Origin of the sequence: Luteimonas vadosa (assembly GCF_039543545.1) — a bacterium.
Taxonomy (GTDB): domain Bacteria; phylum Pseudomonadota; class Gammaproteobacteria; order Xanthomonadales; family Xanthomonadaceae; genus Luteimonas; species Luteimonas vadosa.
The window spans coordinates 1-114,427 of sequence record NZ_BAABJY010000001.1; the positions used below are offsets into that span (position 1 = coordinate 1).

Annotated in this window: 96 protein-coding genes, 1 tRNA gene, 1 other RNA gene and 1 riboswitch (1 of these 99 cut by a window edge); of the genes, 23 read left to right on the top strand and 75 right to left on the bottom strand. The window is 69.2% G+C overall.

Annotation, left to right across the window (positions count from 1 at the left end):
* Positions 1-102 precede the first annotated feature (102 nt).
* From ABD970_RS00005 to ABD970_RS00110, 22 genes are all read right to left on the bottom strand, one after another.
* Positions 103-178, bottom strand: a tRNA-Lys gene (locus ABD970_RS00005).
* Positions 179-227: 49 nt separating this feature from the next.
* Positions 228-896 (bottom strand): 7-cyano-7-deazaguanine synthase QueC, encoded by a 669-nt coding sequence (gene queC, locus ABD970_RS00010; protein ID WP_345293454.1) that lies wholly within the window; start codon positions 894-896, stop codon positions 228-230.
* Between the two features lie 52 nt (positions 897-948).
* Positions 949-1,629: a 7-carboxy-7-deazaguanine synthase QueE gene (gene queE / locus ABD970_RS00015; RefSeq protein WP_345293455.1), complete on the bottom strand. Its 681-nt coding sequence runs from the start codon at positions 1,627-1,629 to the stop codon at positions 949-951.
* Positions 1,630-1,713: 84 nt separating this feature from the next.
* Positions 1,714-2,517, bottom strand: coding sequence for a tol-pal system protein YbgF (ybgF, locus tag ABD970_RS00020; RefSeq protein WP_345293456.1), 804 nt, complete (start codon positions 2,515-2,517; stop codon positions 1,714-1,716).
* Between the two features lie 171 nt (positions 2,518-2,688).
* Positions 2,689-3,204, bottom strand: coding sequence for a peptidoglycan-associated lipoprotein Pal (gene pal / locus ABD970_RS00025; RefSeq protein WP_345293457.1), 516 nt, complete (start codon positions 3,202-3,204; stop codon positions 2,689-2,691).
* A gap of 282 nt (positions 3,205-3,486) precedes the next feature.
* Positions 3,487-4,818: a Tol-Pal system beta propeller repeat protein TolB gene (gene tolB / locus ABD970_RS00030; RefSeq protein WP_345293458.1), complete on the bottom strand. Its 1,332-nt coding sequence runs from the start codon at positions 4,816-4,818 to the stop codon at positions 3,487-3,489.
* 111 nt (positions 4,819-4,929) lie between these two features.
* The gene (tolA, locus tag ABD970_RS00035; RefSeq protein ID WP_345293459.1) at positions 4,930-5,892 is read right to left on the bottom strand and encodes a cell envelope integrity protein TolA; all 963 of its coding nucleotides are present in this window, start codon (positions 5,890-5,892) and stop codon (positions 4,930-4,932) included.
* On the bottom strand, positions 5,893-6,333 hold the full coding sequence (tolR, locus tag ABD970_RS00040) for a protein TolR (RefSeq protein WP_345293460.1): 441 nt from the start codon (positions 6,331-6,333) through the stop codon (positions 5,893-5,895). It abuts the gene before it with no gap.
* Positions 6,334-6,482: 149 nt separating this feature from the next.
* Positions 6,483-7,271: a protein TolQ gene (tolQ, locus tag ABD970_RS00045; protein ID WP_345293461.1), complete on the bottom strand. Its 789-nt coding sequence runs from the start codon at positions 7,269-7,271 to the stop codon at positions 6,483-6,485.
* Positions 7,272-7,278: 7 nt separating this feature from the next.
* Entirely contained in the window at positions 7,279-7,707 is a 429-nt protein-coding gene (gene ybgC / locus ABD970_RS00050) for a tol-pal system-associated acyl-CoA thioesterase (RefSeq protein ID WP_345293462.1), read from the bottom strand.
* A 91-nt stretch (positions 7,708-7,798) separates the two neighbouring features.
* Positions 7,799-8,845, bottom strand: coding sequence for a Holliday junction branch migration DNA helicase RuvB (gene ruvB, locus ABD970_RS00055; protein ID WP_345293463.1), 1,047 nt, complete (start codon positions 8,843-8,845; stop codon positions 7,799-7,801).
* A gap of 87 nt (positions 8,846-8,932) precedes the next feature.
* Complete coding sequence (locus ABD970_RS00060; RefSeq protein WP_345293464.1) at positions 8,933-10,852, bottom strand: potassium transporter Kup; 1,920 nt, start codon at positions 10,850-10,852, stop codon at positions 8,933-8,935.
* A 17-nt stretch (positions 10,853-10,869) separates the two neighbouring features.
* The gene (gene ruvA, locus ABD970_RS00065) at positions 10,870-11,457 is read right to left on the bottom strand and encodes a Holliday junction branch migration protein RuvA (RefSeq protein ID WP_345293465.1); all 588 of its coding nucleotides are present in this window, start codon (positions 11,455-11,457) and stop codon (positions 10,870-10,872) included.
* Between the two features lie 25 nt (positions 11,458-11,482).
* Entirely contained in the window at positions 11,483-12,019 is a 537-nt protein-coding gene (gene ruvC, locus ABD970_RS00070) for a crossover junction endodeoxyribonuclease RuvC (RefSeq protein WP_345293466.1), read from the bottom strand.
* A gap of 22 nt (positions 12,020-12,041) precedes the next feature.
* Positions 12,042-12,782: a YebC/PmpR family DNA-binding transcriptional regulator gene (locus tag ABD970_RS00075; protein WP_345293467.1), complete on the bottom strand. Its 741-nt coding sequence runs from the start codon at positions 12,780-12,782 to the stop codon at positions 12,042-12,044.
* A gap of 95 nt (positions 12,783-12,877) precedes the next feature.
* On the bottom strand, positions 12,878-13,525 hold the full coding sequence (locus ABD970_RS00080) for an esterase/lipase family protein (RefSeq protein WP_345293468.1): 648 nt from the start codon (positions 13,523-13,525) through the stop codon (positions 12,878-12,880).
* Positions 13,526-13,680: 155 nt separating this feature from the next.
* A complete protein-coding gene (locus ABD970_RS00085; protein WP_345293469.1) occupies positions 13,681-16,161 on the bottom strand; it encodes a S8 family serine peptidase in 2,481 nt (826 codons plus the stop codon).
* 127 nt (positions 16,162-16,288) lie between these two features.
* Entirely contained in the window at positions 16,289-16,930 is a 642-nt protein-coding gene (locus tag ABD970_RS00090) for a response regulator (protein ID WP_345293470.1), read from the bottom strand.
* Positions 16,931-17,025: 95 nt separating this feature from the next.
* Positions 17,026-17,751, bottom strand: coding sequence for a sensor histidine kinase (locus ABD970_RS00095; protein WP_345293471.1), 726 nt, complete (start codon positions 17,749-17,751; stop codon positions 17,026-17,028).
* Positions 17,748-21,056 (bottom strand): protein kinase domain-containing protein, encoded by a 3,309-nt coding sequence (locus ABD970_RS00100; protein ID WP_345293472.1) that lies wholly within the window; start codon positions 21,054-21,056, stop codon positions 17,748-17,750. The genes ABD970_RS00095 and ABD970_RS00100 overlap by 4 nt, the downstream gene beginning before the upstream one ends.
* Positions 21,053-21,928: a GAF domain-containing protein gene (locus ABD970_RS00105; protein WP_345293473.1), complete on the bottom strand. Its 876-nt coding sequence runs from the start codon at positions 21,926-21,928 to the stop codon at positions 21,053-21,055. The genes ABD970_RS00100 and ABD970_RS00105 overlap by 4 nt, the downstream gene beginning before the upstream one ends.
* Before the next feature lie 124 nt (positions 21,929-22,052).
* Positions 22,053-22,901 (bottom strand): DUF6689 family protein, encoded by an 849-nt coding sequence (locus tag ABD970_RS00110; protein WP_345293474.1) that lies wholly within the window; start codon positions 22,899-22,901, stop codon positions 22,053-22,055.
* Positions 22,902-23,313: 412 nt separating this feature from the next.
* Here ABD970_RS00110 and ABD970_RS00115 point away from each other — a divergent pair, with 412 nt between their 5' ends.
* Complete coding sequence (locus ABD970_RS00115; protein WP_345293475.1) at positions 23,314-25,827, top strand: S8 family serine peptidase; 2,514 nt, start codon at positions 23,314-23,316, stop codon at positions 25,825-25,827.
* Between the two features lie 69 nt (positions 25,828-25,896).
* On the opposite strand, the gene ABD970_RS00120 is transcribed toward ABD970_RS00115, so the two are convergent.
* Entirely contained in the window at positions 25,897-26,427 is a 531-nt protein-coding gene (locus ABD970_RS00120; RefSeq protein ID WP_345293476.1) for a GNAT family N-acetyltransferase, read from the bottom strand.
* A 255-nt stretch (positions 26,428-26,682) separates the two neighbouring features.
* Positions 26,683-28,482, bottom strand: coding sequence for an aspartate--tRNA ligase (gene aspS / locus ABD970_RS00125; RefSeq protein WP_345293477.1), 1,800 nt, complete (start codon positions 28,480-28,482; stop codon positions 26,683-26,685).
* Positions 28,483-28,655: 173 nt separating this feature from the next.
* On the opposite strand from aspS, the gene ABD970_RS00130 reads away from it, so the two are divergent.
* Positions 28,656-29,579 carry a DUF3011 domain-containing protein gene (locus ABD970_RS00130; RefSeq protein ID WP_345293478.1) on the top strand — a complete coding sequence of 308 codons (924 nt, stop codon included), beginning with the start codon at positions 28,656-28,658 and terminating at the stop codon, positions 29,577-29,579.
* 49 nt (positions 29,580-29,628) lie between these two features.
* Here the strand turns inward: ABD970_RS00130 and ABD970_RS00135 are convergent, their stop codons facing one another.
* The 5 genes from ABD970_RS00135 to ABD970_RS00155 form a co-directional block, all read right to left on the bottom strand.
* Complete coding sequence (locus ABD970_RS00135; protein ID WP_345293479.1) at positions 29,629-30,021, bottom strand: FmdB family zinc ribbon protein; 393 nt, start codon at positions 30,019-30,021, stop codon at positions 29,629-29,631.
* A 22-nt stretch (positions 30,022-30,043) separates the two neighbouring features.
* Positions 30,044-31,258 (bottom strand): cation:proton antiporter, encoded by a 1,215-nt coding sequence (locus ABD970_RS00140; protein WP_345293480.1) that lies wholly within the window; start codon positions 31,256-31,258, stop codon positions 30,044-30,046.
* Positions 31,259-31,475: 217 nt separating this feature from the next.
* Positions 31,476-32,123 (bottom strand): hypothetical protein, encoded by a 648-nt coding sequence (locus ABD970_RS00145; RefSeq protein WP_425563014.1) that lies wholly within the window; start codon positions 32,121-32,123, stop codon positions 31,476-31,478.
* A gap of 100 nt (positions 32,124-32,223) precedes the next feature.
* Entirely contained in the window at positions 32,224-34,233 is a 2,010-nt protein-coding gene (locus ABD970_RS00150) for an ABC-F family ATP-binding cassette domain-containing protein (protein WP_345293481.1), read from the bottom strand.
* 79 nt (positions 34,234-34,312) lie between these two features.
* Positions 34,313-34,684, bottom strand: a complete 372-nt coding sequence (locus tag ABD970_RS00155; protein ID WP_345293482.1) for a VOC family protein — start codon at positions 34,682-34,684, stop codon at positions 34,313-34,315.
* A 135-nt stretch (positions 34,685-34,819) separates the two neighbouring features.
* Between ABD970_RS00155 and ABD970_RS00160 the strand changes: the two genes are divergently transcribed.
* A complete protein-coding gene (locus ABD970_RS00160; protein WP_345293483.1) occupies positions 34,820-36,511 on the top strand; it encodes a monovalent cation:proton antiporter-2 (CPA2) family protein in 1,692 nt (563 codons plus the stop codon).
* Positions 36,512-36,560: 49 nt separating this feature from the next.
* Here the strand turns inward: ABD970_RS00160 and ABD970_RS00165 are convergent, their stop codons facing one another.
* Positions 36,561-36,989 (bottom strand): hypothetical protein, encoded by a 429-nt coding sequence (locus ABD970_RS00165; protein ID WP_345293484.1) that lies wholly within the window; start codon positions 36,987-36,989, stop codon positions 36,561-36,563.
* Positions 36,990-37,195: 206 nt separating this feature from the next.
* On the opposite strand from ABD970_RS00165, the gene msrB reads away from it, so the two are divergent.
* Positions 37,196-37,777, top strand: a complete 582-nt coding sequence (msrB, locus tag ABD970_RS00170) for a peptide-methionine (R)-S-oxide reductase MsrB (RefSeq protein WP_345293485.1) — start codon at positions 37,196-37,198, stop codon at positions 37,775-37,777.
* Positions 37,774-38,511 (top strand): peptide-methionine (S)-S-oxide reductase MsrA, encoded by a 738-nt coding sequence (msrA, locus tag ABD970_RS00175; protein WP_345293486.1) that lies wholly within the window; start codon positions 37,774-37,776, stop codon positions 38,509-38,511. Before msrB ends, msrA begins: the two co-directional genes overlap by 4 nt.
* 88 nt (positions 38,512-38,599) lie before the next feature.
* Here the strand turns inward: msrA and ABD970_RS00180 are convergent, their stop codons facing one another.
* From ABD970_RS00180 to rluD, 5 genes are all read right to left on the bottom strand, one after another.
* A complete protein-coding gene (locus tag ABD970_RS00180) occupies positions 38,600-39,046 on the bottom strand; it encodes a hypothetical protein (RefSeq protein WP_345293487.1) in 447 nt (148 codons plus the stop codon).
* An 86-nt stretch (positions 39,047-39,132) separates the two neighbouring features.
* Positions 39,133-41,733 carry an ATP-dependent chaperone ClpB gene (clpB, locus tag ABD970_RS00185; protein WP_345293488.1) on the bottom strand — a complete coding sequence of 867 codons (2,601 nt, stop codon included), beginning with the start codon at positions 41,731-41,733 and terminating at the stop codon, positions 39,133-39,135.
* Between the two features lie 135 nt (positions 41,734-41,868).
* Positions 41,869-42,405: a lactoylglutathione lyase gene (gene gloA / locus ABD970_RS00190; RefSeq protein WP_425563015.1), complete on the bottom strand. Its 537-nt coding sequence runs from the start codon at positions 42,403-42,405 to the stop codon at positions 41,869-41,871.
* A gap of 98 nt (positions 42,406-42,503) precedes the next feature.
* Positions 42,504-43,292 (bottom strand): peptidoglycan editing factor PgeF, encoded by a 789-nt coding sequence (gene pgeF / locus ABD970_RS00195; protein WP_345293489.1) that lies wholly within the window; start codon positions 43,290-43,292, stop codon positions 42,504-42,506.
* Positions 43,289-44,290 (bottom strand): 23S rRNA pseudouridine(1911/1915/1917) synthase RluD, encoded by a 1,002-nt coding sequence (rluD, locus tag ABD970_RS00200; protein WP_345293490.1) that lies wholly within the window; start codon positions 44,288-44,290, stop codon positions 43,289-43,291. Before rluD ends, pgeF begins: the two co-directional genes overlap by 4 nt.
* A 98-nt stretch (positions 44,291-44,388) precedes the next feature.
* On the opposite strand from rluD, the gene ABD970_RS00205 reads away from it, so the two are divergent.
* Positions 44,389-45,249, top strand: a complete 861-nt coding sequence (locus ABD970_RS00205; protein WP_345293491.1) for an outer membrane protein assembly factor BamD — start codon at positions 44,389-44,391, stop codon at positions 45,247-45,249.
* Positions 45,250-45,408: 159 nt separating this feature from the next.
* Here ABD970_RS00205 and ABD970_RS00210 read toward each other — a convergent pair whose 3' ends face one another.
* The 4 genes from ABD970_RS00210 to sucC all read right to left on the bottom strand — a co-directional run bounded on the left by ABD970_RS00210 (position 45,409) and on the right by sucC (position 53,642).
* Complete coding sequence (locus ABD970_RS00210) at positions 45,409-47,046, bottom strand: NAD+ synthase (protein ID WP_345293492.1); 1,638 nt, start codon at positions 47,044-47,046, stop codon at positions 45,409-45,411.
* A 210-nt stretch (positions 47,047-47,256) separates the two neighbouring features.
* Positions 47,257-51,099 carry an autotransporter domain-containing protein gene (locus ABD970_RS00215; protein ID WP_345293493.1) on the bottom strand — a complete coding sequence of 1,281 codons (3,843 nt, stop codon included), beginning with the start codon at positions 51,097-51,099 and terminating at the stop codon, positions 47,257-47,259.
* A 360-nt stretch (positions 51,100-51,459) separates the two neighbouring features.
* Positions 51,460-52,347: a succinate--CoA ligase subunit alpha gene (sucD, locus tag ABD970_RS00220; RefSeq protein WP_345293494.1), complete on the bottom strand. Its 888-nt coding sequence runs from the start codon at positions 52,345-52,347 to the stop codon at positions 51,460-51,462.
* A gap of 125 nt (positions 52,348-52,472) precedes the next feature.
* Positions 52,473-53,642 (bottom strand): ADP-forming succinate--CoA ligase subunit beta, encoded by a 1,170-nt coding sequence (gene sucC, locus ABD970_RS00225; protein ID WP_345293495.1) that lies wholly within the window; start codon positions 53,640-53,642, stop codon positions 52,473-52,475.
* 339 nt (positions 53,643-53,981) lie between these two features.
* On the opposite strand from sucC, the gene ABD970_RS00230 reads away from it, so the two are divergent.
* The 8 genes from ABD970_RS00230 (at position 53,982) to ABD970_RS00265 (ending at position 64,630) form a co-directional block, all read left to right on the top strand.
* The gene (locus ABD970_RS00230) at positions 53,982-55,607 is read left to right on the top strand and encodes a sensor histidine kinase (protein WP_345293496.1); all 1,626 of its coding nucleotides are present in this window, start codon (positions 53,982-53,984) and stop codon (positions 55,605-55,607) included.
* Between the two features lie 189 nt (positions 55,608-55,796).
* Entirely contained in the window at positions 55,797-57,200 is a 1,404-nt protein-coding gene (locus tag ABD970_RS00235; protein ID WP_345293497.1) for a sigma-54-dependent transcriptional regulator, read from the top strand.
* Positions 57,201-57,517: 317 nt separating this feature from the next.
* On the top strand, positions 57,518-57,943 hold the full coding sequence (locus ABD970_RS00240) for a pilin (protein WP_345293498.1): 426 nt from the start codon (positions 57,518-57,520) through the stop codon (positions 57,941-57,943).
* Between the two features lie 139 nt (positions 57,944-58,082).
* Entirely contained in the window at positions 58,083-60,011 is a 1,929-nt protein-coding gene (locus tag ABD970_RS00245) for a hypothetical protein (protein WP_345293499.1), read from the top strand.
* 71 nt (positions 60,012-60,082) lie between these two features.
* Entirely contained in the window at positions 60,083-61,267 is a 1,185-nt protein-coding gene (locus tag ABD970_RS00250; RefSeq protein ID WP_345293500.1) for a DegT/DnrJ/EryC1/StrS family aminotransferase, read from the top strand.
* A 56-nt stretch (positions 61,268-61,323) separates the two neighbouring features.
* Positions 61,324-62,370, top strand: a complete 1,047-nt coding sequence (locus tag ABD970_RS00255) for a Gfo/Idh/MocA family protein (RefSeq protein WP_345293501.1) — start codon at positions 61,324-61,326, stop codon at positions 62,368-62,370.
* A gap of 7 nt (positions 62,371-62,377) precedes the next feature.
* Complete coding sequence (locus ABD970_RS00260) at positions 62,378-63,532, top strand: ATP-grasp domain-containing protein (protein WP_345293502.1); 1,155 nt, start codon at positions 62,378-62,380, stop codon at positions 63,530-63,532.
* An 18-nt stretch (positions 63,533-63,550) separates the two neighbouring features.
* Positions 63,551-64,630 carry an FkbM family methyltransferase gene (locus ABD970_RS00265; protein WP_345293503.1) on the top strand — a complete coding sequence of 360 codons (1,080 nt, stop codon included), beginning with the start codon at positions 63,551-63,553 and terminating at the stop codon, positions 64,628-64,630.
* 31 nt (positions 64,631-64,661) lie between these two features.
* Here ABD970_RS00265 and ABD970_RS00270 read toward each other — a convergent pair whose 3' ends face one another.
* The 6 genes from ABD970_RS00270 to ABD970_RS00295 all read right to left on the bottom strand — a co-directional run bounded on the left by ABD970_RS00270 (position 64,662) and on the right by ABD970_RS00295 (position 70,826).
* On the bottom strand, positions 64,662-65,927 hold the full coding sequence (locus tag ABD970_RS00270; RefSeq protein WP_345293504.1) for a lipopolysaccharide biosynthesis protein: 1,266 nt from the start codon (positions 65,925-65,927) through the stop codon (positions 64,662-64,664).
* Positions 65,927-66,991, bottom strand: a complete 1,065-nt coding sequence (locus ABD970_RS00275; protein ID WP_345293505.1) for a glycosyltransferase family 2 protein — start codon at positions 66,989-66,991, stop codon at positions 65,927-65,929. Before ABD970_RS00275 ends, ABD970_RS00270 begins: the two co-directional genes overlap by 1 nt.
* 158 nt (positions 66,992-67,149) lie before the next feature.
* Complete coding sequence (locus tag ABD970_RS00280; protein ID WP_345293506.1) at positions 67,150-67,887, bottom strand: class I SAM-dependent methyltransferase; 738 nt, start codon at positions 67,885-67,887, stop codon at positions 67,150-67,152.
* A 155-nt stretch (positions 67,888-68,042) separates the two neighbouring features.
* Positions 68,043-68,816 carry a class I SAM-dependent methyltransferase gene (locus ABD970_RS00285; RefSeq protein WP_345293507.1) on the bottom strand — a complete coding sequence of 258 codons (774 nt, stop codon included), beginning with the start codon at positions 68,814-68,816 and terminating at the stop codon, positions 68,043-68,045.
* Positions 68,813-69,982: a glycosyltransferase family 4 protein gene (locus ABD970_RS00290; RefSeq protein ID WP_345293508.1), complete on the bottom strand. Its 1,170-nt coding sequence runs from the start codon at positions 69,980-69,982 to the stop codon at positions 68,813-68,815. The genes ABD970_RS00285 and ABD970_RS00290 overlap by 4 nt, the downstream gene beginning before the upstream one ends.
* Complete coding sequence (locus tag ABD970_RS00295; RefSeq protein ID WP_345293509.1) at positions 69,975-70,826, bottom strand: glycosyltransferase family 2 protein; 852 nt, start codon at positions 70,824-70,826, stop codon at positions 69,975-69,977. Before ABD970_RS00295 ends, ABD970_RS00290 begins: the two co-directional genes overlap by 8 nt.
* Positions 70,827-71,062: 236 nt before the next feature.
* Here ABD970_RS00295 and pilB point away from each other — a divergent pair, with 236 nt between their 5' ends.
* The 4 genes from pilB (at position 71,063) to coaE (ending at position 76,238) form a co-directional block, all read left to right on the top strand.
* A complete protein-coding gene (gene pilB / locus ABD970_RS00300) occupies positions 71,063-72,787 on the top strand; it encodes a type IV-A pilus assembly ATPase PilB (protein ID WP_345293510.1) in 1,725 nt (574 codons plus the stop codon).
* 143 nt (positions 72,788-72,930) lie between these two features.
* Positions 72,931-74,202 (top strand): type II secretion system F family protein, encoded by a 1,272-nt coding sequence (locus ABD970_RS00305; RefSeq protein ID WP_345293511.1) that lies wholly within the window; start codon positions 72,931-72,933, stop codon positions 74,200-74,202.
* A gap of 185 nt (positions 74,203-74,387) precedes the next feature.
* Positions 74,388-75,257 (top strand): prepilin peptidase, encoded by an 870-nt coding sequence (locus tag ABD970_RS00310; protein ID WP_345293512.1) that lies wholly within the window; start codon positions 74,388-74,390, stop codon positions 75,255-75,257.
* Between the two features lie 369 nt (positions 75,258-75,626).
* The gene (gene coaE, locus ABD970_RS00315) at positions 75,627-76,238 is read left to right on the top strand and encodes a dephospho-CoA kinase (protein WP_345293513.1); all 612 of its coding nucleotides are present in this window, start codon (positions 75,627-75,629) and stop codon (positions 76,236-76,238) included.
* A 296-nt stretch (positions 76,239-76,534) separates the two neighbouring features.
* On the opposite strand, the gene ABD970_RS00320 is transcribed toward coaE, so the two are convergent.
* The 3 genes from ABD970_RS00320 to ABD970_RS00330 all read right to left on the bottom strand — a co-directional run bounded on the left by ABD970_RS00320 (position 76,535) and on the right by ABD970_RS00330 (position 81,728).
* Complete coding sequence (locus tag ABD970_RS00320; protein WP_345293514.1) at positions 76,535-77,545, bottom strand: Nudix family hydrolase; 1,011 nt, start codon at positions 77,543-77,545, stop codon at positions 76,535-76,537.
* 269 nt (positions 77,546-77,814) lie between these two features.
* Complete coding sequence (secA, locus tag ABD970_RS00325; RefSeq protein WP_345293515.1) at positions 77,815-80,559, bottom strand: preprotein translocase subunit SecA; 2,745 nt, start codon at positions 80,557-80,559, stop codon at positions 77,815-77,817.
* Between the two features lie 248 nt (positions 80,560-80,807).
* On the bottom strand, positions 80,808-81,728 hold the full coding sequence (locus ABD970_RS00330; protein ID WP_425563016.1) for a peptidoglycan DD-metalloendopeptidase family protein: 921 nt from the start codon (positions 81,726-81,728) through the stop codon (positions 80,808-80,810).
* Positions 81,729-81,735: 7 nt separating this feature from the next.
* Here ABD970_RS00330 and ABD970_RS00335 point away from each other — a divergent pair, with 7 nt between their 5' ends.
* A complete protein-coding gene (locus ABD970_RS00335) occupies positions 81,736-82,188 on the top strand; it encodes a DciA family protein (protein WP_345293516.1) in 453 nt (150 codons plus the stop codon).
* 219 nt (positions 82,189-82,407) lie between these two features.
* Here the strand turns inward: ABD970_RS00335 and lpxC are convergent, their stop codons facing one another.
* The 16 genes from lpxC to rsmI form a co-directional block, all read right to left on the bottom strand.
* A complete protein-coding gene (gene lpxC / locus ABD970_RS00340; protein ID WP_345293517.1) occupies positions 82,408-83,316 on the bottom strand; it encodes a UDP-3-O-acyl-N-acetylglucosamine deacetylase in 909 nt (302 codons plus the stop codon).
* A 518-nt stretch (positions 83,317-83,834) separates the two neighbouring features.
* Positions 83,835-85,082: a cell division protein FtsZ gene (gene ftsZ, locus ABD970_RS00345; RefSeq protein ID WP_345293518.1), complete on the bottom strand. Its 1,248-nt coding sequence runs from the start codon at positions 85,080-85,082 to the stop codon at positions 83,835-83,837.
* 283 nt (positions 85,083-85,365) lie between these two features.
* Positions 85,366-86,601 carry a cell division protein FtsA gene (gene ftsA / locus ABD970_RS00350; RefSeq protein ID WP_345293519.1) on the bottom strand — a complete coding sequence of 412 codons (1,236 nt, stop codon included), beginning with the start codon at positions 86,599-86,601 and terminating at the stop codon, positions 85,366-85,368.
* Complete coding sequence (locus ABD970_RS00355; protein ID WP_345293520.1) at positions 86,598-87,431, bottom strand: cell division protein FtsQ/DivIB; 834 nt, start codon at positions 87,429-87,431, stop codon at positions 86,598-86,600. The genes ftsA and ABD970_RS00355 overlap by 4 nt, the downstream gene beginning before the upstream one ends.
* Entirely contained in the window at positions 87,428-88,414 is a 987-nt protein-coding gene (locus ABD970_RS00360) for a D-alanine--D-alanine ligase (RefSeq protein WP_345293521.1), read from the bottom strand. Before ABD970_RS00360 ends, ABD970_RS00355 begins: the two co-directional genes overlap by 4 nt.
* Positions 88,411-89,859 (bottom strand): UDP-N-acetylmuramate--L-alanine ligase, encoded by a 1,449-nt coding sequence (gene murC / locus ABD970_RS00365; protein WP_345293522.1) that lies wholly within the window; start codon positions 89,857-89,859, stop codon positions 88,411-88,413. Before murC ends, ABD970_RS00360 begins: the two co-directional genes overlap by 4 nt.
* A complete protein-coding gene (ftsW, locus tag ABD970_RS00370) occupies positions 89,856-91,166 on the bottom strand; it encodes a putative lipid II flippase FtsW (RefSeq protein WP_345294520.1) in 1,311 nt (436 codons plus the stop codon). The genes murC and ftsW overlap by 4 nt, the downstream gene beginning before the upstream one ends.
* A gap of 7 nt (positions 91,167-91,173) precedes the next feature.
* Entirely contained in the window at positions 91,174-92,259 is a 1,086-nt protein-coding gene (gene mraY / locus ABD970_RS00375) for a phospho-N-acetylmuramoyl-pentapeptide-transferase (protein ID WP_345293523.1), read from the bottom strand.
* Positions 92,249-93,664: a UDP-N-acetylmuramoyl-tripeptide--D-alanyl-D-alanine ligase gene (locus ABD970_RS00380; protein WP_345293524.1), complete on the bottom strand. Its 1,416-nt coding sequence runs from the start codon at positions 93,662-93,664 to the stop codon at positions 92,249-92,251. The genes mraY and ABD970_RS00380 overlap by 11 nt, the downstream gene beginning before the upstream one ends.
* Positions 93,661-95,148 (bottom strand): UDP-N-acetylmuramoyl-L-alanyl-D-glutamate--2,6-diaminopimelate ligase, encoded by a 1,488-nt coding sequence (locus ABD970_RS00385; protein ID WP_345293525.1) that lies wholly within the window; start codon positions 95,146-95,148, stop codon positions 93,661-93,663. The genes ABD970_RS00380 and ABD970_RS00385 overlap by 4 nt, the downstream gene beginning before the upstream one ends.
* Entirely contained in the window at positions 95,145-96,971 is a 1,827-nt protein-coding gene (locus tag ABD970_RS00390; protein WP_345293526.1) for a peptidoglycan D,D-transpeptidase FtsI family protein, read from the bottom strand. Before ABD970_RS00390 ends, ABD970_RS00385 begins: the two co-directional genes overlap by 4 nt.
* The gene (gene ftsL / locus ABD970_RS00395) at positions 96,968-97,234 is read right to left on the bottom strand and encodes a cell division protein FtsL (RefSeq protein ID WP_345293527.1); all 267 of its coding nucleotides are present in this window, start codon (positions 97,232-97,234) and stop codon (positions 96,968-96,970) included. The genes ABD970_RS00390 and ftsL overlap by 4 nt, the downstream gene beginning before the upstream one ends.
* Complete coding sequence (rsmH, locus tag ABD970_RS00400; RefSeq protein WP_345293528.1) at positions 97,231-98,205, bottom strand: 16S rRNA (cytosine(1402)-N(4))-methyltransferase RsmH; 975 nt, start codon at positions 98,203-98,205, stop codon at positions 97,231-97,233. The genes ftsL and rsmH overlap by 4 nt, the downstream gene beginning before the upstream one ends.
* Positions 98,202-98,648 carry a division/cell wall cluster transcriptional repressor MraZ gene (gene mraZ, locus ABD970_RS00405; protein ID WP_345294521.1) on the bottom strand — a complete coding sequence of 149 codons (447 nt, stop codon included), beginning with the start codon at positions 98,646-98,648 and terminating at the stop codon, positions 98,202-98,204. Before mraZ ends, rsmH begins: the two co-directional genes overlap by 4 nt.
* Positions 98,649-100,112: 1,464 nt before the next feature.
* An RNA gene (gene rnpB, locus ABD970_RS00410) (RNase P RNA component class A) lies at positions 100,113-100,462 on the bottom strand.
* A 121-nt stretch (positions 100,463-100,583) separates the two neighbouring features.
* Positions 100,584-101,411, bottom strand: coding sequence for a 16S rRNA (cytidine(1402)-2'-O)-methyltransferase (gene rsmI / locus ABD970_RS00415; RefSeq protein ID WP_345293529.1), 828 nt, complete (start codon positions 101,409-101,411; stop codon positions 100,584-100,586).
* Between the two features lie 60 nt (positions 101,412-101,471).
* Between rsmI and ABD970_RS00420 the strand changes: the two genes are divergently transcribed.
* A complete protein-coding gene (locus tag ABD970_RS00420) occupies positions 101,472-102,662 on the top strand; it encodes a penicillin-binding protein activator (RefSeq protein WP_425563017.1) in 1,191 nt (396 codons plus the stop codon).
* Positions 102,663-102,678: 16 nt separating this feature from the next.
* Entirely contained in the window at positions 102,679-103,068 is a 390-nt protein-coding gene (locus tag ABD970_RS00425; RefSeq protein WP_345293530.1) for a YraN family protein, read from the top strand.
* A gap of 44 nt (positions 103,069-103,112) precedes the next feature.
* Here ABD970_RS00425 and thiL read toward each other — a convergent pair whose 3' ends face one another.
* From thiL to ABD970_RS00480, 11 genes are all read right to left on the bottom strand, one after another.
* Entirely contained in the window at positions 103,113-104,087 is a 975-nt protein-coding gene (thiL, locus tag ABD970_RS00430; RefSeq protein WP_345293531.1) for a thiamine-phosphate kinase, read from the bottom strand.
* Positions 104,088-104,163: 76 nt separating this feature from the next.
* Entirely contained in the window at positions 104,164-104,538 is a 375-nt protein-coding gene (locus tag ABD970_RS00435) for a VOC family protein (RefSeq protein WP_345293532.1), read from the bottom strand.
* Positions 104,535-105,044: a transcription antitermination factor NusB gene (gene nusB / locus ABD970_RS00440; RefSeq protein ID WP_345293533.1), complete on the bottom strand. Its 510-nt coding sequence runs from the start codon at positions 105,042-105,044 to the stop codon at positions 104,535-104,537. Before nusB ends, ABD970_RS00435 begins: the two co-directional genes overlap by 4 nt.
* Positions 104,993-105,460 (bottom strand): 6,7-dimethyl-8-ribityllumazine synthase, encoded by a 468-nt coding sequence (gene ribH, locus ABD970_RS00445; RefSeq protein WP_345293534.1) that lies wholly within the window; start codon positions 105,458-105,460, stop codon positions 104,993-104,995. Before ribH ends, nusB begins: the two co-directional genes overlap by 52 nt.
* A gap of 66 nt (positions 105,461-105,526) precedes the next feature.
* Positions 105,527-106,636 carry a 3,4-dihydroxy-2-butanone-4-phosphate synthase gene (gene ribB, locus ABD970_RS00450; RefSeq protein ID WP_345293535.1) on the bottom strand — a complete coding sequence of 370 codons (1,110 nt, stop codon included), beginning with the start codon at positions 106,634-106,636 and terminating at the stop codon, positions 105,527-105,529.
* Positions 106,633-107,238 carry a riboflavin synthase gene (locus ABD970_RS00455; protein ID WP_345293536.1) on the bottom strand — a complete coding sequence of 202 codons (606 nt, stop codon included), beginning with the start codon at positions 107,236-107,238 and terminating at the stop codon, positions 106,633-106,635. Before ABD970_RS00455 ends, ribB begins: the two co-directional genes overlap by 4 nt.
* 74 nt (positions 107,239-107,312) lie before the next feature.
* Positions 107,313-107,474: riboswitch (FMN riboswitch) on the bottom strand.
* 104 nt (positions 107,475-107,578) lie between these two features.
* The gene (locus ABD970_RS00460; protein ID WP_345293537.1) at positions 107,579-108,325 is read right to left on the bottom strand and encodes a class I SAM-dependent methyltransferase; all 747 of its coding nucleotides are present in this window, start codon (positions 108,323-108,325) and stop codon (positions 107,579-107,581) included.
* Complete coding sequence (ribD, locus tag ABD970_RS00465) at positions 108,322-109,416, bottom strand: bifunctional diaminohydroxyphosphoribosylaminopyrimidine deaminase/5-amino-6-(5-phosphoribosylamino)uracil reductase RibD (RefSeq protein WP_345293538.1); 1,095 nt, start codon at positions 109,414-109,416, stop codon at positions 108,322-108,324. Before ribD ends, ABD970_RS00460 begins: the two co-directional genes overlap by 4 nt.
* Before the next feature lie 274 nt (positions 109,417-109,690).
* Positions 109,691-110,224, bottom strand: a complete 534-nt coding sequence (gene nrdR / locus ABD970_RS00470; protein ID WP_345293539.1) for a transcriptional regulator NrdR — start codon at positions 110,222-110,224, stop codon at positions 109,691-109,693.
* A gap of 68 nt (positions 110,225-110,292) precedes the next feature.
* Complete coding sequence (gene glyA, locus ABD970_RS00475) at positions 110,293-111,561, bottom strand: serine hydroxymethyltransferase (RefSeq protein ID WP_345293540.1); 1,269 nt, start codon at positions 111,559-111,561, stop codon at positions 110,293-110,295.
* A 59-nt stretch (positions 111,562-111,620) separates the two neighbouring features.
* The gene (locus ABD970_RS00480; RefSeq protein ID WP_345293541.1) at positions 111,621-112,058 is read right to left on the bottom strand and encodes an RcnB family protein; all 438 of its coding nucleotides are present in this window, start codon (positions 112,056-112,058) and stop codon (positions 111,621-111,623) included.
* Positions 112,059-112,274: 216 nt separating this feature from the next.
* On the opposite strand from ABD970_RS00480, the gene ettA reads away from it, so the two are divergent.
* Together ettA and pyrF are read left to right on the top strand one after the other, a co-directional pair.
* On the top strand, positions 112,275-113,939 hold the full coding sequence (gene ettA, locus ABD970_RS00485) for an energy-dependent translational throttle protein EttA (RefSeq protein ID WP_345293542.1): 1,665 nt from the start codon (positions 112,275-112,277) through the stop codon (positions 113,937-113,939).
* A gap of 131 nt (positions 113,940-114,070) precedes the next feature.
* Positions 114,071-114,427: the start of an orotidine-5'-phosphate decarboxylase gene (gene pyrF / locus ABD970_RS00490; protein WP_345293543.1), read on the top strand. Its footprint extends 471 nt past the window's final position; only the first 357 of its 828 coding nucleotides appear in the window; it begins with the start codon at positions 114,071-114,073; its stop codon lies beyond the right edge, outside the window.

A 114,427-nucleotide genomic window follows, 5' to 3' on the forward strand; every position in this document is an offset into this window, starting at 1 on the left:
GCAGCCCCCTCCGCCCACGCATCACCCATGCCGCGCGCGCGGCTGACGAAAAAGAAACGCCCGCGACACCGCGCTGGATGTCCAAGGGCTCCGAATTAAAGATGGTGGGTCGTGATGGATTCGAACCATCGACCAGCGGATTAAAAGTCCGATGCTCTACCAACTGAGCTAACGACCCGGAGCACGCCCGGCCTTGCACCGGGGGGCGCCATTCTAGCCCACGGGGGTCACGATGCGTAGCGCGTCGGGTCCGGCGTCCCGGCGGCGGCGAAGCCTTCGGCGCGCAGGCGGCAGGCGTCGCAGTGGCCGCAGGCGCGGCCCGCGTGGTCGGCGCGGTAGCAAGACACGGTCCCGGCGAAATCCACGCCCAGGCGCAGGCCTTCGCGGACGATGTCGGCCTTGCCCATCTGCAGCAACGGCGCGTGGACGCGCAGCCCGGCGCCTTCCACGCCGGCCTTGGTCGCCACGTTGGCGAGCGCCTGGAACGCGTCGATGAACTCCGGGCGGCAGTCCGGGTAGCCGGAAAAATCGACGGCGTTCACGCCGCAGAAAATGTCGCTGGCGCCGAGCACTTCCGCCCAACCCAGCGCGACCGACAGCATGATGGTGTTGCGCGCCGGTACGTAGGTGACCGGGATGCCCGCCCCGCCTGCATCGGGGACGTCGATGTCGTCGGTCAGCGCCGAACCGCCGATCGCCCGCAGGTCCACCTCGACGGTCTTGTGGGCGACGGCGCCGAGCGATTCGGCGACCTGCGCCGCGGCCGCGAGTTCGGAGGTATGCCGTTGCCCGTAGGCCACGCTCAGCGCATGCACCGCGAACCCCCGTTCGCGGGCAATGGCGAGCACGACGGCGGAATCCATGCCGCCCGAGACGAGCACCACGGCGGGCTTCATGTTGTTTTTCCGGCCACGGCGGGACGCGACGGCGCGGTTTTAGACGGAATCCTCATCGTCCCGGCTCGTCATTCCACAACAGCTTGTGCAGCTGCATCTGGAAACGCACCGGCAGGCGGTCGGCCACGATCCAGTCGGCCAGTTCGCGGGCCTCGAGCTCCGACTTGCTCGGCGAGAACAGCACGTCGCAGCGCTCGACCAGCCGGTGCTCCTCGACAACCACCTTCGCCCACTCGTAATCGCCGCGGTTGCAGATGACGAACTTGACCTGGTCGTGCGAGGTCAGCAGCGGGATGTTCTCCCAGCGATTCCGCGCGTCCTCGCCGGAGCCGGGCGTCTTCAGGTCGAGGACGCGGGACACGCGCTCGTCCACGACGCTGATGTCCAGGGCGCCCGAGGTTTCCAGCGAAACGTGGTAACCCGCCTCGCAGAGCTGGTACAGCAGGTCGGCGCAGCGCCGCTGGGCCAGCGGCTCGCCGCCGGTCACGCAGACGTGGCGGACGCCGCGGCGCACGACCTCGCGCACGATGTCGTTGATGTTCCACCACTCGCCGCCGTGGAACGCATAGGCCGTGTCGCAGTACTGGCAGCGCAGCGGGCAGCCCGTCAGCCGGATGAAGACCGTCGGCCAGCCGGCGTCCCGGGCCTCGCCCTGCAGCGACAGGAAGATCTCGGTGATGCGCAGGCGATCGGCCGTGGCGGCCGCGGCCGGGTTGGGCGCGAGGGTGCTCATGACGCGATTGTAGGGCGGCGTCCGGCGGGTTGCTTGCTTCGGCGTCGTCACCGCTGGACGCCCGGCGACCAGGGGACTTTGCGCCTAGCGCAGCCGGCCCAGCTGGATCGCCCGCAGGCGATCGTCGGCCGTGCGCGCGGCATCGGTGCCCGGGAACTGCGATACCACCCGGGCCAGCGTGGCCTCGGCCGCGTCGAGATCCTTCAGTCCGTATTGCGAAAGACCGATCTTCAGCATCGCGCCCGGCGCCTTGTCGTGGGTGGGATACCGGTCGTACAGGGACTGGAACTGCTGCTGCGCCAACGCGTAGTTCTGCGTCACGTAGTAGCTTTCGCCCAGCCAGTACAGGGCGTTGGGTGCGTAGCTCCCGTTGGGATAGGCCTGCAGGAAGGCCTGGAACAGGCGCGCCGAATCGGCGTAACGCCCGGCCTTGAGCGCATCGAATGCGGCATCGTACGCGGCGCGCTCACCGGCGCTGTTGGCCAGCAGGCCCGGGGTACCGTAGGCGACCGGGGCACTCTCCGCCGGCCTCGCCGCAGGCGCGGTGGTTGCCGGACTGCCCGTCGCCGCTGGCGTGTTGGTCGCCGGGGATGCCGTTCCACCCTCCAGACGGTTCAATCGCCCGTCCAGGTCCAGGTACTGCGTGCGCGCCGCGGCTTGGAGTTGCTCGTTCTCGCGCTGCAACTCCTCGATCTGCGACCGCAATGTCTGGACTTCATTCTTCAGCTCGGTGACCTGGTTGAGCAGGTCGACGTTTCCGCGGTTGTTCGCCGCCTGCTGTTCGAGCGCGGCGACGCGCTCCGCGAGGCTGGCGCGCTGTGCGGACACGGGAGGGGCCAGGGCCAACAGCAGCAGGGCCGCGAGGGAGAGGACTGGAGTCTTGTTCATGGGCACCACTCTAGCGGATGGAAACGGAACGGAATCGAAGCGGAAACGCGAAACCCCCGGCGACGGGGGTTTCGAGTGTGCTTGATGCATGCGATGGAACCGGAGCCCGCATGCACTTCGCGGTCCAACCCTGCCCTCTCCCGCATCGGGGAGAGGAGCCGGGTACGTTGCTTACTTCGCCGTGTACACGATCTCTACGCGGCGGTTCTTGGCCCAGCAATCCTCGTTGGAGGCGGTGCAGGTCGGACGCTCCTCGCCGTAGCTCACGACCGTGATCTGGCTGCCGGAGCCGCCATTGGCCTGCAGAGCCGACGACACCGAATTGCCACGGCGCTCGCCCAGGCCGAGGTTGTACTCGCGGCTGCCGCGCTCGTCGGCGTTGCCTTCGAGGGTCATCCGCGACGACGGGCGGTCGCGGAGGTACTTGGCATGGCAGGCCATCGCGGCCTGGAATTCCGGACGCAGGGCATCCTGGTCGAGGTCGAAGTAGACGACCCGCTGGCGCAGGCAGGCATCCGTATCCAGGTCGCCGGGACCGTACATGCCCGGCGTGGCCGGACCCGTGTCGGTGACGGTACCGGTGGACGGACCGCTGTCAACGGGCGGGGTTTCCTTGACTTTCTTGGAGCAGGCAACAGCGGCGGTGCACATCACGGCAGTCAGCAAAACGCGGGTCACAGTCTTCATCGTCGATCCTCAGCAGTGGGCTGGCTATTCAGGTTGCGGGAAGGGATGTCGAGGCGGCGTCAGCATCGCTCGCCGAACGCCTCGGTGCAGTTGGGAGCGCTCCGCTTACGCGCCGCCGAATGGCAGGCATGCCAAATTCGGCATTGGCGAGCGGAGCACCCCGGACCCCACTGCCGAAGCGTACAGGAGATGTTGCATTTCCGTTAAGGTCCCGGCGCGGTCGCTGAACAGCCGGTAGCCCGCTATTCAGCTAGCGGGAGGGCGCTCGTGCCGGGACGACTTTCAGCGACGCTCGCGAAAAGGTCCCCAGGCGGGTTCGCGGACATCGCCATCGGCCAGGACCAGCCGTTGCCGGACGCGTCCGTCGGCGGACACCGCGTACAGGACGCCACGCGCTCCCTCGCGCGCCGCGTACAGCACCATGCTCCCGTTTGGAGCAAAACTCGGCGATTCGTCGAGTGAACCCGGGGAGAGGGTCGACCACCTCGGTGAGCCCAGGCTCCGGTCGAGCAAGGCGATGCGGTATGTGTTGCCCGATCCCTGGGCCACCGCAATCTTCTTGTCGTCGAAGGACACACTCGGGCTCGCGTTGTAGCTGCCCTGGAAGGTAACGCGGGAGGCGCTGCCGCCCCCGGCCGACACCTGGTAGACCTGCGGGCGGCCGCCCCGGTCCGAGGTGAAGTACAGGGTGCTGCCGTCGGCGCTCCAGGTGGGCTCGGTGTCGATGCCGAACTGGTTGGTGATCTGGGTCAGCGCCTTGCTGCCCAGGTCCATGACGTAGATCTCCGGGTTGCCGCTGCGCGACAGGGTCAGCGCGAGGCGGCGACCATCGGGCGAGAAGGCGGGTGCGCTGTTGATGCCGCGGAAGCTGGACACCCGCTCGCGCGCCCCGGTGCCCAGGTCCTGGATGTAGACCGAGGAGTTGTTGTTGTGCTCGAACGAGACGTAGGCCAGCTTGCTGCCGTCCGGACTCCAGCTCGGCGACAACAGCGGCAGGTTCGACCGCACCACCGTCTGCGGGTTATAGCCGTCCGCGTCAGCCACCATCAGCGCATAGCGGGTGTTCGCCCCGACGCCCGAAGCGGTGACGTAGGCGATGCGGGTCCAGAACGCGCCCCGCACGCCGAGGATCTTCTCGTAGATGGCGTCGGCGACCTGGTGGGCGACGTCGCGCATCGCGCTGGGGCGTCCGGTCAGGGCGAAACCGAGCAGGCGCTCCTGCTTGGCGACGTCGAACAGCTCGTACTCGACGCGGTAGGCGCCGCCGCCGCCGTCGACGACCCGTCCGACGACCAGGTAATCCTGGCGGAGCAACCGCCACGTCGGATAGCTGACCTCGCTACCCCGGGTCGGCCGCTCCACCATGTTCTGTTCGGGAAGGCTGCGGAACTGGCCGGAGCGCGCCAGGTCGTCGCGGATGACCTTGGCGACGTCGGTTTCCGGCGCGGCGCCCGACCCCTGGTACGGCATCGGCACCACCGCGATCGGCAGCGCGGAGGCATTGCCGCCGACGATGTCGATTTCAAGGCCTTGCTGCTGCCCGAACGCGGACAGCGGGACCAGGAGCATGAGCAGGGCGAGGACGGACAGCAAACGGCGTAGGCGTTGTTTCATCAAGGGTTCCCGGGAAGTCTGGGCAGGGCTGGGGGAGTGGCGGAGCCTTTGTACTAGGGTGTCCGTGAATGGAGTTACAAAGATGAACGTCCGTCTACCGGCCTTGGGACGCTAACGATCCCGGGCTTCGAAGTTCAGCAGCAACGTCCGGTTGAACACCGATTCGAACCCCGCGTAAGGCAGCGGCTGGGCCTTCAGCACAGCGGCCTCCACCGATCGCCGGCCGAGGTCGTCGTAGGGACAGGAGGGTTCGACTTCCGCCGACACCACCTGCCCCCCGGGGATCTGCCGGATCACGATGCGGCAACGCTGACCGATCGGGACGTTGTCCGGCCGGGTCCAGTTGCGCAGGATGGCTTCCTGCAGCGCCGCGGCGTAGCGCGCGGACAGCCCCTCGTCGACACCGCGGTTTCCCGGCGGCGCGCTGGCGGAGGCATCTGCCCGCGCGGCCTCCTCCGCCGCGCTGGCGGCGCGTCGTTCGGCGATCTGGCGCAGCTTTTCCTCGGCCTGCCTGGCTTCGCGGGCGGCGTTTTCGCGCTGGCGCCGGATGTCCTCGAGCTGTTTCTGGCGCTCCTGCTCCATCTCCGACAGGCGTCGGCGCTTCTCCGCTTCCTCCTGGCGCTGGCGCTCGGTCAGGTCGATCTGCTCCTGCCGGCGCTTGCGTTCCTGCTCGCGCTCGGCTTGCAGTTCGGAAAGCGCATCCCTTCGCGCTTCTTCCTGGTCGATCGGGTCGGGATCCGGGATCGGTTGCTGCGCCTGCGGCTGCGATTCGACCGGGGCGTCCTCGGGCAGCGGTTCCGGCAGGGGCTGCAGGAGGGGCGCCGCCGACTGGGGTTCGGGCGGGGGCGGCTCCGGTTCGGCGACCGGCTCGGGACGCTCGGCCAGTTCGCGCAGCGTCGCCGCCGACAGGGCATTGGCATCGACCAGCTCCGCGCTCATGGGATCGCCCGCGGCCGACAGCTGTTCCGGGGGGCGCGACCACCACATGCCGAAGAACACCAGCGCGAACAACAGCGCATGCAGCAGCAGCGCCAGTCCGACGGCCCGTGCGGTGTCGGCGCGCGACTCGCGCATCTAGTTGGCGGCCTCTTCCGGCCGGCTGATCAGGCTGACGCGGGTGACGCCAGCCTGGTTGATCCGGTCAATGCCGCGCATCACCACCTGGTAGCTGGCCTGCGCGTCGCCGCGCACCAGCACCGTCGCGTCCGGGTTCTGCTCGTGGATCGCCCGCAAGCGGTCGGTGAGGCCATCGGGGGTCACCGACTGGTTGTCGCCCTCGATCATCAGCGCGTAGGCGCCGTCGGCGTAGATGCTGACGATGACGGGATCCTTGGGCGTGCCGAGGGAGCGCGCCTGGGAATCGGGCAGGTTGATGTCGGTGCCCAGGTTGAGCAGCGGCGCGGTGACCATGAAGATGATCAGCAGCACCAGCATCACGTCGATGTAGGGCACGACGTTGATCTCGTTCTTGAGCTTGTGCTTGCGGCGGCGGCGGCCGGCGGTGGCGATGGCCATGGGTGCGTCCTCGGGTCTGTTCGGTTCGGCGCTTGTCGTGTCAACGCGCGGGGACGGAAAAGGGGTCAGGGTGGCGTCTTTCGGGATCCAATGCCGCCTGATCGAAGCGTGCCGGCGAAGAATTCACTCCCACACCTTTCCCGTTTCCCTCAGTCCTCGATGTGCACCTGGCGTTCGAGGATGGAGGAGAACTCCTCGGAAAACGCGTCGTAGCGGCCGGCGATGCGCTCGACCTTGGTCGCGTAGCGGTTGTAGGCCCAGACCGCCGGGATCGCGGCGAACAGGCCCATGGCGGTGGCGATCAGCGCCTCGGAAATGCCCGGCGCCACGGTGGCGATGGTCGCCTCCTTGACGTTGGCCAGGCCGTGGAAGGAGATCATGATCCCCCAGACCGTGCCGAGCAGGCCGACGTAGGGTGCGATCGAACCGACGTTGGCCAGGAACTCCAGGTTGTGCTCGAGGCCGTCCAGTTCGCGCGAGCTCGCCACGCGCATGCCGCGTTGCGCGCCCTCGAGCTGTGCCCGGCTGTCGGCGCCCCGGCGCTGGCGTTGCCGCGAGAATTCGCGGAAGCCCGCCTCGAAGATCGCCTCGAGACCTTCGACCTCGCGGTTGCGCTCGGTGGCGGCGGCGTAGAGCTTGGCCATGTCCGAGCCGGACCAGAACCGTTCCTCGAAGCGTTCGGCTTCGCGCTCGGCGCGATCCAGGGTGCGCTTCTTGCGGAAGATGATCACCCAGGAGGCGATCGACGCCAGCAGCAGCACCAGCATCACCAGCTGCACCGGGATCGATGCATGCAGCACCAGCTGGAGGATGTCCAGGTTGCCGGCGGCCGGGGCGGACGCGGCCGCGTCGGCCGCGAGCGAGGCCGTGGCCGCGGCGGCCTCCTCGGGCAGGGCTTCCACCGTCGTGTCCTGCAGCATCATTGCGAGGGGGATCATCTGGTCGTTACTCCGCGTGCTTGGATTCGTGGGATTTGAGTTCTTGGTAAAGCGTGTCCGGGATCGCCCGCGGCCTGAAGTCCCCGGCGCCCAGCGCGGCGGCACGGACCTCGGCCGAAACGAGCAGCTCGCCGCCGCGGCGGATCTCCTGCGCGAACACCGCGCTGGCGCGCCGGCACTCGCGCAGCACCACGCTGACCTCCAGCGCATCGTCCAGGCGCGCCGGCCTGCGGAAATCGATCCGCATCGAGCGGATCGCGAACAGCAGCCCATGCGCGTCGCGCAGCAGTTCCTGGCCGTAACCCAGCGAACGCAGCCATTCGGTCCGCGCCCGCTCGAGGAACGCCACGTATTGCGCGTGGTAGACCACGCCTCCAGCGTCGGTATCTTCCCAGTAGACCCTTGTCGGGATCCTGAACACGGATTCAACGCTCATTGACAGGTGTCGCCTTGGCGCTGCGGCAGCCCACGCATGGAGCATCGGCACCGGATCCCCGGAGGCACGCTTGCCTGCGCTCCTGACCGCATCAGTCCGGGCCCCCTTCGACCGCGCTGTCGAACAGGTCCTCGCGCTCCCGGCGCGGCTTGAGGCCGAGGTGTCGGTAGGCCTTGTGCGAGGCCATGCGCCCGCGCGCGGTCCGCACCAGGAAACCCTGCTGGATCAGGTAGGGCTCGATGACGTCCTCCAGCGTGCCGCGTTCCTCCGACAGGGCCGCGGCCAGGGACTCGATGCCCACCGGGCCGCCGTCGAAGTTCCGGATGACCAGGTCCAGCAGGCGGCGGTCGAGCTCGTCGAACCCTTCCGGATCGACCTTGAGCATGGCCATCGCCGCGTGCGCGACCTCGTGGTCGATGTGGCCCGCCGCCTTGACCTGCGCGTAGTCACGCACCCGGCGCAGCAGGCGGTTGGCGATGCGCGGCGTGCCGCGCGAACGCCGCGCGATCTCGCCGGCGCCCTCGGCGACGCAGTCGATGCCCAGGATCGCGGCGGAGCGCCGTACGATCCGGGTCAGCTCCTCGGTGCTGTAGAACTCCAGCCGCTGCACGATGCCGAAGCGGTCGCGCAGCGGCGCGGTCAGCAGGCCGGCGCGGGTCGTGGCGCCAATCAGCGTGAAGGGCGGCAGGTCGAGCTTGATCGAGCGCGCGGCCGGACCCTCGCCGATCATGATGTCGAGCTGGAAATCCTCCATTGCCGGGTACAGCACTTCCTCCACCACGGGCGAGAGGCGGTGGATCTCGTCGATGAACAACACGTCGTGCGGCTGGAGGTTGGTCAGCAGGGCGGCGAGGTCGCCGGCCTTCTCGATCACCGGACCCGAGGTCACCCGCAGGCTGACGCCCAGCTCGTTGGCGATGACATGGGATAGCGTGGTCTTCCCGAGCCCGGGCGGGCCGAAGATCAGCACGTGGTCCATCGCCTCGCCGCGTCGCCTCGCCGCCTCGATGTAGATCGCCATCTGCTCGCGGACCGCGGGCTGGCCGACGTACTCGTCGAGCCGGGCGGGCCGGATGCTGGCTTCGACCGCCTCGTCCTCGCGCGTGGAGTCGGCGCCGATGAGGCGTTCGCTGGTCATGCGGCCATTATGGCCGAGTGCGTCGCGCTGGTGGAGGCGAGCGGAGCGATCACGGCGCCGGCGAGACTGCAGTGGCTCCGTCGCGGCTCAGATCTCCACCTGCGAGCCCAGCTCCACCAGCCGGTTGCCCGGGATGTGGAAGAAGCCCGTGGCCGGGGCCGCGTTGCGATGCATCAGCGCGAACAGGCGATCGCGCCACACCGGCATGCCGCGGTGGGCCTCGGCGACGATGGTTTCCCGGCTCGCGAAATACGTGGTGTCCATCGGGTCGAAGTAGATCCCGTCCCGCTCGTCGCAGGAGCGCATCAGCGCCAGCGGCACGTCCGGGGTCTCCATGAAGCCGAAGCGCACCAGCACGCGGTGGAAATCGTCGCCGATGGGCTCGATCTTCAGGCGCCTGTGCGCCGGCGCGTACGGCGTGGACAGGGTTTCCACCGTCAGGAACACGTTGCGCTCGTGCAGCACCTTGTTGTGCTTGAGGTTGTGCAGCAGCGCATGCGGCACCACGCCCTGGTCGGCGGTGAGGAAGATCGCCGTGCCGGGCACGCGCACCGGAGGCGCGAGCATCAGCCCGGGCAGGAAGCTGTCGAGCTGGATGCCTTCCTTGCGGATTTCGTCGTGCAGCAGCTGCCGGCCGCGCCGCCAGGTCCGCAGCAGGGTGAACAGCACGATGCCCAGCACCAGCGGGAACCAGCCACCGACCGGGATCTTGGCGCCATTGGCGACCACGAAGCCCAGGTCGATCGCGAAGAACACCAGGCACAGGGGGACCACCCACTTGCGCCAGCGCGGCCAAAGGGCGTGCGCGACGATCGCCAGCAACAGCGTGTCGATGAGCATCGTCAGCGACACCGAGACGCCGTAGGCGGTCGCCAGGGCGGCCGAGCTGCCGAAACCCAGCACCAGCCCGATCACGATCACCATCATCGACCAGTTGATCGCCGGGATGTAGATCTGGCCGATGGTTTCCCTGGACGTGTGCATGATCCGCATGCGCGGGATGTAACCCAGCTGCATCGCCTGCCGCGCCACCGAGAACCCGCCGGTGATCACCGCCTGCGACGCGATCACCGTGGCCGCCGTGGCCAGGCCCAGCATCGGCCAGCGCGCCCATTCCGGCACGCCGATGTAGAACGGATTGCGGATCGCGGCCGGGTCCTCGAGGATCAGCGCGCCCTGCCCCAGGTAGTTGATCATCAGCGAGGGCAGCACGAAAAAGTACCAGGCGATGCGGATCGGGCGCGCGCCGAAGTGGCCCATGTCGGTGTAGATCGCCTCGCCGCCGGTCACCGCCAGCACCACCGCGCCGAGGATGAAGATGCCCCCGAAGCTGTGGTCGAGGAAAAACCGGGCCGCCCACAGTGGGTTGATGGCCTTCAGCACTTCCGGTTCGTGGACGATGTTCATGATGCCCAGCGCGGCCAGCGCCAGGAACCACACCACCGTCACCGGACCGAACACGCGGCCGACCTTGGCGGTGCCGTAGCGCTGCGTGGCGAACAGGGTGACCAGCACCACCAGCGTGACCGGCACGATCCAGTGGTGCAGCTGCGGCGCGATCACCTCCAGTCCCTCGACCGCCGACAGCACCGAGATCGCCGGCGTGATCACGCCGTCGCCGAAGAACAGCGAGGCGCCGAAGATGCCGAGGATGCCGACTAGGTACGCCGGGCGCGACCCCTTGCGCAGGCTGCGCTGGGCCAGCGCCATCAGCGCCATGATGCCGCCCTCGCCGTCGTTGTCGGCGCGCATGATGATGGTGACGTACTTGATGGTCACCACCAGCATCAGCGACCAGAACACCATCGACAGCACGCCGAGCACCGTGTCGTGGTTGGCGACCAGGCCGTAGTGCGGCGCGAAGGCCTCGCGGATCGTGTACAGCGGGCTGGTGCCGATGTCGCCGAAGACGACACCGATGGCACCGACGACCAGCCCGGCGAGGCCGACCTTGCCGTGGCCATGCGCACCGGGCGCGGCGGGGGGATTGGCGTTGGAGGTGGACATGGACGTCGCTCGGGCCGTCAGCGCAGGGCCGACTGCAAGGCCTTGCGGATGATGGATTCGGCGGCGTCGCCGTCGGCATGGGCCAGTCGCGCCATGCGCTGGGCCTCGGCAGGTTTGTAACCCAGCTGCTGCAGGGCGATCGTGGCTTCTGAGAGCGGGTCGGCGGGGACGCCCCGGGAGGCGGCCGTCGCACCGAGGGCCAGGTCTGCGGCGCGGTCGCGCAGTTCGACCACCATGCGCTCTGCGGTCTTCTTGCCGATGCCGGGCACGCGGGTCAGCGCGGCGACGTCGCCGGCCTGAACCAGGCGCGCGAATTCGTCGACGGTCACGCCAGAGAGCACCGCCAGCGCGATCTTCGCGCCGATGCCGCTGACCCGCTGGACGTCGCGGAACAGGCGGCGTTCGGATTCGTGCAGGAAGCCGTACAGCGACACGCTGTCCTCCTTCTGCGCGTGGTGCACGAACAGCGAGACCTCGCCGCCGACGGCTGGCAGGTCGTAGAAGGTGCTCATCGGCGCCTCCAGTTCGTAGCCGACGCCATGCACGTCGACCACCAGCCAGGGCGGTTGCTTGTGCACGAGCACGCCCTTGAGGCGCCCGATCACCGAGGGTCCCCCGACGCCTTGCTCGTCATTTCCGGCTCCAGGCTTCGCGCACGTCGACACCCATGCGCCGGGCGCTGGCGCGGACATGGGCGTGGGTGATGGCGATGGCCAGGGCGTCGGCGGCATCGGCCTGCAACCGGCCCTTCAGGTTGAGCATGATCCCGACCATGTGCTGGACCTGCAGCTTCTCCGCGCCGCCCTTGCCGACCACGGCCAGCTTGACCTCGCGCGCGGCGTATTCGTGCACCGGCAGGTCACGCAGGACCACGGCGCAGATCGCCGCGCCGCGCGCCTGGCCGAGCTTGAGGGCCGAGTCCGGGTTGCGCGCCATGAACACGCGCTCGATGGCCACCTCGTCGGGGCGGTGGGCGTCGATGACCTCGCCCAAGGCCTCGAGCAGCCGCTTGAGCCGCAGCGCGAAGCCGTCCTTCCCCGCCGCCTCGCCCGTCGCCAGTTTCAGCGGCGCGTGGAAGACGTGGCTGGCCTTGCCCGTCGCGTCGACGTCGATGATGCCGACGCCGGTGCATTGCGAGCCCGGGTCGATGCCGAGGATGCGGCTCACGGGCCGGCTGCCGGTTCCCGGATCATGCGTAGGCTTCCTCGCCCAGTTCGGCATTGCTGTACACGTCCTGCACGTCGTCCAGGTCCTCCAGCCAGTCGAGCAGCCTGGCGACCTGCTGCGCGGTGTCGCCGTCGACGGCGACATCGTTGTCGGCCCGCCAGGTGACCTCGCCCTGGTCCGCCGCGTGTCCGGCGGCCGCCATCGCGTCGCGAATCCGTGCGAACGCCTCCGGTGCCGTCAGCACGTCGATCGAGCCGTCTTCTGGGTAGACCACGATGTCGTCGGCGCCGGCTTCGATCGCGGCGTCGGTGATGGCGTCCTCGTCGGCACCCGGCGCGTAGCTCAGCACGCCAAGCTTGCGGAACATGAAGGCCACCGAGCCGTCGGTCCCCAGGTTGCCGCCGAACTTCCCGAAGGCATGGCGCACGTCGGCGACGGTGCGCACCTTGTTGTCGGTCAGGCAGTCGACGATCACCGCCACGCCGCCGGGTCCGTAGCCCTCGTAGCGGATCTCCTCGTAATCGACGCCTTCGAGCTCGCCGGTCGCCTTCCTGATCGCGCGCTCGATGACATCCTTGGTCATGTTGGCGCCCAGCGCCTTGTCGATGGCGGTGCGCAGGCGCGGGTTCGCGTCCGGATCGCCGCCACCGCTGCGCGCGGCGACCGAAATCTCGCGGATCATCTTGGTGAACACCTTGCCGCGCTTGGCGTCCTGCGCGTTCTTGCGGTGCTGGATGTTGGCCCACTTGGAATGGCCGGCCATGGACGCGTCCGAACTGCGGAAATCAAGCGGCGAATTATAGGCCTTTCCCGGCCGGCACCGGGGCAGCCGCGCCCTCGGCGCCCGCCGAAGGGCGATCAGCGCCAGAAACGGCCTGCGTCCAGGAACTGCGCGGCCCGCGCCACCGCGGCGCGGGAAAAGATCAATCCGCTGTGGCTGGCGGGGACGACGACGTGGTCGGCCAGTCCGGGGTGGAGGGTTTCAGCGACCGCCACGGTGCCGTCGTGGCCACCCTCGAAACGGGCGAACAAGGCGCCAAGTCCGTGCGGCCTGTCGCCCGCGACCATGCCAACCGAGACGCCCTCGGGCCAATGCGTGCACCCCTGGCGCAGCAATGCCGCGCTGCGCCCCAGCCACCAGCGCAGCACGGGCCGGCGGGCCAGCGACTCCGCCGCGCCGCTTCCGCACAGCGGCGTGCCGAGGCAGACCACCCGGGAGACCGGCAACCCGGGATGGCGCGCCAGGGTCTCCAGCGCGAGCAGTCCACCCAGGCTGTGGGCCACCACCTGCACGGGTCCGCCCGCGCCGAGGCGTTCGGCCAACGCCGCCTGCACGGCCTCCGTACCGCCGAGGATGCTGTGGTAGCCGAAGGTTTCCGTCGCATGGCCGCATTCGCGCAGCCGCGTGGCGAACCAGCCCATGGCGCCGGCGAACAGCAGCAGGCCATGGACGAGGATCACTCGGGTCGCCGGTGTCGCCTGGCCCTGCGCATCCTCCAATGGCATCCCTCGCTCCCTGGGTCAGGGTTCGAGGATAACAATCGAGCCAAGGGGCGGCCTGCGCTTCCGCATGCACCGCCGGGTTCCAGAGAAACCGGTTCCGGCGAGCAGCCGCCGGTGGCAGCGAAGGATCGCTGCCACCGGCGAGGCCGACCGCGCGGTCAGGGGCCGTAGACGCCCAGCGTCCGGGATGCCGCGGCCGCGAACGCAGCACGCGTGACCGCCACGTTCGGATCGAACCAGGCGCGGAGCGTGGGCTGCAGGTCGTACGGACCCTGGGTGACGTCGAAGCGGGCGTTGATCAGCCCTTGGTCCAGCGCCAGTTGCACGTAACCGCGCAAGGGGGCGGCGATCGATGCCGCGTCCTCGATCGGGATGCGCTTGTCGCCGGCCAGTACCGTCAGCGTGCCGTTGAACGCCTGTGCTTCGGACTGCAGGCCCAGGCCTTGCACCAGCGAATAGGCAAGGCTCACGCGCGTCACCGAATCGGTGGGGCGGAAGGCACCATTGACCAGGCCCATGACGCCGGCATCGCGGTAACCTAAGTTGCGCAGCGGCGCGCCGGTGGCGACCACCGACTCGGCAAAGGGATAGAGCGCGCTCGAGGTGCCGATGTCGCTGAAGCTCGGGCCGGCGTTGTACGGCAGGGCCTGGCGCACGGCGTTGCCCATCACCAGGTATTGCGCCAGCTCCCCGCGACTCAGCTTGCGGTCCGGGTAGAAGCGCCCGTTGGCATCGCCGTCGACGAGCCGGTTGGCCACCGCGTACTCGATGAATCCGCGCGCCGGGTGGCCCGCGACGTCGCCCAGCCCCGTGTAGCCATCGGTGGTCACCTGCTTGACGTTCACGTTGACCGCACCCGGCAGGCCGTACCCATTGGTGACCTTGAGTGGATCAACCGCCGTCCCCGACACCGAGCCGATCCCGCGGATCGTCATCGACCACGTGCCCGCCACGCCCGGGGCGGACACGGCGATGTTCTGGCCAAGAACGGGCAGCGCGATCGACGAGCCGTAGCTGGTGCCGTTGGGATCGGTCAGGCGGATGGCCACGGTGTTCGTACCGACGTTGGCGCGCGCATTGATCACCGCGACGTCGGCGCCGACCTCGAACTGCACCGTGTCGGTCGGGCCGACCGGACTGAAGTTGAGCGTGTAGTCCTTGCTGCTGCCCACGGACAGCAGGGCGTTGGCATTGAAGGTCCGGTTCTGGTTGACGGTCGCGCCGTAGCCGCCGGCGCCCAGCGACGCGCGCACGGCCGCCAGGGTGTTGACGTAGCCGGCCCCGGCTTCCCAGGGCTCCACGCCCGGGATGTTGGTCGCGGTGTCCTGCAGGACCCGCTTGACCTCGCGCCAGGACATGGACGGATTGGCCTCCAGCATCATCGCCACCACGCCCGACAGGTGCGGCGCGGACATCGAGGTGCCGCTGAGCTTGGTGTAGCTGAGGGCGTTGTTCTCGCCGATCTCGGCGATCTCCTCGTCGATCCCGGCATGGTAGGTGGGGTCGGCGGTGGAGGCGCGCGCCGAATAGATGTCGACGCCGGGCCCGGTCACGGTGGGGCGGTCGACCCAGGTCAGGGTTTCGCCATCGACCACGACCTCGCCGCCCCGCCCGGCTTCGCCGCGCGACGAGAAGCCCGCGAGCCGGCCCTGCTTGTCGCCGGCGCCCACCGTGACCACCCACGGTGCCTTCTTGAAGTTACCCGTGATGGTGGCCTCGCCCGAACCGGAGTTGCCCGCCGAGAACACCACGATCACGCCGCGGTCGGCCAGCGCCTTGGTGGCGATGTTGGTGGGGTCGTCGGGGTCGAAATCCGTGCCGGTGTCGCTGCGGTTGCCGAACGAGTTGGACACCACGCGGATGTTGTAGGTGAACTGGTGGGTCAGCGCGTAGTCAAAGCCGCCGACGGTGTCCAGGATGAACAAGGCCGCGCCCGACCCGTAGCCGATGATGCCCGCGCCCGGTGCGACGCCCTCGAATGCGCCGGCCGGATCGGAGGCCGCGCCGGTGGCGCCGATGATGCCGGCGACGTGGGTGCCGTGGCCGCCGCCGATGTCCGAGTTCGGCATGTTCTCCAGCCGCGTCACCGGGCCGATGCCGGTGAGGTTGCGCAAGTTGGCCTGCGCCGCGACGTTCTGCACCACGTGGGTGCCGAATTGCAGGTCCGGATGCGTGGCGTCGACGCCGGAGTCGTTCACCAGCACGCCGATGCCCTTGCCCGAATACGGCAGGCCGTTCCTGCGCAGCTGGGCGTCGGTGCGGGTGCGGTCCACGCCGGTCAGGGCGGTCGCTTCCCGGTTCTCGTACTGCAGCGGGGCGTTGAACCAGACCGAGCGCACGTCGCTGCGCTGCAACAGGGCCTGGATCTGCGCCGGGGTGGCGACCGTGCCCACGATCGGCAGGGACTGCATGCGGATCCCGTCGAGGCCGAGCGCCTGCAGCGCCTGCAGCTGAGCCGCGGTCGGCGGGCCCTTGCCCTCGAAGCTGACGATGACCTCGACGCCTTGGGTCGGCGCCAGGGCCGGGAGCTTCTGCGCGAGCGCGGGATCGAGCCGGGCGGCCATCGCGGAGTCGGCGAAGGCGAGCGCGACGGCGCCGGCGAGCGCGGTTCGCAACAAGATGCGGCGATTGATCTGCATGGGGGAATCCTCGTTGGGTGACCCCGACGAGCGTGCATCGCCGCCGCGCCCCGCGGCAGCCGGAAAACCACCCATGCGCCCTGGGTAAAAGCACCCATCGGCGTGCCGTTGCCGCCCTCGCCGGCGGTCAGTCCAGCAGGCCGCGACGGACCGCGAAGCGCACCAGCTCCGCGGTGTTGCGCACGTCGAGCTTGTCGAGCACCCGCGCGCGATGGTTCTCGCCGGTCTTGGCGCTGATCCCCAGCCGGCGCGCGATCTCCTTGGTGGTCAGCCCCTCGACGATCAGGTGGAACACCTCGCGCTCGCGCGGCGTGAGGCTGCCGTACGGATCTTCCATGCTGCGCTCGGGGTGGTGGACCTGGTCGGCCAGGGTCTTGGCCGCCTGTGGACCGAAGTAACCGCGTCCCGCGTGCAGGCTCTTGACCGCCGTGACCAGTTCCGCGGCCGGGCTGTCCTTGACCAGGTAGCCGGCGGCGCCGGCACGCACCACGTGCAGCACGTACTCCTCCTCCTCGTGCATCGTCAGCACCAGCACCCGGGTCTGGGGCAACGCCTCGCGCAGGCGGCGCACGACCTCGATGCCGTTCAGGCGGGGCATGGAGATGTCGACCACCACCACGTCGGGACGCACTTCCATCGCCCGCTCGATGGTCTCGATGCCGTCCGCGGCCTGCGCCACCACCTGCATGCCGCCGTCCTCGAGCACGCCGACCAGGCTTTCGCGGACCAGGGTGTGGTCGTCGGCGATCAATACGCGCACGGGGTTCATGCACCTAAACTGCGCGCCCGCACGGGGCGCGTCAAGCACGGTGCCCCGCGCCACGGCCACGCGCGAGGTGTTGCCGCGAATGCGGGGACCGCCGCTCAGTCGTCGATCGGGACGATGGCGTCGATGCGGGTCCCCTCGCCGGGAGCCGACTCGAGGTGGAAATGCCCGCCATAGAGCCGCAATCGCTCCTGCATGCCACCCAGCCCGCTGCCGCTCCCCGGTTGCACCCGCGCGGGATCGAATCCCGCTCCGTCGTCCTCGACGCGGAGGCGGATGGAACCGCCCCGGGCCTGCAACAGGACCCGCGCCTGTCGCGCATGCGCGTGCTTGGCGGCATTGTTCAGCGCCTCCTGCACGAAGCGGAACAGCAGCGTCTGCAAGTCGGGGTCGATGCCATCCAGGGCATCGGCTTCCAGCATCACTTCGGGACCGCCGCCCTGCTCGATGTTGCGCGCCAGCCAACGCAGCGCCGGCACCAGCCCGAGGTCGTCGAGGATCGGCGGGCGCAGCAGGCGGGACAGTTGGCGCGTGTCGTCCAGCGTGCTGGCGCACAAGCCGATCGCGGCGTCGACCCGCTCGCGCAAGGGGGCGTTCCCCGGGCCCAGCGCGCTGCCCAGCAGCGCCAGCTGATGCTTGAGTGCCGTCAGGTTCTGCCCGATCCCGTCGTGCAGTTCGCGCGCCAGGCGTTTGCGCTCGTCCTCCTGCACCCGCCAGACCGAGCGCCCGAGGCGACGGAATTCGCCCTCGTTCGCTTCCAGTCGCTGCAGCAGGGCGCGGTATTGCGCGTGCAGGTCAGGGCCGGTCGGTGCCGAGCCGCTCATTCTGGAGCCTGCATCGCGTCGAAGCCGGACTGCAGCTGTTCCGGCACGTGGCTGCGCAGTTTCCGGAGCGCGGAGCGCCCGGCCTCCTCGGCTGCCTGGGCACTGGCGGCATCCCCGAGCATGCGATGCGCCCGCGCGGCCAGCGCGTGCAAGGCGTGGGCGCGCAGGTAATCCTGGTCGCGGATCACCTGGACCGCCTGCTGGTAATGCTGCAGCGCCCGGGTTGCATCGCCGTCCTGGAGCGCGCGGGACATCGCGGACTCGAGCCACCGCAGCCGCAGCCCCTGGTGCCCCAGCGCGGCGATTTCCTGTTCCAGGGTCGGATCCGGCTGCCCGCGCGCGGCACGCATCAGCAACACTTCCAGCTGCAGGTGCCGCACCCCCGAATTCTTCGCGAGCCGATCGGCATCGGCCAGGGCCGCGTTGGCCTGGGTCCGCCCGCGCTCGCCCAGCGCCATGGCCGATTCGAGCAGGGCCGCGATGGCCTGCTGTTCGGACGACGCCTGCTGCAGCGGCTCGCGCAACGCCTGCAATGCCTCGCGCGCGCGGTCGGTCGCCCCGGCGGCGAGCAAGGCCTGCACCCGCAACAGGCCGGCATCGGTCTGTCCGCGCAGGTCCTCGCGCTGCTCGAACAGCGCTTCGGCGCGCTCGGCATGCGCGATCGCCGCGTCCAGGTGGCCCTGGACGAGTTCGAGCTCGGCCAGGTTGCGCCGGCTTACGGCGACTTCCTCCAGCATCTGCTGTTGCTCCGCCTGCTCCTGCGATTGCAACAGCAGGGTGCGCGCCTCGTCCCATTGGCCGCGCGCGATCGCCAACAGCCCGAGGTTCTGCGCGGTGCGCACTTGCCCGGTCTGGTCCCCGAGCTTGTCGAAGGCGTCCGCGGCCTGTTGCCAGAACACCAGTGCGCTGTCGTAGGCACCGAGCTGGTAATGCGCGTAACCGATGCTGTTGAGCGCGCCGGCCGCGCCGTAGCCGTTCCCGGACTGCTGCCAGGCCTGCAGCGCGCGACGGAATGCCGCCAGCGCGCCGGGGTAATCGCCGCGCTCCTCGGCCAGCAGGCCCGCCTCGTTCTCCGTCGCCGCCAGGCCGTCGCGATCCCCGAGCGATTCGTACAGGGCCCGCGCCTCGCCCAGGTATGTGTTGGCGGCCGCGAATTCGCCACGCAGGCTCACCACGCCGGCCAGGTTGCGCAGGCTGGTGGCGACGCCGCGCCGGTTGCCCACAGTGCGCCGTAATTCCACCGCCTTCCTGTATTGCTCCTCGGCATCGGCCGTCTGCCCCAGGCGCCCATAGGCGATGCCCATGGCGTTGACCGTCTCGGCCTGTCCGTACAGGTCGCGGCTGCGCTTGTAGAGCACCAGTGCCCGCACCAGGTAGTCGTCGACCGCGCGCCGCGCGTCGCCAAGTAGGATCGAATGCTTGCCCAGCTCGAACCAGGCACGGGGATCGTTGTCGTCCTTTTCGACCAGGGTCTGCAGGTCGGCCGTGGCGGCTTCCAGGTCGCCGGCGGCGCCGCGTGCGCGGGCCAGTTGCAGCGCGGCGAGGGTGTCGTCTGGTTGCGCCTGCGAGCGCGCCTGCCACTGCGCGACGGCCGCCTCGGCGTCGCCCTCCAGCATGGCGGCCAGTGCCGTCACCTGCCGCTTCAAGCCGTCGGGACTGCCGGCCAGGCTGCCTTTGGCTGTGCCAATGGCAGCCGACGCGATCCCGACCTCGCCGATGGCCTGCGCCGCCTCGGCCTGGGCGAGCAGCAGCCGGGCATCCTTCGGCGCGACCGCGACGGCTCGCGTGAAGTCGTCCAGCGCCAGCGCGTGGAATCCCGTGTAGCGGCGCCGCAGCCCGGCTCCGTACGGCTCGAGCGCAGCGTCGGGCGGCAAGTCCAGCTTGAGCCGGCCTGGGGCAATGGAAAACGCCGCCGCCAATGGATCAAGGAACGCTTCCACGGCCTTGGCCGGATCGCTCGCCGCAGGCCCTTCGATCACCTCCGGCGCGCGCCCGGCGCCATGCAGCGACGCATGGACACGCCACTCGCCGTCGGCGCGACGCAATTGCGGGCGCAACGCACGATCGGCGGCGGCGATGCCGCGCAGTGCGTCGGGGTTGGCGCGCGCGCCGCCGGTGGGATCGATCTGCTGCAGGGCCTGCCAGGTGCGATCGCCGTCCACCACGACCTCACCGGCTTCGGCGATCGCATCGCGCAGGACGTCGGAGAGCGCCAGCAGGCGCTGGTCGAAGGCCTCCGCCGGTCCGGCTTGCGCCGGCAGGTCCGGCCCGCGCTCGAGCGGCAACACCAGCAAACGATGCAGCGACGGAATGGTCGCCACCGCCGTCGCCACCGGACGCTGCTGCCACCACCACCAGGCGCCCCCCAGGCCCACCGCCAGCGCCAGCAACGCCGCCAGCGCTAACCAGCCCTTGCGGCCCGGATGGAATTCCATCGGCATGGTGCCCGCATCGATGGCCGCGATCAGGTCGCGCGCGCTGCCGAAGCGGTGCGCCGGCTGGGGTCGCAGCAGCTTGTCGAGCAGGCGCGCGATCCAGGCCGGCACGTCGGGACGCTTGCGCGTCACCGGCACCGGGGTGCGCACCATCCGCTGGCCGAGCACCTCGGCCGCGGTGCCGCCCGAGAACGGCAGCTCGCCGCTGAGCATCTCGTACAGGATCAGCCCCAGCGCGTAGAGGTCGCTGCGCTGGTCGACGGTGTCGCCGCGCGCCTGCTCCGGCGACAGGTAATCGGGCGTGCCCACCACTGAACCCGACTGGGTCATGCCGCCGCTGACCAGGGAGCGCGCGACGCCGAAATCGTTGACGTAGGCGTTGCCCTCGCCGTCGATCAGCACATTGGCCGGTTTCAGGTCGCGATGCACCACGCCTCGTGCATGCGCCGCGCCCAGGCCCTCGGCGACCTGCCGTGCGATGCGCAAGGCCTCGGCGGGGTCGAACCGGCCCTCGCGGTCCATGCGCTTGTCGAGGGATTCGCCCTCGATGTAATCCATGCTGATCAGCCAGCGACCGTCGTGCTGCCCGATGTCGTGGATGCGCACCACGTGCGGGCTGGACACCTGGCGCGCCAGCAGCAACTCCTGGCGGAAACGCTCGAAGGCCTCGGGGTGCGAGGCCAGTTCCGGGCGCAGCAGCTTCAGGGCGACGGGGACGTCCAGTGCCTGGTCGACGGCCTTGTAGACCACGCCCATGCCGCCGACGCCGAGCAGGGATTCGATGCGAAAGCGGTCCGCGACCACCGTGCCGGGCGCGAAATCCGCGTGCAGGTGCAGCCCGGTGCGGGTGGCGTCGCTGGAATCGCTCATGGCGCCGCGATCCCGGCGGCGGCCGGGGCCCAGCGCGGCGCGCCGACCAACGCGTCACTGGCGCGCTGCGCCGAGATGTACAACGCGGCGCGTTCTGCAAAGGCTTCGAGCAACTCAAGGTCGAGGCGGGTGATCGCGGGACCTGCCGTGGTGCGGTCCGCGTAGATCGCGCCGAGGGTTCCACCGGCATCGCGCAGGGGCAGGCAGACCAGCGCGCGCAGTCCGCCTGCGACCACCGAGTCCCGCGCCGCCAGCCAGGCTTCGCTGCCGACGTCGTTGGCGACCACCGCCTCGCCTTCGCGCAGCACGCGCTCCACCGCACCCGCGCTGCCGGAGAAGCGGCGGTGCGCCAACAGCGTCGGATCGATCGCCTGGCAGGCCCGGATGGCGAAGCCACCGTCGTCGTCCCGCAACAGCAGGAAACCCCGGGTGCAATGCCCCAGCTCCATCACCGCCTGAAGGGTCCCGTCCAGCAGCGCCGAGAACCCGGCGGCGCGCTGCAAGCCCAGGGTCAGCGCCGTGGCCCGTGCCCTGCGCGCCTGCTGCTGGTCGGCGATCCGCGCGCTGCGGGCCGCATCGACCAGCTCGAATTCGCAGTAAACATCCCCGAACCGCAACCAGGCATCGCCCGGCAACGACGCCTCGGCGACGACCTTTCCATCGACGTGGCTTCCGTTCTTGCTGCCCCGGTCGCCCAGCACCCAGGTGCCGTCCCCATCCTGTGCGATTTCCGCATGCAGCCGGGACACGGACGGATGCGCCACGCACAGTCCACAGTCCTCGCCACGTCCGATCTGCAATCGCTCGCCATCACGCAACACGTGCGACAGGGCGGCCTGCTCCGGCAGGAACACGGTGAGACGGGCGTGCATGCCCCGATCTTAACGCGCCGTGCCGCGCAGCGCGGGTTGCGGGGACCCCCCTCCCGGCAAAGAAACACCCCGCCGACTCGCGTCGGCGGGGTGCAGGGAGCCGAAGCAGCGGCGCCGGGGTGCGTTACAACCCGTAGTCCCGCAGGTAGGCGATGCTGTACTTCAAGGTCGCGGCGCCGGCCAGCAGTTCGCCGGCCGGGTTCTCCACGCCGCCACCGGCCTGCCAGACCTGCGCGATGCCCTTGCCGGCGCGCGCCGACACGCGGGCACGGAAGGCATCCAGGTGGTTGCCCGCCGCCACGTAGTCCTCCGCGGACACCGCAGCCTCGGCGTCGCCGAGCATCGCCGACAGCGGCGCACGTTCGCCGGCGTCGAGGGTGGCCAGGGTGCCGCGCAGGCGGTCGAACTTCTCGGCGACCACGACATCGCTTTCCCGCAGGTCGGTCAGCACCAGGAACTGGGAAAAACCGCCGGTCGTCCCGCGGGCCCGGACGCTGCCCGGCGCGATCTCGTCGGTGATGTCTCGGAACTGCCCGCCGACGGGCGCCTTGAACAGGCGATACGAACTGCCGACGCTGTACGACAGCGCGTGGGTGTGGACCTCGACGCGCACGGTGCGCTGGAACTGGAGGCCGCCGGCGGCCGGCGGCTCGACGGTCACCAGCAGCGGGAACGCGCCGTCGACCTGCAACAGCTGCGGATTGGCCAGCCGCGCGAGCAGGGCCGGATTGGCCGGATTGACCATCTGCGCGCTGACGCCGAGGCTCGATGCGCTCAGGCCGGCGGCACTGTCGAAGGTCAGGGTGATGTCGGCGACGGGACTCGCCTCCGGGCCCACGCGGATGGTCGCCACCTGACCGTTGACATCGACGGCCACGGGCACGGTTTGCGTTTGCGCGGACGCGGCGGACGCGGTGAACCACAAGGCAAGCAGCACCAGCACGCGTCGGAACAGCGGAATACGGTTCTTCATCGGCAATCAGGCCCCTGTCGGGCGATACGGTCGCGGTCCATTTCGCGGGAATCGGCACGCTTCGTCGTCGTGCCGGGCTCTCCAGGAAAAGACGATCGGAGAGCGCTGCACGACGTACCCTTCGGTCGCGGGGTATACACCGGACTATCCCATCACGGCGTCAAGGCAGCATAAAGGCCCCGACCGTCGATGTCTGTAGGGGAATTCCCCCACCCAAGCGCGTGGGCGGCAGGCGACACCCGGTGCTCCAAGATGAACGGGCGCGATTCCGGGCCGCGATGGGCACGCCCCTCGACTTTAGCGGAGCGGGTGGGTGGTTTTCCCCATGCCGGGTGGGCGATCCCCCGGATAGCCGGTGCTCGCTCCCCTTCGAATACTGAATGGAAGCATCCCCCGACCCAGGAGTTTCCGAATGGCTTCCCAGCGCACCTACCGACCCACCCTGCGCCTCAAGCTCTGCGCCATCGCCGCCGGCATGCTGGCCAGCGGCATGGCGCTGGCCGACGCCCACCTCGATCCCGAGCTTCTGGCGCGCATGGACGCCGCCGCGGCGACCGACGAATTGCAGGTGGTGGTGAGCTACCAGCAGTCCGGTCCGGTGACGCCGGCGCAGGTCTCGGCCCTGCAGGCGCTGGGCATCGACAAGGGCGTGACCATGCGGACGCTGCCGATCGCCGGCGCGATCGCGACGCCCGCGGAAATCCGCGCGCTGGCCCAGCGCAGCGACGTGGTGTCGATCTTCTGGAACGCCCCCCTTCGCTACTTCAACAAGGAACAGCGCGAAATCTCCGGCGCCGCGCGGACCGTGCAGAACCCGGGCGACTTCGGACGCGCGATCCCGTTCAGCGGCGCGGGCGTGACGGTGCTGGTCAACGACTCCGGCGTGGACGCCACCCATGAGGACCTCAAGCTCGGTCGCCACGTGGTGCAGAACGTGCTCGCGCCGCAAAACATCCTGGCCGAGATCGCCGCCGACCTGCAGCCGGGCATCGTGCCGATGACCTACCTGGAGAACCAGCCGAACACCGACCTGGGCTCCGGGCACGGCACCCATTGCGCCGGCACGATCGGCGGCACGGGGCAACGCTCCAACGGGCTCTACCGGGGCGTGGCCCCGGGCGCGCAACTGGTCGGCTACGGTTCCGGCGGCGTGTTGCTGATCCTCGACGCCGTCGGCGGCCTGGATTACGCCGCCACCAACCAGTTCAGCTACGGCGCGCCGATCCGCGTCACCAGCAACTCCTGGGGCTCGTCGGGCAAGTTCGACCCCCTCAACCCGGTCAACATCTCCACCTACGAGCTGTACAAGCGCGGGATCGCCAGCGTGTTCGCCGCCGGCAACGACGGCCCCGGCGAGGACACCCACAACCCCTACGCGCAGGCCCCGTGGGTCATCTCGGTCGGCGCCGGCGAGAAGGACGCCGTGCTGACCGACTTCTCGTCGCGCGGCAAGCGCGGCGAAAGCGGCGACTTCACCATGCCCGACGGCCGCCGCTGGACCTACTTCAACCAGCCGACCGTCGTGGCCACCGGAGTCGACATCATCTCCACCCGGACCGCGACCGGCGCGCTGCCGCCGCTGGCGGCCGAGATGGACGCGGCGTTCCTGGCGCCCGCGCACCTGCCCTTCTACACCCACATGAGCGGCACCTCGATGGCCACGCCGCACGTGGCGGGGATCCTGGCGCTGGTCTTCGAGGCCAACCCGAACCTCACCCCGGCGCAGGCCAAGGACATCCTCGAACGCACCGCCACCAACATGACCGGCCGGCTGGAATGGGAAGCGGGCGCCGGCCATGTCAATGCCTACGCGGCGACTGCCGAGGCCGCTGGCCTGCGCAACGATTTCGGCGCCACCGTCAATGCGCTCAACGAGTTCCACAGCAACGCCTTGCTGGCACCCGGCGCCGACCCGATCCCGTTCTCGATCTTCTTCACCCCGGTGGGCACGGTCGAAACGAAGAGCTTCGAGGTCGGGCCGGAGGTGGCGTACGTCTCCGCACGCGCCGACATCGGCGACAACACGGTCGCCATCGTGCTGACCGATCCGGACGGCAACCGCTACGGTTCGGCGATTTCGCTGCCGGCTATCGGCGAGACCGTCGTGGCCGGCGGTCCCGGCAGGGCCGGTACCTGGACACTCACCGTGCGCGGCATCGGCTCGATCTCGGGCAATGCCGTGGACCCGCTCAAGGTCACCAACGGCTACGGCGCACCGGGCACCGTCGCCGGCGAGATCAGCTTCCTCAACAGCGGTGGTTACACCGGCCTGGACGACATCGCCGGGCATCCGGCGGAAAAGGCGATCGAATTCGCCGTCGCCAATCGACTGCTTGACGGCAATTCCGATCGCCGCTTCCGCCCCGACCAGGCGATCAAGCGCAAGGAGATGGCCAAGTACCTGGTGATGGGCGCCAGCGTCCGCCAGTCGCTTCCCTTCGACCACAAGCGCAGCTTCAGCGACCTCGACGTGACCGATGCGTTCTATCCGTTCGCCGAATCCGTCGTCGCCGCCGGCGCGCCGCTGCGCGACCTGAGCCAGCGCCAGGGCGGCGTGATGGGCACGGTCAGCGGCAAGTTCAATCCCAACGACAAGGTCACGCGCGTCAGCCTGGCCTACTCGCTGGTGCAGGCCCTCGGCCTGCAGGAACAGGCCTCCAGCTTCAACGGCGAGCTGACCGCGTTCTTCGACGGCAAGCGCATCCCGATCGCCGACGCGGCCTCGATTCCCGCCCCGCTGCGCGGCTACGTGCAGTACGCGCTGGACCAGAGCCTGATCAACGCCCGCTTCACCGTCGTGCAGGGGCCGTACGACCTGCAGCCGACCCTGCAGGCGTGGTTCGATCCCAACCAGTCGGTGACCCGTGCGGCATACGCCGTGGCGGCCAGCCGCTACTACACCGCCTACCGCAGCGCGGAGGACTGAGCAGACGCATCGCCACCCCCTGTCGGCGATGCCAGGCGGCCCGGGACTGCGTCCCGGGCCGTCGTTTTTTCAGCCCACCCCGCGCCGCAGGATGAACTCCCGATCGCGCACGCGTCCGACCGGGAACTCGTACTCGCCGACGTGCTCGAAGCCGTGCCGGGCGTAGAAGCGCTGCGCGCCGAGGTTCTCGGACCACACCCCGATCCACAACGTGCGTGGACCCTCGCGCTCCAGCCAGGCCAGCACTTCGGAGAACAGCCGGCCGCCCCAACCGCCGTTCTGGTGCGACTCGAGCACGTACAAGCGCTTGAGCTCGCCGTCGCCCTGGGCGACATCGGGATGCGGCAGCCCGCACGGACCTGCGGCCGCGTGGCCGACCGCTTCGTCGCCTTGTTCCAGCAACCAGACCGCGTAGTCCGGATGCTCGAGGATGATGCGCTGCTTGTCGACGGCGTACGCGTCGGCGAGGAAGGCCTGCAAGTCCTCGTCCGGATAGAGGTGGCCGAAGGTTTCCACGAACGTGCGGCGCGCCAGGCGCGACAGCGCCCCCGCGTCCTCAGGTGTCGCGCGGCGGATGGTCGGCTCTCCGGGTAGTGGCATCAGGCAACAGGCACAGGAGGCATTGCCGGCACTCTCCCCCATCCCATGCTTCCCCTGCAAGCGGGGGAAGGCGCGGTGGTGCAATGCGTGCAAATTACCCCTCTCCCGCTTGCGGGAGAGGGGTTGGGGTGAGGGTGCGTGGCGGCCGGGGTAAGAGACATCGCCGGTGCTTTCCCCCATCCCATCCTTCCCCCGCATGCGGGGGAAGCGCGGTGGTGCCATGCGGGAGTCGCGTCGGGAGCGTCGTCGCTACCGCTAGCCGGCGTCGACCCCGGCACGCGGCGCCCGGATGGCCACGTGCACCTCGGCCAACTGCTTTTCCGGCACTTCCGACGGCGCGCCGGTCATCAGGCACTGCGCGGTCGTGGTCTTGGGGAAGGCGATGACGTCTCGGATCGATTCGGTCCCGGCCATCAGCGCGGCGATGCGGTCGACGCCGAAGGCGATGCCGCCATGCGGCGGTGCCCCGTAGCGCAGGGCCTCAAGCAGGAACCCGAACTTGGCTTCCGCCTCCTCCTTGCCGATGCCGAGCAGGTCGAACACCGCCGATTGCATCGCCGAGCGATGGATGCGGATCGAGCCGCCGCCGATCTCGTTGCCGTTGAGCACCAGGTCGTAGCCGCGCGACACCGCCGTCGCGGCATTGGCGCGCAGGTCGCCTTCGTCATCGACGGCCGGCGCGGTGAAGGGATGGTGCAGGGCCACGAAGCGGCTTGCCTCGTCGTCCCATTCGAACATCGGGAAGTCGGTGACCCACAGCGGCTTCCATCCGGCATCGACCAGGTCCAGGTCCTTGCCGACCTTCAGGCGCAATGCACCCATGAAGTCGGAGGCGACCTTCCAGGTCGAGGCGCCGAAGAACAGCGCGTCGCCAGCCTGCGCGCCGGTGGCTTCCAGCACCACCCGCAGCGTCGCGTCGTCGAGGAACTTGGCGATCGGCGAGCCGATCCCGTCGCGACCCTTGGCCGGGTCCTCGACCTTCATCCAAGCCAACCCCTTGGCCCCGAACCGGGCGCAGTACGCGGCGTAGTCGTCGATCTGCTTGCGCGACAGCGCCGCGCCGCCCGGGACCCGCAATGCAGCGACACGCCCGTCCTCGGCGTTCGCCCAGTCGGTGAAGACCTTGAAGCCGCAGTCCCTGACCACCTCGCCCAGGTCGACCAGTTCCAGCGGGATGCGCAGGTCCGGCTTGTCGGAGCCGAAGCGGCGCATGGCCTCGGCATAGGCCATGCGCGGGAAGGCAGCGCCGTCGCCCAGGTCGACGTCCATCACTTCCCGGAACACGTCGCGCAGCATGGCCTCGACCGTGTCCTGCACGCCGCGCTCGTCGATCCAGGCGAATTCCATGTCCAGCTGGGTGAATTCAAGTTGCCGGTCAGCACGCAGGGCCTCGTCGCGGAAGCATCGCGCGATCTGGTAGTAGCGGTCGAAGCCGGCCATCATCAGGATCTGCTTGAACAGCTGCGGCGACTGCGGCAGCGCGTAGAACTCGCCGGGATGCTGGCGCGCGGGCACCAGGAAGTCGCGCGCGCCCTCGGGCGTGGCCTTGGTGAGGATCGGCGTCTCGATGTCCTGGAAGCCGCGGCCGTCCAGCCAGGCACGCAAGGCGGAGACCAGGCGCGTGCGGGTGCGCATCATCTTCTGCATGCGCGGCGTGCGCAGGTCGAGGTAGCGGTACTTGAGGCGGATGTCCTCGCCCGCGTTCTCGTGGGCATGGAACGGCAGGGGTTCGGCCTTGTTCAGCACCTCGATCCCGGTGGCCACCACCTCCACCTGCCCGGTGGGGATCTTCTCGTTGACGTTCTGGCGCCTGCGCACCACGCCGGTGACCCGCAGGCAATCCTCGTAGCCCACGTCGGCGGCGGTGGCGATCACGGCGGCGTTGCCTTCGGCATCGGCATCGGGTTCGGCCACGACCTGCACAATGCCTTCGTGGTCGCGCAGGTCGATGAAGCACAGCCCGCCGAGGTCGCGGGCGACGTCGGCCCAGCCGCACAGGACGACGGTCTGGCCGATCAGCGCCTCGTCGACGAGGCCGCAATGGTGGGTACGCATGGGGAAACTCCGGGACTTTCGGTCGCATCGACCCGAGGCACGCGACGGCGCGGGCAGGGGCCGGGCATACCGGCAACGCGACATTTTAGCGGCTTGGCCGGAAACCCTGCTGGCGTATGCTCCCGGCAACGGTCGCGGGCGCCCGGCGTGCCTGCCCGAAGCTGGAGTCCGCCATGGTCCGCATGCTCGGCAGCATCCTCCTCGCCCTCGGCCTGGCCCTCGCCAGCCCGGCCAGCGCCTTGGCCCAGGGGCGCGCCTATGCGCCGGAGAACCTGAGCAGCCTGCCCTACCGGGACCAGGTCCGCGTGATCGGCCTCGAGTACAGCGACCAATCGGGCGGCCGCCGCATCCCCGACGACCAACTGCGCTTCTACACCGACCAGGTGAATCGTTCGAACTGGACCTTCAGCCAGGTCCGGCACGACATCGCGCAGTCGCTGGCAGGCAGCACCTACCCGCCAAGGCCTCCGGCGGGCGGCGAAGTGCTTCGCTGCGAGAGCAACAGCAATCGGCCCAATACCTGCCAGACCCTGTGGCGCGGCCACTCCCGCCTGGTCCGCCAGCTGTCGGGCAGTCCCTGCATCGAAGGGCGCAGCTGGCAATCGCGGGATGGACACATCTACGTCAGCGGGGGTTGCCGGGGCGAGTTCCAGCGCGACGCGCAGGTGCAGCCTCCCATCGCCGGCGGCAATGTCCGCTGCGAAAGCGTCGACAACCGGGCGCGAAGCTGCCAGGTACCCTGGCGCGGGCGCACGCGACTGGTGCGGCAATTGTCCAGTTCCCCCTGCATCGAAGGCCGCACCTGGGAGTCGCGGCGCGGCCAGGTCCATGTCGACCAGGGTTGCCGGGGCGAGTTCGCTGCGGTCGCGGGCGGCTTGCCAGGCCCGGGTCCCGGATTGCCCAGCGGTTACTCGGTGGCCTGCGACAGCTACAAGGGCGCGTCGACGACCTGCGACTGGGACCGCGCCTTCGGCCAGCCGCGCCTCATCCAGCAGCTGTCCGACGCGCCGTGCATCGAAGGGCGCAGCTGGGGCTACGACCTGCAGATCGGCTTGTGGGTGACCGACGGTTGCCGCGGACGGTTCGCACCGTACTGATCCGGGGGAACCGATCCCACGACGCCTGTGCCCTGCACCCCAAAGGGGGTTACTTGCCTGCCTGGGCCCCGCCGGAGGGCTTCGCGGAGGCCTCGGGGGCGGCCTGGGGCTTGCCCTTGCCCGCCTCGGGCTTGCCGGCGGGCGGCTTGTCCGCCGGCTTGGCATCGGACGCGGCCGTCGAGGCATCCTTGCCTGACGTCGACGCGGCATCGCTCTTCGCCCCCTCGCCGCCTTCGGCGAGGTTGCGCTTCTTGTCGCCGTCCTTCTTGAAATCGGTTTCGTACCAGCCGCTGCCCGACAACCGGAAGGCAGGCGCGGTCAGCTGGCGCTTGACCGCCGCCGCATCGCACACCGGGCAGGTCTCCGGGTCGGGGTCGGACAGCTTCTGGAGGCGGTCGAAGGCGTGGTCGCAGGCGGTGCAGCGGTAGGCGTAGATCGGCATGGCGGGCGTGGGGTCCGTGGTTTCAGCCGGCCACGTTGGGGCGCGGCGGCGGTGAATCAAGCTCTTCCTCGGCGATCGAGTCCTCTGGATGGACGGCCCTGTCGTCCAGCGGATTGACGTCGAAGGGCGTGCGGAAGACCAGCGACGGCAACAAGGTGTTGAGCGCCGCGTAGAGCAGCAGGCCCCCGTAGTACATGTCCGGGATCCCGAAGCGGCCGTGCAGGATCGCCGCGAGCACCAGGGTGAAGATCAGGGTCGGCGCCAGGGCCACGGACACCCGCAGGCTGTTGCGATGCTGCTCCCCGAACAACAGCCGGCGCTGCGCCCAGACCATGCCGATGCGCAGCGGCAGCACCACCGCCGTCAGGGCCAGTCCGATCCAGAGCGCATCCAGGCTCAGCGCGCCCTCGGGGACCAGCGTGCCGGCATGGAAGAAGTAGAACGGCACGAAAAACGTCGCGAACAGGCGCACCGCGTGCAGGTTGTCGTCCGAGGCGAGCAGGGGCATGCGCGTATGCAGCAGCCGCGCCACCAACCCGGCGATGAACGCACCGACGAGGTAGTAGACGCCCAACTTGTAGGTGATGTACGCGGCCACCAGCCCGACCATCACCAGCAGCGAGAATTCCGAGCCCGGCGCATGCGGCACCACCCAGCGCCCCAGGGCGACGAACACCAGCGGCAGGCCCAGCAGCATCGCGAGCAGGACGCCGGAGGAGATCCCCAGCTGCACGGGATCGCCGGCCTGCAGCACCACGAACAGTGCGAACAGCGCCAGCAGTTCGCCCGCGATGGCCTTGTTGGTGACCCAGAACCGTTCCTCCTCGTCCAGGCCCAGGCGCGCGAGGGTGTCGAGGATGAAGCCGGTCGACGGCGTCAGCAGCGCCAGCGCGACGAGCCCCGCCGCCTGCCAGCCCAGGTCGAAGTAACGCCATGCGACCCATGCCACGCCCAGCAGGGTGGCGGTGCGGATCAGCAGGTGCGCCACCAGGCGCAGCAGGCCCTTGCGCAAGGCCCGCGGCTCGACCTCCAGCCCGGCGAACAGGAACAGCGAGGAAATGCCCAGCGTCGCCAGCAGGGTCACGACCGGGTCGTGGGTTTCGTCGCCCCATAGCAGCATCGCGACGATGCCCAGCATCAGGCTGGTCAGCGGCGCGGGCATCTTCCAGCGCTGCAGCGCCCGCGGCACGACCAGCAGGGCGAAGATCAACAGCAGGTAGACCAGTTCCTGGTTCAAGGACGTGCACGCTCGGAGGGACGACCCGCGCCATGGTCGCGGCAGGCGGGGCGGCTGGCAAGCGCGGCGTGGAGGCATGCCGCGCAACGAAGGGGCTACGCGAAGCCGCGTCCTTGGCCGGCGACATCACATCCCTTCGGCTTGCTTCGGACAACCGTTGGCCGCAGGGCGCGCGGCCACGGCGTACTGCGCGCTGATTGCGATCGTGCGATGCGTCCTAGCGCGCACCCCAGGGGGCCGGCGGTGCTTCCACCGGCGTGGCGAGGTCGAACTCCACCTGGAACAGGCGCCCGCCGGGGCGGCTGAGCTCGTACAGGAAGCGGTCGCCCGGCCCGATCTCCATCGCCCAGGTGTTGGTCACCGACGCCGGCAGCCCTTCCCGCTCGAACAAGGCAATCGATTCCGCGTCCACCGGGAATTCCTGGCGCTGCGCCGTCCCCGGCGTCACCGTGTCGCCCCCGTACATCGTCACCGCATCGGCGCTGCCGTCTTCATGCCGGTGGTCATGCTTGAGTCGCAGCCCCCCGGCGGTGCGGGTGAGCACCCAGGTGCGCGAACGGTCGTCGCCGACATGGAACGGGATGCGAAGCCCGCGCGCCGGGTCGTCGCAACCGCGCACGTGCATCACCAGTGCCTTGCCGGCGAACGGGTCCGCCGTGGCGGGTTCCGGGCGGTTGGCGACGATTTTGCCGGCGTAGGCGCGGCCGCAGTGGCGGGCGAGCGCGGCCAGGAAGGCGTCGGCCGGCGCCGGCTTGCCGGTGGCCACGGCGGGCGCGCCGACCGCCCCGGCGTCGATGCTTCGGATGGAATCCCGGACGGACCCTGCACACGCGACCAGGGCGCCGACCAGGAGCAGGCAGGTCACGGCACGAACTATCGACGCTCTTTCCATGGCGACCACCTTGGGCCTTCGGGTCGACGACTGCAAGCCGTCGTCTTGGCAGACACTCGGTGGGTGCGCAGCGTCACGCCGCATCGGTGGCGTACAGCCTCAACAATGCTTCTTCAGCCGCCGACACCTGCTGCCGCAAGGCTTGCTGGCGCTTGCCCAGTGCCTGCACGCGTTCGCCTCCGTCGACGTAGCTCTCCGGATCGGCCAGCGCCTGCTCCACCTCCGCCAGTTCCGATTCCAGCTCCGCCAGCAGCGATTCGGCCTGCGCCAGCTTGTGCGTGTTGACCTTGGCAGGCCGTGGCTGGGGCGCTGGCACGACGGCAGGCGCGGATGTTGCATCCGCCGATCGTCGTACCTGCTTGCCGGACTCGGAGGACTGCGCCCGCAACCACGCCGCGTATTCGTCGAGATCGCCGTCGAACGGCTTGACCTCGCCGTGCGACACGCGCCAGAAGGTGTCGCTGACCAGGCCGATCAGGTGGCGGTCGTGCGACACCAGGACGATGGCGCCGTCGAAATCGCTGAGCGCCTCGGCCAGGGCCTCGCGCATGTCCAGGTCGAGGTGGTTGGTCGGCTCGTCGAGCAGGAGCACGTTGGGTTGCCGCCAGGCAATCAGGGCCAGCGCGAGGCGCGCGCGCTCGCCGCCGGAGAAGTTGTCGATGCTTTCGAAGGCGCGGTCGCCCGGGAAATACCACTTGCCCAGGAAGTCGCGGAACGACTGCGTCGGCGCGTCCGGCGACAGCGTGCGCAGGTGGTCGACGGGCGAGGTGCCCGCCACCAGCGACTCCACGGTGTGCTGGGCGAAGTAGCCGATGCGCAGGTCGGGATGGGCGTAGCGCTCGCCATCGAGCAAGGGCAGTTCGCCGACCAGCGACTTGACCAGGGTGGACTTGCCCGCCCCGTTGGGACCGAGCAGGCCGATGCGGTCGCCGGCCTCCAGGCCGAAGCCGACGTTGCCGAGGATCTCGATCGCGCGCGCGTCGACCCCCTCCCCCGCTCGTGGGAGAGGACTGGGGTTCGGGCCGGGCTCTTCGCCAAGCAAGCCAATTGCCCCATCCCCGCCCTGCTCGCTGCGCGCGCCCCCCTCTCCCGCAGGCGGGAGAAGGGCTGAAGCGCGATATCCGCAAGCCGCGTGGTTCAGGCGCAGCAAGGCATGCGGCAGCTTCAGCGGCTGCGGGAATTCGATGCGGAACTCGCGTTCGGCGCGCACCGCCTCGGTGCCGGTCAGCTTGGCCAGGCGCTTCATCCGCGACTGCGCCTGCTTGGCCTTGCTGGCCTTGGCCTTGAAACGGTCGATGAAGCTTTGCAGGTGCGCCCGCTCGACCTGCTGCTTGTCGAAGGCGATCTGCTGCTGGCGCAGCTGCTCGGCGCGCTGCCGCTCGAACGCGGTGTAGTCGCCGACGTAGAGCTTCGCCTTGCCCTCGTGCAGGTGCAGGGTATGTGTGGCGACGTTGTCGAGGAATTCGCGGTCGTGCGAGATCAGCAGCAGGGTGCCGGGATACTTGAGCAGCCATTGTTCCAGCCACAGCACCGCATCCAGGTCCAGGTGGTTGGTGGGCTCGTCGAGCAGGAGCAGGTCGCTGGGCATCATCAGCGCCCGCGCCAGGTTCAGGCGCACGCGCCAGCCGCCCGAGAACGCGCTCACCGGACGCTCGTGTGTCTCCGCCGCGAAGCCGAGGCCGTGCAGCAGCTTGCCGGCGCGCGCGGTGGCGTCGTAGCCGCCGACCTCTTCCAGGCGGTGGTGCGCCTCGGCGACCGCCTCCCAATCCTCGGCCGCCAGCGCGATAGCCTCGGCCTTGACCGCGGCCGCCACGGGCGCATCGCCGCCGAGCACGAACTCGATCGCCGGATCGGGCAGCGACGGCGTCTCCTGCGCCACGCTGGCGATGCGGACGCGGTTGGGGACGTCCAGGTCGCCGCGATCGGCCTCGACCTCGCCCCGGATCGCCGCGAACAGCGAGGACTTGCCGGTGCCGTTGCGCCCGACCACGCCCACCCGCCAGCCGGCGTGCAGGGCGAGGTCGACGTCGGACAGCAGCAGGCGCTCGCCGCGCCGCAGGGCGAAGTTCTTGAAGGCGATCATGGGGCGCGCATTCTAGCCGAGTGCGTCCGGGGCGGCCGGCCCCGGCGCACCCGGCATCCAGGCACGGCCGCCCGCGTGCTTACTGCATCGAGTGCAGGCCGACCAGGTTGCCCTCGGTATCGTGGACCAGGGCGATGAAGCCGTACTCGCCGATCGACATCTTCTCCCGGAACACCGTGCCGCCGGCACCGGGCACGCGCCCGGCCTCCACCGCGCAGTCCTCGCAGTTGAAGTAGACCAGGACGCTGTTGCCGCCCGAGGGCATGCCTTCCATCTTCACCAGGGAACCGGAGGCGCCGCTGGCGTCGGGATCCATCGGGAAGGCCCACATCTCGACATCCGGGACCGGGAGCTTCTCGAGCGCCACCGCCAGGGTCGCTTCGTAGAATGCCCTTGCCCGATCCATGTCCTGCACGTAGATCTCGAACCAGCCCACTGCGTTGTTCGCCATGTCGACTCTCCACCGGGGGACGTCGATCGATCATACGCCCTGCCCCCCGGCGGTCCCGAGCCGCGCACGGTCGCCGGCGCGACCGGCAATCCGGTCCATGTGCGACCATCGTGTTCCCCGACGCACGGACCCCGCATGCCGCACGAGACCTCGCTGATCGCCATCCTGTGCATGGGCTTCGTGCTGGCGTTCGTGCTGGGGCTGGCCGCGCAGCGGCTGCGGGTGTCGCCCCTGGTCGGCTACCTGCTCGCCGGGATGATCGCGGGCCCCTACACCCCCGGCTTCGTCGCCGACCAGGAGCTCGCGCCGCAGCTGGCGGAAATCGGCGTGATCCTGCTGATGTTCGGCGTCGGGCTGAAATTCTCGATGCGGGAACTGCTGGAGGTGCGCGCCATCGCATTCACCGGTGCGCTGCTGCGGATCGCGGTGGCGACGGTGATGGGCTGGGCGCTGGGCCGGTTCCTGGGCTGGTCGGACGGTGCCGGCATCGTGTTCGGCATCGCGCTGTCGATCGCCAGTACGGTGGTGCTGCTGCGCACGCTGGAGGACCGGCGGCTGACCGAAACCCGCATCGGCCGCATCTCGGTCGGCTGGGTGGTGGTCGAGGACCTGGCGATGGTGATGGCGCTGGTCCTGCTGCCGGCGCTGGCCGGTGCGCTGGGCGGCGATGCCGTCGAGGACGGTCCCGGCGTCGGCACCGCGCTGGTCCTGACGCTGGCGAAGGTGAGCGCCTTCGTCGCCTTCATGCTGATCGTCGGGCGGCGCATCATCCCCTGGGTGCTCGAACGCGTGGCCAGCACCGGCTCGCGCGAGCTGTTCACCCTGTGCGTGCTGGCGCTGGCCATGGGCGTGGCGTTCGGCGCCGCCGCGCTGTTCGGCGTGTCGTTCGCGCTGGGTGCGTTCTTCGCCGGGTTGCTGCTCAACGAATCGGAGTTCGGGCACAAGGCCGCCAACGACTCGCTGCCGATGCGCGACGCGTTCGCGGTGCTGTTCTTCGTCTCGGTGGGCATGCTGTTCGACCCCATGATCCTGGTCGAGCGCCCGCTGGAAATCGTCGCCACCGTGGTGATCATCGTGCTCGGCAAGTCGCTGGTCGCCTACGGCATCCTGCGCGCCTTCGGCAAGACGCGGTCGACGTCCCTGGTCATCACCACCAGCCTGGCGCAGACCGGCGAGTTCTCCTTCATCCTTGCCGGCCTGGGCGTGTCGCTGGACATCCTCCCGTCCGAGGGCCAGGACCTGATCCTCGCCGGCGCGCTCATCTCGATCATGCTCAACCCGTTCCTGTTCACCCTGCTCGACCAGTACCGCGCTCGCCAGGGCGACGAAGCGATGGCCGATGCGGCGCGGCAGGCGATGGACGCGCCGATCGTGCCCGACGACATCCGCGACCACACCATCCTCGTCGGCTACGGACGGCTGGGCAGCCAGCTGGCTGGCCTGCTGCGCGAACGCGGCATCCCGCTGGTGGTGATCGAGGCCGACGTCGACCTGGTGCTCAAGGCGCGTGCCGACGGCCTGCCCGCTGTGCGGGGCAACGTCGCCAAGGAGGCCGTGCTGCGCGACGCCGTGCCCGAACGCGCGCGGATGGCGATCTTCGCCATCCCGCGCACGCTGGAAGCCGGCGAAGCGATCACGCGGCTGAAGCAGATCAATCCCGAGGCGACCGTGCTCGCCCGCGCGCACAGCGACGGCGAGGTCAAGCACCTGATCAAGCACGGTGCCGATGGCGTGGTGCTGGCCGAGCGCGAACTGGCCTTCTCCCTGGTGGAGATGGTGATGGCCACGCCGCCCTACCGCACGAAGCAACTGCCTTCCACCGCCTGACGCGTGTGCCCCGCCGGGAGGCGCGGCGGCGCAGGCGCCGCGAACCGGCTCAGCGGCGGCCGACGGTCCCCAGCGTATCGTGTTCGCGCAGCAGGAACAGCGCCAGGCAGGCGCCCAGCGCCGGCCAGGCGGCGAAGAACAGCAGGTTCGCGCCGGTATAGGGATCCAGGTACTGCTTCCACGAGACCAGCGTGGTCACGGCATGCATCGCCAGCACCAGGCCATAGCTCCACGTTCGCGCGACGCCGAACGCGAACAACGCCAGCAGCACGGCCTGCGCGACACCGAGGCCGAACACCAGCGGCGCCCCCGACCCGGACAGCCCGTAGAACCCTTCCAGCACCGCGATCGCATGCTCGGGGCGGACGAACTTGTCGGCAACCCACGGCAGCAGGAACACCACCATGGTCCAGCGGATCGCCAGCAACGAGAGCGGCAATCGATTTCGGGTGACGACGGCGGGATCGGTGGCTTGCATGCGACTCTCCTCGGGGCTGCGGGACCCAACTTACCCTGCCAGAGGCCGCCAGGGCCCGATCGGATGCGGTCGCGCGCGCGTCGCGCCGCCAGCGCGCAACTAACGCTTCACCTGAACGGAAACCGCACTGCGGCATGCTGGATGCATATCCGAGCGTGCCTTCGCCGTCTCTTTGCGGGAGGTACCCACTGATCCCGGAGCCGTCCATGCAACGCCGAACCCTGCTTCAAGGCCTGGCCGCCGTCCTCGCGGCCCCCCTGCTGCCTGCCTGTGCCCGCGACGACAGACCACCGAGACTCGCCAGTACCGGCGGTGCCGGCAACATCGCGGCAGCGGGGACCCAGGCCACAGCCGCGGGCCGCGGCGCCATCGTGCCCCTGGACAAGCCCGCGTCCGAATGGAAGGCCCTGCTCTCGCCGGCGGCCTATGCGGTCCTGTTCGAGGAAGACACCGAGCGCGCCGGCAGCAGCCCGCTCAACGCCCAGAAACGGCCGGGCACGTACATTTGCGCCGCCTGCTTCCTGCCGCTGTTCGATGCCGCGCACAAGTTCGAAAGCGGCACCGGCTGGCCCAGCTTCACCCGGCCCATCGACCCGCGCCACGTGGGCACCAAGCGCGACTTCAAGCTGATCCTGCCGCGCACCGAATACCACTGCGCACGCTGCGGCGGCCACCAGGGACACATCTTCAACGACGGACCGAGGCCGCGCGGCGAACGCTGGTGCAACAACGGCGTGGCGCTGAACTTCGTCCCCGAAGGCGACGCCCTCCCGGCATTGAGGTCATGACGATGATCGCGAACCCGAGCACCCTGTCTTTGCGCCGCGCCGCCGCGCCCGCAGCGACGGCCCTGCTGATGCTGGCAGCCATGACCGCCTGCGCGCAGCAGCCGCCACCGGCGCAACCAGCCGTGCGGGAGGCGGCGCCGCGGACGGTCGCGGTCGCCCAGGACACCCGGCCCGAGCCCAACCCAGCGCAGCCCGCGGCGGCCAAGTCGGGCGAAGGCGTCGCCATCTTCGCCGGCGGCTGCTTCTGGTGCATGGAGCCACCGTTCGACAAGCTCCCGGGCGTGATTTCCACGACGTCCGGCTACACCGGCGGACACACGGAAAATCCCACCTACGAGCAGACCACCGCCGGCAACACCGGGCACACCGAAGCGGTCCAGGTGCGCTACGACCCCACCAAGGTGGATTACCAGACGCTGCTCGACGTGTTCTGGCGCAACATCGATCCGTTCGCGGTCGACCGCCAGTTCTGCGATGCAGGAAGCCAGTACCGCAGCGGCATCTTCCCGATGGACGCGGGCCAGAGACGCCTCGCCGAGGCCAGCAAGCAAAAGGTCGCGCAACGCTTCGAAGGCCAGGCCATCGCCACCGAGATCACTGACGCCACCGCGTTCTGGCCGGCAGAGAAGTACCACCAGGACTACTACCTGAAGAATCCGGTGCGCTACAAGTTCTACCGATTCAATTGCGGCCGCGATGCCAGGCTGGACCAGATCTGGGGCAAGCAGGGCTGACCAGCCGGTCCTCGATGCCGAGCGGCGCGATCAATGCCTGCCGCGCGGCGCGGTCGTTACGTGCCGAGGGGCGGCGGGCGTCCCGGCCTCAGCGCGCCTCGATGGTGAACCCGGTGAACGCGACGCCCAGGTTCCAGCCTTCGCCCTTGCCGGACAGGGCCAGCGAGACGTCGCCCTTGGTCATCGCCTGTGCCGTCGCGGCCTTGCCGGCCGCGGCATCGGCGCCCGCCGACGCGTAGGTGCCCAGCACGTCGCGGATCGTCGTGACGCCGGCGAACTCGCCGAAGCCATTGGGGATCGTGTACTTGCCCACCGTGGGGCCGCCGCCGCGGGCCGTCAGCCGCACCGCCATCCGCTGGCCGTTGCTGCAGGACACGGTGCCCGTCCCGCTGGCGCGCTTGTAGAACACCGACCAGCCCGTCAGCGAATAGCGCATCTTGCAGGTAATGCTGCCGGCCGCCTGCGCCGGTGGCGCCGCCGGCAGGGTGAGCGCCGCAAGCGCGGCGGACAGGGCGAGGGCAGGCAGTCGAAGCATGGCGGCGTATCCAAGGAAGGGTGGACGGCAAGGGTAGGCCCGACCGATTAGCCGCCGGTGAACCGGCGCGCAGCCCTCCACGGACCTCAGGCTTTCGAGAACACCAGCTTGCCGCCCTCGGCCTCCACGCGCACCGTATCGCCGCCGGCGAACCCGCCGGACAGGATCATCGACGCCAGCGGGTTCTCCAGCTGCTGCTGGATGGCGCGCTTGAGCGGCCGCGCCCCGTAGACCGGGTCGAACCCGGCGTTGCCGAGCAGTTCGAAGGCCTTGTCCGACACCTCGATCGCGATGCCGCGTTCGGCCAGCCGCTGCTCCAGCCCGCGCATCTGGATGCGCGCGATCGACTTGATCTGCGCCTTGTCCAGCGGATGGAACACGACGATGTCGTCGAGACGGTTGATGAACTCCGGGCGGAAGTGCGCCTGCACCACCGCCATCACCTCCGCCTTCATCTGGGTGTAGCCCTCGGACGACCCGGCGTCGAAACCGCTGCCCTCGCTCAACTCCTGGATCTGGTGCGAGCCCAGGTTCGAGGTCATCACGATCACCGCGTTGCGGAAGTCCACCGTGCGTCCCTGGCCGTCGGTCAGGCGGCCGTCGTCGAGCACCTGCAGCAGGATGTTGAACACGTCCGGATGCGCCTTCTCGACCTCGTCGAGCAATATCACGCTGTACGGGCGCCGCCGCACCGCCTCGGTGAGGTAGCCGCCCTCCTCGTAGCCGACGTAACCCGGCGGCGCGCCGATCAGCCGCGCCACCGAGTGCTTCTCCATGAACTCGCTCATGTCGATGCGCACCATCGCGTCGGGACTGTCGAACAGGAACTCGGCCAGCGCCTTGCACAGCTCGGTCTTGCCGACGCCGGTGGGGCCCAGGAATAGGAACGACCCCGTCGGCCGCGACGGATCCGACAGCCCCGCGCGCGAGCGGCGGATCGCATCGGACACGACCTTGATCGCCTCGTCCTGGCCGACCACGCGGGAATGCAGCGCGTCCTCCATCTTCAGCAGCTTCTCGCGCTCGCCCTCGAGCATCTTGCTGACCGGGATGCCGGTCCAGCGCGCGACCACCTGGGCGATCTCCTCGGCGGTGACCTTGTCCTGCAACAGGGTGAAACCCTGCTGCTCGGCCTCCTGCGCGGCCTGCAACTGCTTCTCCAGTTCCGGCAGCGTGCCGTACTGGATTTCGCTCATGCGGGTGAAATCCTGCTTGCGCTGCGCGCCTTCCAGCTCCAGCTTGGCCTGCTCGATCTGCTCCTTGATCCGGGTCGCACCCTGCAATGTCGCCTTCTCGGCCTTCCACACCTCTTCGAGGTCGTTGAAGTCGCGTTCGAGGGTGGCGATCTCGTCCTGCAGGTCGGACAGCCGCTGCTTCGACTCCTTGTCCTTTTCCTTCTTCAACGCCTCGCGCTGGATCTTGAGCTGGATCAACCGGCGCTCCTTGCGGTCGAGCTCCTCGGGCTTGGAGTCGATTTCCATGCGGATGCGGCTGGCCGCCTCGTCCATCAGGTCGATGGCCTTGTCCGGCAGCTGCCGGTCGGCGATGTAACGATGCGACAGCGTGGCGGCGGCGACGATCGCCGGGTCGGTGATCTCCACGCCGTGGTGCACCGCGTAGCGCTCCTTCAGGCCGCGCAGGATGGCGATGGTGTCCTCGACGCTGGGCTCGCCCACGTACACCTTCTGGAAGCGGCGCTCCAGCGCGGCGTCCTTCTCGACATACTTGCGGTACTCGTCCAGCGTGGTCGCGCCAATGCAGTGCAGCTCGCCGCGGGCGAGCGCGGGCTTGAGCATGTTGCCGGCGTCCATCGCGCCCTCGGCCTTTCCGGCGCCGACCATCGTATGCAATTCATCGATGAACAGGATGATCTGGCCTTCGTTCTTGGCCAGGTCGTTCAACACGGCCTTGAGCCGTTCCTCGAACTCGCCGCGGAACTTGGCGCCGGCGATCAGCGCGCCCATGTCCAGCGACAGCACGCGCTTGCCCTTCAGGCCCTCGGGCACTTCGCCGTTGACGATGCGCTGGGCCAGGCCCTCCACGATCGCGGTCTTGCCAACGCCGGGCTCGCCGATCAGCACCGGGTTGTTCTTGGTGCGCCGCTGCAGCACCTGCACCGTGCGGCGGATCTCCTCGTCGCGGCCGATCACCGGGTCGAGCTTGCCCTTCTCGCTGCGCGCGGTGAGGTCGATCGTGTACTTCTCCAGCGCCTGTCGCTGATCCTCTGCATTCTCGTCCTGCACGCTCTCGCCTCCACGCATCGATTCGATCGCCGTTTCCAGCGCCTGCCGGCTGGCACCCGTCGCCTTGAGCGCCTTGCCCGCCTCGCCGCCGTCCTCGACCGCCGCCAGCAGGAACAGTTCCGAGGCGATGAAGGCGTCGCCGCGCTGCTGCGCCAGCTTGTCGGTGACGTTGAGCAGGCGCGACAGGTCGTTGCCCACCGAGATGTTGCCCGCCTGTCCCGACACCTGCGGCAGCTTGTCGAGCGCCTCCACCAGCCGCTCGCGCAACACCGGAACATTGACGCCGGCCTGCGCCAGCAGCGGCCGCGTACCGCCGCCGGACTGGTCGACCAGGGCCAGCAGCAGGTGCGCCGGCTCGATCAGGTTGTGGTCGCGCCCCACGGCCAACGACTGCGCGTCGCTGAGGGCCTGCTGGAATCGCGAAGTGAGTTTGTCCATGCGCATGGCGCGCCTCCGTCATGATCTCTTTGCCGGCATCGCGGCCATGGGCCATGGTGGCTGCCGATAGCCTGCAGATGCGGGCGCGAGCGCGGATTGCAAGCCGGGAGGCGTGCCTCGCCGGGCCTGCCCGCCACGACCCTAGTCCAGCGGGGTCGGTTGCAGCAATTCGATCCAGTAGCCGTCGGGGTCCTTGGCGAAGGCGATGCTGCGCATGCTGCCGTCCTGCAGGCGCTTCTGGAACGGCACGCCCATGCCCTCCAGGCGCACGCAGGCCAGGCGCACGTCGGGCACGCTGATGCAGATGTGGCCGAAGCCGCGTGGTTCGCGGTTGCCGTCGTGGTAGACCGGCCCCGGTTCGGTTTCGGTGCCGTGGTTGTGGGTCAGCTCGAGCACGCCGCTCTGCCTTGCGAGCCACTCGCGGCACGCGTCATCCCCCTCTGGGATGTCGGCGGCGTCGCCGACCATGGCAAGGAAGTACAACGTGAACCCCGCCTCCGGATGGTCGGAACGACGCACCAGCCGGAAGCCGAGCACGCGCGTGTAGAAGTCGAGCGACGCCAGCGGATCCTTCACCCGCAGCATGGTGTGGTTGAACACGTAGTCGCGGGTCGCGGCATCGCGCATCGGCGCGACGCCGGGCGTGTCTTCAATCGGGACGATCCGTGGCGGGCCCATGTTCAGTAGCCGGTATCAAGGATCGCCAGCGTAGCGAGCGCGGCATCACGGAGGCGTCGTCGCCACGTCGGCCGCTGCTTCGACGCCCGCGCGGCGCGTTAGCCGGGAGCGTCGAACCAGGCCACCGTCGCCATGCGACCGCTCCGCGTATCGCGCCGGTGCGAAAAGAAGCGACCCGCGTCCGAGATCGTGCACTCTCCCCCACCCGCGACCTCGACGACCCCGGCACCGGTCAGCCGCCGGCGGGCCAAGGCATAGAGATCGACGCGCCAGTGCCCGGGACGCGTCGGTTCGAAGGCGTCCGCAGCCTGCGCGTCCTGGCCGACGAACGCCTCGCGGACCTCCGCCCCGACTTCGTACGCGCCAGGTCCTGCGGCCGGACCCATCCAGGCCACGAGCTGCGCGGCCGGGGCATCCATCGCCGCCACCGTGCGCTCGAGGACCCCCGCCGCGAGCCCGCGCCAACCGGCGTGGGCGACCGCCACTTCGCTCCCGTCCCGGGCCGCGAACACCACCGGCAGGCAATCGGCGGTCAGCACGGCGACCACCACGCCGGGGACGTTCGTCACCGCCGCGTCGGCGGTCGGCGTGGAAGCAACGGCCCGGTCCTCGCGCGTTCCGGCATCCGGCCCCGTGGCATCCACGCGGAACACCGTGGTGCCGTGCACCTGCCGCAACCAGCGGGGCGCGGAGGGCAACGCGAAGCGCTCGACCAGTTCGGCGCGATTGCGATCCACCACCGCGGGATCATCGCCGTCGGCGGCGTCGCGGTTGCCGAGGTTGAAGCTGTCGAAGGGAGGATGTGAACTCCCGGCCCCATGGCGCAGCGTGGTGAAGGCATGCACGTTCGAAGGGAGCGCCCCATCCGCGCGCAGGCATGCCGTCACCGCCGCCGGACCTCGGCATGGGCCTCGGCATCGCTGCGCAAGGCCTGGAGCAGGGCCTGCATGTCGCCGGGGATGCCTGCGGTACAGCGCACCGGCTCCCCGCTCACCGGGTGTGCGAACTCCAGGGTTTCGGCATGCAGGGCCTGCCGGCGGAACCCGCGCAGCGTGGCGACCAGCGCGTCCGACGCGCCCTTGGGCAGCTTCAGCGCCCCGCCGTACAGCGGGTCGCCGAGGATGGGGTGCTTCAGGTGCGCCATGTGCACGCGGATCTGGTGGGTCCGCCCCGTCTCCAGGCGGCACTCCAGCGCGGTGTGCGCGCGGAAGCGCTCGCGCAGCCGGTAGTGGGTCACGGCGTCGCGGCCATCCTCGCGCACGGCCATGCGGATGCGGTCCCGGGGATGGCGGTCGATCGGCGCATCGGCCGTGCCGCCCGACACCAGCGCGCCCACCACGACCGCGAGGTATTGCCGATGCACTTCGCGCGCCGACAACTGCGCCACCAGCGACGTATGCGCAGGCAGGGTCCTGGCCACCACCATCACCCCCGACGTGTCCTTGTCGAGGCGGTGCACGATGCCTGCACGCGGCAGCGCGGACAGCGCGGGATCGCGATGCAGCAATGCGTTGACCAGGGTGCCGCTGCTGTTCCCGGCGCCGGGATGGACGACCAGCCCGGCGGGCTTGTCGATGACCAGCACGTCGGCGTCCTCGTACAGCACCTCCAGCGGGATGTCCTCGGCCACCGCTTCGGTCTGCGTCTCCAGCACCACGCGCAGGCTGACCGTTTCCCCTCCGGACACCGGATCCCTGGGACGCAGCTGGCGGCCGTCGAACAGGGCGTCGCCGGACTTGATCCACGCCGCCAGCCTGGAACGCGAGTACTCCGGGAACATCTCGGCCAGCACGGCGTCCGCGCGGCGTCCGGCCAGGGCATCGGGGACCTCGGCCTGGAGGGCTTCGGCGGTGTCACGCCGGGATTCGGTATCGGCTGCGGTCATGCGGATGGCTTCGGTTCAGGCGGGGGCCGCTGGCTGCGACCGCGGGCTCCCATGGACTGTTATTATCGGCGCTTCGTGCCCAATCCGCCCAATCGCCCATGACCCCACGCCTTTCCTGCTTCCGCCGTGCCGTGTTGCTCCTGCTGCTTGCGGTGGTGGCGACTTCGGGTTGCGCGCGCCTCAAGGGCGCCTTCAAGGACGAGGACGCGAACGAAGGCGTGCCGGTGGAGACCCTGTACGACAAGGGCCACCGCTCGATGCGCAACGGCAACTGGGACACGGCGATCACGATCTACCGCCGCCTGGTCGCGCAGTACCCCTACGGCACGTATACCGAACAGGCGTTGATGGAAACCGCCTACGCGCAGTTCAAGTCGGGCGACAACGAGGAGGCGATCTCGACCATCGACCGCTTCATCCGCACCTACCCGACCCATCGCAACATCGCCTACATGTACTACCTGCGCGGCCTGGTGAACTCCAACCGCGACACGGTCTTCCTGCAGCGCGTCTGGAAGCTGGACGCCAGCCGCCGGGACCTGGCCACCCCGCTGCAGGGCTACAACGACTTCAGCATCGTCGCCGAGCGCTACCCCAACAGCCGCTACGCCGCCGACGCCCGCCAGCGCATGAATGCCCTGCGCAACCTGTTCGCCCGACACGAGATGGACACGGCGCTGTACTACCTGCGGCGCGAGGCCTGGATCGCCGCGGCCACGCGCGCCAAGTACCTGCTCGAGACCTACCCGCAGAGCGAGTTCCAGAACGACGCCGTCGCCGTGCTCGCCCTGGCCTACACCGAGCTGGGACAGGACACGCTGGCCGCCGACGCCAGGCGCGTGCTGCAGCAGAACGAGCCCGGCCATCCCTACCTGAGCGGCGACTGGCCCGACCACCCGTCCACCTTGCGCAAGCTCAACCCGTTCGCGGGCGAGAAGTCGGCGATCGACAACGACTGAGCCCATCGGGGAACAGCTGCACCAGGCGCCGCCGCAAGGCGGCGTTTCTGTTTGTGCCGGGGCACCAGCGAGGCAGGTGACGGGCTGGTCGTGCGAATGCCGCGGCGCTTCGGGAACAGACTCAGGGCCTGCGTCGGTAACGCTGCATCAGCGCCGCGGTCAGCCCGCGTAGCCGTTGGTGATCGGATAGCGTCGCTCGCGGCCAAAGGCACGGTGCGAGACCTTGGGTCCGGGCGCGGCCTGGTGCCGCTTCCATTCGCTGATGCGCACCAGCCGGAGCACGTGGTCGACGGTGTCGTCGTCGAAACCCGCGGCGATGATCTCGTCGCGCGACTGCTCCTGGTCGACATGGCGCAGCAGGATGGCGTCGAGCACGTCGTAGGGCGGCAGCGAGTCGGCGTCCTTCTGGTCCTCGCGCAGTTCCGCCGACGGCGGCCTGGCGATCACCGCCGCCGGGATCATCGGCGCGCCGGCGACCGTGTTGCGCCAGTTGGCCAGCGCGAACACCTCGGTCTTGTACAGGTCTTTGATCGGCGCATAGCCGCCGGCCATGTCGCCGTAGATCGTCGCGTAGCCGACCGCGTACTCGCTCTTGTTGCCCGTGGTCAGCAGCAAGCCCCCGAACTTGTTGGACAAGGCCATCAGCAGTGCGCCGCGTGTGCGCGACTGCAGGTTCTCCTCGGTGGTGTCGGACTGGGTGCCCTCGAAGGTCTCCGCCAGCGCATCGAGGAAACCCTGGAACGGCTTGGCGATCGGCAGCGTCAGCATGCGCACGCCCAGCGCGTGGCACTGTTCGGCCGCCAGGTCGTTGGACAGGTCCGCGGTATAGCGCGACGGCATCCGCACGGCGGTGACGTTGTCGGCGCCCAGCGCGTCGACCGCGATCGCCAGCACCACCGCCGAGTCGATACCGCCCGACAGGCCGATCCAGGCCTTCGAGAAGCCGTTCTTGAAGCAATAGTCCCGGGTGCCCCGGGTCACGGCACGCCAGGCCAGCGCGTCGCGACCGGCCTCCTCCTCGTGCGCCCAGCTCACGGGCACGAGGCGCCGGTCGCCGGGGAGGAAGTCGGCCACCAGCCAGTGCTCCTCGAACGCGCGCGCCGCCTCGTGCACGCGGCCGTCGCCATCGGCCAGGACGGATCCGCCGTCGAATACCAGCGCATCCTGGCCGCCGACCAGGTTGAGGTAGGCGATGGCCACGCCGCTCTCGGTCGCCCGCGCATGCAGGAGCGCGTCGCGCTGGCTGTGCTTGTCTCGCTCGAAGGGCGAGGCGTTCGGCACCAGCACCAGCTCGGCCCCACGCGCGGCGGTCTGCGCCAGCGGTTCGCTGAACCACAGGTCCTCGCAGATGATCAGCCCGACGTCCACGCCCTTGACCTGGAACACGCAGGTGTCGCCGTCGGGATCGACGGTGAAATAGCGGCGTTCGTCGAAGACGTTGTAGTTCGGCAGCTCGCGCTTGCGGTATGTCGCCGCGACCTTGCCGTCGCGCAGCACGCTGGCGGCGTTGTAGACCACGCTGCCGGCCGCCTGTGGCCAGCCGACCACCGCGACGATCCCCTCGACGGATTGCGCGAGCTTCTCGAGCGCAACGTGGCAATCGCTCAGGAAGGAGGGCCGCATCAGCAGGTCCTCGGGCGGGTAGCCGCTCAGCGCCAGCTCCGGGAACAGCACCAGGTCCGCCCCGTGCACGTCGCGCGCCTCGGCGATCATCAGCCCGATCCGGTCGGCATTGCGCGCTACTGCGCCGACCGGGAAGTCGAACTGTGCCAAGGCGAGGCGGAGCGGTCGTGGCATTGAGGCTGCCGGGTTTGCGTCCACCAGGCGCGGGACACGGTCGCGGGATTGCCCGGGGATTGTCCCAGAGCGGCAGGCCCGGCGGCCAGCCCTGCCCGGGCGCCCATCTCAGGCCGGCCAAGCCCGGGCGCGAGCCCCTCAGGGGCCCAGCGACGCGCACGCGGCGGGAAAGCGGCCTCCAGGCCGCCTCCTCGCCCCAGCCACCGGACCTCAGGGGCCCGTGGCGGCGTCCGTCGTCGGTTCGTCCCGGTCGCCCCGTGCCGGCGTACGGACCTGCCCACCGAATGACAGCCACAAACCGTAGCTGTTGCTGCTGAAGTCGCTGGCCTGTTCCCGGCGGAACAGCATCGACATCCGCCACCCACTGCCCAGCGCAAGGTCGAACCCGGCGCCGAACGCGAACAGATCCTCGTTGTAGCTGCGCAGCGCGACCAGGTAGTCGCCTGCCACCGGCTGGACGACGTAATTGACGGACACGTCGCCATCGTTGCGAAGCGCGTCGCGGTACTCGATGGTCCAGAACGGCCGGAAGGACTTCGTCCCCCAATCGAGCGCGTAACGGCCTTCCAGGCCGACCGCGAGCGTGCTGTTGTCGATCTCCTGCGCCCTGTAGGCGAGGTCGTAGATGCCAAGGCCCGACTCGCGGTAGGCGTCCAGCTCGGTCCGGCTGGTGTCGAGGCGACCGTACCCGGTCAGGGTGTTGCTCACATCCCGGTGCTCGTAGCCCACGGTCAGCGATGCGAATCGCTGGTCGCCCTCGCGGTTCGCCAATGCCATCGCGTTGGCGACGGAACTCCACCGATTAATGTCGAAGTCGAGCCGTCCCCAACCGAGCAGGCCGTCCACGAATACGTTCTCGCCCGGCCACCACAGTCCGTAGGCGGACAGCGAGCGATGCTTGCCGTTGAGTTCGGATCGGTCGTCCGCCAGGTCCGCGTCGCTCCAGCCCATGCCGCCGGCGATGCCCAGGACCAGGCGCTCGCCAACGACACGATCGAATCCAAGGCTTATCCCGTCGCTGCGGAAGTCGAAGCCGCGACTGGCGCGCGTTGCATCACGCTCACCCACCTGGATCGTGCCAGCGGTCCAAGCGCCCCACTCCTGCGGCAACCATCCGCCGTCCGCATCGTGGCCGCCCATCGGCAAGGCGACGCCCTGTCCGCTGCCATTGGACACGTTGACGGCCAGTCCGTTGCGGGAACTGTTCCGCCCCTCCGTCGCGCGCAATTGCCGCAAGCGGTCGCGGATGTTCCCCTGCTGCGCGGCCGCGAAGCGCACGCTGGCATCGACCTGTGCCTGCAAGCCGGCCACCACCACCGGATCCTTCGTTGGATCCGGGCGCGCGGCCACCTGCAACGTCGTCGTCGCGGACGCTGCCGTGTAGTTCGTGGTCGCCGCTTGCGTCGCGGTGAGCGTCGTGGTGCCCGGTCCCACGATGGTGACCGTGCGTCCGCTGACCGTCGCCACCGCAGGGTTGCTGCTCGCGTAGGTGAAGGCGCCCGGGCTCGTGCTGGTGGGCGCGGGCAAGTCGAACGCCGGCTCACCCGTCGTCCGTTGCAACGCCCCGATCCACCCGATGGTGGGCATGGCCTGGCCGATGGCGACGTCGAGCACGACCTGCGGCGCGGCGCTGTAGTTGGCATCGCCGGCCTGGTTTGCGGTCAGGCGGCAATTGCCGGCGCCCACCATGTTGGCCGTCGTCCCGGCGACCGTGCACACCGCAGGTGTCGTGCTGCCGAACACCAGCGGGCTGCTCGAGGCACCCGCCGTGGCCGACACCGCAAAGGTCCCGTTCGGTGCATAGACCGGCGCGCCGGGATTGGCGGCGAAGTTGGTGATCGACTGTGAGGCTTGGCCGATCTGCACGTTGAGCACGACCTGCGCTGCTGCTGCGTACCTGGCGTCACCCGCCTGGTCGGCGGTCAGCACGCAGCTGCCCGCCGAGCGCATCGCAACCGTCGAGCCGCTGACCGTACAGACCGCAGGCGTGTTGCTGCCGAAGACCACGGGGCTGCTCGAGGCGCCAGGCGTGGCCGACACGGCAAAGGTTCCCCCCGGCACGTACGTCGGTGACGCCGGATTGGCGGCGAAGTTGGCGAGGGCCTGGCTGCCTGCGCGGATTTGCGCGTTGAGCACGACCTGCGGCGCCGCCTGGTAGCTCGCATCCCCCGCCTGGTCGGCGGTCAGCGTGCAGGTGCCCGCCGACTGCATCGCAACCGTCGAACCGGTGACCGTGCACACCGAAGGCGTGGTGCTGCCGAAGACCACCGGGCTGCTCGAGGCGCCCGGCGTGGCCGACACGGCAAAGGTTCCGCCCGGCACGTACGTCGGTGACGCCGGATTGGCGGCGAAATTGGTGATGGCCTGCGCCGAGCGCCCGATCTGGACGGTGAGCTGCACCTGCGGCGCCGCTTCGTAGTTCGCATCGCCCGCCTGGTCGGCGGTCAGCATGCAGCTGCCCGCCGCTTGCATTGTCACCGTCGTCCCGCTCACGGTGCACACCCCCGGCGTGGTGCTGCCGAACAGCACCGGGCTGCTCGAGGCGCCCGGCGTGGCGGAGACGGAGAACGTCCCGCCCGTCGCGAACACCGGCGCCGCCGGGTTGGAGGCGAAGTTGGTGATCGACTGCGGGGCGCGGCCCACGACGAGCGAGTAGGCGCGTGTCCCGGAGAAGCCATTGGACGAGGTCGCCTGCACGGTGAAGTTGAACGTCCCCGTCGCGGTCGGGGTCCCCGAAATCAAGCCCGAAGAGGACAGGGTCAAGCCCGCGGGCAAGCTTCCCGCGGTGACCCCGAACGTATACGGCCCGGTGCCACCGTTCGTGCTGCTCGCAGTCAAGGTCTGGGAATACGCCGTGGCGAACGTCGCGCCGGGCAAGGTCGCCGGATCGATGGTCGTTGTCACAGTCGTGCAGGTCAACGTCAGGTCCACGTTTGCCGACAGGTTCATGCCACTGACCGGGGTCACCTCGCACGCCTGGCCGGCTGGCTGTGTGACGAAGCTGATATGCCAGTTCGACCCGGGGGCCAGGGGTGTCGCGAACGAGAAGGTCGTCGCGCCCGCGGCGACCGTGGTTTGCTGGGTAGAGGCCGGATTGGTCGCATCGAGCTGCAGCGTCACCGGACCGGTGTGCCCCGTTGACGTGCCGCCGAAGCTGTAGCCTGCCGCAGCGAAGCAGATCAGCGCTGCGCCGTCGCCGCTCTGCACGCCGTTGCTGACCACGGGCGAGCTCAGGCTGCCGCTGCTCGAGGCACCGCCCGCGCCGCCGCCGCCACCACCGGTCCAGTTCTGGAGGCACGCCGTGGTCCCGACGCCCGCGCCGCCACCGCCGCCACCGACCGTGGCGCCACCGCCGCCACCGCCGCCGGCACCGTTGCCGAGGAATCCGCCGCTGAAATTGCGGGTCGTGCCGCCGTCACCCGATGCCGCACCGGCCGTGGCCGGGAACCCGCCGCAGCCCCCGCCCCCCGCGCCGCCAATGCCGATCGCGCCACCGCCACCGCCGAAGGGGCCGCTGCCGGCGCTGTCCACGTCGACACCCGCGCCACCACTGCCGCCGCTGTCGCCTCCCGCGCCACCGGCCACGGCTCCGTTGTTCGTGCCGCCCCAGCCGGCGTTTCCACCACCACCACCACCGGCCGCAATGGCCACGCGGTTGGCGATGCTGCTCCCGCCCACGCGCAGGTCGGTGCCGCCGCCGCCATTGCCGGCACGGGCCGTGCCCGCGCCCTGGTTCAGCCCGCCGAGGCCGCCGGGATTCACCGCCTGGGATCCCTGGCCGCCGACCCAGACCGACAGGACCGCCCCCGGGGTCACGGACAGGTTGCCGCTGACGCGTCCGCCGCGTCCGCCGAAGCCTGCGGCGTTGCCATTGCCGCTGATGCCGTTGCCGCCCTGCGCGCCGCTGAGGTGGATGGTGGCCGAGGTCACGCCGGACGGCACGATGACTGTTTGCTCGCCGCCGGTGAACGCGAAGGGGACCGCCGTTTCACCCGCCGCGCAGGACTGCGCGTGGGCCTTGGGTGCGAAAGCACCCAAGGCGAGCATCAGCATCGCGGCGCCGCACGCGACGATCCTTGCCTCTGGCTTGCGCACAGCCGTGCGCAGGCCGGCCGTACGGCCAGTCTCCGAAAATCCTTGCATTCCCCCTGACTCCCCTATTCCGGTCGCGCGAGTCGACCAAGCTTGCGCAGCATTCTTTGGCTACGCCAATCGACCGGACCCCTGACTCCGGGTCGGTCCCCAAGGGCGAAGGTTGACCCAAACCAAAACATTCCGCAACACGCCATGCATCCGGACAAGCGCGGAAACGAAACGAGCCGCCCGAAGGCGGCCCGTCCCTCATGCGATGCACATCAGTCGCAACCGCATCCGGGGCGTGTGCGAAAGGGCCGCCGCGCTACGCGAGTCGACTTACGCCTTTGAGGCAACGCCCATGCGCGCGGCCAGCGCCGCGCCCAGGTCGCCCGGGGATTTCACCGTGGTCACGCCCGCCTTTTCCAGCGCGGCGAACTTGCCTTCGGCCGTGCCCGCGCCGCCGGAGGCGATCGCACCGGCGTGGCCCATGCGCTTGCCGGCCGGGGCGGACGCGCCGGCGATGAAGCCGACGACCGGCTTGGTGACGTTCTCGGCGATGTACTCGGCCGCCTCTTCCTCGGCGCTGCCGCCGATCTCGCCGACCAGGATGATGCCTTCGGTCTGCGGGTCGTCCTGGAACAGGGCCAGCGCGTCGATGAAGCTGGTGCCGTTGATCGGGTCGCCGCCTATGCCGATGCAGGTGCTCTGCCCGAGGCCAGCGTCGGTGGTCTGCTTGACCGCCTCGTAGGTCAGCGTGCCCGAGCGCGAGACGATCCCGACCTTGCCCGGCATGTGGATGTGTCCGGGCATGATCCCGATCTTGCACTCGCCCGGCGTGATCACGCCCGGGCAGTTGGGCCCGATCAGCACCACGTCCTCGTAGCCCTCCAGCGTCTTCTTGACCCGCAGCATGTCCAGCACCGGGATGCCCTCGGTGATGCACACGATCACGCGGATGCCGGCATCGGCCGCCTCGAGGATCGCGTCGGCCGCGAACGGCGGCGGGACGTAGATCACCGAGGCGTCGGCGCCGGTTTCGTCGACCGCGTCGCTGACGGTGTTGAACACCGGCAGGCCGAGGTGCTCGCTGCCGCCCTTGCCGGGGGTGACGCCGCCCACGACCTTGGTGCCGTAGTCGAGCATCTGCTCGGCGTGGAAGGTGCCCTGGGTGCCGGTGAAGCCCTGGACGATGACCTTGGTGTTCTTGTTGACCAAAACGCTCATGGAGATCCTTCGTTGTGTTGATCTCCTTCCTCCGCAAGCGGGGGAAGGTCGGGATGGGGGTGTGTGACGAAAAGCCGACCCCCCACCCTGGCCCTCCCCCGCAGGCGGGGGAGGGAAACAAAAAGTCAGGCCGCCTTCTTCGCGGCCGCGACGGCTTTCTTCGCGCCGTCGTTGATGTCGTCCGCGGCGATGATGTCCAGCCCGCTGTTCTTCAGCAGTTCCTTGCCTTCGCTGACGTTGGTGCCTTCCAGGCGCACGATCACCGGGATCTTGACGCCGACCTCCTTGACCGCCGCGATGATGCCCTCGGCGATCATGTCGCAACGCACGATGCCGCCGAAGATGTTGACGAAGATCGCCTTCACCTCGTCCGAGGACAGGATCAGCTTGAAGGCCTCGGTCACCCGGTCCTTGGTGGCGCCGCCGCCCACGTCGAGGAAGTTGGCCGGCTCGCCGCCCTCCAGCTTGATCACGTCCATCGTCGCCATCGCCAGGCCGGCGCCGTTGACCATGCAACCGATGTTGCCGTCCATGGTCACGTAGTTGAGGTCGTGCTGGCTGGCCTGGACCTCGGTCGGGTCCTCCTGGCGGATGTCGCGCATCGCCACCAGGTCCGGATGCCGGAAGCTGGCGTTGTCGTCGGAATTGACCTTGCCGTCGAGCACGGCCAGGTCGCCGGACTTGAGCACCGCCAGCGGATTGAGCTCCACCAGGGCCAGGTCCTTCTCGTTGAACAGCTTGTACAGGCCGAGCATGATCTTGGTCAGCTGGTGCACCTGCTTGGAGCTCAGGCCGAGCGCGAAGCCGAGTTCGCGGCACTGGTAGGGCTGCAGGCCCTGGACGAAGTTGACGTTGAGGGTCTGGATCGCGTCGGGGTTCTCCTCGGCGGTTTTCTCGATCTCCACGCCGCCCTCGCTGGAGGCGATGAAGGTCACCGACTGGGTCCCGCGATCCACGAGCACCGACAGGTACAGCTCCTGCGCGATGTCGGTCGCCTGGGTCACCAGCACGCTGTCCACCGGCAGCGCGACGCCCGCGGACTGGTAGGTTTCCATCTTCGTGCCCAGCATGCCGGAGGCGTAGTCCTTCACCTCGTCCAGCGTGCGCGCCAGCTTGACGCCGCCGGCCTTGCCGCGGCCGCCGGCGTGGATCTGCGCCTTGACCACCCAGAAGTCGCCGCCGATGGCCTTGGCCGCCTCGACGGCCTCTTCGGTGGTCTGCGCGACGCGGCCGGCAGGCACGGCGATGCCGTAGTCGGCGAACAGCTGCTTGGCCTGGTACTCGTGGAAATTCATCGATGGGGGTCCGTGCTCGAAGGGGGCGTGCCCGATGGCCGCCGGAAGGGATGCATCCGGGCCGCAGGTCGCCGCGGCCGGTGGACACCGGCGCCCGGGGCGACACGCGAGCCGCCTATTCTGGCCGATGCGCCGGCCACGGGCAAAGGCGGGCGGTCCGTTCGCGGCGAATCCGCGATCCGCGGCGCCAACACCCCGCTTCGATTGCCTTAAACCGCTGCAATCCCGCCCCCGGGCCCGCGCGTCGACCACTTACGCGGTCGGCGCGGGCAGGACCCACGCGGCCATCGCCCCCGGCCCCCGGCCTATACTCGCCCCACGTCCCCCGGCGAACCGTCCTTGGCCAATCCCGCCGCCAGCCCTCCAGACGACACCGACCGCGCCCTGCGCCACGAGCTCTACCTGTTTTCCCTGTACCGCGTGCTCGAGGCCTGCCTGCTGGCGCTGATCGTGTTCAGCCCGGCCGGCGCGCTGATCGGCGAGCCGGACAACCCCCTGCTGGTCGGCGCCCTCGCCGTGGCCTATCTGGTGGCGGCCTTCGTGCTGCTGCTGTTCTCGCAGCGCCGGGATACCGGATTCGGTCCGCAGGTGGGGCTCGGCATCGCCTGCGATGTGGTCGTCGCCGCGCTGGCGACCCATGCCCTGCCCCAGGCCGCGTCCGGCATCGCGATGATGCTGCTGTTCAACGTCGGCGCCGCGGCGTTGCTGCTGCCCTTGCGCTACGGCCTGGCCGGAGCGGCGCTCGCCGCGGTGGCGCTGGTGGTCGAGTACGCCTACAGCGTCACCACCGACCATGCCCTGGTCCGCCCGGCCGCCGAACTGATGATGTTCACCGTCAGCTATTTCGCCATGGCCACGATGACCAACCTGCTGGGCATCGAGATGCGCGAGAGCCGCAACCTGGCCGACCAGCGCGGCGCTGAAGCCGCCAACCTGGCCGAGATCAACGAACTCATCATCCGCCGCATGCGTACTGGCGTGCTGATGGTCGACAGCAGCGGCCGCATCCGCCTGGCCAACGAGGCGGCGCTGATGCTGCTGGGACAGGGCGATGCCGGGGACGACGGCCGGGAACGCGTGCTCGCGCAACTCGCGCCGCGGCTGGCGATGCGCCTGGCGCAATGGCGGCGCGACGGCCAGGCCGAGGACACGCCGCTGACCCTGGGCGAGGAACAGAACGAGATCCTGCCGCGATTCGCCCGACTGCTCGCCAACGACGACACCACCCTGGTATTCCTCGACGACACCTCGATGGTCTCGCGTCGGGCCGAGTCCCTGACCCTGGCGGCCATGGGCCGGTTCTCGGCCAGCCTGGCGCACGAGATCCGCAACCCGCTGGCGGCGATCAGCTACGCCACCCAGCTGCTGGAGGAGTCCGAGGACCTGGGCGACAGCGACCGCCGCCTGCTGCAGATCGTCCACCAGCAGTGCATGCGCACCAACGGCATCGTCGAGAGCGTGCTGGGACTGGCCCGGCGCGAGCGCGCCAGTCCGGAGCAGGTCGAACTGGTGTCGTTCGTTCGCCGTTTCATCGACGAATACCGCCTGACCCTGCAGGAGGACAACGGCAGCCTCAAGGCCACCGGCAGCCAGTCGCCGATGAATGCGCTGGTGGACCCCCGCCACCTGCAGCAGGTGCTCACCGTGCTGGTCAACAACGCCATCGCCCATGGGCGCATGCCCGGCGAGTCCGCGCGCATCACCCTCAACCTCGACAAGCACGAGGGCCACCCGGTGATCGAAGTCGCCGACCGTGGTCCGGGCATCCCGGATGGCGTGCTGGCGCAATTGTTCCGTCCGTTCTACACCACCTCCGAGCACGGCACCGGCCTGGGCCTGTACATCGCCCGGGAGCTTTGCCGGGCCAACGAGGCCAGCCTGGAGTACGTGCCTGTCCCCGGGGGCGGCGCCTGTTTCCGCGCCACCCTGGCCGGGACCAACGTGCTGCGCGCCGACCAGGCCTGACTCGGGGCCGAGCGGCTTTTACGCGCAAGCCCAATCCCACGGGGTCCCGCGTTCTGTTCTTAAGCCACCCACTGCCGGCACCGGCCGCGACGCAGCCTCATGCGCATCGTTCCTTGACACGCGTCACAAGGTGCCAAAAACTGTCACTATTCGCATCCCCCGACTCGTCCCCCGACCAGAAGGCTCGCAATGAGCGAAACCCGCAGCGCCCTGATCGTCGACGACGAGCGCGATATCCGTGAACTGCTGGTCCTCACCCTGGGCCGGATGGGGCTGCGCACCGATACCGCGCCCAACCTCGCGGTCGCGCGCGAAATGCTCGGCACGGTGTCCTACGACCTGTGCCTGACCGACATGCGCCTGCCCGACGGCTCCGGACTGGAGCTGGTCAGCGAGATTTCCACGCGGTTCCCCTCCACGCCGGTGGCGATGATCACCGCCTACGGCAACGTCGAGGCGGCGGTGGAGGCGCTGAAGGCCGGCGCCTTCGACTTCGTCAGCAAGCCGGTGGACATCAACGTCCTGCGCCGGCTGGTCCGGCAGGCACTGGATCTCCACCAGCGCCAGGCGGACAAGCCCGATGCGGCCAGCCGCCTGCTCGGCACCTCGCCGCCCATGGTCGCCCTGCGCGAGACCATCGCCAAGGTCTCGCGCAGCCAGGCGCCGGTGCACATCAGCGGCGAGTCCGGCACGGGCAAGGAGCTGGTCGCACGCACCATCCACGCCCAGGGCTCGCGCGCCGGCGGTCCGTTCGTGCCGGTCAACTGCGGCGCCATCCCGACCGAGCTGATGGAGAGCGAGTTCTTCGGCCACAAGAAGGGCAGCTTCACCGGCGCCAACGCCGACAAGCCCGGCCTGTTCCAGGCCGCGGACGGCGGAACCCTGTTCCTCGACGAGGTCGCCGAGCTGCCCCTGTCGATGCAGGTCAAGCTGCTGCGCGCCATCCAGGAGAAGACCATCCGCCCGGTGGGCGCGTCGAGCGAGGTCGAGGTGGATGCGCGCATCCTGTCGGCCACGCACAAGGACCTGGGCGCCCTGGTCAACGACGGCAGCTTCCGGCACGACCTGTATTACCGCATCAACGTCATCGAGCTGGCCGTGCCGCCACTGCGCGAGCGCAACGGGGACCTGGTCCTGCTGTCCACCGCGATCCTGTCGCGCCTGGCCCGGGCCATGCAGCGCGACGTGCCCGAGCTGGCCGAAGACGCCGTGGCTGCCCTGGAGGCTTATCCGTTCCCCGGCAACGTCCGCGAACTGGAGAACATCCTCGAGCGCGCCCTGGCCCTGGCCGACGGCAAGCGCATCCATGCCGCCGACCTGCGCCTGCCCGCCGCCGCCCACGCCCAGCCCGCCGCCGTGGCCGCGGTGTTCACCGGCGCCCAGTCCAGCGGCGCGACGGGCGTCGACCCGCGCACGGTTGGGCCGCGCGACACCGCCAGCACCGCCCTGCCGTCCTACATCGAGGAAATCGAGCGCGCCGCCATCCAGCAGGCCCTGCAGGAAAACCGCTACAACAAGACCAAGGCCGCCGCCGCGCTGGGCATCACCTTCCGGGCGTTGCGCTACAAGCTCAAGAAGCTCGGCATTGACTGAGTCGAGCCGGTCGTCTTGCCACGCGCCCGCCAGGCCCGAAACGTGATGGACTCAGCATTTGCGAGGCTCCCGGCCCGGAAAAGCGACCAGATGCGTCACAAAGTGCAAACCCGCGTGACCGAAAAGGTCACGCCGCAAGAGCCCTCGCGGCGGCGATTCGTGACTTGGATGCCAGAATGGACGCTGAACGCGTTAAGGACGCGTTTGGCATGGCTCGTGCGTATTACCCTTCGCACGTGCGGTGTCGCACGGCTGCCCAAGGACCGGTCCCAGTCGTCCACGCGGCACGTGATTTTTTAACCTCTAGGGGATACACCATGAAAATGCAGAAAGGCTTCACGCTCATCGAACTGATGATCGTCATCGCGATCATCGCCATCCTGCTGGCCATCGCCATCCCGGCCTACCAGGACTACCAGGTCCGTACCCGCGTCTCGGAAGGCCTGAACGTCGCCGCCGCCGCCAAGCTGGCCGTGTCGGAGACCTTCTCCTCGCGCAACACCCTTCCGGCGAACAACACCAGCGCCGGCCTGCCGGCGGCCACCAGCATCAACGGCAATGCCGTGCGTTCGGTGACCGTGGGCGCCAACGGCATTATCACCGTCGCCTACAGCGGCGCGCCGATCAACGCCAACTCGCTGACTCTGACGCCGACGGCCAACGCGGCCAATGGTTCCATCCGCTGGCAGTGCCGCTCCGCCAACTTGCCTGCCAAGTGGCTGCCGAGCGAGTGCCGCGGTTAATCGCTCTTGATAAAGTTGCAAACAAAGCCCCCGGAAACGGGGGCTTTTTTTTTGGATTGAAGGTATCGTGCGCGGGATGGGGATCAACCGATTCGACGCGCCGACGCGCGCATCTGCGCTAGCGGCCTTTGCGCTGCCCGTGGCCCTGCTGCTCACCTGGTGGGTGACGCGCGCCGCGTTGCACGGTCCGTTCGTCTTCGACGACTTCCCCAACCTGGCGCACCTGGATCGCATCGGCGGCCAGTTCACGCTGGCGCGCCTGGCCGACTACCTGCAGGCCTTCATCGGCGACCCCGGCCGCCCGCTCTCCGCGCTGAGTTTCCTGATCGACGACACCGCCTGGCCGAGCACGCCCTACGGCTTCAAGCGCACCAACCTGCTGCTGCACCTGCTCGGTGGCGTGCTGGTGTTCGCCTTCGTCCGCGGCGTGGCGCGCGGCCTGCTCGATGCCGACCGCGCCGCCCTGGCCGCGGCGCTGGCCAGCGCGGCCTGGCTGCTGCATCCCATGCAGCTGTCCACCAGCATGCTGGTGGTGCAGCGCATGACCCAGCTGATGGCGCTCACCAGCCTCGCGGCGCTGTGGTGGGCCAGCGCCTACGTGCAGCGCGCCCCGCTCACGGTGCGCCGGAGCCTCGGCTTGCTCGCGGGCCTCGGGCTGGCCACGATCGCCGCCTTCCTGTGCAAGGAGAACGGCGCGCTGCTGCCGCTGTACGCAGGCGTGGTGCTGTTCGTGCTGCTGCGCGACCACCTGCAGGCCGGTACGCCCGGCGCGCGCACGTTGCTGGCGGCAGGCCTCACGCTGCCCGTGGTGGCGGTGGTCGCGTACATCGCCTCCAAGAGTAGCTACGGCACCGCCGAAGCCCTCCGCGACTTCGGCCCGGGCGAGCGCCTGCTGACCCAGGCCCGGGTGCTGATCGAATACCTGGGCCGCATCGCCCTGCCCCGGCTCGACGGGAGCGGCCTGTTTCATGACGATTTCGAGGCCTCGCGCGGCCTGCTGCAGCCGGGCACCACTCTGCCCGCGGTGCTTTTCTGCCTCGGCCTGCTGGGCGCGGCACTCGCCCTGCGCCGGCGCGCCCCGCTGTTTTCCTTTGCCGTACTCTGGTACTTCGGCGGCCACCTGATCGAGGCCAGCACGCTGCCCCTGGAGCTGTACTTCGAGCACCGCAACTACCTGCCCATGGTCGGACCGTTGGCCGCGATGGCGATCGCGATCGCCCGCCTGCCCGCCGAAGGCATGCGCCGCACCTACCTCGCCGCGGCGGTCGCGTGGATCGCGCTGTGCGCGGGCATCACCTTCGTGCAAGCCAAGGTATGGGCCTCGGAAGCCATGCTGGCGGCGATCTGGGCCGACGAAAGCCCGGGCTCGGCACGGGCCGTGGAGCTCCAGGCCAAGGTGCTGGCCGATGGCGGTCACTACGACGTTGCCTACGAGACGCTTGAGCGGGCGATGCAGGCCCGTCCGGAACTGCGCCGCTTGAGCCTTGACCTGGTCCTGCTCGATTGCATGCGCGGCAGCCTCACGCGCGATCGGCTGATCGACGCGGGCGCCCACGCACTGGATGCACCGTTCAACCGCTCCAGTCTGGAGGCGCTCTCCACCTTGCTCGACCTCAGCATCGAGGGCGGCTGCGGTGCGGCACTCGACGTCCCGACCTGGCGCGACCTGGCGCAGGCCTTCATCGCCCGCCCGCTCTACGCGGGCGGGGAAGTCGGCGGATACCTCTGGATCCAGGTGGCCCGGAGTTATCTCGCCGAAGGCAACCTGCCTGCCGCCAACCAGGCACTGGAAGCCGCATACACCGCGAACCCGGATTCCGAGCTCGCACGACGCGCCTACATCCTCAGCTACGACAACGGTGCCTGCGCGATGGCGCGGAAATGGTGGCCACGCCAGGCGCCATCGGCACGCTTCAGCTTCGACGCGTGGCTGCAGGCGCGCGCTTTCGCCTCGAACGGACTGGCGCCCCCTGAGACCTGCGGCCAGCCCGCCACGTTGGTTCCGCCCGCCGGCAGCCTGCCGGATACCGGGACGGTCAACCCCATCGCCACGCCGCCATCCGGCTAGGCTTGTTTTCGTCCTGTTCCTCATCGAGGGTCCATCCCATCGCGCCGACCGATGCCTTCGGGGTCCGCCACATGAAAACCATTCGCACCGCCACGGATCTTGCATTGAACGGAGCGCCACCGGCCTTCGCCGAGCCGCTTCACGTGGGGCGCCCGAATATCGGCGACCGCGCGGCCCTGCTGGCCCAGTTTGAGCGGATCCTCGACGCCAGGTGGCTGACCAACAATGGTCCGCTGGTGCAGGAGTTCGAGCACCGCATCGCCCGCCACCTCGGCGTCAAGCATTGCGTCGCCATGTGCAACGGGACCATCGCCCTGGAGATCGCCATCCGCGCACTGGGGCTGCACGGCGAGGTGATCGTGCCTTCGTGGACCTTCATCGCCACGGCCCATGCGCTCTACTGGCAGGGCATCACGCCGGTGTTCGCGGACATCGACCCGAGCACCCACAACCTGGACCCGAACGCCGTGCGGAGCATGATCACGCCTCGGACCACCGGGATCATCGGCGTACACCTGTGGGGCCGGGCGGCGCCCATCGAAGAACTCCAGGCCATCGCCGACAAGCACGGCCTGCAGCTCATGTTCGACGCGGCCCATGCCTTCGGCAGCACCTACAAGGGGCGCACGATCGGACAGTTCGGCAGGTGCGAGGTGCTCAGCTTCCACGCGACCAAATCCTTCAACACGATGGAGGGGGGCGCCATCGTCACCAACGACGATGAACTGGCGGAAGCGACCCGGCTCATGCGGAATTTCGGTTTCTCCGGATACGACAACGTCATCCATCCCGGAACGAACGGCAAGATGATCGAAGTCTGCGCCGCTGCGGGACTGGCCAACCTGGAGGCGCTGGGCGCCACACAGTCAGGCAATCGCCGGACGCACGCTGCGTACAAGCAGGCGCTGGGCAACATCACCGGCGTCACCGTGCTGGATTACGATGCGACCGAGTCGAACAGCCACCATTACGTAGTCGCGGAAGTGGATGAGCGATGCACCGTCACCCGCGACCAGATCGTGGCGGCATTGCATGCCGAGAACGTGCTTGCCCGCAAGTACTTCTGGCCCGGTTGCCACGGAATGAAGCCGTACCGGGAGCTCTTCCCGCATGCAGGACGCGTGCTTCCCAATACCGAGTTGGCAGCGGAGCGCGTATTGGTCCTGCCCGCCGGGCCATCGATCAGCAGCGACGAGATCGAGCAGATCGCCAGTACCATCCGGGTCATGTGCCAATGGGGCCTCGGTGGTTTTTGACATCCAGGCCAGAGAACGGCCCGACACATCGGAAATCCCCACCCCTTAGGCAAGCCATGCATCCAGCCAAACTCGTCGTCGTCGGTCCCGGCTTGATCGGCAAGCAGCACATCCGCCTGATCGGCGAGAGCTCCGCGTGCCAGTTGGTGGCGATCGTCGCGCCCGACCATTCCGAGAACCATGCCACCGCGACGGCTCGCGGCGTACCCATCCATCATTCGCTGGAGGCGTGCCTGGCCGAAACGGATGTCGACGGCGTCATCGTGTCCTCGCCGAACGAATTCCACGCCGCGCAGGCAAGCCTGTGCGTCACGCAAGGTATCCCCGTCCTGGTCGAGAAGCCCATCACTTCCAGCGTCGAGGACGGTATGGCCCTGGTTGCACGGGCACGAGAACACGGCGTCCCGGTGCTCGTGGGCCACCACCGGGCACACAGCCCCTTGCTCTCCAGGGCGCGCTCGGTGATCGAGGAGGGCTCGTTGGGTCGCCTCGTCTCGGTCATGGGCAGCGCGCAGTTCGCCAAGCCGAGGCACTACTTCGAAGAGGGCCCGTGGCGCACGCTGCCCGGTGGTGGTCCGATCCTGATCAACCTGATCCACGAGATCGGAAACCTGCGCAGTCTCTGTGGAGAGATCTCCGCCGTCCAGGCGATCGTCTCATCCGCCACGCGCTCCTTCGAGGTCGAGGACACCGTGGCGATCAACCTGCTATTCGCCAACGGATGCCTAGGCACCTTCATGCTCTCCGATGCAGCCGCGACCGCCGCCAGTTGGGAGCAGACCTCCCGCGAGAACCCCGCGTATCCGACCTATCCGGACGAGGATTGCTACCTGCTCGCCGGAACGAAGGGATCGCTGTCGATTCCCACGATGCGGCTCAAGTTCCATGCCGAGGGCATCGAACCGTCGTGGTGGGCACCCTTCACCGAGCGAACCCTCGACGTGGACCGCCAGGATCCCCTCGCGTGCCAGCTCGAGCATTTCGTGCGCGTCATCCGCGGCAAGGAGCGTCCCCTGGTCTCCGCGGAAGACGGCTTGCGCAACCTGGAAGTGACCGAGGCCATCCGGGCTTCCGCGATCCAGCGTCGCCTGATCGAGGTCTGAAGCGGACATGGCTAAGGTATTGCTGGTCGACACCAACTTCTCCTCCGGGCCGATCCATGACGCGCTGCTGGCCATGGGCCATGAAACGCATGTCGTGGGCAGGAATCCGCAAGACTGCCTGGCGAAGGTGTCGCGCCATTACTGGCAAATGGACTACTCCGACACAAGATTGCTGGCCGAACTGGTCGATCGTGAGCGCTTCGATGCGATCGTGCCCGGATGCACCGATGTCTCTTACGCCTCATGCGTACAGGTAAGCCAGGGACGCTACCGTGGACTCGACACCCGGGAAGCCTGGCATTCCATCCACGACAAGGCAGCGCTGCGCCGCCTACTTGCCGAGCTTGGACTTCCCGCCCCTGGCAGGTTTACCGCGACTTCGACCGAATCCTCGGACAGGCTGATCGTCAAACCGGTGGATGCCTTCAGCGGAAAGGGCACGACGATCGTGCCCAATGGCGACCCGACTGCCCTTTCCTCGGCGATCAAGTCCGCCGAGAACGCGTCGCCGACGGGGGCCTATCTCGTCGAGGATTTCGTCGAAGGGCAGCTGACGAGCCACTCCGCCTTCATCCGTCATGGCCGCATCGCGCATGATTTCTTCGTGCGCGAAGACGGCACGGCGAATCCCTTCGTGGTGGACACCAGCCACGTCCTGCCGGACATTGAGCCGACGATCGCAACGGGCGTCCGCAGCGCCGTCGAGCAACTCGCCGAACACCTTGGCCTCGTCGACGGGCTCGTCCATTCGCAATTCATCACGAAAGGCCCCGACTTCTGGCTGTTGGAGATCACGCGCCGCTGCCCCGGGGACCTGTATAGCCAGCTCATCGAGCTCTCGACCGGGTTCCCATATGCCGGCGCGTACGCCATGTCTTTCCTCGGCGAGGCATTGCCCGCACAGGACACGCCAGCCCGGTTCGCGCATGTCGTTCGACACACCGTGTCCCTCGACACGGCCTGCGACCTCGCGCATGTCCACTTCAAGCGCCCCTTGCACCTCGAACGTTGGACCCCCCTGGCGCTGGTCGGCGACCGCGTCGAACCGAGTCCCGCGAGCCGCGTCGGTGTCATGTTCTGCCGCGAGTCGGACCAGGCATCACTTGCCGCGCTCTACGAGCGATTCCTGGCGCGCGACGTTTACGAAATCCGATCCGCCTAGTCGCGCAGAGGAAGCAACGTGGACATCAAGCGAATTGCCGAAGAAGCCATCTCGAGCGTGCAAGCCGCGTCCCCGGCCGTTCGTGCGTTCCAGGCCTCGCACGCGGCACGCTATGCGATCGGCAGGAATACCGACACGCTGAATGTCCATCGTGCATGGCCACTGGCTGGCGTCATCGACGACTTCCTCTCGGAACCGACGTGGCAAGGCATTCCCATCGTTCGTACTCGGGACATCCGGCCGGACGCATGGATCGTCAATTGCTCCACGTCCATCAGCCCGGTTGCCGTCCAGCGCCACCTTTCCGGGGCCGGCCTGCAAAACGTCCTGGGCTTGCATGAGCTATCCGCATGCCCTTCCGGCAATGTCCCCTGGCCGAGCTTCGTCCAGGACCAACGCGACGAAATCGCGTTGCACGGCCAGGCATGGTCGGAGATCTACGCGACCCTTGAAGACGCAAGGTCCCGCCAGGTACTCCTGGATGTGCTCCGTTACCGAGTTACGGCGGATCCCGCCTACATGCAGGGATACGACGTGGCCATCCAGGAGCAATATTTCGAGGAGTTCATGGATTACCGCGAGGAAACCTTCATCGATGCCGGGGGTTTCGATGGGGACACGGCGCAGGCGTTCGCGGACAGGTATCCGGACTATCGCAAGATCATCGTGTTCGAGCCTTCAGAGAAAAACATGCAGTCCGCCACTCGCCGGCTGGCCAGCTACCGGGACATCGAGTTCCGGACGACTGGCTTATCGGATACCCCGGGCGCTTTGCCTTTCGATCCGGATACCGGGTCCGCCTCCTCCGTGACGGCTAGCGGATCGAGCATGATCATCGTCGAGACCCTGGACGCGGCAGTCACGGAGCCCGTCTCGGTGATCAAGATGGACCTGGAAGGATGGGAGCTCAAGGCGTTGCACGGGTCGCGATCTCACATCACGCGGGAAAAGCCGAAACTGGCGATTGCCGTTTACCACGCCGCCCCTGACTTGCGGCTCATCCATCGGTACGTCCAGGGATTCGGGCTCGGTTACAAATGCTACTTGCGTCATTACACCCAGGGCTGGTCGGAAACCGTCATGTACTTCGTACGCTAGGAACACCAGTCCCGCTCGACGCGAGCGACCTTCAAGCTTGCCTTGGCTTCCGACCTGACACCACCTTCCAGCACATCAAGGCGACGACCGCTTCCGTCGCCAGGAGGGCAACAACGGCACCGGCCGCCCCAAGTTTCGGCAACAGGACCACGTTCAGCACGATGGCGATGCCTAGACCGGCGGACTCGATCCGAATCCGTTGTCCCTGTCTGTCCGAGGCCGTCAACGCACTGGCGGCGCTATGGTGCAACGCGTAAAGCAAGGGCCACGGAGAAAGCCATTGCACATACCGCGCGGTGTCTTCATAGCCAGGACCGAAGAGCGCCGGCACGAAGGGCGATAGGGCCAGCGTTGCCAAGCTGGCCAACAGTCCATAGCCGACGGCGGACACGAGCACGGCACGATAGGTGCGCGCCTGCCCGCTGGTCTGGTGCAACGCCATCAACCTGGGGAGCGTCGCGCCGATGAGGGCGGCGATGGGCATGACGAGCACGCCCACGACACGAAAGCCTGCGGTATACGGCCCCACGATGGCGGCACCCAGCAGCTGCAACATCAGGACCTTGTCGAGCTCCAGGTAGCTGGTACCGACCAGCCCGCCAATGGCGTATGGCGTGCCTTCGCGCGTGGCGGGCCCTGTCCTCATCCGGCGCGACCATGCCGGCCAGCCATCCACGATCGCCACGAGAACGAGCGCTGCGGCAAGGCCGCCAAGCGAGCCGACAAAATGCGCGATGGCTGCGTGCCCCGGCGAGCCGTCCAGCCCCGCGGCCAGCATCGCGACCGCGGCAAGAACGCGTCCTGCCGGAACCAGGCAGATTGAGATGCTGCCCGCCATGCCACGCTCCAGTGCAAAGCACTGGCTGGTGGCGGCCTGCGTGGCTGGCACAAGGATCAATTCCGCTACGACCACCAGGGCCATCGCCCACAAGCCGACGTGCTCGCGCAGGACGAACCCGGCGAGCGCGAGCACCAGTACCGAGAGCAAGCCGCCGACCCTGCCCGTTTGCGAGAGTGCCGTGGCCCACATCGCGCGTGAACTTTCCGGGTTCCTCGCGACATGTCGCGTCAGCAACAGGGGCGTTCCCCAGTTTGCCAGGGGCGCCACGATCGCAGCCACCGCCACCGAGCCCGCGAACAAGCCGAAGTCGCTCGCACCGAGCCAGCGCGACACGACCAGGAGGTAGATGGCCTGGATGACGGCGCGCAGCACCAGTCCACCGCTTCCCATGAGCGTGTTCCTGCCCAATGGGCCAGGGCGGTAGGCACTGAACCGGCGTGGCCAAGAGCCGGACATCACTGACTTCCTCCGTCCATGAGCCCCCTTTCGGAGCCTTTACGCAATCGTCCGTGGAACGCCGGCCAGCGCATCGCGACGGCCGTCGCCAAGCACGCGAGGTTCTCTCTTGATGTGAAACGGGAACGTATTTCCCTCAGTGCCTGGCGGACGGCACTCCAGTCCCTTGCACGCATTCCCCAGAACAGGAGACTCACCGCGATTTCCCATCGATACCCGGGGGCATACCCCGTCCGGGAATGGAACAGATGACGCGCTTCATCGTCAAACGCAAGGCAGGAGCGGTAAAGCGTCACTCGCTCCGCCGCCCCTGAGCGCAGGGCCGAATTGGGCGAGACGCGATAGACCGCCGTTACGTCCGGCAAGTAGCCGACGTTCCATTGCGCGGTGACGAATGCATTGAGGATGCTGTCCCCGAACCGGAACTCGGGCCGGTACAGGCCGGAGTCCACCATGGCCTGGAAGATCGTGCGCGGAACCATGACGGTGCATGTCCTGAGGATCTTCGGGAAGTGCCAAGTCCCGGACAGGTCGCCGCGCAGGAAGCGGCCGGCAACGCGGCGATGCACGGAATTGGCCCGATCGTAGCGCCATCGTCCATCCGTGTTCACGGCCTTGGTCCAGTCCGTGTGGACGATTCCGATCGTTTCGTCGGCCTCCAGCAAGGCGACCTGCCCGGCCAGCTTGCCCGGCGCGCACCAGAAGTCGTCGCCTTCGCAGAAGGCTAGATACTTGCCGCGCGCCCGCTGGTACACGCGTAGGCCATTGGCATTGATGCCGACGTTGCGCGGGCCATGGACCACGCGAACGATGCCTGGATACCGACGCTGGTAATCAAGCGCGACCTGCAGCGTGTGGTCGGCCGACGCATCCTCGCCGATGATGAGTTCGAACGGGAAGTCGCATTGCTGCGCCAAAACACCCTCGATCGCCTCGGCGAGGTACTCGCCGTGGTTGTAGGTGATCATCAGCACGCTCACGACGGGTGATTGGGGCAGCATTGCTCCGTCGCTGACTTCCAGTTCCTCGTTGCCGGGAGCATCGATCGGCGCGCGCTCGATCATCGTCCGCCCTCGTCCAGGCAGTTGTCTGCTGTTCGCGTCACCCCCGTTCCAATGGGGTTGCGCATCCCGTGACCCCACGCGCGGTCACGGCCGGCGGGGGGCATGTCGGATCCTGCGGCGGAACGGCGGCGCTTGGCTGCACGAAGGCCCGTTGCCTGTTATTTGCGGCATACCAGCACCATCTGGTGGCAATGCGCCTTGTCCACCCGCTCGAAGAAGGGCTGGATCCAGGTCGGCAAGGGGTAGTAGCCGAAACCGCGGGCGTGCTCCACGGAGAAGCCCACGAGTGTCAGGAACCGCTCGAGCACCTTGAGGCTGAAGACGACGAGGTGGCGGTGCATGGGCGTGTCGGCCGAGACATCGTCGCGCTGCCTCTCGGACACGTTGGCGGGCTGCTCCAGCAAGAGGAGCTCGTTGGAATCAGGGTGCGGTCCGGAGGACGGCATCTGGCCGGCGAGCACCTGCAGCACGGTGAAGTAGGTGCTGATGTTGGGCGTCAGCAGGACAAGCCTTCCGCCTGGCCGCAAGGCGCGATGGCACTCGCGGATGAAGGCGCATGGCATGAGCAGGTGTTCGACCACCGACAAGGCAATGATGCAGTCCTGGCTGTCGGCTTCCACCGGAAGCGGGCGGTTCAGGTCGGCCTCCACGATGTCGAGCCCGATCGCGCGACCCTCCGCCGCTTCTGCCGCATTCCACTCCAGGCCGCAGTAGTGGAAGCCTTCGCCGTCGGCGAAGGCTCCAAACGTCGCCATGCGTTCCTGCCCGCGGCCGCTGCCGCAGTCCAGGACGTTCCGCGGTGCACCGCCCGCGACGGCCGCGGACCGGGCGAAGGCGTACGCCTCCCGCATCGTCCTGGCGTACTGGCGGGCGAGCGCCGCTTGCAGGATTCCCATGCCGTCAGATGCCCCCGGTAAACGCAGCTGCGCATGGACTGGCGGAACGGGACGATACGCGGAAAGACCATGAGCGGATCACGGGCAGGGCGGCCTGGGATGTGCGGCGAGAGTCCGCGCTCGCCCTGCGGAACGTTCCACCGCCGCTGCTCGGTTCATCCGGACATCTCCTCGGTTGCGCTGGACGGCATGGCTTCCCGCAGGGCGCGACTGCGCCGGCACAGGAAATAGACCTGATACTGCCAACCGATCGGCCAGACCGCCAGCAACAGGGCCTGCAGGGCGCGGAGGGGCCACGCACCGGGCGCCGCCTGCAAGATCCACGCCTTGCTCAAGGGATGGAGATCGCGCCAGCGTGCACGGACCTCGAGCCCCGCGCCTTCCAGCATCCGGCGCCAGTCCTCCAGCGATCGCACCGTTTCCCGAATCGCCACCTGGCCCGTTCCACGATAGAGGCCGAGCCGGCGGGTGAGGAAGCCCGAGTTGGGCACCAGGATCAGGAACTGCGCGTCCGGTTTCGCGACGCGGCGCATCTCCCGCAGCGCCGCTGGTTGATCGAGGAAATGCTCCAGCGAGCCAAGGCACGTGACCAGGTCGAACGTCCCGTCGGCGAAGGGAAGCGCCTCGGCCACGCCTTCGCGGATGTCGCCGGCCGGCAAGCGATCGCGACAGAGTTCCACGGCCCGGCTCGAAATGTCGATGCCGGAAGGCTTGGCACCCCGCCGTGCCAGCTCCCCCAGCCATTGCCCGGTGCCGCAGGCAATGTCCAGGACTTGGCGATTCTCCAGGTCGCCCAGGCGGTTGGCGATCGACCGCATGTGCCATGCGAGCGGGTGCCGGTCGTACGGGGACGCGTAGTACTCGTGGTCGTAGAAATTCCGGACGTCGTCATGGCCGACGCGATCCTGGTCGATTCCGCGGGTTTTCATGGCGTGCGTCCTGTGAGTCGATGCAGCAACTGCCGCAATCTTCCTTCGAAGTGGTGCCAGCCGAAGCGTTCAGCGACGCCCAGGCAGTCGCGCATCCCGCCCCCGCCGGGGGCCGCCTGGAGCAAGGCAGAGGTCCGCTCCGCGAACCTGGCGTAGTCACCCGGCTCGACCAGGTGCCCGGTCCCACCCTCCACGATGGCATCGGGCACGCCTCCGACCTTGAACGCAACCGTGGGCAGGCCATGCGCAGCGGCTTCGATCGCGACCATGCCGAAACCTTCGACGTCACCGGGCAAGTCGAGGACGGGGAAGACGTAGGCATCGGCGGCGCGGTAGGCCGCCGACAAGGCATGATCGTCGCAAGGCGGCAGCATCCTGACCGCCCCGGAAACACCCGCCTCGGCAGCCGCCTCCAGGATCCGTGCCTGTTCCGATCCGGCTGCAGGCCTGACGGCGTCAACGGCGTCGGAGCCGATCACCAGCAGGATCGCATCCGGATGCCGGGACAGGACCAGCGGCAGCGCGTGGCGGATGAACTCGGCCAGGCCCTTGCGGGGGGTGAAACGACCCACGGACAACATGACGGGCCGCGCGCCCAGGTCGTACCCCTCGCGGAAGGCACCTCTTGCCGCGGGATCCGGGCCCGGGAGTTGCGTGCCGGGATGCAGGACCTCGATCGCCGACGGCGGGACGCCGGATTCGATTGCAAGGCGACGCGTGTTGCCGCTATTGACCAGCACCAGGTCGGCCCGCCGGATGAAGGGCAGCCAGCAGCGCTGGTAAACCAGGCTGGGCGCGATGATGTCCAGTCCGTGCAGGTACACCACCCATCGCGCGCGCGACCGGCGTGCCGCCAGCCAGGCGATCGGCGCCGCCAACCCGCTCCCGGCGATGACAAGCCCCACGTTCCGCCGGCTTGCCTGGCGCCAGGAAGCAATGACGCCCGCCAGCAGGAATCGCCTCAGGGGACGATGCCGGACCTCGGTGACGCACGCCTCCGGCGGCAGGTGCGCCGAGCACCCCGTCGGTCCCACGACCGCCAGGTCGAACGATTCGCTTGCCGAAAACGCGATCCGCTGGACCAGCCGTTCCATTCCACCGCGCATCGGTGGCAGGTTGCGGGTGACCAGCAAGGCCCGGGGCCGGTCGCGCGCAAGCTCAGGCATCGCGCCGATACGTCAACGCCGTGATCTGCTCCGAAACCAGTCCGATCAGGAACACGATCACCGCGGCGCTCAGCAGCAGCGCGCTCATGTTCGTGAATCGATGCATGGCCAGGTAGGTATAGGCGTAGTAGCCCAACCCCAGCACGCCGAACCCGACCGACACGGGCACGAACAGCTTCAACGGCGAATACAGCGTCGCGATCTTGAAGATGATCAGCAGGAAGCGGACGCCGTCGCGCAGGGGGCGGATGTGGCTGCGGCCGATGCGCGCGGCGACCGGGACCGGCACGTAGGCCACCGGGTAGGCGCTGCGGAAGAAGGCCATGGTGATGGTGGTGGGGTAGCTGAAGCCGTTGGGCAGCAGGTGCAGGAATTCACGGAACTTGTCGGCGCGCACGGCGCGGAACCCGGAGGTCAGGTCGGCGATGCGGGTGCCGGTGATCCAGCTGGCCAGCCGGTTGTAGAAGCCATTGGCGACGCTGCGGCCGGCGCTGGCCTGCCCGGAGGCGTCGCGGGCGCCGACGACCATGTCGTAGCCCTCGCCGAGCTTGTCGAGCAGGGCCTGGATGTGGGCCGGGTCGTGCTGGCCGTCGGCGTCCATGAACACGATGACCTCGCCGCTCGCCGCCCGGGCGCCGCGCTTGATCGCCGCGCCATTGCCCATCGAGTACGGGGCGCCCAGGGCGCGGGCGCCGTGCTCGGTGGCGACCAGGGCGGTGCCGTCGCTGGAGCCGTCGTCGACCACGATGACCTCGGCCTCCGGAAAGCGCTCGCGCAGGGCCGGCAGTGTCCGGCGCAGGCCCTCGGCCTCGTTCTTGGCTGGTAACACGACCGTCAGCTGCATCTGGTCCCTCCCCGTGCCGGCAAGCGTAACGTGTCCGGGCGGATTGCGGGCCGGGTGCCAGGCGCAGGGGCCGTGGAGGAGGGCCGAGGGAAGAGGACCTGGAACGGGGTGGTCTGAAGACCACTGGCAGTCGATGGGCGGCGCTTTGCGCGCCCCCGAAGCCAGGACGCAAAGGGTGCTTCGCCCCTCCGCAGGATTGATGTAGAGTCACAACTTCACGGGGAAGGTGCTTGATTATGAATGCAGTCCCGGCGGCCAACCTGGTTGGGATTACCGGAATCGCCCGGCGCCTGGTGCTCGACGGCGCGCTGGAGGAAGGCATTGCCCGCGAGGCCATGGACAAGGCCACCCTGGAGCGCAAGCCGATCGCGGTCTACCTGCGCGAGCATCGCCTGGTCACCTCCGGCGAACTGGCGGCGGCCAACTCGATCGAGTTCGGGATGCCCATCGTCGACCCCACCGCGATGGACGGCACCCAGAGTGCGATCTCGCTCATCGACGAGGAGCTGCTGGCCAAGCACAACGTGCTTCCGCTGTTCAAACGCGGCGGGCGGCTGTTCGTGGGCGTGTCCGATCCGACCGACACGCGGGCCCTGGACGAACTGAAGTTCCATACCAACCTCGCCGTCGAGCCGATCCTCGTCGACGACGACAAGATCCGGCGCACCGTGGAACAGTGGCAGGACAACAGCGACGCCCTGCGCGATGCGCTCGACGACGCGGAGGGCCTCGAGGGCCTGGACATCAGCGGCGGGGACGACGACATCGCCGATAGCGGCGTGGACGCCAAGGGCGACGACACGCCGGTCGTCAAGTTCATCAACAAGGTGCTGATCGACGCCATCAAGAAAGGCGCGTCGGACATCCACTTCGAGCCCTACGAGACCGACTACCGCGTGCGCCTGCGCATCGACGGCCTGCTCAAGCAGGTGGCCAAGATGCCGGTCAAGCTCAACGCCCGCATCACCGCGCGCCTGAAGGTCATGGCGCAGCTGGACATCGCCGAGAAGCGCGTCCCGCAGGACGGCCGCATCAAGCTCAACCTGAGCAAGACCAAGCAGATCGACTTCCGCGTCAGCACCCTGCCGACCCTGTTCGGCGAGAAGGTGGTGCTGCGCATCCTGGATGCCAGTGCGGCCAAGCTGGGCATCGAGAAGCTGGGTTACGAGCCGGACCAGCAGAAGCTGTTCCTGGACGCGATCGAAAAGCCCTACGGGATGGTGCTGGTCACCGGGCCGACCGGCTCGGGCAAGACCGTGTCGCTGTACACCGCGCTGGGCATCCTCAACGACGAGCAGCGCAACATCTCCACCGTCGAGGACCCGGTGGAAATCCGCCTGCCCGGCGTCAACCAGGTGCAGCAGAACGTCAAGCGCGGCATGACCTTCGCCGCGGCGCTGCGCAGCTTCCTGCGACAGGACCCCGACATCATCATGGTCGGCGAGATCCGCGACCTGGAGACCGCCGAGATCGCGATCAAGGCCGCGCAGACCGGCCACATGGTGCTGTCCACGCTGCACACCAACGACGCGCCGCAGACCATCGCCCGCCTGATGAACATGGGCATCGCGCCCTACAACATCACCAGCTCGGTGACCCTGGTCATCGCCCAGCGCCTGGCGCGCCGGCTGTGCCCGCTGTGCAAGCAGGAGCAGAAGCTGCCTGAGAACGCGCTGCTGGCGGAAGGCTTCACCGACGACGAGGTGCATGCCGGCATCACCCTCTACGAGGCGGTCGGCTGCGAGGAATGCACCGGGGGCTACAAGGGCCGCACGGGCATCTACCAGGTGATGCCGATGACCGAAGACATCCAGACCATCGTCCTGCAAGGCGGCAACGCGCTGCAGATCGCCGAGGCGGCCGAGCGGTCGGGCGTCAACGACTTGCGCAAGTCGGCCCTGCTCAAGGCGAAACAGGGCATCTCCAGCCTGGCCGAGATCAACCGTGTCACCAAGGATTGAGCGCCGATTCGCCGAAAAGGGCCCGGCGGCCCGCCAAAAGCCTGCCGGGCGTCACAGTGTCCGATTCCGCATGAGGTCGCGAGCGTCTACCATGCGGGGACGAACCCCCGGCCGGGGGGCCGGGTTTGCAGGGGAGTAGCACCATGGCCGTGTCACGTACCGCCGCCAAGAAAGCCGTGAGGAAGCCACCCGTCGCAACCCGCGCCGGCGTGACCCTGGACACCTTCGTCTGGCAGGGCACCGACAAGCGCGGCAAGAAGATGAAGGGCGAGGAGCAGGCGAAGAACGCCAACCTGCTGCGCGCCGAGCTGCGCCGCCAGGGCATCACGCCCACGGTGGTCAAGCCCAAGGCCAAGCCGCTGTTCGGCAGCGCGGGCAAGAAGATCAGCTCCAAGGACATCGCGGTCTTCAGCCGCCAGCTGGCGACCATGATCAAGTCGGGCGTGCCGATCGTGCAGGCGCTGGAGATCATCGGCAACGGCAACAAGAACCCCAGGATGCAGGAGATGGTCAACGGCCTGCGGCTGGACATCGAGGGCGGTTCCTCGATCTACGAGGCGATGAGCAAGTACCCGGTGCAGTTCGACGAGCTTTACCGCAACCTGGTGAAGGCCGGCGAAAGCGCAGGCGTGCTGGAGACGGTGCTCGAGACCATCGCCACGTACAAGGAAAACACCGAGTCGCTCAAGGGCAAGATCAAGAAGGCCCTGTTCTACCCGGCCACCGTGATCGCCGTGGCGATCATCGTCAGCGCGGTGCTGCTGGTGTTCGTGGTCCCGCAGTTCGAGCAGGTGTTCCAGAGCTTCGGCGCCGACCTGCCGGCCTTCACCAAGCTCATCGTCGGCGCCAGCCGGTTCATGGTCAGCTGGTGGTGGCTGATCTTCGGCATCATCGCGGGCGCCATCATCGGCTTCATCTTCGTCTACAAGCGGTCCGAGAAATTGCAGCACGGCGTCGACCGCTTCATGCTCAAGCTCCCGGTGATCGGCAAGATCCTGCACGACGCGGCCATCGCCCGCTATGCCCGCACCCTGGCCACGACCTTCCGCGCCGGCGTGCCGCTGGTCGAGGCGCTGGAGATCACCGCCGGCGCGACCGGCAACATGGTCTATGAGAAGGCCGTCTACGACATCCGCGACGACGTGGCGGTGGGCTTCCAGCTCAACATGGCGATGAAGCAGGTCGACCTGTTCCCGCACATGGTGGTGCAGATGGCGGCGATCGGCGAGGAGGCCGGCGCGCTGGACACCATGCTGTTCAAGGTCGCCGAGTTCTACGAGGAGGAGGTCAACAACGCGGTGGACGCGCTGAGCAGCCTGCTCGAGCCGATGATCATGATCTTCATCGGCATCGTGGTCGGCTCGATGGTGATCGGCATGTACCTGCCGATCTTCAAGCTGGCCGCCGCGATTTGACGACGTACCGGGTCGCGGCCGGCCCATGGCCGGTCGCGCCACGCCCGTTCCCCGCCCTGCCCGGCCACCGCGCCCCCGCGAACCCGACGCAAGACGCAAACGGAACGCGCCGCAGCGCGCGGCATGCACCCGCTTGCGGGCTGCTCCGAAACGAGCCAGCCCCGATGCCACAGCGAGCCGACTGAATGGCTTTCCTCGATCAAAACCCCGCCATCGGCTACCCATTGGTCGCCGGCCTCGGCCTGCTGGTGGGCAGTTTCCTCAACGTCGTCATCCTGCGGCTGCCCAAGCGCATGGAATGGCAGTGGAAGCGCGACAGCCGGGAAATGCTCGGCGAGCCCGACCTCTACGACCCGCCGCCGCCAGGGGTGGTCGTCGAGCGCTCGCATTGCCCGCATTGCCAGCGCCAGCTTTCCTGGTACGAGAACATCCCGGTATTGAGCTGGCTGGCGCTGCGCGGGAAGTGCCGCACCTGCCACGCGCCGATCTCGGTGCAATACCCCGCCGTCGAACTGCTGACCATGCTGCTGGTGCTGGCCTGCGTATGGCGCTTCGGTTTCGGATGGCAGGGCTTCGGCGCGTCCCTGCTGACCTGTTTCCTCGTCGCGCTCGCGGGCATCGACCTGCGCACGCAACTGCTCCCCGATTCTCTGACGCTGCCGCTGATGTGGCTGGGCCTGATCGCCGCGATCGAGAACCTCTACATCGGTCCCAAGGCCGCCCTGCTCGGCGCGATCGCCGGCTATGTCAGCCTCTGGTCCGTCTGGTGGGTGTTCAAGCAACTCACCGGCAAGGAAGGCATGGGCCACGGCGACTTCAAGCTGCTGGCGGCGCTGGGCGCGTGGTGCGGACTCAATGGCATCCTGCCGACGATCCTACTCTCCTCGGTGGTCGGTGCGATTCTCGGCTCGATCCTGCTCGCGCGGCAGGGCAACGACCGTGCCACGCCGATTCCCTTCGGCCCCTACCTCGCGATCGCCGGCTGGATCGTGTTCATGTGGGGCGGCGACCTGCTGGGCTGGTACATCGAGTTCGCAGGCCTGTCGACGAATTGACCGCCGGCCCGCTGATGGGCGGTCGCGGGGTCCGATCGCGGCGGGTGCACCCTGATTTCCATCCTGATTTCCATTTTGCCGTCGCGAACGCCAGCGGCCAGGCACCGTGCGCGTGGCTCGCCGGCCGCGGCGTTGCCATTCCGCCGCCATGCCCGTGCGCCGCCCGCCCTGCACCCGGTCTTCCCAATTGCGATCCATGGCGCGCCTCCGGAGGAGGATGGACCCCGTTCCCGGCGGGATTGGTGGCGTAGCGCCACGGCGGCCACACTGCGGGTGAGTCGGCGACGAACGGCATCGATCCTGGCACCCGCCCGCGCCACTCCGGTGTGCTGACCTGACGCGACGCAAGAAAACGGGTACAACGCAGCCATGGCTGATTTCGTGGTGGGGCTCACCGGCGGCGTGGCCTCCGGCAAGAGCGAGGTGTCGCGACGCTTCGAGGCGCTGGGGGTGACGGTGGTGGACGCCGACCTGGTCGCGCGCGAGGTGGTCGCGCCAGGGTCGGACGGCTTGGCCGAAGTGGTGCAGGTTTTCGGCGAGGGTGCCCTCGATGCGCAGGGCGCGCTGGACCGACGGGCGATGCGGGCCCGGGTGTTCGGAAACGAACGCGAACGGCGCAAGCTCGAGGCGATCATCCACCCCCGCGTGCGCCGCTCCATGCGCTCGGCCTGCGCCGCGGCGCCGGGGGCGTATGCCATCGCCGCGATTCCCCTGCTGGCCGAGACCGGGCGCGGGGCCTACCGCTGGCTGCACCGGGTGCTGGTGGTCGACGTTCCCGAATCGGTGCAGCGCGAACGGCTGATGCGTCGCGACGGCATCGATCGCGCCCTGGCCGATCGCATGATCGCCGCGCAGGCGACGCGCGCATCGCGACTGGAACTGGCCGACGACGTCCTGCCCAACGACGGCACCCTGGCCGACCTGGCGACGCGGGTCGTGGAGCTGCACACGAAGTACTGCGTGCTGGCAGGTTGCGATTGAGGTGCCTTGGCTGGAAGTCCCACTCCCAGCCAACGGCCCTCACCCCAACCCCTCTGCCGCAAGCGGGAGAGGGGCTTTTGAGTGGATTTCGCTTTCCGCTCGCGTGAGAGGGTTCGGTCACCGCCCGCGTCCCGCACCCATGAACGACGCACTGGACGAGTCCGTACCCCGCTGCGGGATGCACCGACTGCGTGCCGCGTCGCCGGAGATGAGGTCTTCGCGTCATCGAAGGCCACGCACCGTGGGCAACCGCAGGCACCCAGCAAAAGTCGGTGCCCCTGCAGCCCCCGGCCCCTCTACCGCGTGCGGGGGGAAGGTCGGGGTGAGGGTGTGCCAGTCCCGGACGCAATCGGCCACAACCCCCGAATCGCCGCGATGCCCTGTGCACCGTGCTGCCGCCCGTCGGTGATATCCGCCGCGGTCATCCCACCGATGGCGTAGATCGGCAGCGATACGCGCTCGCGCATCCGGGCGAACGCGGCCCAGCCGATGCCCCGGGCCTCGGGATGGGTCGGCGTCGCGCGCAAGGGGCCAAGCACGGCGAAATCGCAACCGATCCGCTCGGCGTGTTGCAGCTCGGAGGCGTCGTGGCAGGACGCCGCCAGTGGCGACTCCGCAGGCAAGGGGCGTTCTGCACAGGCCATGAGTTGCGCCGCGCGCAGGTGCAGGCCGACGCCCAGCGCGCGCGCGAGGTCGGCGTCTCCGCCGACCAGCACCTGCGCGCCCGCGTCCCGGCATTGGCCCACGGCCCGGGACGCCAGGCCATGCCGGCGCGAGGCCTCCAGTCCCGGCAGGCGCAGCAGGACGCGACGGATCCCGGCATCGAGCGCGGCCTGCAAGCCCTCGCTCCAGGCGTGATCGGCGGCTCGCGCGGGACCCGGGCCGGGCAGCGGGGTCACCAGGTAGCGGTCGGGCTGCTGCAGGATGGCCACCACCGGCCGGTCGGCGGGCGGCATGGCGTAGGTGTGCAGCTTGTCCCGGGGAACCCAGGCCAGGGCCTGGCCCTCCCGTCCCTTCGGGATGCCTTGCCAGGCATCGACCCGGCGCACGTCCAGCCGCAGGCGCTTGTCCGGGCAGGCGAACGGCACGCAGGCCAGTGGCGGACCCACCTCGACGTGGATGCCGAGTTCTTCCTCCAGTTCCCGCGCCAGCGCCGCCTCGGTCGACTCCCCCGCCTCGCGCTTGCCGCCGGGAAACTCCCAGAGGCCGGCCAGGTCGCGACCGGCGGTGCGTCGCGCCAGCAGGATCCGGCCGCGGGCATCGGTGATGACCGCCGCTGCGACATGGAGGGTGGGGGCGGGCGTCATCGGGAGCCGTACGAAGTCGCCGGCGGGGCCGCCAGGGGTCGCCGCGCGACCGCGGCGCCAGAACGCGGAAAGGCGTGGGGCGCGCGCCGGGCCACCGCGTCAAACCCTGCGCAACGGTGTCGCAGGCGTGGGGGCCGACGCAATCCTGTCGCCGCGTCCGTCCCCCGCAACGAACCCGCGCCAGCCCGCCGGGACATCGAGCGCGGGCGGGCACCGTGCGGCGCCGCGACCCGCCAGGCGTGGCGAGGATCGCCGGGCGTCATCCGCCGTCAGGAAAGCTGCCCGTGGCAGTGCTTGTACTTCTTGCCGCTGCCGCAGGGGCAGGGTTCGTTGCGGCCCACCTTGGGCATGGCGCGTGCGGCCTGCATGAACTTCTGGCCGCCCGGGGACGCGACGTCCGCGGCCGCCTCGTCGGCACCGTACCCACCGACGTCGGCGTGGCGGAACTGCGCCTGGCTGAGCTTGGCCTCGGCCTGGCGGCGCTCCTCGGCCTCCATCGCCGCGATCTCCTCCTCGCTGCGCACGCGGACGCGCGCAAGCAGGGTGATGACCTGGGTCTTGACCTTGTCCAGCATCTCGGAGAACAGCGCGAAGGCTTCCTTCTTGTACTCCTGCTTGGGCTGCTTCTGCGCGTAGCCCCGCAGGTGGATGCCCTGGCGCAGGTAGTCCATGCGGCCCAGGTGCTCCTTCCAGTTCTGGTCGAGCACGTTGAGCATGATGTGCTTCTCGAGCATGCGCATGGTCTCGGCGCCGACCTGCTGTTCCTTCTCGGCGAACACCCGGTCCAGGGTTTCCTGCACGTAGCGGGCGATGCCTTCGGCGTCCAGTTCCTTCTCGCGCTGGGCGAGTTCGGTCACCGCGATGCGCTCGCCGAACTCCTGCTCGAGCGTGGACTCCAGGCCGGGCAGGTCCCACTGGTCGTCGACCGACGCGGGCGGCACGAAACGCTCGACCATCTCGGCGACCACGTCGCCGCGGATCCCTTCGATGTTTTCCTGCACGCTCTCGGCTTCCAGCAACTCGTCGCGCTGGGAATAGATCACCTTGCGCTGGTCGTTGTTGACGTCGTCGAAGTCCAGCAGGTTCTTGCGGATGTCGAAGTTGTGGGCCTCGACCTTGCGCTGGGCGTTGGCGATCTGCTTGGACACCATCGCGCTCTCGATGATGTCGTCCTCCTTCAGGCCCATCCTGGCCATCACCCGCTGCACCCAGTCGGCGGCGAAGATGCGCATCAGGTTGTCTTCCAGCGACAGGTAGAAGCGCGAGGAGCCTGGATCGCCCTGGCGCCCCGAGCGGCCGCGCAGCTGGTTGTCGATGCGCCGCGACTCATGGCGTTCCGTGCCGACGATGTGCAGCCCGCCGGCGGCCTTGACCGCGTCGTGGCGCTGCTGCCAGTCGGCCTTGAGCTTCGACTTGGTGGCTTCGTCCAGTTCGCCGCCCTGCTCGGCCTCCAGCGCGGCGATCTCCGCCTCCAGCGAACCGCCGAGCACGATGTCGGTGCCGCGACCGGCCATGTTGGTGGCGATGGTGATCGCACCCGGCCGGCCGGCCTGCGCGACGATCTGAGCCTCGCGCTCGTGCTGCTTGGCGTTGAGCACCTCGTGGGCGATGCCCTCGGCGCGCAGCTGGTCGGACAGCAGTTCGGAGACCTCGATCGAGGTCGTGCCGACCAGAACCGGCTGGCCGCGCTCGTGGCAATCCTTGATCTCAGCCACCACCGCCCGGTACTTGCCGGCGCGATTGAGGAACACCGCATCGGGGTTGTCGACGCGGATCATCGGCTTGTTGGTCGGGATCACCACCACTTCCAGGCCATAGATGCTCTGGAACTCGAAGGCCTCGGTGTCGGCGGTGCCGGTCATGCCGGCGAGCTTGCCGTACATGCGGAACAGGTTCTGGAAGGTGATGCTGGCCAGCGTCTGGTTCTCGCGCTGCACCGGCACGCCTTCCTTGGCCTCGACCGCCTGGTGCAGGCCGTCCGACCAGCGACGCCCGGCGAGGGTGCGGCCGGTGAATTCGTCGACGATGACCACCTCGCCGTCGCGGACGATGTAGTCCACGTCGCGCTGGTAGATGGCGTGTGCACGCAGCCCCGCGTTGAGGTGGTGCACCACGTGGATGTTGTGCGGGTCGTACAGCCCTTCCTCGCCCTGCAGGATCCCGGCCTCGCGCAGCAGCGCCTCGGCATGCTCCTGGCCAGCCTCCGACAGGTGGACCTGCTTGCCCTTCTCGTCCACCCAGTAGTCGCCCTCGCCGTCCTCGGCCTCCTGGCGGGTCAGCGACGGCACGATCCGGTTGACCTTGATGTACAGCTCCGGGGACTCGTCGGCCGGCCCGGAGATGATCAGCGGGGTGCGCGCCTCGTCGATCAGGATCGAGTCGACCTCGTCGATGATCGCGAAGTTCAGGCCGCGCTGGAACCGGTCGGCCTTGGACAGCGCCATGTTGTCGCGCAGGTAGTCGAAGCCGATCTCGTTGTTGGTCGCGTAGGTGATGTCGGCGCCGTACGCGGCATGCTTGTCGCCATGGGCCATGCCCGGGTAGACCACGCCCACGCTCAGGCCAAGCCACTCGTAAAGCTTGCCCATCCAGGCCGCGTCGCGGCGCGCGAGGTAGTCGTTGACCGTGACCACGTGCACGCCCTTGCCTTCCAGGGCATTGAGGTAGACCGGCAGGGTCGCGACCAGGGTCTTGCCCTCGCCGGTGCGCATCTCGGCGATCTTGCCGGTGTGCAGCACCATGCCACCGACCAGCTGCACGTCGTAGTGGCGCATTCCCAGCACCCGCTGGCTGGCCTCGCGGCAGACGGCGAACGCCTCGGGCAGGATCTTGTCGAGCGATTCCCCGGCGGCGACGCGTTGCTTGAGTTCGGGGGTCTTGGCCTTCAGCTCGGCGTCGGAAAGCGCCTGCATCTGCGGCTCCAGCGCATTGACCTTGGCCACGCTCTTGTTGAACTGGGCGACAAGGCGATCGTTGCGGCTGCCGAAGATGCTGGTGAGCAGGCGATTGAGCATATGGGGTCCGGGAAGCAGGAGTCGGGTCGAAGGCCGTGCGGGCGGCCGCCCCGAATCCGGCGGCCGACGGTGCGGGCCATTAAAAAAGGGCGCTGGGCGCCCTTTTGGCAACGCATCATTGTACGTGGAGACGCCTGCGCGGGGTATCAAGCCGGCAAGAAGGCAAAAAGGGGACGGAGGGAATTAAGGTGCGCCTTAATTCCCTCCGTCCCCTTTTTACTCGCCGGCGGGCGCCGCGCGCGCTTCGGTCAGCCGTGGCGGTTGTCCTGCCCCAGGAACTTGCTCGGATTGACCACCCGGCCGTTCTCCCAGACTTCGAAGTGCACGTGGGCGCCCGTCGAACGCCCGGTGGAGCCGGCCTTGGCGATTTCCTGGCCACCCCGGACCAGGTCGCCGACCCGCGCGACAAGCCGGGAATTGTGGGCGTAACGGGTGACGTAGCCGTTGCCGTGGTCGACCTCGACCACGATGCCGTAACCCGAGCGCCGGCCGGCGAAGCTGACCACGCCGTCGGCCACGGACAGCACCTTGTCCCCGGTGTTGGCGTCGAAGTCGATGCCCTTGTGGTACTGGCTGCCGCCACCGAAGGGGTCGGCGCGCCCGCCGAAACCGGACGTGATGTAGCCCTTGGCGACCGGCATCCGGGACGGGGTGGCGCTGCGGTCCAGCTCGCGGTCGAACAACAGCGCTTCGAGCACCGACAGCTGGTCGCCCGAGGCCCGCAGGTCGGCCTCGACCTGGCCCATGCCGTCGCGCAGTGCCCCGGCGGCCATGTCCTGCACCGGACCGGCGCCACCGATGCCCACCGGCTTGTTGAAGTCGAATTCACCGTCGCCCAGCTGGCCGACGCGGGTCAGGCGATCGCCCAGCGCGTTGAGCCGGTTGGCCTGCGCCTGCAACTCGCCCAGGCGGGCGGCCAGCGCGTTGACCTCGCGCTGCGCCTCGCGGCGGGTTTGCTCGACCTGGGCCTGCTGGCCGTCCAGGCGCGCCTGCAGCGTCGCGACCTGGGCCGACTGGATGCCTGCGCCGCAGGCCATCCCCGCCACCAGCAGCAAGCCGGCGGACAGCACGGGCATGCGCTGCGCGGCCGCGAGGCCACGGCGACCGATCCGCGCGGACCGGGCCTGTGCATGATCGAGAAGATTTCGCAATGAAGTGTGTAGAGTCATATGTCCAATGTCTGATTCAAGATCCAGGCCTTCCGGCCCCCGTGACCCACGCAACGCACTGGATGCGCTGCTGGCCGGCGATGCTGGCCCCGGCAATCCGATCCGCCGGGCCATGCAGTTGGACGCACTGGACCATCTCCTGCGTCCCCACCTGCCGCCGTCGATCGCCGCGCATGCGCGGCTCGCGAACATCAATGGCGCCAAGCTGGTATTCGTTGTCGATTCGCCGGTGTGGCATGCCAGGCTGAGGCTGGCCGCACCGGCACTGCTTGAAACCGCCCGGTCCATCGGGCTGGATGTCTCCGGGCTGGTGGTCAAGACCACGACCCAGCCGCTGCATCCGCCTGGGCGGGCAATCCCGCGTCCCGTCTCCTTGTCGGCCGCCGCAACCGAAGGATTGCGGGCCGCCTTGGCGTCCCTGCGCGAACCCGGGAGCGGGGACGGCGGCGACGCATCCTGATTTCCCCGTCGAATCGACGTTGTCCGCTCCTGCATCCGCTCCGCGTTTCACACGGCCGTCACCCAAGCGACGGGGCATCCTAACGGGCATGGGACAGGCGGGGGTTAAGAGACCGCTAATAATTCAAGATCAAAACGTTAACTTTAAGTTAAACGTTCACTTCCCGCTCACTTCTGTGAGCAGGGTTCGGCTTCGGACTGGGGATCGGCCCTGCTGGGCTCAGGCGGCTTGCGGCACGCCGTAGGTCACGGGTGCCGTCCCGGGCGCGGGGAACGTGACTTCTTCCCACGCCGAGCGCTCGGCGAGCAGCGCCCGCACCAGCTTGTTGTTGAGCGCATGGCCGGACTTGAAGCCTTCGAACGCGCCAATGATCGGCCGCCCCGCCAGGTACAGGTCGCCGACCGCGTCGAGGATCTTGTGGCGCACGAATTCGTCGGCGTAGCGCAGCCCGTCGTCGTTGAGCACGCGGAACTCGTCGAGCACGATCGCGTTGTCCATGGAGCCGCCCAGGCCCAGGTTGCGGTCGCGCATGTATTCCAGGTCGCGCATGAACCCGAAGGTGCGCGCGCGGCTGACTTCCTTGATGTAGTTTCCGGTGGAGAACTCGACCTCGGCGCGCGACTGCGCGGCCGGGATGGCCGGGTGGTCGAACTCGATGGTGAAGCCTAGCCGGAAGCCATCGTAGGGTTCGAACCGGGCGATCTTGTCGTCCTCGCGCACCTCGACCGCGCGCGTGACGCGGATGAAGCGCTTGGGCGCCGCCTGCTCAACGATGCCGGCGGACTGCAGCAGGAACACGAACGGACCCGAGGACCCGTCCATGATCGGAACCTCGGCGGCGGACAGGTCGATGTGGAGGTTGTCGATGCCCAAGCCCGCCAACGCCGACATCAGGTGCTCGACCGTCTGCACCTTGGCGCCGGACCGGGCCAGCCCGGTGCACAGCGTCGTCTCGCTGACCAGCTGCGCGTCGGCCGGGATCTCGACGGCCGGCTCCAAGTCGACGCGACGGAACACCACGCCCGTGTCGATCGCGGCCGGGCGCAGCGTGAGGTAGACCTTCTCACCGCTATGCAGGCCGACGCCGGTGGCGCGGATCACGTTCTTGATGGTGCGCTGCTGGACCATGCGGACTCGGGTCGCCAGGGGGCCGGTCGTCCGGCTCGCGCCGGTCCGGGAGGTGTAAGCGTCGTGCAGATTAGCATGCGGCAAGCTGAACCTGAACGGAAGTGCTGCACTGCACCAAAGGCCGCCCCGCGGGTGGTGGGCGACTACGAAGGCCGAAAAAACCACCGGACCGGGGCCGGTCCGGTGGCTGGAAGGACATGCCGCCCGGCAGCGCCTGGCGGGCGCTGCCGGTCACCGCCGCCGAAGCTCCATTCCGCCTGGCGGCGCAGGAAGGCAGGGTGAGTCGGCGCGCTGGCGAGGCACCGCCTCGCGCGTCGGCGAACGCCCGGCCAAGGGTGGCCGGGCCGGTCACCCCGGAGCCGTCACTGCCGCGCGACGGATGGCACGACGTCAATCGGCCTGGCGGCGCAGGGTGAGGAGGCGCGTTTGCGCGGCACTGCCGCGCGCGCCTCCGAACGCCCGGCCAGGGATGGCCGGGCCGGACCACCCGGAGGCCACCTGTACCGCCATGGATGGCATCAGTCTGCCTGACGGCGCAGGAACGCAGGAATATCCAGGTAGCTGCTGTCGTTGCCGAAATCGGCCGCTTCCGTGGTCCCCGCCGCCTCGCCGGCTTCGCTCGCGCTGGAGCGACCGCGCAAGCTGGACGCGATGCTGGGAGCCGCGGAGAAACCGTTCCCGCCGTCCTCGATCAGCATGCCGGTGGTGCCGTCGCGCTTGCCCTGGGTGTTGATGAGCTGAACGTGCGGGCGGCGCAACGTCTCCTGGCCGAAGTCGGCGGTGCGGGTGGCCTGGCGGCCGGCATTGAGGTTCAGGCCGGTGGCGACCACGGTGACGCGGACTTCGTCCTGCATGTCCGGGTCGAGCACGGTGCCGATGACGATGGTCGCGTCCTCGCTGGAGAAGTTCTCCACCGTGCGGCCGACTTCGTCGAACTCGGCCATGGTGAAGTCCGCGCCAGCGGTGATGTTGACCAGGATGCCATTGGCGCCGGCCAGGTTGACGTCGTCGAGCAGCGGGTTCTGGATCGCCGACTCGGCCGCAGCCTGCGCGCGGTCGTCGCCGCGGGCGGTGCCGGTGCCCATCATCGCCAGGCCCATCTCGGACATGACGGTGCGGACGTCGGCGAAGTCGACGTTGATCAGGCCCGGGCGCACGATCAGGTCGGCGATGCCCTGCACCGCGCCCAGCAGCACGTCGTTGGCGGCGCGGAAGGCCTGGATCATCGTGGCGTTGCGGCCGAGCACGGTGATCAGCTTCTCGTTGGGGATGGTGATCAGCGAGTCGCAATGCTGCGACAGGTCCTCGATGCCCTTGAGTGCCACCTGCATCCGGCGGCGGCCCTCGAACGGGAACGGCTTGGTCACCACCGCCACGGTGAGGATGCCCATCTCCTTGGCCAGCTGCGCGACCACCGGCGCCGCGCCGGTTCCTGTCCCGCCGCCCATGCCCGCGGTGATGAACACCATGTCCGCGCCCTGCAGGGCGTCCATGATGATCTCGCGGTCCTCGAGCGCGGCCTGGCGACCGACCTCCGGGTTCGCGCCCGCGCCCAGGCCCTTGGTGACGTTGGTGCCCAGCTGCAGCTGCAGCTTGGAACCGCAGTTCTTGATCGCCTGCGCGTCGGTGTTGGCGGTGATGAACTCCACCCCGTCCACGCTGCTGTCGACCATGTGCGCGACCGCGTTGCCGCCGCCCCCGCCCACGCCGATGACCTTGATGACCGCATTCGGGGCCATCTTTTCTACCAGTTCGAAGTGCGCCATGTCCTTAGTCCTCGCTGTAGTTATATGTTGCTGTTGTGTCGAATCGGGTGTTGCCTGGAATCTGTTTTCGTCGTCGTCGTCGCCTGCCCGATGCCGGCACGTGGACGTGCCGGCGTTCCGGGCACCCTTGCCCGGAACGGCAAGCGCCTCCGGGCCGGGCCCGGATCGCTTGCGGGAATGCGCGTGCGGGAGCACGTGCACTCAACAGGGTCGTCCCCGCAGGGGCGAGCGCCATGGATGGCGCCAGTGAATTCGTGGTTGGCAGTCCTGTCGCCCTCATCGTTCAAAACTCGCCGTTGAACCAGTTCTTCAACTTGTTGAGCACGCTGCCGGCGCGTCCGGTGGGGATCACCGGACGGCGCGGGTGTTCGATCTGGCTGCCCATCAGCAACAGGCCTACGCCGCTGGCGTGCACCGGATTGCCGACCACCTCGCCGAGCCCGCTCACGTGCTGCGGGATCCCCACGCGCACCGGCATCTGCAGCATTTCCTCGGCCAGCTCGACCACGCCTTCCATCTTCGCGGCGCCGCCCGTCAGCACCATGCCGGCGCGGACGTGCTGTTCGAACCCGCTGCGGCGCAGCTCGGCCTGCACCATCTCGAAGATCTCCTCGTAGCGCGCCTGCACCGCCTGCGCCAGCGATTGGCGCGGCAGCCGGCGCGGCGGACGGTCGCCGACGCTGGGGACCTGGATCGACTCCTCGCTCGTGGCCAGCTGCGCCAACGCGCAGGCGTAGCGCACCTTGATCTGCTCGGCCTCCGGCGTCGGCGTGCGCAGCATGTGGGCGATGTCCTCGGTCACCTTGTCGCCGGCGATGGGCAGCGACGAGGTGTGGCAGATCGCGCCCTGCACGAACACCGCCAGGTCGGTGGTGCCGGCGCCGATGTCGACCAGCACCACGCCCAGTTCGCGCTCGTCGCCGGTCAGCACCGCCGTGCTCGAGGCCAGCGACGACAGGATCAGGTCGTCGATCTGCAGGCCGCAGCGCTGCACGCACTTGCTGATGTTGGCCGCCGCCGACTGCGCGCAGACCACCAGGTGCGCGTGGACCTCCAGGCGCACGCCGGTCATGCCGACCGGGTTGCGGATGCCTTCCTGGGAATCGTCGAGCACGTATTCCCTCGGGATCGCGTGGAGGATGCGCTGGTCGGCGGGGATGGCCACGGCCTTTGCCGCCTCGAGCACGCGGTCCAGGTCCGCATAGGTCACTTCGCCGTCGCGGATCGGCACGATGCCGGGGGAATTGCGGCATTGGACGTGGTTGCCGGAGATCGAGGCGTACACCGAGCGGATCTCGCAGCCGGCCATCAGCTCGGCCTCCTCGACCGCGCGCTGGATCGACTGCACGGTGGACTCGATGTCGACCACGACGCCGCGCTTGAGCCCGCGCGATTCGTGCGAGCCGATGCCGATGACCTCGATCGGGTTGCCGGGCGCGTACTCGCCGACCAGCGCCACCACCTTCGAGGTGCCGATGTCCAGACCGACGATGAGTGTCTTGTCGCCTTTTCGATTCATGATTCGACGCCGGGAACGAACTTGGGAAGGGGAAGTGCGGCCGTTGCATGCGACACCGGGAGCAGCCGTTGCAGGCCGACGCCCGCGCTGGACGCCACCGCCACGGCCGCCGGCGCGCCAACTGCGCCATCGCGGACGGGCGCCCAGTCGATGGCAAAGCCGTTGGTGTAGCGGAGGTCGGCGCGCTGCATCGGCTGCGCACGCTGCGCCAGCAGCTGGGGCAGCAGGCGCGCGAAGCGCGCAAGGCGCAGCCGCGCTTCCTGGCTGCCGACCACTACGTCGATGCCGCCCGAGAGCGCCAGTCGCCAGCTGCCCCGCGGGTCCAGGGTCAGCGTGCGCACCCGGCGCCCCGAGTGCGCGAACATCGCGCGCGATTCGTTGTACATGGCGACGACTTCGGCGACACGCGAGTCCGGCCCATGCAGCTGCGGCAACGCGCGCGGGACCTCGATGTCCGCCGACGGGAACAACCGGCCCTGCTCGGAAAGCAGGCGGTCCTTGCCCCAGCGCGCGAACGGGCGATGCTCGACCACGTGCACCTCGATCACGTCGGGCCAGCGCTTGCGGACCTCCGCGTGCTCCACCCAAGCCAGCCGCGACACCGCTGCCTGCGCGTCGGCGAGCCGGACGGCGAAGAATCCGCGGCGGGCGTAGGGCAGCACGGTCTCGCGGACCCGCTGCGCGTCGACGCGCTGCAGGTCGTCGTTGATCCGCAGCGTGCGCAGCGGCCACCGGTCGGCGCCGATCCAGCCGTTGACCACGGCGACCACCGGCAGCGCGATCAGCGACACCGCCAGCGCCCAGGCGAGCACGCGCAGCACGGCGCTCATGCCGCGGCCCCCGGCGGCGTCGGCAACGATGTCTCCAGGATCCGCCAGCACAGTTCCTCGAAGTCGCAGCCGACCTGCGCAGCGGCCTTGGGCACCAGCGAATGGCTGGTCATCCCCGGCGCGGTATTGACCTCCATCAGGGCGAAACGGCCATCGGCATGGCGCATGGCGTCGACCCGGCCCCAGCCGTGGCAGCCGGCGGCACGGAACGCCGCCAGCGCCAGGCGCCTGAGTTCGTCTTCGTCCTCGCCCGACAGGCCCGGACAGAGGTAGCGGGTGTCGTCGGCGACGTACTTGGCGTGGTAGTCGTACCACGCGCCCGCGGGGACGATGCGGATCGACGGCAAGGCGACGTGGCCGAGGATGCCGACGGTGTATTCGCCGCCATCGACGAGCTGTTCGACCAGCAGTTCGCCGGCGTGCTGGCCGGCGAAGGCAATGGCGGGCGACAGGCTCTCGCGGTCGGCGACGCGGAACACGCCGACGCTCGAACCTTCCGCCGAGGGCTTGATGAACACCGGCAGGCCCATTGCCTGCACGGCCGCCTTGATCGCGTCCTCGGTCGCGAACGGCGGCAGGCGCACGAAACGCGCGGTGGGCAAGCCTTCGGCCTGCCAGACCTGCTTGGTCCGGATCTTGTCCATGGTCAGCGCGGAACCGAGCACGCCCGGTCCGGTGAAGGGCACGCGCAGCGCGGCCAGCAGGCCCTGCAGCACGCCGTTCTCGCCCACGCCGCCGTGCAGGATGTTGAACACGCGGTCGTAGGCTGGTCGACCCGCACCCTGCGCCTGCAGTTCGCGCATCAGCGCCGGCATGCCGTCGATGGCATGCGCCGCGATGCCGCGGGCCCGCAGCGCCTCGAAGACGTTGCGCCCCGAATCCAGTGAAACCTCGCGCTCCGAACCTTCCCCGCCCATCAGCACGGCGACGCGACCGAAGGCGGCCGGGTCGTCGACGCGCAGCGGCGGCAGCACGATGCTCATGCATCCACCTCCCCGAATCCCTCGGTGGCGATGCGCTGCGCCGCCTGGCCGATGTCGCCTGCGCCCATCAGCAGCAACAGGTCGCCGGCCGACAGCACGTCGGCCAGCACGCCCCGCAGGTCGGAAGCGCCGGCCACCACCACCGGATCGATGCGCCCGCGTGCCCGGATGGCGCGCGCAAGCGCCTTGGCGTCGGCGCCGGCGATCGGCGCCTCGCCTGCCGGATAGACCTCGGTCAGCACCAGGGCATCGACTTCAGACAGCACGGCGGCGAAGTCGTCGAACAGGTCCCGCGTGCGCGAATAACGGTGCGGTTGGAACGCGACCACCAGCCGCTTGTCCGGCCAGCCCCCGCGCGCGGCCTCGAATACAGCAGCCAGTTCCCTGGGATGGTGCCCGTAGTCGTCTACCACGGTGACCATGCCGCCGGCGGGCAGCGGGGTCTGCGACAGCAGGTTGAAGCGCCGGCCGATGCCCGCGAAGCCCTCCAGCGCGCGCGCGATTTGCGCCGGTTCGACGCCCAGCTGCCAGCCCACCGCCGCGGCGGCCAGGGCGTTTTGCACGTTGTGCCGCCCGGGCAGGGCCAGCGTGACCTCGCACCGGGTGTCCTCTGGCAGGCAGAGCGTGAACCGCATGCGCCCACCGGTCTGGGTGACGTCCTCGGCGCGCACTTCCGCTTCCGGACTGAACCCGTAGGTCATCACGTGGCGAGGCACCTCGCGCGCGAGCGCCACCGCTTCGGGATCATCGATGCAGAGCACCGCGAGCCCGTAGAAGGGCAGGCGGTGCAGGAACTCGACGAACGCCGCCTGCACGCGGGCGAAGTCGCCGCCGTAGTTCTCCAGGTGGTCGGCGTCGATGTTGGTGACGATGGCGATCAGCGGGTTGAGGCGCAGGAAGCTGCCATCGCTCTCATCGGCCTCCGCCACCAGCCAGTCGCCCTGGCCCAGCCGCGCGTTGGCGCCGGCCGCGAGCAGCTGGCCGCCGATGACGAAGGTCGGGTCCAGCCCGCCCTCGCCCAGCACGCTGGCGAGCAGCGACGTGGTGGTGGTCTTGCCATGGGTCCCGGCCACCGCCACGCCCCGCCGGAATCGCATCAGTTCGGCGAGCATCTCGGCCCGCGGCACCACCGGGATGCGCTGCGCGCGCGCCTCCATCAGTTCCGGGTTGTCCGGCTTGATCGCGCTGGACACGACCACGCAATCGGTCCCCAGCACGTTGGCCGCGGCGTGGCCCTCGTGGATCCGCGCGCCCAGCTTGGCCAGGCGGCGGGTCACGGCATTGTCGGCCTTGTCGGAACCGGAGACCTGGTAGCCGAGCGTGCACAGCACCTCGGCGATGCCGCTCATCCCCGTGCCGCCGATGCCGACGAAATGCACGCGCGGATACCGCCTGGCGAAGTCGGCCGTGGCGAGCCCGTGGGTGTCGTGCAGGCGACGGATCATGACTGCCCCCGCGCGCCGAGGGTCGGTTCCACCCGCTGGCGCAGGCGGCTGGTGCCGCGCGCCACGCCCAAGGTCACGGGCGCCGTGGGTTGCGCGGTCGGGGGGATGTCGCCGGTACCCGGTTGCGCGGCGTCCCCGCGCAGCCTGGCCACTTGCCTCTGCGCGCGATCGAGTTCGTAGGACACGCGCAGCAGCAGGCCGAGCGCGACGCAGGTCATCAGCACGCTGGAACCACCGGACGAGATCAGCGGCAGCGTCAGGCCCTTCGTCGGCAGCAGGCCCAGGTTGACGCCGATCGAGACCAGGCTCTGCAGGCTCATCCACAGCGCGATGCCGAAGGCGCAGTACCCGGCGAAGTGGCGGCGCATCTCCACGCACTGCAACCCGATCCAGAACGCGCGCCCCGCGAGCAGTGCGTAAAGCGCGATCACCAGGCAGATGCCGGCGAAGCCCAGTTCCTCGCCGATCACGGCCAGGATGAAATCCGTGTGCGCTTCCGGCAGGTAGGACAGCTTCTGCACGGATGCGCCGAGCCCGACGCCGAACCACTCGCCGCGGCCGATCGCCATCAATGCATTGGCCAACTGGTAGCCACTGTTGAACGGATCGGCGAAGGGATCCATGAACGAAGTCAGGCGCCGCATGCGGTATGGCTCGGCGATCGCCACCAGCGCCAGCGCCGGCAGCAGCAGCAGCACCGGCGCCGCCATGCGCGGCATGTGGACGCCGCCGAGCACCAGCATGCCGGCGGTGATCGCCAGCAGCAGCGCCAGCGAGCCGAAGTCCGGCTGGAACGCCAGCAGCACCATCATGGCCACTGTCACGCCGATGGGCTTGAGCATCGCGCCCCAGGTCGCGTTCACCTCGTCGCGGAAGCGCACCAGGTAGCTGGCCAGCCAGACGATGTACATCACCTTGACCGCCTCCACCGCCTGGAAATTCGAGATGCCCAGGTTGAGCCACCGCCTGGCGCCGTTGACGGTGTGGCCAACGCCGGGCACGAAGACCAGGAGCAACAAGGCGAAGCACGCCAGCAGCAACAGGCGGTCGTAGCGCTCGATCGTCTTGAGCTCGGTGCGCATCGCCCATGCCGCGAGCCCGATGCCGAGCGCGAGGAACACCAGGTGGCGCACGAGGAAGTAGAACGGCCCGACGTCCAGGTCTTCGCCGATGGCGATCGAACTCGACGCGACCATGACCACGCCCAGCGACGCCAGGCAGAGGGTCGCGCCCACCAGCCAGGGATCGAAGCGGCCGGGGATGGCATCCAGCCGGGTCGCCTGTCGCATGACGCCGTCGGGGAACATGCCCATGTCAGCGCACCTTCAACGTCGCGAGCCCGACCAGCACCAGGATCACGGAGATGATCCAGAACCGCACGATCACGCGCGGTTCGGGCCAGCCCTTGAGCTCGAAGTGGTGGTGGATCGGCGCCATCTTGAACACGCGCCGGCCGGTGAGCTTGAAGGACGCCACCTGGATCATCACCGACAGGGTCTCGATGACGAAGATGCCGCCCATGATCACCAGCACGAGTTCCTGGCGGACGATCACCGCCACCGTGCCCAGCACGGCGCCCAGCGCCAGCGCGCCGATGTCGCCCATGAACACCATCGCCGGATAGGTGTTGAACCACAGGAACCCCAGGCCGGCCCCCGCGATGGCGGCGCAGATGATCACCAGCTCGCCCGCCCCGGGGATCGACGGGATCTGCAGGTAGCTGGAGAACACGGCGTTGCCCGACGCGTAGGCGAACACGCCCAAGGCACAGGCGACCAGCACCGCCGGCATGATCGCCAGGCCATCGAGGCCGTCGGTCAGGTTGACCGCATTCGAGAAGCCGACGATCCAGAAGTAGGCGATCGCGACGAAGCTGATGCCCACCAGGGGCAGCGCCACCGACTTGAACAAGGGGATGTAGAACGTCGTCGCCGCAGGCACGTCGGCGTAGGCATACAGGTAGATGCCCGCGGCGAGGCCGAAGATCGATTGCAGCAGGTACTTCCAGCGCGACTTCATGCCGTTCGGGTCGCGACGCACGATCTTGATCCAGTCGTCGTACCAGCCGATGGCGCCGAAGGCGATCATCACCGCCATCACCACCCACACGTACTTGTTGCGCAGGTCGCCCCACAGCAGCACCGAGGCCACGACCGTGAGCAGGATCAGGGCGCCGCCCATCGTCGGCGTACCCGCCTTGGAGAAATGCGTCTGCGGGCCGTCGGTGCGGATCGGCTGGCCACCCTTGTACTGGGCAAGCCTGCGGATCACCGCCGGTCCCCACCACAGCGAGAACATCAGCGCGGTCAGCGCCGCCAGGATGCCGCGGAAGGTCAGGTACCCGAACAGGGCGAACAGCCCTTCGACCTGCTGCAGCCAGCGCGTCAGCTCAAGCAACATGCGCGTTCCCCCCCTTGCCGGATCCGTGCGCGAGCAATGCGGCGACGACGCGCTCCATGGCGCTGCCGCGCGAACCCTTCACCACCACCCGGACCATGGCGTGGATGTCCTGGCGCACCGCCTCGGCCAGTGCCTCGTGCGTGGCGAAGTGCCGCCCGCCATCGCCGAAGGCCTCGGCGGCTCGCGCGCTCAACGGTCCCAACGCATACAGCCGCGAGATGCCTGCGGACTTGGCATGCCGCCCGGCCTCCGCATGCAACGCTTCGGCGTCCGCGCCCAGCTCGCGCATGTCGCCGAGCACGAGCCAGTTCTCGCCGGCCATCGCGGCGAGGGTGTCGATGGCGGCCGACAGCGATGCCGGATTGGCGTTGTAGCTGTCGTCGATCAGCCAGGCGCCGTTGGCGAGGTGGTGGCGCACCAGGCGCCCTGCGACCGGGCGCATGTCGCGCAAACCGTCGACGATGGCATCCAGGCCCACGCCGCATGCGATGGCCATCGATGCGGCGGCCAGCGCATTGGAAACGTTGTGCCTGCCGGCAAGCGGTAGCTCGACGGCCGCCACGCCCGATGGCGTCGAGAGCTCGAACTCGCTGCCTTCCTCCCCGAAGGAGATCCGCCTGGCGGTGACGTCGGCGTTGGCATCGATGCCGAAGCGGATGATCCGCCGCCCCGGGTGGCCGGCCAGCACGCGTGCCTCGAACTGCGCGGCGAAGCCGTCGTCGGCATTGACCACCGCCACGCCGTCGGCGGGCAGCGCGTCGTGGATCGCACCCTTGGTCTCGGCCACGCCCTGCAAGCTGCCCAGCCGCTCGAGGTGGGCAGGCGCGACGTTGTTGACCAGCGAGACGTCCGGCCGCGCGATGGACGTGAGGTAGGCGATGTCGCCGGGCTTGCCGGCACCCATCTCGTAGACGGCGAAGTCGGCATCCTCGGGGGCATCGATGACGGCCAGCGGCAAGCCGATCTCGTTGTTGAGGTTGCCCGGGTTGGCATGGGCGCGGCCGGCCTTGCCTAGGATCGACAGCAGCAGCTGCTTGACCGAGGTCTTGCCGTTGCTGCCGGTGACCGCGAGCACGCGCGTCCGTCGGCCGCGCTGGAGCGCCGCGGCCAGGGCGCCGAGGGCCCTCTCGGGATCGCCCACCACGACCTGCGGCAAGGGCGCGTCGACCACCCTGGACACCAGTGCGGCCCGGGCACCGAGCCTGGCCGCGTCGCCGACATGCTCGTGGCCGTCGAACCGTTCCCCCGCCAGCGCGACGAACAGCGCGGCCCGGCCGTCGCGGGCGTCCAGCGTGCGCGTGTCGGTGCTGACCGCGTCGATCAGGACGTCGCCGGCCACGCCGGAAGCGGCCTCGACGCGGCCCCCGGTCCAGTCTGCGATGCGGGAGAGTGCGACGGGCTTCATGCGCGCGCCTCCAGCACCGCCGAGGCGACCGCGGTGTCGTCGAAGTCGAGGCGCACGCCGCGGATTTCCTGGTACGGCTCGTGGCCCTTGCCGGCGATCAGCACGATGTCGCCGGCACCGGCGTGGCCGATCGCCCGCGCAATGGCCGCGGCGCGATCGCGTTCGACGATGGCCGCGTCCCGGGCGTCGAAGCCGGCCAGGATCCCTTCCACGATCGCGTCGCCGTCCTCGCCGCGGGGATTGTCGTCGGTGACGATCACCAGGTCGGCCCCGCGCTCGGCGATCGCCGCCATTTCCGGGCGCTTGCCCCGGTCGCGTTCGCCGCCGCAGCCGAACACGCAGATGATCCGGCCGGCCGCGTGCGCGCGCAGCCCCGCCAGCGCCTGTTCCAGCGCGTCGGGCGTGTGCGCGTAGTCGACCACCACCAGCGGCAGGCGTCCGTCGCCACCGAGGCGGTTCATGCGCCCGGCGACCGGCTGCAGCCGCGACAGCGTGCGCGCGATGTCGTGCGGGGTTTCGTCCAGCGCGTGCAGCACGCCGGCGACCGCGAGCAGGTTGTCGACGTTGAAGCGCCCCAGCAAGGGCGTGCGCAGCGGCAGTCGCTCGTCGCCGATGCGCAGGGTGAAGGCGATGCCGCCGGCGTCGAGCACCACGTCCTCGGCAGCGACGGTTGCATCGGCGCGCCCCTGCGCGCTGAGCCCGATTCCGCGGATGCCCGGCGCCAGCGTGGCGAGCAGTTCGCGGCCGAACGCATCGTCGAGGTTCACCGCCGCCGCCTGCAGGCCGGGCATCGCGAACAACCGCGCCTTGGCCTCGCCGTAGGCCGCCATGTCGCCGTGGTAGTCGAGATGGTCGCGCGTGAGGTTGGTGAACACGGCCACCTCGAACTTCACGCCGTCCACGCGCCCCTGGTCGAGTGCGTGCGAGCTGACCTCCATCGCCACCGCGTCGGCGCCCGCGTCGCGCAGTCCCGCGAGCAGGGCATGCAACTGCAGCACCAGTGGCGTGGTGAATCCCGTGGGTTCCGCGGCGCCGTACAGGCCGGCCCCAAGGGTGCCGATCGTGCCCGCGCAGCGGCCACGCAGCGTCCAGGCCTGCGCCAGCAACTGGACCGTGGATGTCTTGCCGTTGGTGCCGGTGACACCGACGGTGGTCATGGCGGCTGAGGGACCCCCGTGGAACCGGTCGGCGATCTCGCCCAGCCGCGCGTGCAGTCCCGGCACCGCGATCGCGTCGGTGGGTGCCGCCAGCCCCTCCGGCAAGGGGGGTTCGAAGAGGATCGCGGCGGCGCCGGCCGCTCGCGCCTGGTCGACGAAATGCATGCCGTGCGACGACGGGACTTCCTGCCGCGCCGGCAACATCGCGACGAACGCATGGCCCGGTCGCACTTGCCGGCTGTCCTGCACCAACCCGGTGATCTCAAGGGACGGCGGTACCGCCGGCACGTCCGGGAGCAGGTCGCGCAGCCGCATGGTCGCGCTCATGGCGTCGCCCCCGCGGCCACGACCGGCGTGGCGCCTGCGCGCACGCCGACCTGCACGCCGTCCCGGCGCGCCTGCTCCCGCGCCTTCTTCGCCTCGGCTTCGGCCTGCGCCGCCAGCCAGGTCTCGATGTCGTCGGGCGGGACGTCCATCAGGCGCAGCGCGCCGTCCATCACCCGCTGGAACACGGGCGCGGACACCAGGCCACCGTAGTAGCCCTGCGCGGGGTCCGGGTCGTCGATCACCACGGCCATCGAGAACCGCGGGTTGTCCACCGGCACCAGCCCGGCGAAGAACGCGACGTAGCGGCGCGAGTACCCGCCGCCACTGGCCTTGCGCGCGGTGCCGGTCTTGCCGGCGACGTGGTAGCCAAGGATCGCGGCCTGGGTGGCGGTGCCGCCGGGTTCGGTGACCGTCTGCATCATCTTGAGGACGGTGTCGGCGACCTCGGGGTCGACGACCTGCACCGGCTCGCTGCGCTGGCCCTTGACGAAGGTCGGGGTGACCGCGCGACCGTGGTTGCCCAGCGTCGCGTAGGCGCGCGCGATCTGCAGCGGGGTGGCCGACAGCCCGTAGCCATAGGACATCGTCTGCTTGCTGGTGCCGCTCCATCGCGCCGGTGGCGGGAATAGGCCAGCGGCCTCCCCGGGGAAACCGCTGCCGGTCTGCTCGCCGAATCCGAGCTGGCGCACGAACGCATCGAAGGTCGTGTCGGGCAGCAGCTGCGCGATCTTCGCGGCGCCGACGTTGGAACTCTTGGTGATTACCCCGGTGGTGTCGAGCACGCCGTAGTTGTGGTGGTCCGTCGTCCGGTAGCGGCCGTTGGGCATCCAGCCGGGGTTGGTGTTGAACATGGTCCCGGGCGTGATCACCCCCGCCTGCAGCGCGGCGGCGACGGTGATCGGCTTCATGGTCGAGCCGGGCTCGATCAGGTCCGTGACCGCGCGGTTGCGGTGCGCGTCGCGGTTGCCGCCGGAGACATTGTTGGGATTGAAGGACGGCAGGTTGGCCATCGCCAGTACTTCGCCGGTAGCGACGTCGAGCACGACCGCCGAGCCGCTGGCGGCACTGGTCTCGAGCATGGTGCGCTTGAGTTCGCGGTAGGCCAGGTACTGGATCCGCCGGTCGATGCTCAGCACCAGGTCCTTGCCCGGTTCGGCGGCGCGCACCAGGTCGACGTGCTCGACGATCCGGCCGCGGCGGTCGCGGATGATCTTCTGCGCGCCCGGCTTGCCGCGCAGCCACTCGTCGAACGCCAGCTCCACGCCTTCCTGGCCCAGGTCGTCGATGTTGGTGAATCCCAGCACGTGCGCCAGCGCCTCGCCCTGCGGGTAGAAGCGCCGGAACTCGCGCTGGGAGAACACGCCGGGGATCTTGCGGGCGAGGATGCGTTGCGCCTCGGCCGGGTTGATGCGGCGCTTCAGGTAGACGAACTCCTTGTCGGCGCGCTGGGTGAGCTTGCGGGTCAAGTGCTCCACCGGCACGCCCAGGACCTCGGCCAGCGCCGGCAGGCGATCAGGCGCCTTCAACAACTCCTGCGGGTTCCCCCACACCGTATCCACCGGCGAGGACACCGCCAGCGGCTCGCCGTTGCGGTCGGTGATCATGCCGCGCGAGGTCGGGATGGGGATCTCGCGCAGGAAGCGCGCATCGGCCTTCCGCTGGTAGTACGCGTTGTCGACCAGCTGCAGGTCGGCCGTGCGCCACACCAAGGCCAGCGCGCACGCACCCAACGTCCCCGCGACCAGCATCAAGCGGCCGCGCAGGTTGAACCGCGCGCGGCCGCGGGGCTTCTTGATGCCGTTGCGGTCGGCCCGGAACTTCATGGCCGCACCACCACGATGTCGGCCGCCTCGGGGAACTTCATGCCCAGGCGCGTGCGGGCGACCTGGTCGATGCGGTTGCTTTCCGCCCACGTGGCCTGCTCGAGCTGCAAGCGCCCGAAGTCGATGTTCAACTCGTCGCGCGCGCGCTCCAGCCGGGTGAGTTCGACGAACAATTGCCGGTGCTGGTGCCGCGCATGGACCACGGCGATCGCGCTCACGATGCACGACGCCGCCAGCACGGCGATCAGGATGCGCAGGCTCATGGCTGCACCTCGCTGCCCTGCGCGCGCTTCTCGGCCACGCGCAACACCGCGCTGCGCGAGCGGGGATTGGCCGCGAGCTCCGCGTCGCCCGCCCGTGTCGCGCCGCCCACGGAGCGCAGCGTCGGCACGAACCCGGTGTGCTCGGGCAGCCGCCGGTTGCCCGCGGGCGCCTTGGCATGGCGGGCGATGAAGCGCTTGACGATGCGGTCCTCCAGCGAGTGGAAGCTGATCACGGCCATGCGCCCACCCGGCCTGAGCGCGGCATGGGCGGCGTCCAGCCCCGCCTCCAGGTCGGCGAGTTCGCGGTTGACGTGGATGCGGATGGCCTGGAACGTCCGGGTCGCCGGATGGATGTCCCTGCGGCCCTTGCCCGGCTTGCGGCGCGGCATCACCGAGGCGACCAGCTCGGCGAGCTCGGTGGTGCGCGACAGCGGCTTGCCCGCGTCGCGGTGCCCGACGATCGCGCGCGCGATGCGGCGGCTCATCCGCTCCTCGCCGAGCGTCCACAGTACATCGGCGATCTGGGCTTCTTCGGCGCGGGCCAGCCACTGCGCGGCGCTTTCGCCGCTGTCCGGGTCCATGCGCATGTCCAGGGGTCCGTCCTTGCCGAAACTGAAGCCGCGCCCCGCGACATCGAGTTGCGGGGACGACACGCCCAGGTCCAGCAGCACGCCGTCGAGTCCTCCCGCCATCAGGTCCCACGTGCCGAGGTCGGCAAAGCTGCCGCGGCGGATCGACACGCGCGGGTCCGTGCCGAACTCGCGTTCGGCGACGGCGATCGCATCGGGATCCTTGTCCATCAGCAGCAGTCGACCTCCCCGTCCCAGGCGTTGCAGCACGCCGCGCGCATGGCCACCGCGGCCGAACGTACCGTCGAGGTACGTTCCGTCCTGCACGATGCGCAGCCCTTCCATGACCTGCGGAAACATCACCGGAAGGTGCGCGGACGACGCGTCCACGCCTTCCGTCACAACTGCAGGTCGACCAGGTCCTCGCCCAGATCGGCATCGCCCAGCGTCTGCCTGATCTGCGCGTGGTGCGCCTGCTCGCTCCACAATTCGAATTTCTCGCCCATGCCCAGCAGCACGGCCTTCTTCTCGATGCCCACCGCATTGCGCTGGCTGGCTGGCACCGGGATGCGTCCGCTGCCGTCGGGTTCGACGAAGGCGGCGGCACCGACCAGCTTCAGCTGCAGCAGCCGGCTGTTCTTCTTGGTCCGCGGCAACGCATTGACCTGGTCCCGGACGCGCTCCCAGACCGCCTGCGGATAGACATAGAGGCAGCCCGCCTCGAACGGGTTGTAGGTGATGACGAGACGATTGCCGCACTCGCCGGCGACGACCTCCCGGTACGCGGTTGGGATTGCCAGCCGGCCCTTGTCGTCGATGGAAATGGCGGTCTCGCCCTGGAACACCTGCACCCTGCCCGATCATGCCCGTCTACGGCGGGCTTCGACGCATGAAAACCACTAAATTCCCGGTTTCCCCACGAGTTGCCACCTTAGGAGCGGCCTGCAGGGTTGTCAACAGGTTTTCACCTCTGATTTCACCTTTGCCGTCAATGACTTGCGTCGAACTTGAGAGACTTGTTCAAGCTTTATCCACAAGCTGCTGTTTCGTCTCAAATTTTGAGATTGGGCTTCAATCAGGTTTTTGTCAGGGTCACCCGACCACCTGGCACTCCGAGTCGGTGCTGCAGCGCAGCACCCCTCCATATTCGCGCCACCGTTCCATATTCATCACGAATTTCGCAAAACTCCAGATATCGTTCTAACTTTGTAGTGCATCGCCACGCCGCGCACACGCCTTGGCAGCCTCCGATGCCACCACAGCAGCCGCGCGCCCGAGCGTTTCCGGCGCCGACCAGCCGGAGCGTGCGCGCCCGTGGATGTCCGCCTGCCGGGATCTGCGATGTGTCGGCCGCATCCCGGCGGCGTCCGCGGGGCCACGCGCGTGCTGCTGCGTCGGGCCTGTCGGTTGACCTCTCGACGTGCCCGCTGCACCAGTCGGGAAATCGCCGGCGGAACGTCCCTCAAGATCGCTGCGCCCCTACGCAAACGGAGCGCTGCGATTGCTGCGGAGATTCGGGTGAACCAGCCGGGGCCGAAGTCTGCGCGGCAATCCTTCGCGCCTGCTTGGCGAGCCTGTCGAACGAACGGCAAAGCCGGCTGCGAGGCCGGGGCATCACCCGCCGCTCCGTCGCAGGTCCGCCCGACCCACGCGAATCTTGGAACCGATTGCCCCAAGGGCTTGCCACAGCCCCCTCTGGTGACGGGGCGTCACGACAGCGGGGGGATGCGGGTGTGCTAGCCGGGCCCTGGGTGTGCGCAGCGAACCTTGGCGCTTGCTTGGCGAGCGAGTCGAACGAAGCTGCGAAGGCGGCCGCCAGGCGGGGCCGTCACCCGCACGCCTCGCAGGTCCTTCCACCACCACGCGAATGCTCCGACAGGGTGCCACGCGGGCAGGCCACAGCCCCCTTTGGTAAAGGGGGCGCCGGGACAGCGGCGGGGATTCGGGTGTACTGGCCGGGGCCCGAAGTTTGCGCAGCAAACTTTGGGGCTTCCTTCGACGCTCGCGTCGAAGGAATTGGCGGAGCCGGCCTGTAAGCGGGGTTTTGGCTAGGACAGTCATTCCTCTAGGCGCATCGTCACCGATACGCTCGAGCAGCCTACCCGGACCCGACGCGGGCCGCGTCATGAGGTCCCTCGGGCCAAGCTCCCGATGCTTGGAAAGTGGCGGAGCCGGCCTGTAAGCCGGGTTCTGTCTAGGACAGTCATTCCTCTAGGCGCATCGCCACCGATACGCTCGAGCAGCCTACCCGGACCCGACGCGGGCCGCGTCATGGGGTCCCTCGGGCCAAGCTCCCGATGCTTGGAAAGTGGCGGAGCCGGCCTGTAAGCCGGGTTCTGTCTAGGACAGTCATTCCTCTAGGCGCATCGTCACCGATACGCTCGAGCAGCCTACCCGGACCCGACGCGGGCCGCGTCATTGGGTCCCTATTTGGCCTTGCTCCCGGTGGGGTTTGCCGTGCCGGCCTGTTGCCAGGCTCGCGGTGCGCTCTTACCGCACCATTTCACCCTTGCCGTCCTGCTTGCGCAGTCTTGGGCGGTATCTTTCTGTTGCACTTTCCGTCGGCTCGCGCCGCCCAGGGGTTACCTGGCACCGTGCCCTGTGGAGCCCGGACTTTCCTCGGCATGCTTGCGCATGACGCGACTGCCTGGCCGACTCCGCCGGGGGCATTGTCGCACGCGGGGCGGCGTGGCAATTGAACCGGCGGCCAACCCGACGCGAGCCACGGCTTCGCGCTGGTGGCCCGGGCAAGCGGTGCGAGGTGCCACGCCGGCAGGCGTTCAACCCCCGTACAACGACTTTCGCGGCGCACCACTGAGTTCGGCCGACACCTTGGCGGCCGTGGAAGGCGGCAGGTGCTGCTGCAAGACGGCATACAGGCGCCTGCCTTCGACCACCGCAGCGTCGGCATCCCCGGCGGCCCCGTGCACGAGCACGACGAATTCACCCTTGCGCTGGTTGGCGTCGCCGGCGAGCCGCGCCAGCAGTTCGTCCAGCGACCCGTCGAGGACGGTTTCGAACAGCTTGGTCAGCTCCCGCGCGACCACGGCCTGGCGCTCGCCGCCGAAAATCGCGGCCATGTCGCCGAGCGCGGCCTCGATGCGGTGCGAGGATTCATAGAACACCAGCGTCCGCGTCTCGCCCGCCAGTTGCAGCAGCCGCTGGCGACGCGCGGCGGACTTGGCCGGCAGGAAACCCTCGAACACGAAGCGATCGCTGGGCAGGCCGGCGACGCTCAGCCCGGCGATCAGCGCGCTGGGCCCGGGGACGGGACTGACCCGGATGCCCGCCCGGCGCGCGGCGCGAACCAGGCGGAACCCGGGGTCGCTGACCAGGGGCGTGCCGGCGTCGCTGACCAGGGCCAGCGATTCGCCCGCGGCCATGCGCGCCACCAGTTGGTCCGCGGCTTCGGCCTCGTTGTGCTCGTGCAGGGCGACCAGCGGCCGCTCGATGCCGTGGTGGGCCAGCAGCTGCCTGCTGCGCCGCGTGTCCTCCGCGCACACCGCGTCCACCTCGCGCAAGGTCGCCACCGCACGCGGCGACAGATCGGAGAGGTTGCCAATCGGGGTCGCGACCACGTGCAGGGTTCCGGCGGTCTGGGCAGGCATCGTCACTCCACGGGCGGGACGTTAGAATCCTAGCCGTTCTCTCCTCCGGACCGGCTGCCGATGCGCTTGCCCCACAGATACGGCGCCCTTGCGCTAACCGCCCTGCTGATGGCCTCGGCCTGCAGCACCGTGCAGGTCAGCCGCCCGCCGGCACCGACGGCCGAGCCCGCGCCGGTGGTGGTCGATCGATCGACGCACTGGCGGTTCGACGCAGGCAACCGCCCGCCCGCCGAGCGCGACGGCTACCGTCCGCCCAACCAACTCGCGGTCCTGCTGCCGCTGTCGGGCACGCTCGCGACGGCGGCGGCACCGGTTCGCGACGGGCTGCTCGCCGGCTATTACGCGGAAAACCGGCGCCGGCCGGAACTGCGGTTCTACGACACCACCGGCACGACCACCGGCGCCCTGGCCGCCTACGAGCGCGCCGTCGCCGACGGCGCCGACCAGGTCCTGGGACCGCTGGGCAAGGACCAGGTGGAAGCCGTGTTCCGGCAGGCGCGCACCGGGGTGCCGGTGCTGGCGCTCAACCGCCCCGACGTCGCGCCGCCGATGAACAACGCCAGCTATGCATTGGCTCCCGAGGACGACGGCGTCGGCGCCGCAGATTTCCTCCAGTCCCGCGGCGCCGCCCGGGTACTGGTCCTGAGCGCCGGCGACGACAATGCGCGGCGAAGCGTCGAGGCGTTCGGCAAGCGCCTGCAGCAGCATGGCGGCAGCATCGTGCAGACGTTGGCGGTGGTGGGCGACTCGCCGGCGGACATGACCGAACTGCTGCGCGCCGCCGCGCTGCGCGAGGGCGGCGTGGATGCCGTCTTCCTAGCGATGCGGGGCCCGCAGGCCCGGGCGATCGCGCCCCAGCTCTCGGCCGCCGGCCTGGCCGGCAAGCCGCGCGTGGCGACCTCGCAGCTCACCTCCGGCACGGGCAAGGCCGACCAGGACCGCATCCTCGACGGCATCGCCTTCCCGACCGACGCCTGGAGCGTCAGCGGCGTCAGCGGCCTGCCGGCGGCCTCGACCACCGGCAGCGGCCTGCCCACGGCCCGCGGTCCGGCGGCGCGGCTGTTCGCCTTCGGGTACGACGCCTGGCTGTTGACCGCGTACCTGGAACGCCTGGCGCTGGTCGAGGACGGCAGCGTGCGCGGCGCCAGCGGTACCCTGCGCATCGATGCGGACGGCAATGTCATGCGCAACCCGGCCTGGTCGACGTTCAGCAGCGGCAACATCGTGCCGCTGATGGGCAGCGGCGGCTGACGCAGCCCTCGCGCCGGTGTCCGACGAGCGCAGGCGACGCGGCGACGCGATCGAGGCCGCCGCGCGCGAGCACCTGCGGCGGGCCGGCCTGGCGGTCGTGGCGACCAACGCAAGTTACCGGCTGGGCGAACTCGACCTGGTGATGCACGACCCCGCCGCCCGCGGGGGCGGCACCCTGGTGTTCGTCGAGGTGCGGTATCGCCGGTCCAATGCCTACGGCGGAGGCGCGGCTTCGGTCGACCGGGGCAAGCGCAGGCGCATCCTCCGGGCCGCCCAATCCTTCCTCGCGGGCCACCCCGAATACGCGCGCGGCGCCTGCCGCTTCGACGTGGTCGAAGCCAGCGGCGCAGCCGATGCGCCTACCCTGCACTGGATCCGGGATGCGTTTCGCGCCGACGATTGTTGAGGCAGGCAGATCGCCGCAACGCCTCGCCGCGCCAGGGGGCAAACTCACTCCTGCGTCGTGAAATGCTCGTGGCCCGGCCTGTCCGGCCGCCAAGGCCGGCCTTCGGCATCAAACGCCTCGACCTCGCGACCCGCCACGATGCGGCCGATGCAGGCGATGTCCACCCCGGTGTCCGCGGCTATCGCGGCGACGGCGTCGCGCAAGGTGCCCCGGGTGGTGAAGCAGAGTTCGTAGTCGTCGCCTCCGGTCGCCTGCAGGCGACGCCGGGCGGCCGCGTCGAAACATTCGCGCAAGACCTCCGGACAAGGCAAGGCGTCCAGCAGGATTTCCGCGCCGACCCCGCTCGCCGCGCAGACGTGGCCCAGGTCGGCGAGCAGGCCGTCCGAGACATCGATGCAGGCGCTGGCCACCGGCGGCAGGGCGCGGCCGACCGCGATGCGCGGGACGGGGCGATCCAGGCGCGCGCGCAGGCGGGCATCGACGCCGCCGCCGTCCCGCCACTGCGCCAGCGCGCCCGCTGCGTCGCCCAGCGTGCCGGTGACCCAGACCAGGTCGCCGGGCCGGGCGCCGTCGCGTCGAAGCGCCGTTCCCGGCTCGACCCACCCATGCGCGGCGACGCAGACCGACAACGGGCCGCGCGTCGTGTCGCCGCCCACCAGCGCAACGTCGTGCAAGCGCGCAAGGTCGAGGAATCCTTCGAGGAAGGCGTCGACCCAGGCCGGATCGGCACTGGGCAGCGACAACGACAGCGTGCACCAGGCCGGCTCGGCACCCATCGCGGCCAGGTCGGAGAGGTTCACGGCCAGCGATTTCCAGCCGATGTCGCCCGGGGCCGTGTCGCCGGGAAAATGCACGCCGGCGTTGAGCGTATCCATGGCCACCACCAACTGGCGACCGGCGGGCACCGCGAGCACCGCGGCATCGTCGCCGATGCCGAGCACGACGTCACCGCGTCCGTGACTGGCGCGCTGGCGGATACGCGCGATCAGGTCGAACTCCGGGCGGGTGGGTGGCTTCAACGGATGCGCTCCACGTTCGTGCCAGGCAACGCCTGGGTGCCTGCCGTTCCCGGCGGCGGCCCTGCGGGCCGGAAGGTCAGGTGTCGTCGCCGTCGCACACCAGGTGGATGATGTTGGCGGGACTGGAGATCCAGAACGCCGCCATGCCTTCGGGCAAGGGTTCGATCCCGTCGCGGCGCGCGCATCCAGAACGTTCTAGGTAGGCGGCGGCCTGCTCGACGTCGTCGGTCACCACTTCCAGCCAGAGTTCCGCTTGGCTGAGCCCGGCGACGCGATCCAGCCACAACACCTTGTCGCCGAACGCGAAGCCGATGCCGTCGGCGGTCGCGTCCTCGCCATCGAAAAGCTGCTCGAACCCCAGCACGTCCCGGTAGAAGGCGACCGTGCGGTCGTACTCGTGCTCCGGCACCTTCATCGCGATGTTGCGGCCGGGCGCGAACGACGGCTTCACGCCCGCGTGCCCTGCACTTCCAGCGCACGCCAGTCCGCGGCGGCCTTGTCGAGCACCCCGTTGACGTAGGTGTGGCCGTGCTCGGAACCGAAGCGCTTCACCGCCTTGACCGCCTCGTCGATGATGACGCGGTAGGGGACGTCGAGGCGGTGCTGCAGTTCGTAGGCGGCGATGCGCAGCATCGCGCGCTCGATCTGGTCGACCTCCTCCACCGTGCGGTCCAGGAAGGGCTGCAGCGACGCGTCGAGTTCGCCGTGGTGCTTGCCGACCCCGCGCACCAGGTCCTCGAAGTACGCCAGGTCCGCGACTTCATGGGCCTGCTCGTGCGCGAACTGCGCGATCACGTCCTTGACCCCGGTGCCGGCCATCTGCATCGCATAGACCGCCTGCAACGCCCGGCGCCGGGAACGCGAGCGCGCCACGGGGTCGATGCCATCCTTGCGCGGATGCCGGGTCATGGCAGCCGCTCCGCCAGGCTGGCCATCTCGATCGCCACCAGCGCGCATTCCTCGCCCTTGTTGCCGTGGCTGCCGCCGGCACGCTCCTCGGCGTGCACCGGGTCGTCGACGGCGAGCACGCCGTTGCACACGGGGACGCCCGAATCCAGCGATACGCGCATCAGGCCGTCGGCGCAGCGGTCGGCGACGTGTTCGTAATGGCGGGTGTCGCCACGCACCACGCAGCCCAGCGCGACGATGGCGGCATGGCGACCCGCCGACGCGATGCGCGCCGCGGCCTGCGGGATTTCCCACGCGCCCGGCACGCGCACGACGTCGACCTGGCTATCGGCCACGCCGTGGGCGCTGAACGTCCGGCGCGCGGCGGCGACCAGCGCATCGCCGATGCGCGGGTTCCAGCGGCTGGCGATGATGGCGAAGCGGGCGCCGTCGGGAGCGCGCAGGTCGCCTTCGTAGTGGGCCATGGGGAAGGCTTGCGGGAAGGGCGGACAGTTTACCGTGCCGCGGATGCCGCACCGGGCGCCAGGCGCCTACGCGTCGACGTAGTCCACGACCTCCAGGCCGAACCCTGCCAGGCCCACCTGCTTGCGGGGCGTGCCCAGCACGCGCAGCCTGCCCAGCCCCAGGTCGGCGAGGATCTGGCTGCCGGCGCCGTTGCGTCGCCATTCGCTGAGCACGGCGCGGCCCTGCGGCGGGGCATCGGCGCCGTCGCCGGGCACGGCCCGCAGCCGCCGCAGCAAGGCATCGGCATCGGGCTGTTCGCCCAGCAACACCAGCGCGCCGCGGCCGGCCGCGGCGATGGCCGCCAGCACGTCGCCGATGGCGGGGCCGAAATCGGCGCGCCGCCAGTGCAGCACGTCGGCCAGCAGGTTCATGGGTTGCACCCGCACGAGGGTCGGCGTGCCCGGATCGGGTTCGCCGCGCAGCAACGCGAAATGCAGGCTGCGATCGACGCGGTCGCGATACGCGAACAGGCGGAACGGCCCCTGTTCGGTGTCGATCTCGCGCTCGTCGACGCGCTCGATCGTGTGCTCGTTGTGCAGGCGGTGGCGGATGAGGTCCTCGATCGACCCGATCTTCAAGCCGTGCTCGCGCGCGAACACTTCCAGCTGCGGCCGGCGCGCCATGCTGCCGTCGGGATTGAGGATCTCCACCAGCACGCCGGCCGGTTCGAGCCCGGCCAGCATCGCCAGGTCGCTGGCCGCCTCGGTGTGGCCGGCGCGGCTGAGCACGCCGCCGGGCTGGGCCTGCAGCGGGAAGATGTGGCCTGGCTGCGACAGGTCGGTGGGATCGGAGTCCGGACGCACCGCGGTGCGGATCGTATGCGCCCGGTCGTAGGCGGAGATGCCGGTGGTCACGCCCTCGGCCGCCTCGATCGACACCGTGAAGTTGGTGCCGTGCGAGGAGGTGTTGTCGCGCACCATCGGCGGCAGGCCCAGCTGCCGGCAGCGTTCGCGGGTCAACGACAGGCATACCAGGCCGCGGGCATGGGTGACCATGAAGTTGATGTCCGAGGGCTTGACCAGTTCGGCGGCCATGATCAGGTCGCCTTCGTTCTCGCGGTCCTCGTCGTCGACGATGACCACCATGCGGCCGGCTCGGATTTCCTCGAGCAGTTCCGGGATCGGCGCGAAACTCATGCCGGCGCCCTCGCCGACAACAGGCGTTCGACGTAGCGGGCGACGAGGTCGGCTTCCAGGTTGACCGGATCACCGGGGGACGCGTGCGCGAACGCGGTGTGCGCGATGGTGTGCGGCACGAGGGTGACGTCGAAGAAGCCGCCGTCATCCACCGTGTTGACCGTCAGGCTGACGCCGTCCACGCAGATGGAGCCCTTGCGCGCGATGTAGCGCATCAGCGCCGGCGGCGCGTCGAACGCCCAGCGTTGCGCGCCGCCATCGTCCACGATACGACGCACCCGGCCGATGCCGTCGACATGTCCGCTCACCAGGTGCCCGCCCAGCCGCTGGTCGGCGCGCAGCGCGCGCTCCAGGTTCACCGCCGTGCCCGTGGGCAGGCCGCCGAGCGTGGTGACCGACAAGGTCTCCGCGGAAGCGTCGGCGACGAAGTGATCGCCGCCGAATCCCGCCACCGTCAGGCAGACGCCGTTGACGGCGATGCTTTCGCCCGGCTCGGGGGCCTCGAAGGGCAACGAACCGGTGTCGAAGCGCAGCCGCGCATCGCTGCCGCTCGCCTCGCGCGCGGCCAGCACACCGACTCCCTGGACCAACCCTGTGAACATGCGACGTTTCCGTGTGGCGAAGAACGAAAACGCCTCCCGGGCCACGGGACGGACGCACGCCGTCGGGCGTGCGTCGCGGTCTTCTTCCATCCGGACTATCACCGTCGGCTCCGGCATCGGACCGGATCTGCTGACCCGGCGGCTGCGGCCGCCGGCGCTCGCGGGCTCGTGCAGGCTTCGATGGGAGCCGTGCACCTACCGCCGGTGGGGAATCGCACCCCGCCCTGAAGACGTTTGCTTGTTGTTTACCGGCGAACCGGCGAGGGCAGCTTACCATCCGCCCGCGCGGCGCCGTCGCCGCGCGGGTGCCCCAAGCATGCGCTGGCGCCCTGGGCCGGCCTCAACCGGCCTTGCGGCGCGCGTGCACGAACATAGGCCAGGACACGGTTTGCAGTCGTTGCGGATCTCCCCAGGCGGCTTGCAGCGCCGCCGCGTGCCTGGCCACCGGGTCGACACCGGTGGCCTCGCGGTGGCGCTTGCTGGCCGAATAGCTCGCGTAATACCCGAGCAGCCGCGCCAGCGGCCACTGCGCGCGCAACGCGAAGTCCGGCGCGGCCAGCGCGTCGAAGGGCCATCGGTAGCCGGCATACGCGGCGTCGACGTCGGCGCGCGCCGGCGGCCAATGCCCGCGGATCTCGTCCTGCAGCGCCTGGTTGGCGGCGGCGAGCGCCTCGGGCACGACGACATCCTGGTAACCCCAGGCCACCAGCACGCCGCCGGGCTTGAGCACCCGGTCGCACTCGGCGAAGAAGGCCGCCCGGTCGAACCAGTGCAACGCCTGCGCCACGCACACCGCATCGACGCTGCCGGCCGGCAGGCTGCATCGTTCGGCCGGTTCGACGGCGAACGTGGCGTTGGCTGCCGCCGGGGCCTGCGCGACCTGCGCTTGGCTGGGGTCGGTGGCGTGGACGGCGTTGAAACGGGCGGCCAAGCTTGCGGTGGCCTGTCCGCTGCCGCAGCCCGCTTCCCACGCCAGGCGGCGCGCCGGCGACACCGCGGCGATCCAGTCGAACAAGGCGTCCGGATAGCGCGGCCGCGACTGCGCATAATCCGCCGCGACCGGCGAGAAGTGGTCCTGGAAACTCACGACCCCGCGATGGGTGTCAGCAACAGGCGCAGGTCGTCGCCGATGCGGCGCGTCTCGACCAGCTCCAAGCGCATCCGTTGCGCCATGTCGTCGATCGCCATGCCCTGGAACAGGGGCCGCGCACGGTCGCCCAGGAGCACCGGTGCGACGTAGAGCAGCAACTCGTCGACCAGGCCCGCGCGCAGCAGGGCACCGGACAGGGTCGCGCCGGTCTCGACCTGGACCTCGTTGATCTCGCGGGCCGCGAGCAGGGCCAAGACCGCTTCGAGGTCCAGCTCGCCCTTGGTCGATTGCACCGGGGCGCGCGCGGCGGTGAATCCGCGCGGCGGCTTCACGTCGGGTGCGTGCAGGTAAAGTGTGGGGGCGTCGCCTTCGCGCACCCGTCCTCGCGCGATCGTGGCCAGGCCGGGATCGAGCACCACGCGCAGGGGCGGGACGAACCCGGCGTCCCCGTCGAGCCGCACGGTGAGTTGCGGGTCGTCCGCGAGCACCGTCCCGGAACCGGTCAGCAGCGCGCCGGCGCGTGCGCGCCAATGCATGACATCGGCGCGGGAGGCCTCGCAGCTGATCCACTTCGACTCGCCGTTGGCCAGTGCCGTGCGTCCGTCCAGGCTCATCGCCAGCTTGATCCGCACCCAGGGGCGGCCGCGCTCGACGCGCGACAGCCAGGCCCGGTTGAGCGCGCGTGCCTGCGCCTCCATCAGGCCCTCGGCGACCTCGACCCCGGCGGCCCGCAACCGCTCAAACCCCTTCCCGTCGACCTGCGGGAACGGGTCGCGCATCGCCGCGACCACGCGCGCGACGCCGGCCTCGATCAGGGCATCGGCACACGGACCCGTGCTGCCGACGTGGGCGCAGGGCTCCAGCGTCACGTAGGCCGTCGCATCCACCGCGCGCTTGCCCGCATCCTGCAGCGCGAACACTTCGGCGTGGGGACCGCCCTTGCGCTGGTGGAAACCTTCCCCGACGACCTCGTCGCCGTGCGCGATCACGCAGCCGACCATGGGATTGGGCCGCGTCGTGTACGCGCCGCGCTCGGCCAGGCGCAGCGCGTGGGCCATGTGGACGTGGTCGGTGGCGTTGAATGTCATGGAATGCCGGATGCCATCAGGAGGGATTGTTGAGGCGCGCAGGCCGCGTGCGGAGGCGGGATCGGGACGGGCAGGTTCAGCCCTCCCGCCGCTTACGGGGGAGGGCTTGGAAAGGGGGCGACGGCGCCTGCGAGTCGATGTCCGCGAAGCAAACTGCAGTGCAGCCCACTCGCCACCCGGCTTGCGCTTCAAGGGTTCCCAGGCTCCGGCGTTCCGCCACCCTACCCTCCCCCGCAAGCAGAGGAGGGGCCGGTCACGGAGGCCGGCTGAACCTTCAACACTTCTTGCCCTTGCCCGCGTGCTTGCCGATCGGCACCACGTCGGCGGCAAGCAACGGCAGCTGGCCCTCGCCGGGCAGCTCGCGTTCCAGGCGGTCGAGCTCGTCGCGGAAGTCGGCCACGTCCTCGAACGAGCGGTAGACCGAGGCGAAGCGCACGAAGGCGACATGGTCGAGCTTGCGCAGCTCGGCCATCACGAACTCGCCGACGCGACGCGACGGCAGTTCGCGCTCCGCGGTCATGCGCAGCTGGTGCACCACCGCGCGCACCGCCGCCTCGATCTGCTCCTCGGACACCGGGCGCTTGTGCAGCGCGCGGTCGAAGCCCTGCCGCAGCTTGCGCGCGTCGAAGGTGTCGCGGCGGCCATCGGACTTGATGATCGCCGGCAGCTTGAGCTCGATGGTCTCGAGCGTGGAGAAGCGCTCCCCGCAAGCCTCGCACTCGCGGCGCCGACGGATGGTCGCGCCGTCGTCGGACACGCGCGAGTCGATCACGCGGGTGTCGGTGCCTTGGCAGAAGGGGCAATGCATCGCTCTGGACGCGCCCTAGGGACGGCCGTTGCCGCAATGAAGCCGGGGCGCGCTGGGCGAGGCCGCCATCAGCCGTACACCGGGAACTGGCTGCACTGCCGCGTGACGTTCTCGCGAACGGCGGCGATGACGGCTTCGTCGCCTGGCGCATCGAGTACGTCGCACATCCACCCGGCCAGCGCCACGCACTCGGGTTCCCCGTAGCCGCGCGTGGTGACGGCAGGGGTGCCGATGCGCAGGCCGGAGGTCACGAAGGGCTTCTGCGGGTCGCCCGGCACGGCGTTCTTGTTGACGGTGATGTGCGCCTGGCCAAGCGCGGCCTCGGCGTCCTTGCCGGTGATGCCGTTGGCGATCAGGTCGACCAGCATCAGGTGGTTCTGCGTGCCGCCGGAAACGATCTTGTAACCCCGCGCGATCATCGTCTTCGCCATCGCCTGCGCGTTCCTGACGACCTGCTGCTGGTAGGCCTTGAACTCGGGCGCCAGCGCCTCCTTGAAGGCCACCGCCTTGGCGGCGATGACGTGCATCAGCGGCCCGCCCTGGATGCCGGGAAAGATCATCGACTGCAGCTTCTTGCCGATGTCGTCGAAGGCTTCGCCCGCACCCTCGCGGCTGGCGACGATGATGCCGCCGCGCGGTCCGCGCAGCGTCTTGTGCGTGGTCGAGGTGACCACGTGTGCGTGGGGCAACGGGTTCGGGTACACGCCCGCGGCGACCAGCCCGGCGACATGCGCCATGTCGACGAACAGCAGCGCGCCGACCTTGTCGGCGATGGCGCGGAAGCGCGCCCAGTCCACCTCCTGCGAATACGCGGAAAAACCGGCGACCACCATCTTCGGCTGGTGCTCGACGGCCAGCGCCTCGACGGCGTCGTAGTCGATCAGGCCGTCGTCGTCGACGCCGTATTGCGCCGCGTCGAACAGCTTGCCGCTGATGTTGGGCTTGGCCCCGTGCGTCAGGTGGCCCCCATGGGCCAGCGACATCCCGAGGATCCGGTCGCCCGGCTGCAGCAGCGACAGGTAGACGGCCTGGTTCGCTTGCGAGCCCGAATGCGGCTGGACGTTGGCGTAGTCGGCGCCGAACAGTTCCTTCGCCCGGTCGATGGCCAGCTGCTCGGCGACGTCGACGTGCTCGCAGCCGCCGTAGTAGCGCTTGCCGGGATAGCCTTCGGCGTACTTGTTGGTGAGCTGGCTGCCCTGCGCCTCCATCACCCGGGGACTGCAGTAGTTCTCGGAAGCGATCAGCTCGACGTGGTCTTCCTGGCGCCGGTTTTCGTCGGCGATCGCCGCGGCCAGTTCGGGGTCGAATCCTTCGATGCGGGCATCGCGGGGAAACATCGGCGCTCCAGGGACCGGGAAGGCTGGATTGTACCGTGCGCCCGGCCACCGGCCCGGCGCTAGCCGCGGCGGCGGACCACGCCGGCGACGACGCCCGTCCCCGCGGCCACCAGCAGGTAGCTGCCGCGGCCGTCCCCACGCCAGTAATAGCCCGGTGGCGGCATGCGCAGGCCGAAGCGCCCGGGGTCGCGCACGATCCAGGTCGGTCCATGCCGGGGATCGTCGTGGCGGATGCCGGTGATCCAGCGCGGCGCATGGCGCGGATGGCCGCCATGTGCCGGCGCGTCGCCAGGCAAGGGTCGGGCCGTGTAGCCCACGGGCGGCAAGACCCGCGCGGCCGGCAACCGCCACCCCGGCACGTCGACCTGGACCCCCTGCCTTCCTGCATGGCTGTGCGCATGTAGCGGGTCTCGCGCGGGCTCGATGCCATCGGCCGTGGCCGGCAACGCGACCACGATCAGGAGCACGAGCAGCGCGGAACGAGTGACGGAGGGCATGCGAGGTCTCCCTGCATCGACGACAGGGCGACTATAGGCGGCCTCGACTGAATCTTGCCCCCGGGGGGCGGGCGCGGCGGCGCGGCGGCGTGCCGGCCCGCTGCCACCGGCTCGCCCGCTATAATCCGCGCATCCCGATGTCCTATCGCGGCCCTGCCCCGTGCAGCGGCCGCCGGTGGCGAGCCTCGCCTCGCCGCATTCCCACGCGGAGCCCCCATGTCGCAATACATCTACACCATGAACGGCGTCAGCAAGGTTGTGCCGCCGAAGCGCCAGATCATCAAGGACATCTCCCTGTCCTTCTTCCCCGGCGCCAAGATCGGCCTGCTGGGCCTCAACGGCGCCGGCAAGTCGACGGTGCTCAAGATCATGGCCGGCGTGGATACCGATTTCTCCGGCGAGGCACGCCCGCAACCCGGGATCAAGGTCGGCTACCTGGCCCAGGAGCCGCAACTCGACCCGGAGATGACGGTCCGCGAAGCCGTCGAGGAAGGCGTGGGCGAGGTGCTCCAGGCCCAGGCCGCGCTGGACAAGGTCTACGACGCCTACGCCGAGGAAGGCGCCGACTTCGACAAGCTCGCCGCCGAGCAGCAGCGGCTCGAAGCCATCCTCGCCACCAACGACGCGCACCTGCTCGAGCAGCAGCTCGAAGTCGCGGCGGATGCCCTGCGCATCCCGCCGTGGGACGCGAAGATCGGACCGCTGTCCGGCGGCGAGAAGCGCCGCGTGGCGCTGTGCCGGCTGCTGCTGCAGAAGCCGGACATGCTGCTGCTCGACGAGCCGACCAACCACCTCGACGCCGAGTCCGTCGAATGGCTGGAACAGTTCCTCGCCCGCTACACCGGCACGGTGGTGGCGGTGACCCACGATCGCTACTTCCTCGACAACGCCGCGGAGTGGATCTTGGAGCTCGACCGTGGTCGCGGCATCCCGTGGAAGGGCAACTACACCGACTGGCTGACCCAGAAGGAAGAGCGGCTCAAGCGCGAGGAATCGTCGGAGAAGGCCCGGCAGAAGGCGATCCAGAAGGAACTGGAGTGGGCCCGCCAGAACGCCAAGGGCGGGCGCAGCAAGGGCAAGGCACGACTGGCCCGGATCGAGGAGCTGCAGTCGGTCGACTACCAGAAGCGCAACGAGACCAACGAGATCTTCATCCCGCCGGGCGAGCGCCTCGGCAACTCGGTGATGGAGTTCAAGGGGGTGTCCAAGTCCTTCGGCGACCGCCTGCTGATCGACGACCTCAGCTTCATCGTGCCGCCGGGCGCGATCGTCGGCATCATCGGCCCCAACGGCGCCGGCAAGTCGACCCTGTTCAAGATGATCACCGGGCAGGAAAAGCCGGACAAGGGCGAGATCACCACCGGGCCCACGGTGCAGATCGCCTACGTCGACCAGAGTCGCGAGAAGCTGGAAGGCAACCACAACGTCTTCCAGGAAGTCAGCGGCGGCGCCGACATCCTCAACATCAATGGCATCGAGATCCAGTCGCGCGCCTACATCGGCCGCTTCAACTTCAAGGGCCAGGACCAGCAGAAACTGGTCGGCACGCTGTCGGGCGGCGAGCGCGGCCGCCTGCACCTGGCCAAGACCCTGCTGCAGGGCGGCAACGTGCTGTTGCTGGACGAACCGTCCAACGACCTGGACATCGAGACCCTGCGCGCGCTCGAAGACGCGCTGCTGGAGTTTCCCGGCAACACCTTCGTCATCTCGCACGACCGGTGGTTCCTGGACCGCATCGCCACCCACATCCTGGCGTTCGAGGGCGACTCGCACGTCGAGTTCTTCCAGGGCAACTACCGCGAGTACGAAGAGGACAAGAAGCGCCGGCTGGGCGAGGAAGGCGCGCAACCGCACCGGCTGCGGTTCAAGGCCTTGAAGTAAGCGCCCGGCATGCCCCGCCGGGCGCCTTGCCGCAATCGAAAGCCCGGGGCGCGGACCACTCCCCGGCAACGGAACACGCTTGAAGCACCGCCCGCCCCGCGGGTGCGGCGAAGCGAAGGAGTCGAACTGGCATGACGTTCATCGAAGCGCTGAAGCTCCGCTGGGGAACGGCCGATTCGCTGGTATGCGTCGGGCTCGATCCCGAGCCGAGCAAGTACCCCGCGTCGCTGGCCGGCGATCCGGACGCCACCTTTGCCTTCTGCCGCGACATCGTCGACGCCACGGCGCCGTTCGCCTGCTGCTTCAAGCCGCAGATCGCGCATTTCGCGGCGCTGGGCGCCGAGGACGCGCTACGGCGGCTGGTCGCGCACATCCACTCGTCCCACGCCGGCATCCCGGTGATCCTCGATGCCAAGCGCGGCGACATCGGCAGCACCGCGCAGCGCTACGCGACGGAGGCCTTCGACCGCTACGGCGCGGACGCGGTC

What these genes read in the sequence shown, in the direction of transcription:
- nusB (WP_345293533.1), bottom strand. Translation starts at nt 105,044, where the DNA reads ATGCGCGCTGGTGGCGATCGAGATGGCCAGCCTGGCGGAGCGGCTGCC.
- gloA (WP_425563015.1), bottom strand. Translation starts at nt 42,405, where the DNA reads ATGGGCCCGCCACGGATCGTCCCGATTGAAGACACGCCCGGCGTCGCG.
- sucD (WP_345293494.1), bottom strand. Translation starts at nt 52,347, where the DNA reads ATGAGCGTTTTGGTCAACAAGAACACCAAGGTCATCGTCCAGGGCTTC.
- aspS (WP_345293477.1), bottom strand. Translation starts at nt 28,482, where the DNA reads ATGCGTACCCACCATTGCGGCCTCGTCGACGAGGCGCTGATCGGCCAG.
- ABD970_RS00135 (WP_345293479.1), bottom strand. Translation starts at nt 30,021, where the DNA reads ATGCCGATCTACGCCTACCGCTGCACCGCCTGCGACCACGCCTTCGAC.
- ABD970_RS00090 (WP_345293470.1), bottom strand. Translation starts at nt 16,930, where the DNA reads ATGAACCCCGTGCGCGTATTGATCGCCGACGACCACACCCTGGTCCGC.
- ABD970_RS00120 (WP_345293476.1), bottom strand. Translation starts at nt 26,427, where the DNA reads ATGCCACTACCCGGAGAGCCGACCATCCGCCGCGCGACACCTGAGGAC.
- ABD970_RS00270 (WP_345293504.1), bottom strand. Translation starts at nt 65,927, where the DNA reads ATGTCCGGCTCTTGGCCACGCCGGTTCAGTGCCTACCGCCCTGGCCCA.
- ftsZ (WP_345293518.1), bottom strand. Translation starts at nt 85,082, where the DNA reads ATGGCGCACTTCGAACTGGTAGAAAAGATGGCCCCGAATGCGGTCATC.
- ruvB (WP_345293463.1), bottom strand. Translation starts at nt 8,845, where the DNA reads ATGACCAGCGAACGCCTCATCGGCGCCGACTCCACGCGCGAGGACGAG.
- ftsL (WP_345293527.1), bottom strand. Translation starts at nt 97,234, where the DNA reads ATGAGCCTGCGCATCCTGATCGCCGTGCTGGCGGCGTCGTGCATCGTG.
- pilB (WP_345293510.1), top strand. Translation starts at nt 71,063, where the DNA reads ATGAATGCAGTCCCGGCGGCCAACCTGGTTGGGATTACCGGAATCGCC.
- ABD970_RS00275 (WP_345293505.1), bottom strand. Translation starts at nt 66,991, where the DNA reads ATGATCGAGCGCGCGCCGATCGATGCTCCCGGCAACGAGGAACTGGAA.
- ABD970_RS00260 (WP_345293502.1), top strand. Translation starts at nt 62,378, where the DNA reads ATGGCTAAGGTATTGCTGGTCGACACCAACTTCTCCTCCGGGCCGATC.
- ABD970_RS00385 (WP_345293525.1), bottom strand. Translation starts at nt 95,148, where the DNA reads ATGAGCGCGACCATGCGGCTGCGCGACCTGCTCCCGGACGTGCCGGCG.
- msrB (WP_345293485.1), top strand. Translation starts at nt 37,196, where the DNA reads ATGCAACGCCGAACCCTGCTTCAAGGCCTGGCCGCCGTCCTCGCGGCC.
- ABD970_RS00160 (WP_345293483.1), top strand. Translation starts at nt 34,820, where the DNA reads ATGCCGCACGAGACCTCGCTGATCGCCATCCTGTGCATGGGCTTCGTG.
- ABD970_RS00290 (WP_345293508.1), bottom strand. Translation starts at nt 69,982, where the DNA reads ATGCCTGAGCTTGCGCGCGACCGGCCCCGGGCCTTGCTGGTCACCCGC.
- ribD (WP_345293538.1), bottom strand. Translation starts at nt 109,416, where the DNA reads ATGACATTCAACGCCACCGACCACGTCCACATGGCCCACGCGCTGCGC.
- clpB (WP_345293488.1), bottom strand. Translation starts at nt 41,733, where the DNA reads ATGCGCATGGACAAACTCACTTCGCGATTCCAGCAGGCCCTCAGCGAC.
- ribH (WP_345293534.1), bottom strand. Translation starts at nt 105,460, where the DNA reads ATGGCCCACTACGAAGGCGACCTGCGCGCTCCCGACGGCGCCCGCTTC.
- ftsA (WP_345293519.1), bottom strand. Translation starts at nt 86,601, where the DNA reads ATGAATCGAAAAGGCGACAAGACACTCATCGTCGGTCTGGACATCGGC.
- ribB (WP_345293535.1), bottom strand. Translation starts at nt 106,636, where the DNA reads ATGAGTTTCGCGCCGATCCCGGAACTGCTCGAGGAAATCCGAGCCGGC.
- ABD970_RS00310 (WP_345293512.1), top strand. Translation starts at nt 74,388, where the DNA reads ATGGCTTTCCTCGATCAAAACCCCGCCATCGGCTACCCATTGGTCGCC.
- ABD970_RS00205 (WP_345293491.1), top strand. Translation starts at nt 44,389, where the DNA reads ATGACCCCACGCCTTTCCTGCTTCCGCCGTGCCGTGTTGCTCCTGCTG.
- nrdR (WP_345293539.1), bottom strand. Translation starts at nt 110,224, where the DNA reads ATGCATTGCCCCTTCTGCCAAGGCACCGACACCCGCGTGATCGACTCG.
- ABD970_RS00100 (WP_345293472.1), bottom strand. Translation starts at nt 21,056, where the DNA reads ATGAGCGATTCCAGCGACGCCACCCGCACCGGGCTGCACCTGCACGCG.
- secA (WP_345293515.1), bottom strand. Translation starts at nt 80,559, where the DNA reads ATGCTCAATCGCCTGCTCACCAGCATCTTCGGCAGCCGCAACGATCGC.
- ABD970_RS00215 (WP_345293493.1), bottom strand. Translation starts at nt 51,099, where the DNA reads ATGCTGATGCTCGCCTTGGGTGCTTTCGCACCCAAGGCCCACGCGCAG.
- rluD (WP_345293490.1), bottom strand. Translation starts at nt 44,290, where the DNA reads ATGACCGCAGCCGATACCGAATCCCGGCGTGACACCGCCGAAGCCCTC.
- coaE (WP_345293513.1), top strand. Translation starts at nt 75,627, where the DNA reads ATGGCTGATTTCGTGGTGGGGCTCACCGGCGGCGTGGCCTCCGGCAAG.
- ABD970_RS00110 (WP_345293474.1), bottom strand. Translation starts at nt 22,901, where the DNA reads ATGAAGAACCGTATTCCGCTGTTCCGACGCGTGCTGGTGCTGCTTGCC.
- ABD970_RS00060 (WP_345293464.1), bottom strand. Translation starts at nt 10,852, where the DNA reads ATGTCCACCTCCAACGCCAATCCCCCCGCCGCGCCCGGTGCGCATGGC.
- ABD970_RS00080 (WP_345293468.1), bottom strand. Translation starts at nt 13,525, where the DNA reads ATGCCATTGGAGGATGCGCAGGGCCAGGCGACACCGGCGACCCGAGTG.
- ABD970_RS00255 (WP_345293501.1), top strand. Translation starts at nt 61,324, where the DNA reads ATGCATCCAGCCAAACTCGTCGTCGTCGGTCCCGGCTTGATCGGCAAG.
- lpxC (WP_345293517.1), bottom strand. Translation starts at nt 83,316, where the DNA reads ATGGTCCAGCAGCGCACCATCAAGAACGTGATCCGCGCCACCGGCGTC.
- murC (WP_345293522.1), bottom strand. Translation starts at nt 89,859, where the DNA reads ATGATCCGTCGCCTGCACGACACCCACGGGCTCGCCACGGCCGACTTC.
- ABD970_RS00380 (WP_345293524.1), bottom strand. Translation starts at nt 93,664, where the DNA reads ATGAAGCCCGTCGCACTCTCCCGCATCGCAGACTGGACCGGGGGCCGC.
- ABD970_RS00280 (WP_345293506.1), bottom strand. Translation starts at nt 67,887, where the DNA reads ATGGGAATCCTGCAAGCGGCGCTCGCCCGCCAGTACGCCAGGACGATG.
- ABD970_RS00390 (WP_345293526.1), bottom strand. Translation starts at nt 96,971, where the DNA reads ATGAAGTTCCGGGCCGACCGCAACGGCATCAAGAAGCCCCGCGGCCGC.
- ABD970_RS00180 (WP_345293487.1), bottom strand. Translation starts at nt 39,046, where the DNA reads ATGCTTCGACTGCCTGCCCTCGCCCTGTCCGCCGCGCTTGCGGCGCTC.
- tolR (WP_345293460.1), bottom strand. Translation starts at nt 6,333, where the DNA reads ATGGCCATCGCCACCGCCGGCCGCCGCCGCCGCAAGCACAAGCTCAAG.
- ABD970_RS00330 (WP_425563016.1), bottom strand. Translation starts at nt 81,728, where the DNA reads ATGACTCTACACACTTCATTGCGAAATCTTCTCGATCATGCACAGGCC.
- glyA (WP_345293540.1), bottom strand. Translation starts at nt 111,561, where the DNA reads ATGTTTCCCCGCGATGCCCGCATCGAAGGATTCGACCCCGAACTGGCC.
- ABD970_RS00305 (WP_345293511.1), top strand. Translation starts at nt 72,931, where the DNA reads ATGGCCGTGTCACGTACCGCCGCCAAGAAAGCCGTGAGGAAGCCACCC.
- tolB (WP_345293458.1), bottom strand. Translation starts at nt 4,818, where the DNA reads ATGAAACAACGCCTACGCCGTTTGCTGTCCGTCCTCGCCCTGCTCATG.
- tolQ (WP_345293461.1), bottom strand. Translation starts at nt 7,271, where the DNA reads ATGATCCCCCTCGCAATGATGCTGCAGGACACGACGGTGGAAGCCCTG.
- ABD970_RS00130 (WP_345293478.1), top strand. Translation starts at nt 28,656, where the DNA reads ATGGTCCGCATGCTCGGCAGCATCCTCCTCGCCCTCGGCCTGGCCCTC.
- ABD970_RS00085 (WP_345293469.1), bottom strand. Translation starts at nt 16,161, where the DNA reads ATGCAGATCAATCGCCGCATCTTGTTGCGAACCGCGCTCGCCGGCGCC.
- ybgF (WP_345293456.1), bottom strand. Translation starts at nt 2,517, where the DNA reads ATGAACAAGACTCCAGTCCTCTCCCTCGCGGCCCTGCTGCTGTTGGCC.
- ABD970_RS00360 (WP_345293521.1), bottom strand. Translation starts at nt 88,414, where the DNA reads ATGAGCATCGTGCTGCCGCCGCTGCGCGTCGACGACCCGGCCGCCTTC.
- queE (WP_345293455.1), bottom strand. Translation starts at nt 1,629, where the DNA reads ATGAGCACCCTCGCGCCCAACCCGGCCGCGGCCGCCACGGCCGATCGC.
- pal (WP_345293457.1), bottom strand. Translation starts at nt 3,204, where the DNA reads ATGAAGACTGTGACCCGCGTTTTGCTGACTGCCGTGATGTGCACCGCC.
- ABD970_RS00295 (WP_345293509.1), bottom strand. Translation starts at nt 70,826, where the DNA reads ATGCAGCTGACGGTCGTGTTACCAGCCAAGAACGAGGCCGAGGGCCTG.
- ABD970_RS00115 (WP_345293475.1), top strand. Translation starts at nt 23,314, where the DNA reads ATGGCTTCCCAGCGCACCTACCGACCCACCCTGCGCCTCAAGCTCTGC.
- ABD970_RS00150 (WP_345293481.1), bottom strand. Translation starts at nt 34,233, where the DNA reads ATGATCGCCTTCAAGAACTTCGCCCTGCGGCGCGGCGAGCGCCTGCTG.
- ABD970_RS00420 (WP_425563017.1), top strand. Translation starts at nt 101,472, where the DNA reads ATGCGCTTGCCCCACAGATACGGCGCCCTTGCGCTAACCGCCCTGCTG.
- ABD970_RS00285 (WP_345293507.1), bottom strand. Translation starts at nt 68,816, where the DNA reads ATGAAAACCCGCGGAATCGACCAGGATCGCGTCGGCCATGACGACGTC.
- ABD970_RS00480 (WP_345293541.1), bottom strand. Translation starts at nt 112,058, where the DNA reads ATGCCCTCCGTCACTCGTTCCGCGCTGCTCGTGCTCCTGATCGTGGTC.
- ABD970_RS00355 (WP_345293520.1), bottom strand. Translation starts at nt 87,431, where the DNA reads ATGAGCGCCGTGCTGCGCGTGCTCGCCTGGGCGCTGGCGGTGTCGCTG.
- ybgC (WP_345293462.1), bottom strand. Translation starts at nt 7,707, where the DNA reads ATGAGCGTTGAATCCGTGTTCAGGATCCCGACAAGGGTCTACTGGGAA.
- ABD970_RS00250 (WP_345293500.1), top strand. Translation starts at nt 60,083, where the DNA reads ATGAAAACCATTCGCACCGCCACGGATCTTGCATTGAACGGAGCGCCA.
- ABD970_RS00235 (WP_345293497.1), top strand. Translation starts at nt 55,797, where the DNA reads ATGAGCGAAACCCGCAGCGCCCTGATCGTCGACGACGAGCGCGATATC.
- ABD970_RS00105 (WP_345293473.1), bottom strand. Translation starts at nt 21,928, where the DNA reads ATGCACGCCCGTCTCACCGTGTTCCTGCCGGAGCAGGCCGCCCTGTCG.
- ftsW (WP_345294520.1), bottom strand. Translation starts at nt 91,166, where the DNA reads ATGTTCCCCGACGGCGTCATGCGACAGGCGACCCGGCTGGATGCCATC.
- ABD970_RS00210 (WP_345293492.1), bottom strand. Translation starts at nt 47,046, where the DNA reads ATGCCACGACCGCTCCGCCTCGCCTTGGCACAGTTCGACTTCCCGGTC.
- ABD970_RS00240 (WP_345293498.1), top strand. Translation starts at nt 57,518, where the DNA reads ATGAAAATGCAGAAAGGCTTCACGCTCATCGAACTGATGATCGTCATC.
- mraY (WP_345293523.1), bottom strand. Translation starts at nt 92,259, where the DNA reads ATGTTGCTTGAGCTGACGCGCTGGCTGCAGCAGGTCGAAGGGCTGTTC.
- ABD970_RS00455 (WP_345293536.1), bottom strand. Translation starts at nt 107,238, where the DNA reads ATGTTCACAGGGTTGGTCCAGGGAGTCGGTGTGCTGGCCGCGCGCGAG.
- ABD970_RS00335 (WP_345293516.1), top strand. Translation starts at nt 81,736, where the DNA reads ATGTCTGATTCAAGATCCAGGCCTTCCGGCCCCCGTGACCCACGCAAC.
- ettA (WP_345293542.1), top strand. Translation starts at nt 112,275, where the DNA reads ATGTCGCAATACATCTACACCATGAACGGCGTCAGCAAGGTTGTGCCG.
- ABD970_RS00165 (WP_345293484.1), bottom strand. Translation starts at nt 36,989, where the DNA reads ATGCAAGCCACCGATCCCGCCGTCGTCACCCGAAATCGATTGCCGCTC.
- sucC (WP_345293495.1), bottom strand. Translation starts at nt 53,642, where the DNA reads ATGAATTTCCACGAGTACCAGGCCAAGCAGCTGTTCGCCGACTACGGC.
- ABD970_RS00320 (WP_345293514.1), bottom strand. Translation starts at nt 77,545, where the DNA reads ATGACGCCCGCCCCCACCCTCCATGTCGCAGCGGCGGTCATCACCGAT.
- ABD970_RS00075 (WP_345293467.1), bottom strand. Translation starts at nt 12,782, where the DNA reads ATGGCCGGCCATTCCAAGTGGGCCAACATCCAGCACCGCAAGAACGCG.
- ABD970_RS00095 (WP_345293471.1), bottom strand. Translation starts at nt 17,751, where the DNA reads ATGAGCGGCTCGGCACCGACCGGCCCTGACCTGCACGCGCAATACCGC.
- queC (WP_345293454.1), bottom strand. Translation starts at nt 896, where the DNA reads ATGAAGCCCGCCGTGGTGCTCGTCTCGGGCGGCATGGATTCCGCCGTC.
- ABD970_RS00155 (WP_345293482.1), bottom strand. Translation starts at nt 34,684, where the DNA reads ATGGCGAACAACGCAGTGGGCTGGTTCGAGATCTACGTGCAGGACATG.
- rsmI (WP_345293529.1), bottom strand. Translation starts at nt 101,411, where the DNA reads ATGCCTGCCCAGACCGCCGGAACCCTGCACGTGGTCGCGACCCCGATT.
- msrA (WP_345293486.1), top strand. Translation starts at nt 37,774, where the DNA reads ATGACGATGATCGCGAACCCGAGCACCCTGTCTTTGCGCCGCGCCGCC.
- tolA (WP_345293459.1), bottom strand. Translation starts at nt 5,892, where the DNA reads ATGCGCGAGTCGCGCGCCGACACCGCACGGGCCGTCGGACTGGCGCTG.